The sequence below is a fragment of the Streptomyces sp. C36 genome (genome assembly GCF_040932295.1).
In the GTDB taxonomy this organism is placed as follows: domain Bacteria; phylum Actinomycetota; class Actinomycetes; order Streptomycetales; family Streptomycetaceae; genus Streptomyces; species Streptomyces triculaminicus.
This window is the reverse complement of sequence record NZ_JBFQGI010000006.1, coordinates 167,943-279,232: the sequence shown is the minus strand read 5'-3', so window position 1 is coordinate 279,232 and position 111,290 is coordinate 167,943. Positions and strand designations below refer to the sequence as shown.

108 protein-coding genes and 1 pseudogene (2 of these 109 cut by a window edge) are annotated in these 111,290 nt (G+C 73.6%); 55 read left to right on the top strand and 54 right to left on the bottom strand.

The window, feature by feature from the left end; genetic code table 11:
- From AB4K12_RS20415 to AB4K12_RS20395, 5 genes are all read right to left on the bottom strand, one after another.
- A protein-coding gene (locus AB4K12_RS20415) for an ABC transporter ATP-binding protein (RefSeq protein ID WP_368435538.1) crosses the window boundary here: on the bottom strand, positions 1-1,593 show its 5' portion. The gene continues 261 nt to the left of window position 1, outside the view; only the first 1,593 of its 1,854 coding nucleotides appear in the window; the start codon lies at positions 1,591-1,593; its stop codon lies off the left edge, out of view.
- Positions 1,590-4,901, bottom strand: a complete 3,312-nt coding sequence (locus AB4K12_RS20410; protein WP_368435537.1) for a lantibiotic dehydratase — start codon at positions 4,899-4,901, stop codon at positions 1,590-1,592. Before AB4K12_RS20410 ends, AB4K12_RS20415 begins: the two co-directional genes overlap by 4 nt.
- Before the next feature lie 92 nt (positions 4,902-4,993).
- Entirely contained in the window at positions 4,994-6,397 is a 1,404-nt protein-coding gene (locus tag AB4K12_RS20405) for a lanthionine synthetase C family protein (protein ID WP_368435536.1), read from the bottom strand.
- Between the two features lie 177 nt (positions 6,398-6,574).
- On the bottom strand, positions 6,575-6,727 hold the full coding sequence (locus tag AB4K12_RS20400; protein WP_179198839.1) for an FDLD family class I lanthipeptide: 153 nt from the start codon (positions 6,725-6,727) through the stop codon (positions 6,575-6,577).
- A gap of 445 nt (positions 6,728-7,172) precedes the next feature.
- The gene (locus AB4K12_RS20395; protein WP_368435535.1) at positions 7,173-7,838 is read right to left on the bottom strand and encodes a pyridoxamine 5'-phosphate oxidase family protein; all 666 of its coding nucleotides are present in this window, start codon (positions 7,836-7,838) and stop codon (positions 7,173-7,175) included.
- Positions 7,839-8,019: 181 nt separating this feature from the next.
- Between AB4K12_RS20395 and ppk2 the strand changes: the two genes are divergently transcribed.
- Positions 8,020-8,847 carry a polyphosphate kinase 2 gene (gene ppk2, locus AB4K12_RS20390; protein ID WP_368435534.1) on the top strand — a complete coding sequence of 276 codons (828 nt, stop codon included), beginning with the start codon at positions 8,020-8,022 and terminating at the stop codon, positions 8,845-8,847.
- A gap of 16 nt (positions 8,848-8,863) precedes the next feature.
- On the opposite strand, the gene cynR is transcribed toward ppk2, so the two are convergent.
- Positions 8,864-9,772 carry a transcriptional regulator CynR gene (gene cynR, locus AB4K12_RS20385; protein WP_368435533.1) on the bottom strand — a complete coding sequence of 303 codons (909 nt, stop codon included), beginning with the start codon at positions 9,770-9,772 and terminating at the stop codon, positions 8,864-8,866.
- 123 nt (positions 9,773-9,895) lie between these two features.
- On the opposite strand from cynR, the gene AB4K12_RS20380 reads away from it, so the two are divergent.
- From AB4K12_RS20380 to AB4K12_RS20370, 3 genes are all read left to right on the top strand, one after another.
- Positions 9,896-10,492 (top strand): carbonic anhydrase, encoded by a 597-nt coding sequence (locus tag AB4K12_RS20380; RefSeq protein ID WP_368435532.1) that lies wholly within the window; start codon positions 9,896-9,898, stop codon positions 10,490-10,492.
- Positions 10,493-10,545: 53 nt separating this feature from the next.
- Positions 10,546-11,016 carry a cyanase gene (cynS, locus tag AB4K12_RS20375; RefSeq protein WP_368435531.1) on the top strand — a complete coding sequence of 157 codons (471 nt, stop codon included), beginning with the start codon at positions 10,546-10,548 and terminating at the stop codon, positions 11,014-11,016.
- 113 nt (positions 11,017-11,129) lie between these two features.
- A complete protein-coding gene (locus AB4K12_RS20370) occupies positions 11,130-11,627 on the top strand; it encodes a nucleoside deaminase (RefSeq protein WP_368435530.1) in 498 nt (165 codons plus the stop codon).
- A gap of 40 nt (positions 11,628-11,667) precedes the next feature.
- Here AB4K12_RS20370 and AB4K12_RS20365 read toward each other — a convergent pair whose 3' ends face one another.
- The gene (locus AB4K12_RS20365; RefSeq protein ID WP_368435529.1) at positions 11,668-13,254 is read right to left on the bottom strand and encodes a phytoene desaturase family protein; all 1,587 of its coding nucleotides are present in this window, start codon (positions 13,252-13,254) and stop codon (positions 11,668-11,670) included.
- A gap of 224 nt (positions 13,255-13,478) precedes the next feature.
- Here AB4K12_RS20365 and AB4K12_RS20360 point away from each other — a divergent pair, with 224 nt between their 5' ends.
- Both AB4K12_RS20360 and AB4K12_RS20355 read left to right on the top strand, forming a co-directional pair.
- Positions 13,479-14,990: an FAD-dependent oxidoreductase gene (locus AB4K12_RS20360; protein WP_368435699.1), complete on the top strand. Its 1,512-nt coding sequence runs from the start codon at positions 13,479-13,481 to the stop codon at positions 14,988-14,990.
- A 2-nt stretch (positions 14,991-14,992) separates the two neighbouring features.
- A complete protein-coding gene (locus AB4K12_RS20355) occupies positions 14,993-15,973 on the top strand; it encodes an iron-containing redox enzyme family protein (RefSeq protein ID WP_368435528.1) in 981 nt (326 codons plus the stop codon).
- A gap of 11 nt (positions 15,974-15,984) precedes the next feature.
- Here the strand turns inward: AB4K12_RS20355 and AB4K12_RS20350 are convergent, their stop codons facing one another.
- Together AB4K12_RS20350 and AB4K12_RS20345 are read right to left on the bottom strand one after the other, a co-directional pair.
- Positions 15,985-16,170 (bottom strand): CDGSH iron-sulfur domain-containing protein, encoded by a 186-nt coding sequence (locus AB4K12_RS20350; RefSeq protein WP_368435527.1) that lies wholly within the window; start codon positions 16,168-16,170, stop codon positions 15,985-15,987.
- A gap of 118 nt (positions 16,171-16,288) precedes the next feature.
- Positions 16,289-16,945 carry a HemK2/MTQ2 family protein methyltransferase gene (locus AB4K12_RS20345; RefSeq protein ID WP_368435526.1) on the bottom strand — a complete coding sequence of 219 codons (657 nt, stop codon included), beginning with the start codon at positions 16,943-16,945 and terminating at the stop codon, positions 16,289-16,291.
- Between the two features lie 160 nt (positions 16,946-17,105).
- On the opposite strand from AB4K12_RS20345, the gene AB4K12_RS20340 reads away from it, so the two are divergent.
- Entirely contained in the window at positions 17,106-17,966 is an 861-nt protein-coding gene (locus AB4K12_RS20340) for a universal stress protein (RefSeq protein WP_368435525.1), read from the top strand.
- Positions 17,967-17,985: 19 nt separating this feature from the next.
- Here the strand turns inward: AB4K12_RS20340 and AB4K12_RS20335 are convergent, their stop codons facing one another.
- Positions 17,986-20,361 carry a phosphoketolase gene (locus AB4K12_RS20335; protein WP_368435524.1) on the bottom strand — a complete coding sequence of 792 codons (2,376 nt, stop codon included), beginning with the start codon at positions 20,359-20,361 and terminating at the stop codon, positions 17,986-17,988.
- Between the two features lie 151 nt (positions 20,362-20,512).
- Here AB4K12_RS20335 and AB4K12_RS20330 point away from each other — a divergent pair, with 151 nt between their 5' ends.
- Complete coding sequence (locus tag AB4K12_RS20330; protein ID WP_368435523.1) at positions 20,513-21,400, top strand: DUF4231 domain-containing protein; 888 nt, start codon at positions 20,513-20,515, stop codon at positions 21,398-21,400.
- A 55-nt stretch (positions 21,401-21,455) separates the two neighbouring features.
- On the opposite strand, the gene AB4K12_RS20325 is transcribed toward AB4K12_RS20330, so the two are convergent.
- The gene (locus AB4K12_RS20325) at positions 21,456-22,964 is read right to left on the bottom strand and encodes a M28 family metallopeptidase (protein WP_368435522.1); all 1,509 of its coding nucleotides are present in this window, start codon (positions 22,962-22,964) and stop codon (positions 21,456-21,458) included.
- A 235-nt stretch (positions 22,965-23,199) separates the two neighbouring features.
- On the opposite strand from AB4K12_RS20325, the gene AB4K12_RS20320 reads away from it, so the two are divergent.
- The 3 genes from AB4K12_RS20320 to AB4K12_RS20310 all read left to right on the top strand — a co-directional run bounded on the left by AB4K12_RS20320 (position 23,200) and on the right by AB4K12_RS20310 (position 25,418).
- Positions 23,200-23,877: a CBS domain-containing protein gene (locus tag AB4K12_RS20320; protein WP_368435698.1), complete on the top strand. Its 678-nt coding sequence runs from the start codon at positions 23,200-23,202 to the stop codon at positions 23,875-23,877.
- 124 nt (positions 23,878-24,001) lie between these two features.
- Positions 24,002-24,334 (top strand): hypothetical protein, encoded by a 333-nt coding sequence (locus AB4K12_RS20315; protein ID WP_368435521.1) that lies wholly within the window; start codon positions 24,002-24,004, stop codon positions 24,332-24,334.
- A 1-nt stretch (position 24,335) separates the two neighbouring features.
- Positions 24,336-25,418: a M14 family metallopeptidase gene (locus AB4K12_RS20310; RefSeq protein ID WP_368435520.1), complete on the top strand. Its 1,083-nt coding sequence runs from the start codon at positions 24,336-24,338 to the stop codon at positions 25,416-25,418.
- 19 nt (positions 25,419-25,437) lie between these two features.
- Here AB4K12_RS20310 and AB4K12_RS20305 read toward each other — a convergent pair whose 3' ends face one another.
- The gene (locus tag AB4K12_RS20305) at positions 25,438-26,904 is read right to left on the bottom strand and encodes an aminotransferase class I/II-fold pyridoxal phosphate-dependent enzyme (protein ID WP_368435519.1); all 1,467 of its coding nucleotides are present in this window, start codon (positions 26,902-26,904) and stop codon (positions 25,438-25,440) included.
- A gap of 194 nt (positions 26,905-27,098) precedes the next feature.
- On the opposite strand from AB4K12_RS20305, the gene AB4K12_RS20300 reads away from it, so the two are divergent.
- Positions 27,099-28,730, top strand: a complete 1,632-nt coding sequence (locus AB4K12_RS20300) for a cytochrome bc complex cytochrome b subunit (RefSeq protein WP_368435518.1) — start codon at positions 27,099-27,101, stop codon at positions 28,728-28,730.
- 22 nt (positions 28,731-28,752) lie between these two features.
- Here AB4K12_RS20300 and AB4K12_RS20295 read toward each other — a convergent pair whose 3' ends face one another.
- Both AB4K12_RS20295 and ctaD read right to left on the bottom strand, forming a co-directional pair.
- The gene (locus tag AB4K12_RS20295) at positions 28,753-29,145 is read right to left on the bottom strand and encodes a cytochrome c oxidase subunit 4 (protein ID WP_368435517.1); all 393 of its coding nucleotides are present in this window, start codon (positions 29,143-29,145) and stop codon (positions 28,753-28,755) included.
- On the bottom strand, positions 29,142-30,872 hold the full coding sequence (ctaD, locus tag AB4K12_RS20290; protein WP_368435516.1) for a cytochrome c oxidase subunit I: 1,731 nt from the start codon (positions 30,870-30,872) through the stop codon (positions 29,142-29,144). The genes AB4K12_RS20295 and ctaD overlap by 4 nt, the downstream gene beginning before the upstream one ends.
- A gap of 187 nt (positions 30,873-31,059) precedes the next feature.
- Between ctaD and AB4K12_RS20285 the strand changes: the two genes are divergently transcribed.
- Entirely contained in the window at positions 31,060-32,244 is a 1,185-nt protein-coding gene (locus AB4K12_RS20285; RefSeq protein ID WP_368435697.1) for a zinc-dependent alcohol dehydrogenase, read from the top strand.
- Positions 32,245-32,272: 28 nt separating this feature from the next.
- The gene (locus AB4K12_RS20280; protein ID WP_368435696.1) at positions 32,273-32,962 is read left to right on the top strand and encodes an HAD family hydrolase; all 690 of its coding nucleotides are present in this window, start codon (positions 32,273-32,275) and stop codon (positions 32,960-32,962) included.
- Positions 32,963-32,980: 18 nt separating this feature from the next.
- Here AB4K12_RS20280 and AB4K12_RS20275 read toward each other — a convergent pair whose 3' ends face one another.
- Both AB4K12_RS20275 and AB4K12_RS20270 read right to left on the bottom strand, forming a co-directional pair.
- Positions 32,981-34,435 (bottom strand): bifunctional phosphatase PAP2/diacylglycerol kinase family protein, encoded by a 1,455-nt coding sequence (locus tag AB4K12_RS20275; RefSeq protein WP_368435515.1) that lies wholly within the window; start codon positions 34,433-34,435, stop codon positions 32,981-32,983.
- Entirely contained in the window at positions 34,420-35,175 is a 756-nt protein-coding gene (locus AB4K12_RS20270) for a GAF and ANTAR domain-containing protein (RefSeq protein ID WP_368435514.1), read from the bottom strand. The genes AB4K12_RS20275 and AB4K12_RS20270 overlap by 16 nt, the downstream gene beginning before the upstream one ends.
- Positions 35,176-35,242: 67 nt before the next feature.
- On the opposite strand from AB4K12_RS20270, the gene AB4K12_RS20265 reads away from it, so the two are divergent.
- The gene (locus AB4K12_RS20265) at positions 35,243-36,457 is read left to right on the top strand and encodes a PAS domain-containing protein (protein ID WP_368435513.1); all 1,215 of its coding nucleotides are present in this window, start codon (positions 35,243-35,245) and stop codon (positions 36,455-36,457) included.
- Here AB4K12_RS20265 and AB4K12_RS20260 read toward each other — a convergent pair.
- A complete protein-coding gene (locus tag AB4K12_RS20260; RefSeq protein ID WP_368435512.1) occupies positions 36,441-37,217 on the bottom strand; it encodes a SigB/SigF/SigG family RNA polymerase sigma factor in 777 nt (258 codons plus the stop codon). The two genes, AB4K12_RS20265 and AB4K12_RS20260, sit on opposite strands and share 17 nt — an antisense overlap.
- Before the next feature lie 219 nt (positions 37,218-37,436).
- Positions 37,437-37,862 carry a CBS domain-containing protein gene (locus AB4K12_RS20255; RefSeq protein WP_362260557.1) on the bottom strand — a complete coding sequence of 142 codons (426 nt, stop codon included), beginning with the start codon at positions 37,860-37,862 and terminating at the stop codon, positions 37,437-37,439.
- Between the two features lie 137 nt (positions 37,863-37,999).
- Here AB4K12_RS20255 and AB4K12_RS20250 point away from each other — a divergent pair, with 137 nt between their 5' ends.
- From AB4K12_RS20250 to AB4K12_RS20235, 4 genes are all read left to right on the top strand, one after another.
- Complete coding sequence (locus tag AB4K12_RS20250) at positions 38,000-38,962, top strand: SDR family NAD(P)-dependent oxidoreductase (protein WP_368435511.1); 963 nt, start codon at positions 38,000-38,002, stop codon at positions 38,960-38,962.
- A 211-nt stretch (positions 38,963-39,173) separates the two neighbouring features.
- Positions 39,174-41,231, top strand: a complete 2,058-nt coding sequence (locus AB4K12_RS20245; RefSeq protein ID WP_368435695.1) for a catalase — start codon at positions 39,174-39,176, stop codon at positions 41,229-41,231.
- A 175-nt stretch (positions 41,232-41,406) separates the two neighbouring features.
- Entirely contained in the window at positions 41,407-41,592 is a 186-nt protein-coding gene (locus AB4K12_RS20240) for a CsbD family protein (protein WP_368435510.1), read from the top strand.
- 98 nt (positions 41,593-41,690) lie between these two features.
- Positions 41,691-42,602: a hypothetical protein gene (locus tag AB4K12_RS20235; RefSeq protein ID WP_368435509.1), complete on the top strand. Its 912-nt coding sequence runs from the start codon at positions 41,691-41,693 to the stop codon at positions 42,600-42,602.
- A gap of 117 nt (positions 42,603-42,719) precedes the next feature.
- On the opposite strand, the gene AB4K12_RS20230 is transcribed toward AB4K12_RS20235, so the two are convergent.
- Complete coding sequence (locus AB4K12_RS20230; RefSeq protein WP_368435508.1) at positions 42,720-42,890, bottom strand: hydrophobic protein; 171 nt, start codon at positions 42,888-42,890, stop codon at positions 42,720-42,722.
- A 117-nt stretch (positions 42,891-43,007) separates the two neighbouring features.
- On the opposite strand from AB4K12_RS20230, the gene AB4K12_RS20225 reads away from it, so the two are divergent.
- The 8 genes and pseudogenes from AB4K12_RS20225 to AB4K12_RS20190 form a co-directional block, all read left to right on the top strand.
- A complete protein-coding gene (locus AB4K12_RS20225) occupies positions 43,008-43,328 on the top strand; it encodes a gas vesicle protein (RefSeq protein WP_368435507.1) in 321 nt (106 codons plus the stop codon).
- A 58-nt stretch (positions 43,329-43,386) separates the two neighbouring features.
- A complete protein-coding gene (locus tag AB4K12_RS20220) occupies positions 43,387-43,800 on the top strand; it encodes a gas vesicle structural protein GvpA (RefSeq protein WP_368435506.1) in 414 nt (137 codons plus the stop codon).
- Positions 43,797-44,513, top strand: a complete 717-nt coding sequence (locus AB4K12_RS20215) for a GvpL/GvpF family gas vesicle protein (RefSeq protein ID WP_368435505.1) — start codon at positions 43,797-43,799, stop codon at positions 44,511-44,513. Before AB4K12_RS20220 ends, AB4K12_RS20215 begins: the two co-directional genes overlap by 4 nt.
- Entirely contained in the window at positions 44,510-44,725 is a 216-nt protein-coding gene (locus AB4K12_RS20210) for a gas vesicle protein GvpG (RefSeq protein ID WP_368435504.1), read from the top strand. The genes AB4K12_RS20215 and AB4K12_RS20210 overlap by 4 nt, the downstream gene beginning before the upstream one ends.
- On the top strand, positions 44,722-45,057 hold the full coding sequence (locus tag AB4K12_RS20205) for a gas vesicle protein (RefSeq protein ID WP_368435503.1): 336 nt from the start codon (positions 44,722-44,724) through the stop codon (positions 45,055-45,057). The genes AB4K12_RS20210 and AB4K12_RS20205 overlap by 4 nt, the downstream gene beginning before the upstream one ends.
- Positions 45,054-45,872 carry a GvpL/GvpF family gas vesicle protein gene (locus AB4K12_RS20200; protein ID WP_368435502.1) on the top strand — a complete coding sequence of 273 codons (819 nt, stop codon included), beginning with the start codon at positions 45,054-45,056 and terminating at the stop codon, positions 45,870-45,872. Before AB4K12_RS20205 ends, AB4K12_RS20200 begins: the two co-directional genes overlap by 4 nt.
- Complete coding sequence (locus tag AB4K12_RS20195) at positions 45,869-46,066, top strand: gas vesicle protein (RefSeq protein ID WP_368435501.1); 198 nt, start codon at positions 45,869-45,871, stop codon at positions 46,064-46,066. The genes AB4K12_RS20200 and AB4K12_RS20195 overlap by 4 nt, the downstream gene beginning before the upstream one ends.
- A gap of 2 nt (positions 46,067-46,068) precedes the next feature.
- A pseudogene (locus AB4K12_RS20190) lies at positions 46,069-46,329 on the top strand (gas vesicle protein K); the annotation flags it as partial.
- A gap of 40 nt (positions 46,330-46,369) precedes the next feature.
- Here AB4K12_RS20190 and AB4K12_RS20185 read toward each other — a convergent pair.
- From AB4K12_RS20185 to AB4K12_RS20135, 11 genes are read right to left on the bottom strand one after another with little or no spacing between them, the layout of a single operon-like run.
- Positions 46,370-46,921 carry a ferritin-like domain-containing protein gene (locus AB4K12_RS20185; RefSeq protein ID WP_368435500.1) on the bottom strand — a complete coding sequence of 184 codons (552 nt, stop codon included), beginning with the start codon at positions 46,919-46,921 and terminating at the stop codon, positions 46,370-46,372.
- 31 nt (positions 46,922-46,952) lie between these two features.
- Positions 46,953-47,084 carry a hypothetical protein gene (locus AB4K12_RS20180; protein WP_278186390.1) on the bottom strand — a complete coding sequence of 44 codons (132 nt, stop codon included), beginning with the start codon at positions 47,082-47,084 and terminating at the stop codon, positions 46,953-46,955.
- Positions 47,085-47,089: 5 nt separating this feature from the next.
- Positions 47,090-47,944, bottom strand: coding sequence for a hydrogenase maturation protease (locus AB4K12_RS20175; RefSeq protein ID WP_368435499.1), 855 nt, complete (start codon positions 47,942-47,944; stop codon positions 47,090-47,092).
- Positions 47,941-49,020: a hypothetical protein gene (locus tag AB4K12_RS20170; protein ID WP_368435498.1), complete on the bottom strand. Its 1,080-nt coding sequence runs from the start codon at positions 49,018-49,020 to the stop codon at positions 47,941-47,943. Before AB4K12_RS20170 ends, AB4K12_RS20175 begins: the two co-directional genes overlap by 4 nt.
- Complete coding sequence (locus AB4K12_RS20165; RefSeq protein ID WP_368435497.1) at positions 49,017-49,682, bottom strand: DUF6084 family protein; 666 nt, start codon at positions 49,680-49,682, stop codon at positions 49,017-49,019. Before AB4K12_RS20165 ends, AB4K12_RS20170 begins: the two co-directional genes overlap by 4 nt.
- Entirely contained in the window at positions 49,679-49,897 is a 219-nt protein-coding gene (locus tag AB4K12_RS20160; protein WP_368435496.1) for a hypothetical protein, read from the bottom strand. The genes AB4K12_RS20165 and AB4K12_RS20160 overlap by 4 nt, the downstream gene beginning before the upstream one ends.
- Complete coding sequence (locus AB4K12_RS20155; RefSeq protein ID WP_368435495.1) at positions 49,894-50,556, bottom strand: DUF5947 family protein; 663 nt, start codon at positions 50,554-50,556, stop codon at positions 49,894-49,896. The genes AB4K12_RS20160 and AB4K12_RS20155 overlap by 4 nt, the downstream gene beginning before the upstream one ends.
- Positions 50,553-51,056 carry a NifU family protein gene (locus tag AB4K12_RS20150; RefSeq protein WP_368435494.1) on the bottom strand — a complete coding sequence of 168 codons (504 nt, stop codon included), beginning with the start codon at positions 51,054-51,056 and terminating at the stop codon, positions 50,553-50,555. The genes AB4K12_RS20155 and AB4K12_RS20150 overlap by 4 nt, the downstream gene beginning before the upstream one ends.
- A 15-nt stretch (positions 51,057-51,071) precedes the next feature.
- Complete coding sequence (locus AB4K12_RS20145) at positions 51,072-52,859, bottom strand: nickel-dependent hydrogenase large subunit (RefSeq protein ID WP_368435493.1); 1,788 nt, start codon at positions 52,857-52,859, stop codon at positions 51,072-51,074.
- A gap of 40 nt (positions 52,860-52,899) precedes the next feature.
- Positions 52,900-53,949 (bottom strand): hydrogenase expression protein HypE, encoded by a 1,050-nt coding sequence (locus AB4K12_RS20140; protein ID WP_368435492.1) that lies wholly within the window; start codon positions 53,947-53,949, stop codon positions 52,900-52,902.
- Positions 53,950-53,985: 36 nt separating this feature from the next.
- Positions 53,986-55,728: an enoyl-CoA hydratase-related protein gene (locus tag AB4K12_RS20135; protein WP_368435491.1), complete on the bottom strand. Its 1,743-nt coding sequence runs from the start codon at positions 55,726-55,728 to the stop codon at positions 53,986-53,988.
- 377 nt (positions 55,729-56,105) lie between these two features.
- Here AB4K12_RS20135 and hypA point away from each other — a divergent pair, with 377 nt between their 5' ends.
- Genes hypA through hypE form a run of 6 tightly spaced genes read left to right on the top strand, consistent with a single transcriptional unit; the run spans position 56,106 to position 62,122 of the window.
- Positions 56,106-56,462, top strand: a complete 357-nt coding sequence (gene hypA, locus AB4K12_RS20130) for a hydrogenase maturation nickel metallochaperone HypA (RefSeq protein ID WP_368435490.1) — start codon at positions 56,106-56,108, stop codon at positions 56,460-56,462.
- Positions 56,462-57,208 (top strand): hydrogenase nickel incorporation protein HypB, encoded by a 747-nt coding sequence (hypB, locus tag AB4K12_RS20125; protein WP_368435694.1) that lies wholly within the window; start codon positions 56,462-56,464, stop codon positions 57,206-57,208. Before hypA ends, hypB begins: the two co-directional genes overlap by 1 nt.
- Positions 57,205-59,610, top strand: coding sequence for a carbamoyltransferase HypF (gene hypF, locus AB4K12_RS20120; RefSeq protein ID WP_368435489.1), 2,406 nt, complete (start codon positions 57,205-57,207; stop codon positions 59,608-59,610). The genes hypB and hypF overlap by 4 nt, the downstream gene beginning before the upstream one ends.
- Positions 59,573-59,935: a HypC/HybG/HupF family hydrogenase formation chaperone gene (locus AB4K12_RS20115; RefSeq protein ID WP_368435488.1), complete on the top strand. Its 363-nt coding sequence runs from the start codon at positions 59,573-59,575 to the stop codon at positions 59,933-59,935. The genes hypF and AB4K12_RS20115 overlap by 38 nt, the downstream gene beginning before the upstream one ends.
- A complete protein-coding gene (gene hypD / locus AB4K12_RS20110) occupies positions 59,932-61,056 on the top strand; it encodes a hydrogenase formation protein HypD (protein WP_368435487.1) in 1,125 nt (374 codons plus the stop codon). The genes AB4K12_RS20115 and hypD overlap by 4 nt, the downstream gene beginning before the upstream one ends.
- Positions 61,049-62,122 (top strand): hydrogenase expression/formation protein HypE, encoded by a 1,074-nt coding sequence (gene hypE, locus AB4K12_RS20105; RefSeq protein WP_368435486.1) that lies wholly within the window; start codon positions 61,049-61,051, stop codon positions 62,120-62,122. Before hypD ends, hypE begins: the two co-directional genes overlap by 8 nt.
- A gap of 58 nt (positions 62,123-62,180) precedes the next feature.
- Here hypE and AB4K12_RS20100 read toward each other — a convergent pair whose 3' ends face one another.
- Both AB4K12_RS20100 and AB4K12_RS20095 read right to left on the bottom strand, forming a co-directional pair.
- Positions 62,181-62,495, bottom strand: a complete 315-nt coding sequence (locus AB4K12_RS20100) for a hypothetical protein (RefSeq protein WP_368435485.1) — start codon at positions 62,493-62,495, stop codon at positions 62,181-62,183.
- A gap of 134 nt (positions 62,496-62,629) precedes the next feature.
- Positions 62,630-63,988, bottom strand: coding sequence for a deoxyribodipyrimidine photo-lyase (locus tag AB4K12_RS20095; protein WP_368435484.1), 1,359 nt, complete (start codon positions 63,986-63,988; stop codon positions 62,630-62,632).
- Between the two features lie 235 nt (positions 63,989-64,223).
- Between AB4K12_RS20095 and AB4K12_RS20090 the strand changes: the two genes are divergently transcribed.
- Positions 64,224-64,847: a hypothetical protein gene (locus tag AB4K12_RS20090; RefSeq protein WP_368435483.1), complete on the top strand. Its 624-nt coding sequence runs from the start codon at positions 64,224-64,226 to the stop codon at positions 64,845-64,847.
- A 27-nt stretch (positions 64,848-64,874) separates the two neighbouring features.
- Here AB4K12_RS20090 and AB4K12_RS20085 read toward each other — a convergent pair whose 3' ends face one another.
- Positions 64,875-65,162 carry a DUF1876 domain-containing protein gene (locus tag AB4K12_RS20085; RefSeq protein WP_086568018.1) on the bottom strand — a complete coding sequence of 96 codons (288 nt, stop codon included), beginning with the start codon at positions 65,160-65,162 and terminating at the stop codon, positions 64,875-64,877.
- A gap of 163 nt (positions 65,163-65,325) precedes the next feature.
- On the opposite strand from AB4K12_RS20085, the gene ftsH reads away from it, so the two are divergent.
- Positions 65,326-67,269, top strand: coding sequence for an ATP-dependent zinc metalloprotease FtsH (gene ftsH, locus AB4K12_RS20080; protein ID WP_368435482.1), 1,944 nt, complete (start codon positions 65,326-65,328; stop codon positions 67,267-67,269).
- A gap of 46 nt (positions 67,270-67,315) precedes the next feature.
- On the opposite strand, the gene AB4K12_RS20075 is transcribed toward ftsH, so the two are convergent.
- From AB4K12_RS20075 to AB4K12_RS20020, 12 genes are all read right to left on the bottom strand, one after another.
- Entirely contained in the window at positions 67,316-67,933 is a 618-nt protein-coding gene (locus AB4K12_RS20075; RefSeq protein WP_086568021.1) for a LysE family translocator, read from the bottom strand.
- A 39-nt stretch (positions 67,934-67,972) separates the two neighbouring features.
- Complete coding sequence (trpC, locus tag AB4K12_RS20070; RefSeq protein WP_368435481.1) at positions 67,973-68,794, bottom strand: indole-3-glycerol phosphate synthase TrpC; 822 nt, start codon at positions 68,792-68,794, stop codon at positions 67,973-67,975.
- A 61-nt stretch (positions 68,795-68,855) separates the two neighbouring features.
- A complete protein-coding gene (gene trpD, locus AB4K12_RS20065; protein WP_368435480.1) occupies positions 68,856-69,869 on the bottom strand; it encodes an anthranilate phosphoribosyltransferase in 1,014 nt (337 codons plus the stop codon).
- 34 nt (positions 69,870-69,903) lie between these two features.
- On the bottom strand, positions 69,904-72,018 hold the full coding sequence (locus tag AB4K12_RS20060) for an NAD(P)-binding protein (RefSeq protein WP_368435479.1): 2,115 nt from the start codon (positions 72,016-72,018) through the stop codon (positions 69,904-69,906).
- A complete protein-coding gene (locus tag AB4K12_RS20055) occupies positions 72,015-72,728 on the bottom strand; it encodes a YggS family pyridoxal phosphate-dependent enzyme (RefSeq protein WP_368435478.1) in 714 nt (237 codons plus the stop codon). The genes AB4K12_RS20060 and AB4K12_RS20055 overlap by 4 nt, the downstream gene beginning before the upstream one ends.
- A gap of 67 nt (positions 72,729-72,795) precedes the next feature.
- On the bottom strand, positions 72,796-73,497 hold the full coding sequence (locus AB4K12_RS20050) for a B3/4 domain-containing protein (protein ID WP_368435477.1): 702 nt from the start codon (positions 73,495-73,497) through the stop codon (positions 72,796-72,798).
- 48 nt (positions 73,498-73,545) lie between these two features.
- On the bottom strand, positions 73,546-74,199 hold the full coding sequence (gene pdxH / locus AB4K12_RS20045) for a pyridoxamine 5'-phosphate oxidase (protein WP_368435476.1): 654 nt from the start codon (positions 74,197-74,199) through the stop codon (positions 73,546-73,548).
- Between the two features lie 98 nt (positions 74,200-74,297).
- Positions 74,298-75,554, bottom strand: coding sequence for a hypothetical protein (locus AB4K12_RS20040; RefSeq protein WP_368435475.1), 1,257 nt, complete (start codon positions 75,552-75,554; stop codon positions 74,298-74,300).
- A gap of 182 nt (positions 75,555-75,736) precedes the next feature.
- Positions 75,737-76,354, bottom strand: a complete 618-nt coding sequence (locus tag AB4K12_RS20035) for a phosphoribosylanthranilate isomerase (RefSeq protein ID WP_368435474.1) — start codon at positions 76,352-76,354, stop codon at positions 75,737-75,739.
- A 118-nt stretch (positions 76,355-76,472) separates the two neighbouring features.
- Entirely contained in the window at positions 76,473-76,742 is a 270-nt protein-coding gene (locus tag AB4K12_RS20030; protein WP_368435473.1) for a DUF1876 domain-containing protein, read from the bottom strand.
- Between the two features lie 89 nt (positions 76,743-76,831).
- The gene (locus AB4K12_RS20025) at positions 76,832-78,142 is read right to left on the bottom strand and encodes a phosphoribosyltransferase (protein ID WP_368435472.1); all 1,311 of its coding nucleotides are present in this window, start codon (positions 78,140-78,142) and stop codon (positions 76,832-76,834) included.
- A 124-nt stretch (positions 78,143-78,266) separates the two neighbouring features.
- Positions 78,267-78,680, bottom strand: coding sequence for an HIT family protein (locus tag AB4K12_RS20020; protein ID WP_368435471.1), 414 nt, complete (start codon positions 78,678-78,680; stop codon positions 78,267-78,269).
- Between the two features lie 110 nt (positions 78,681-78,790).
- On the opposite strand from AB4K12_RS20020, the gene AB4K12_RS20015 reads away from it, so the two are divergent.
- From AB4K12_RS20015 to AB4K12_RS19980, 8 genes are all read left to right on the top strand, one after another.
- Positions 78,791-79,558, top strand: a complete 768-nt coding sequence (locus tag AB4K12_RS20015; protein ID WP_368435470.1) for a DUF72 domain-containing protein — start codon at positions 78,791-78,793, stop codon at positions 79,556-79,558.
- A gap of 131 nt (positions 79,559-79,689) precedes the next feature.
- Entirely contained in the window at positions 79,690-80,013 is a 324-nt protein-coding gene (locus tag AB4K12_RS20010; RefSeq protein ID WP_368435469.1) for a plasmid stabilization protein, read from the top strand.
- 111 nt (positions 80,014-80,124) lie between these two features.
- Complete coding sequence (locus tag AB4K12_RS20005; protein ID WP_368435468.1) at positions 80,125-81,360, top strand: cytochrome P450; 1,236 nt, start codon at positions 80,125-80,127, stop codon at positions 81,358-81,360.
- A 64-nt stretch (positions 81,361-81,424) separates the two neighbouring features.
- The gene (gene zwf / locus AB4K12_RS20000; protein ID WP_368435467.1) at positions 81,425-82,903 is read left to right on the top strand and encodes a glucose-6-phosphate dehydrogenase; all 1,479 of its coding nucleotides are present in this window, start codon (positions 81,425-81,427) and stop codon (positions 82,901-82,903) included.
- Positions 82,900-83,643: a beta-phosphoglucomutase family hydrolase gene (locus AB4K12_RS19995; RefSeq protein ID WP_368435466.1), complete on the top strand. Its 744-nt coding sequence runs from the start codon at positions 82,900-82,902 to the stop codon at positions 83,641-83,643. The genes zwf and AB4K12_RS19995 overlap by 4 nt, the downstream gene beginning before the upstream one ends.
- Positions 83,640-86,009, top strand: coding sequence for a glycoside hydrolase family 65 protein (locus AB4K12_RS19990; RefSeq protein WP_368435465.1), 2,370 nt, complete (start codon positions 83,640-83,642; stop codon positions 86,007-86,009). Before AB4K12_RS19995 ends, AB4K12_RS19990 begins: the two co-directional genes overlap by 4 nt.
- 112 nt (positions 86,010-86,121) lie before the next feature.
- Positions 86,122-88,146 carry an FAD-dependent oxidoreductase gene (locus tag AB4K12_RS19985; RefSeq protein ID WP_368435464.1) on the top strand — a complete coding sequence of 675 codons (2,025 nt, stop codon included), beginning with the start codon at positions 86,122-86,124 and terminating at the stop codon, positions 88,144-88,146.
- Between the two features lie 33 nt (positions 88,147-88,179).
- Entirely contained in the window at positions 88,180-88,758 is a 579-nt protein-coding gene (locus AB4K12_RS19980) for a PadR family transcriptional regulator (protein ID WP_368435463.1), read from the top strand.
- Positions 88,759-88,766: 8 nt separating this feature from the next.
- Here AB4K12_RS19980 and AB4K12_RS19975 read toward each other — a convergent pair whose 3' ends face one another.
- Positions 88,767-89,996, bottom strand: a complete 1,230-nt coding sequence (locus AB4K12_RS19975; protein ID WP_368435462.1) for an FUSC family protein — start codon at positions 89,994-89,996, stop codon at positions 88,767-88,769.
- 128 nt (positions 89,997-90,124) lie between these two features.
- Here AB4K12_RS19975 and AB4K12_RS19970 point away from each other — a divergent pair, with 128 nt between their 5' ends.
- From AB4K12_RS19970 to AB4K12_RS19960, 3 genes are all read left to right on the top strand, one after another.
- Entirely contained in the window at positions 90,125-90,778 is a 654-nt protein-coding gene (locus AB4K12_RS19970) for a PhzF family phenazine biosynthesis protein (RefSeq protein ID WP_368435461.1), read from the top strand.
- Between the two features lie 147 nt (positions 90,779-90,925).
- Entirely contained in the window at positions 90,926-92,068 is a 1,143-nt protein-coding gene (locus AB4K12_RS19965) for an NADH:flavin oxidoreductase (RefSeq protein WP_368435693.1), read from the top strand.
- Positions 92,069-92,105: 37 nt separating this feature from the next.
- Complete coding sequence (locus AB4K12_RS19960; protein WP_368435460.1) at positions 92,106-92,714, top strand: CGNR zinc finger domain-containing protein; 609 nt, start codon at positions 92,106-92,108, stop codon at positions 92,712-92,714.
- 35 nt (positions 92,715-92,749) lie between these two features.
- On the opposite strand, the gene AB4K12_RS19955 is transcribed toward AB4K12_RS19960, so the two are convergent.
- Positions 92,750-94,600, bottom strand: a complete 1,851-nt coding sequence (locus AB4K12_RS19955; protein WP_368435459.1) for a glycoside hydrolase family 15 protein — start codon at positions 94,598-94,600, stop codon at positions 92,750-92,752.
- Between the two features lie 96 nt (positions 94,601-94,696).
- Positions 94,697-95,083: a hypothetical protein gene (locus AB4K12_RS19950; RefSeq protein WP_368435458.1), complete on the bottom strand. Its 387-nt coding sequence runs from the start codon at positions 95,081-95,083 to the stop codon at positions 94,697-94,699.
- 439 nt (positions 95,084-95,522) lie between these two features.
- Here AB4K12_RS19950 and AB4K12_RS19945 point away from each other — a divergent pair, with 439 nt between their 5' ends.
- The 3 genes from AB4K12_RS19945 (at position 95,523) to AB4K12_RS19935 (ending at position 98,694) form a co-directional block, all read left to right on the top strand.
- Complete coding sequence (locus tag AB4K12_RS19945; RefSeq protein WP_368435457.1) at positions 95,523-96,479, top strand: DMT family transporter; 957 nt, start codon at positions 95,523-95,525, stop codon at positions 96,477-96,479.
- Between the two features lie 114 nt (positions 96,480-96,593).
- Entirely contained in the window at positions 96,594-96,965 is a 372-nt protein-coding gene (locus AB4K12_RS19940) for a VOC family protein (RefSeq protein ID WP_368435456.1), read from the top strand.
- Positions 96,966-97,014: 49 nt separating this feature from the next.
- A complete protein-coding gene (locus AB4K12_RS19935; RefSeq protein ID WP_368435455.1) occupies positions 97,015-98,694 on the top strand; it encodes a bifunctional 3'-5' exonuclease/DNA polymerase in 1,680 nt (559 codons plus the stop codon).
- Here AB4K12_RS19935 and AB4K12_RS19930 read toward each other — a convergent pair.
- Positions 98,673-100,241, bottom strand: a complete 1,569-nt coding sequence (locus AB4K12_RS19930) for an AMP-binding protein (RefSeq protein WP_368435454.1) — start codon at positions 100,239-100,241, stop codon at positions 98,673-98,675. The genes AB4K12_RS19935 and AB4K12_RS19930 overlap by 22 nt on opposite strands.
- Before the next feature lie 63 nt (positions 100,242-100,304).
- Here AB4K12_RS19930 and AB4K12_RS19925 point away from each other — a divergent pair, with 63 nt between their 5' ends.
- Together AB4K12_RS19925 and AB4K12_RS19920 are read left to right on the top strand one after the other, a co-directional pair.
- A complete protein-coding gene (locus tag AB4K12_RS19925) occupies positions 100,305-100,727 on the top strand; it encodes a RidA family protein (RefSeq protein WP_368435453.1) in 423 nt (140 codons plus the stop codon).
- Positions 100,728-100,765: 38 nt separating this feature from the next.
- Positions 100,766-101,731 carry an LLM class F420-dependent oxidoreductase gene (locus AB4K12_RS19920; protein ID WP_368435452.1) on the top strand — a complete coding sequence of 322 codons (966 nt, stop codon included), beginning with the start codon at positions 100,766-100,768 and terminating at the stop codon, positions 101,729-101,731.
- A gap of 40 nt (positions 101,732-101,771) precedes the next feature.
- On the opposite strand, the gene AB4K12_RS19915 is transcribed toward AB4K12_RS19920, so the two are convergent.
- Both AB4K12_RS19915 and AB4K12_RS19910 read right to left on the bottom strand, forming a co-directional pair.
- The gene (locus AB4K12_RS19915; RefSeq protein ID WP_368435451.1) at positions 101,772-102,461 is read right to left on the bottom strand and encodes a UdgX family uracil-DNA binding protein; all 690 of its coding nucleotides are present in this window, start codon (positions 102,459-102,461) and stop codon (positions 101,772-101,774) included.
- Positions 102,462-102,579: 118 nt separating this feature from the next.
- Complete coding sequence (locus AB4K12_RS19910; protein ID WP_368435450.1) at positions 102,580-103,110, bottom strand: TerD family protein; 531 nt, start codon at positions 103,108-103,110, stop codon at positions 102,580-102,582.
- 210 nt (positions 103,111-103,320) lie between these two features.
- Between AB4K12_RS19910 and AB4K12_RS19905 the strand changes: the two genes are divergently transcribed.
- Positions 103,321-104,106 (top strand): hypothetical protein, encoded by a 786-nt coding sequence (locus AB4K12_RS19905; RefSeq protein ID WP_368435449.1) that lies wholly within the window; start codon positions 103,321-103,323, stop codon positions 104,104-104,106.
- Here AB4K12_RS19905 and AB4K12_RS19900 read toward each other — a convergent pair.
- Positions 104,031-106,355 (bottom strand): family 2 encapsulin nanocompartment cargo protein terpene cyclase, encoded by a 2,325-nt coding sequence (locus AB4K12_RS19900; RefSeq protein ID WP_368435448.1) that lies wholly within the window; start codon positions 106,353-106,355, stop codon positions 104,031-104,033. The two genes, AB4K12_RS19905 and AB4K12_RS19900, sit on opposite strands and share 76 nt — an antisense overlap.
- Positions 106,356-106,481: 126 nt before the next feature.
- A complete protein-coding gene (locus tag AB4K12_RS19895) occupies positions 106,482-107,387 on the bottom strand; it encodes a LysR family transcriptional regulator (RefSeq protein WP_368435447.1) in 906 nt (301 codons plus the stop codon).
- 179 nt (positions 107,388-107,566) lie between these two features.
- Here AB4K12_RS19895 and AB4K12_RS19890 point away from each other — a divergent pair, with 179 nt between their 5' ends.
- Both AB4K12_RS19890 and AB4K12_RS19885 read left to right on the top strand, forming a co-directional pair.
- A complete protein-coding gene (locus AB4K12_RS19890; protein WP_368435446.1) occupies positions 107,567-108,043 on the top strand; it encodes a hypothetical protein in 477 nt (158 codons plus the stop codon).
- Between the two features lie 139 nt (positions 108,044-108,182).
- Complete coding sequence (locus tag AB4K12_RS19885; protein WP_368435445.1) at positions 108,183-109,451, top strand: MFS transporter; 1,269 nt, start codon at positions 108,183-108,185, stop codon at positions 109,449-109,451.
- Between the two features lie 11 nt (positions 109,452-109,462).
- Here AB4K12_RS19885 and AB4K12_RS19880 read toward each other — a convergent pair whose 3' ends face one another.
- Entirely contained in the window at positions 109,463-110,095 is a 633-nt protein-coding gene (locus AB4K12_RS19880; RefSeq protein ID WP_368435444.1) for an HAD-IA family hydrolase, read from the bottom strand.
- A 212-nt stretch (positions 110,096-110,307) separates the two neighbouring features.
- Here AB4K12_RS19880 and AB4K12_RS19875 point away from each other — a divergent pair, with 212 nt between their 5' ends.
- Positions 110,308-111,290: the 5' portion of a hypothetical protein gene (locus AB4K12_RS19875; RefSeq protein ID WP_368435443.1), read on the top strand. The gene runs 166 nt beyond the window's last position; only the first 983 of its 1,149 coding nucleotides appear in the window; its start codon is at positions 110,308-110,310; its stop codon lies beyond the right edge, outside the window.

The following is a 111,290-nucleotide window of genomic DNA, read 5'->3' as shown; positions in this document are numbered from 1 at the left end:
GGCGGTCGGCTCGTCCATGACCCGTACGCAGGCCGAGCGCACCATGCCCCGGGCGATGGCCAGTCGCTGCCACTGGCCGCCGGAGAACTCCACCCCGCCGGTGAACAGCTTCCCGGCCTGGGTGTCGTAGCCCTGGGGGAGGGAGGTGATGTGCTCGTGCATGCCCACCTCGCGGGCCGCGGCCTCGACCCGGTCGGTCTTCCGCCCGGCTTCCCGCCCGGCCTCGTGCTCCAGGCCGAGCGAGATGTTCTCGCCGACCGAGAGCTGGTACTCGACGTAGTTCTGGAAGACGTACGAGACGCGGTCGCGCAGGCTGTCCAGCCGGTGGCCGGCGAGCGGGACGCCGTCGACGAGGATCGAGCCCTCGGTCGGCTCGTAGAGGCGGCCGAGGAGCTTGCCGAGGGTGGACTTCCCCGCGCCGTTCAGGCCGACGACCGCCGTCACCTGGCCGGGCTTCAGGGTGAACGAGACGTTCTCCAGGGCGGGCCGTGCGCTGCCGGGATAGCGGAACGACACGTCACGGAACTCGATGCCCTCACTGATCCTCCGCGGGAACGTCAGCTCGCCCTCGGGGAGCGGTGTGTGCTCGATGGTGAGGAAGTCGTTCACGTTGCGGAGGTAGAGCTGGTTGACGTACATGCCGGACACGGCGCCGTAGAGGATCTGCGCGCTGCTCTGCAGCATGCCGATCGCCTGGATGACCGCCAGCAGGCCCGCCACGTGCCGGGCGTCGGTGCCGCCGAGGATCGCGACGGCCTGCGCGGAGATCGTCAGCGTCGCGGTCAGGATCACCATCGGGATGGATAGGCGGAGGTTCCGGTTGGCCAGCCGCAGGTCCGCGCCGACGATGCCCGTCAGCAGTCGCCGGTGGTTGCTGAGGACCACCGGGGCGAGCCGGAAGGCCAGCACCTCCTTCATCGAGTTCGGCTGGGAGGCCAGGTGCTGCCAGTAGGCGAGCCGGCGCCGTTCCTCGGAGCGCCCGTGCTCCAGCGCGTGGGCGCGCTTGCCCTGCAGGATCTGCGCGACCACCGTCGGGACCGGGGCGAGCATGGCCAGCAGCGCCACCCGGAAGTCCAGGGTCCACAGGATCACCCCGACCGAGCCGAAGGCGACCACCTGGGTGGTCGTCTGCACCAGTTGGGAGAGCATCATGCCCGGGCGGAAGCCCACCTCCCGGACGGCCCGTTGCAGCGAGTCCTGGATCTTCGGATCCTCCACCTGGGAGAGCGTGAAGCGGCTCGCCCGGCTGATGATCTCTTCCGACAGATGGGCCGACAGCCTGCTCTGACAGCGCTGCATGGCCCGGTTCTGCAACAGGATCAGCAGCTGCGAACCGAGGCCCAGCGCGGCCAGCAGGACCAGGTAGAACAGAACGCCCCGGAGCTGCGGGTGCGGGCTGCCCGCCGCGCGCAGCAGAGCCGTCGCGAAGGCCGCCGTGAGGGTGACCTGACCGGCCGGCAGGATGCCGACGAGCAGCGAGATCGCGATCACCTGCGCGGTCCCGGCACGGTCACCGCGCCAGGACTGGCGCAGTACGAGCAGGCCCGGTCGGGGCGCGGCCGCAAGCCGCCGGAGCAGGGAGCGAGTGTTCACCGGGACCGCCCCGCATCCTCGGCCACGGCGATCCGTTCGGCCACGGCGATCCGTTCGGCCACGGCGGTCCGTTCGGCCACGGCGACCCGGTCGAGCAGCCGCCGCCACATGCCGTACGCGGCGTCCTCCTGCTCGCGCCGCAGGCCCATCCGGTTGCTGTGCATGTGGAACAGGCTGCGCAGGATGTCCCTCCGGTCCGACCAGAGGGCGTCGGCCGCCGCGAGCTCGGCGACCCGGGCGGCGTACGCGGTCCCGGCGTCCTGCCAGGCCGCGCCGACCTGCCCCAGCACCGTGGCCTCGGCGCCGGGCGCCGTGTACCCCTGCCACAGCCGGCGCGCGACGGCCCGGTACTCCGTACCACCCGCCTGCGGGCCGGCCATCGTCCGCACCAGGGCGTGCCGTTCGGCGAAGTCGGGCACCAGCACCCGGCCGACGGCCTCGAGACTGAGCGCGGTGAGCGCGGCCTTCTCCAGCGGGACCTCGCCCGCCGGCGAGGGCGCGGCGAGGTGCCGCAGCAGGGCCAGGGTCGCGGCGCTGTCCCGGCGGAACAGTTCCTCGGCCGCGTCGATCAGGTCGGGTCCGCCGTAGCGTTCTATCTCGCGACGGTACGTCTCGAAGGAGACGTCGATGATCCGGCCCTCGACGACCAGGCCGTGGGCCCACGTCGCCACCTCGCCCAGCAGCTCGGCGGCACGCGCCGGACCGGAGGCCCGGAAGCGCAACCGCAGATGCGGGGCGGGGTCGCCGTACCGCAGGTAGAAGGGGTGCCCCGCCAGGCCGCGGTCCGCCAGCGAGCGTGCCAGCGCCGTCACCTCCCCGACCAGGAGGGCGTCCTGCGCGTCGTGCTCCACGTACAGCTTGGCGTAGACCCACGGCCCGCCGACCGGCCGCAGCCGCTCGGCATCGGTGACCGGCCGCCGGGCGACGGCCGCCGCCCGGGGCGCCGGCGCCCGCCCTCCGCGCAGTACGGGCACCACGACCTCGGCGGCGAAGGGGGCGTCGGCCTCGTCCCGCAGGAAGCCCTCCTCCGGACCGGGCAGCGCCTCCTCGAGCCGCAGGACGAAGTCCGCGTCCCGGGCGGCGGCCAGCCGCAGCTCCTCCAACGAGGGGGCGCTCTCCAGGTCGAGGAGGATGGTGTTGTCGCCCTGGGTGAGGACGGTGCGGCGCGGTACGTTCCACTGCTCGCGCCAGGCCGCGACGGCCATGGCGAAGGCCGCCGGCGAGCCCGTACAGCCGGCCGGCAGTCCGGAGGCGCTCAGCAGCCAGCGCGCGCGCCTGAGCACCAGGTCGTCCCGGACGACCCGGGGCAGGAACGGCATGCTCGCCGACAGGGAGCCCCAGTCGAACGGCGAGACCTCGCGGAAGGCCGCCGCGGAGACGTCGAGCAGGAAGCGGCCGACGTTCGGCGCCATCAGCGGGTTGAGCATGGTGTGCTGGGTGACGTGCAGGTCGCACCCGAGGACCGGGCTGTGCAGGTACAGCCGTCCCTCGCGCACCCCCACGACCACGTCCTCGAGCGCGATCACCTGGTCGGCGGGCAGCCCCGGCGCCACGTTGAGCGGCAGCTCCAGCGCGCGGACCGCCGGACGGACCGCGACGTTCGTCGCCCGGGCCTTCTCCGGCAGGCAGGTCAGCTCCACCACCGCCACCCCGGGCAGCAGCGCGGCCTCCGCCTCGGCCAGCTCCGCCAGACCCCGGCGCCCCTCCTCGCCCAGCACGTCGTGGAACCGGGCGAACGTCCGGCCGCCGTACGCCACCGCCGTGACCACCCCGCGCCACCCCGACCCCGCGGCCGTCGGCGGCGTCAGCTGCAGGTGGACGTCGATCGCGGGCCTCAGCGGCCGGTCGTCGTACTGCCGCAGCTCGGCGGTCCACCGCTCGTCGAGGACCACCTCCAGGCTGCCGCGGCTGATCGCGTCGGCGGCGAGCCGGTGCAGGACCGCGTCCCGGTCCTCCCTGCTCCGGTCGCTCGTGGTCGTCGGCTGCAACTCGAAGGAACGCGGCGGATTCAGATAACTCGCCGGCGGGCCCAGGCCGGTCTCCTCGGAGAGCACCTCCAGGACCGGGACCTCGGCCTGTGCGCCGTAGCGCTCGGTGAACGCCGTCGCGTAGTCACGCAGCCGCAACGGGTACCGGTACACGTCGCCCACGGCGGTCAGGATCTCGGCGGCGTCCTCCGCCAGCTTCTGGACCTCGGCCGGCAGGACGGGCGGGGCGGGGACGTTCAGCCGGGCGTCGACCCGCAGCAGGGGCCCGCCGTAGCCCTCGCTCACCTGCCGCGCCGCCGGGGCGATCTCCTCCTGGAGCGCTTCCAGGGCGGTCACGTCGCCGGCGGTGTTGAACGCGGCCAGCGCAGCCTCGACGGACGCCAGCGCGGCGATCGCGTCGCCGTCGCGGGCGGTCGCCAACCGGGCCGACAGCGGCGGCTGTTCCGACCCCTCCAGCAGGACCGGCCGGTGCGCGGTGATCAGGAAGTCCAGCTCGACCAACTGGTCCAGGAGCGCGGTGACCTTCTCCGACGGGACCGCCGGATACCGCTGCGCCAGCTCGTCGCGCAACGCACCGAAGGTCTTCGGCGTACGGGCCGACTCCAGTACGAGCCGGACCGCCGGGGACCAGCGGACCGACGCCGAGCGTCGCGACCCCTCGCCGTAGGCGTCGGCCGTGGACAGCCAGGCCCGGCCCCGGCTGCGGTGGATCAGATCGTTGGTGCGCAGCTCCAGTTCGGGCCGGGCCCGCGGGGCTTCGGTGACCGACTTGAACAGGTGCAGCACCCAGCCCATGTCCGGCCTGGCCACGGCGTCGACGATCGCCGGCACGCCGAGCCGGGGGAGGGGAGGGGCATCGGGCGGGGTGGGTGAGGCGGGTGAGGCGGCGGGAGGGGCGTCGGACCGGGCAGGCGCGGCCGATTCCTGGAACGAGCCCACCGCCACGCCCGCCACCGTGGCCAGCGGGGTCGGCCGCATGCTCATCCGGTTCAGGTACCGGCCGAGGCTCATCATCGCGCGTCGCCGGTCCCGGGCCGAGAGGCCGTCGACGCCCTCCACGGCGCGGGCCAGGTCCGGGGCCGCCAGCGAGATCGCCGAGCGGACCCCGGGCTTCGCCCACAGGTCCAGCAGACCCCGCAGATAGCGGGCCTCCCACCCCTCCGGGTCCGCGCCGGCGGCCAGCAGGTCCGTCATCCCCCGGGTCGGCAGGCCCGGCGCGCGGAGCAGGAAGAAGTCCCGTGCGACATAGACGCGGTCTCCGCGGTCTCTGCGGTCTGTCCCGGACTTGCGGTCGCCGAAGTCGGCGTTCCGACGGGTCACGATCGTTCCTTAGCTGTGCTGGGGCAACGCTTTTACGAGGAGCGGAGGTTCGGGATCCGCTGCCGCCGGGCCGTCACGGACAGGTCGGGTGGTCAGGCTGGGGTGAGGAAGAAGACCTCGTCCCATGTCGTCGCCCGCGGTGCGAGAGCCCCGCAGAGGGCGAGCAGCACACCGGCCGCGCCGTTGAGGAATCCCGGGTCGTCGACGAACTCGCCACGCCGGGGCTCGTCCGTCACCACGTAGGGGCGGGCCTCGTCCGCCAGTGACAGCACGGTCGACAGCGAGTTCTCGGCCATGGCCCGGAAGGAGGCCGAACCCGTGACCGCGTGGGCCCGCTGATAGACCGCCAGCAGTCCGGCGTGGCCGTGACAGAGACTGGGCGAGAAGACGTTCCGCTCGGCCGGCGCCCAGTCCACCACCCGCTGCAGGGCCCCGACCGCGGTCGCCTCGAGACCGGGGTCGCCGAGCACCTTGGAGGCGCTCAGCAGGGCGATGCCGATCCCCGGAGCGCCGTAGCACCAGGCGGCGCGCGCGGAGTGCCGGCCGAGCGGGGCGACGGGCAGTCCGGTCCCCTCCTCTGCCCGCAGGAGGTTCGGCCAGGCGGCGCCGGGCACCTCGTCCCCGAGCTGATTCTCGACCAGCCAGGCCGTGGTCCGCGCCAGGCGTTCGGCCGGGCCCGAGCCGCCGATCCCGGCGGCGGCCACGGTGCACAGGGCCGAGACGATGCCCGGCAGGCCGTGCGCGAAGCCCAGGTTGTACATCCCGTACGGGGCCTGCTCCTCGTACCCCGGATACGCCGGGTAGTAGTCCGGTGAGGTGAACCAGCCGAACCGCCGCCGGTCGTCCGGCTCGGTCACCCGCAGGAGATACTCCGTCAGCTGCTCGGCCGCGACACGGATCGGGTCGCCGGGCGAGGACTCCAGGACCGTGCAGAGGCGGACCGCCGCGGCCAGCTGACCGGCCGCGCCCGAGATGACGTCGAAGTCGGAGACGGGCAGCCCCGAACCGGGCTCAAGACGCGGCGCGGCCATGATCTGTTCGCCGAGCCGGTCGGCGATCCGGCGCAGGGACGGCAGGTAACGGCGGTCGTACACCGCGAAGTCGAGCAGGACGGACGCGAAACCCGCGGTGCCGGCGTAGAGCCCGGCCCCGGCCAGCGGCTCCTCGGCGGTGGCCTGCGCGGCACGGCGGAGCAGCGCCTGCGCCGCGTCGAGGAGTTCCGGCTCGTCCAGCGCCTTGCCGGCGTGCAGCAACGCCAGCGCGATCCCCGGGTAGCCGTCGGCGAGGCTCGACCCGTGCGCCGCGGACGCGGGGCCCGCGGTCGTCCGCTCCGTCTTCTCCGTCTTCGGCGCCGATTCCCGCGCCGTCTCCGCCGCCGCACCGGCGAACGCCGCCAGTCGGCCGGCCATGGCGCGGGCCACCTCGGCGGTCCGCGTACCGAATTCCCGCGTACCGAATTCCCGCGCCCCGAATTCCTGCACTTCCTGCACCGCCACCGCGGACTTCCCCCGATTCACCACAATTCCCGGCGCCGCTCCCCGAACGGCGCACCGAGGCCGACTGCCGGCCGTTTCCCGGGAAGCCCCCGGCTTCCCACCCCCGGAAGGCTCCCGGCGCCGGACGGCACCGGGATTCCCCCCTACGAGCACCTGCCCGTTCAGGCGATCAGGCGATCAGCAGACCGTCGGGTAGCCGATCGTGATCGGGCAACCGCAGGAAGCGTTGTTGCAGGACCAGCAGGTGCTGCCGATGCTCGCGAAACCCTGAGCGGTGTCCTGGACCGGGGCAACGGCCACGCGGACATCGAGATCGAAATCCTGCTCCATCTTTACCTCCACTGTGAATTCATGAATTCCCGCTCCCCCGGCCGGGCTCCACTGAATTCCGTGCATGGGAGCGGCTGTAGGAGAGTTCTAGCACGCAGTTCGAACGCGATGGCCGGTTTTGACGCACCATTCCGGCCATGGGGGATGTGGCGCAGTTAACAAGATCACGAAAGCTGCTGATCAACTCGGAGTGGAATGGTCTAATCCGGACGCAGGATGGCTGGTTTCCGTATCATCCGGTGGTTGAGGGACACCGTGAGGTGTCCATCTTCCGCTGGTGCGGTGGATGTTGAGGGCTTTGTGTGGTGTGCAGTGATCGCCGGAGAATGGACTGGCTCGATCGGTGCACTACGGGTCCCTCGTCAGGCGGTGACCCAACCAGAATCAGTCATGTGAGGGCCGGATGGGGCGAGTGGCTTACCGGCAGACGGAGCGGTCGGCCGTCCTACTCGGTGTGGATGGTGCGTCCGGTCACCTCGCCGGGCCGGATGCGGACCCACAGGTCGCGCTTCCCGCCGGCCCAGGGCTGGGCGCCGGGCCGGGTGGCGAGGGCCTCGACCGTGCCCGCGTCGGTGATGAGCTCGGCCGTTCCGGTGATGAGGACGCTCCAGCCGCGGCTGAGCTGTTCGTCGATGCGATCGGTCTCGAACGCGAGCTGTTCCCCCTCCGCCGGGGCCGCCGCGCCGTCGGTCTCGGTCCGGTAGACGATGGTGCGGCCGTCGACCAGGAAGTTCACGGGCAGGACGACGGGGGCGGACCCGGTGGCACTCAGGCCGATCCTGCCGATGCCGTGGGTGCCGAGCCGCCGCCAGCACTCGTCCTCGGAAAGCTGCGCCAGCATGGGATGCGGGTCTGCCTTCCGCCGGCCGGGCGCCGCTTCCCGCGGGCCCCTGGCGAGCTCGTCGTACGGCATCTCCAGTGCGGCGGCGAGGCGCATGAGCGCGGCGGGGTCGAAGTCGCCGCTCAAGGTCTCGACCCGGTCCAGATAGGCGACGGACATGCCGGCGCGATGTGCCAGCTCCTCGCGCGTCAGCCCGAGCTGCCGACGGCGCACGGCACAGCGGGTGACCAACGATTCCTCCTGCGGCGGGACCGGCCCGTCGGCGTGCATCTCCCCACCTCCGCGTCGCGCCCCGTGGGCGTGGGGCTCCTGAGTCGTCCCCGTCTCCCAGGGGAACAAAGGCCGGGCACGCGTGCCAGCGCTGCGCCGCCGATCGGGACGGGCCGGTGGGCGCGCCCGATCGGTGTTCCGGTCCCGCGCCCGTAGCGTTGAGTGATCACAGGAGGTGATGGTGGCCGACAGCGACAACCGTCCGCGGCGTCTACCGCGCCCGGTGTACGAGCGGGAGCTGCTGCGGCTCCAAGTGGAACTGGTCAAGCTCCAGGAGTGGGTGCGGGCCGAGGGCCGCCGGGTGGTCGTCGTCTTCGAAGGGCGCGACGCGGCGGGCAAAGGGAGTGCGATCAAGCGGGTCACCGAGCGCCTGAACCCGCGCGTCGCCCGGATCGCCGCCCTGCCCGTCCCGACCGAGCGGGAACGTACTCAGTGGTACTTCCAGCGCTACGTCGCGCACCTGCCCGCCGCGGGTGAGATCGTCCTGTTCGACCGCAGCTGGTACAACCGGGCCGGGGTCGAGCACGTCATGGGCTTCTGCACCGAGGGGGAGTACCGGCGCTTCCTCGCCCAGTGCCCCGTCTTCGAACGGCTCCTGGTCGAGGACGGCATCCTGCTGCGCAAGTACTGGTTCTCGGTGAGCGACACCGTGCAGGAACAGCGATTCCGCAACCGTCTGGAGGACCCGACGCGCCGCTGGAAGCTGTCGGCGATGGATCTGGAGTCGATCACCCGTTGGGAGGCGTACTCGCGGGCGAAGGACGAGATGTTCACGCACACTGACCTCCCCGAGGCGCCCTGGTACGTCGTCGAGAGCGACGACAAGCGTGCGGCCCGCGTCAATATGATCGCCCACCTGCTGTCGACGGTGCCGTACCACGACGTTCCCGAGCCCACTGTCGAACTGCCGCCCCGCCCGCCGTCCACCGGATACCGGCGGCCTCCCCGGGACCGGCAGACCCGGGTACCCGACCACGCGGCCGACCTCGTCCGAGAAGAAGAGAAGTGATCACGTGGCCGGTGGCTCAGGACGGAGGGGCGTAGCCGCGGGTGTGGACGAGGTGCTGGAGGAGGTGGGTGAAGGCGCGTGTGGCGGCGCTCTGGTAGGCGCCTTCGCGCCGTAGGAGGGTGACGGTGCGCGTGGGCAGGGGTGGGTCGAGGGGGACGGGGCTCAGGTGGGGGTGGTCGTCGGTGATGGCGTCGGGCAGGACGGTGGCCAGTGGGGCGCGCCGGACGATTTCGGTGAGGGCCTGGATGGAGTTGGCCTCCACGGCGATGTGCGGCCGGACGCCGTGGGCCGCGAAGTAGGCGTCGATGTGGCCGCGGGTGGCGAAGTCGCCGCTGAGCAGGGCGAGGTGACGTTCGGCGAGGTCCCGGACGGGTAGCGGGTCCTGCCCGTCCGTGGCGGGCCGGTGGGCTCCGGTGACGAGGCCGAGGGTCTCGGTGAACAGGCCGGCCGCGGCGATGCCGGGCGCGTGGGGGCCGTGGAAGGCGATGCCGAGGTCGAAGTCGTCGGCCAGCAGTCCGGCTTCGACGCGGTCCTGGGTCGTCTCCCTGACCTCCAGGGTGATCCCCGGGTGCCGGGCGTGGAGTTCGGCGGTGAGGGGGCCGACGAGGTAGGCGGTGAAGGTGGGGGTCAGGGCCAGGCGCAGGTGGCCGCGGGAGAGATCGGCCAGGTCGACGACGGCGCGTTCGGCGGCCGCCAGGTCGCGCAGGGCGCGGCGGGCGTGGAGCGCGTAGGTCTCGCCGGCGTCGGTGAGCCGTACGGTGCGGCCGGTGCGGTCGAGGAGCTGGGCGCCGACCGTGCGCTCGAGCTGCTTGATCTGCTGGGACAGCGTGGGCTGGGAGATGTGCAGCTCCTCGGCGGCGCGCGTGAAGTTCGCGTGGTCGGCGACGGCGAGCAGGTAGCGCAGGTGGCGGAGTTCCAGGGCCATGGAGGCAACTATAGATGGGGTCGATGGAAGTCATGGATATTCGCTCTTGGACGCTATAGGTCCAGGTCGTGCATGGTGGAACACGTCAGCCCCACGGGGCCGGCAGCCACGGAAGGAGTGACCATGCACGACCTCACCGACGGCGTCGCGCGTTTCCAGCGGGACGTCCACCCCGCCAAGGCGGAGCTCTTCGCCCACCTGGCCACCACGCACCGGCCGACGACGCTGTTCATCGGCTGTTCCGACGCCCGCGTGGTGCCGGAACTGATCACCCAGAGCGAGCCCGGCGAGCTGTTCGTCGTCCGTACGGCCGGCAACCTCGTCCCCGCCTACGCGCCCGGCCCGGACGGGATCGCGGCGAGCATCGAGTACGCCGTCGCCGTCCTGGGCGTCACCGACATCGTGGTCTGCGGGCACTCCGCGTGCGGGGCCATGACGGCCCTCGCCGAGAGCCACGACCTGAGCACCGCGCCCGCGATCGCCGGCTGGCTGCGCTTCGCGGACGCCTCCGTCGCCCGTACGGCCGCCGAAGCGCCGGACGTGGCCGCCCTGGTCCGCGAGAACGTACGCGCCCAGCTGGCGAACCTGGCCACCCACCCGTCGGTGGCCCGCGCCCTGGCCGCGGGCACGGTCACCCTGCGCGGCTGGGTCTACGACATCGCCTCCGGCGCCGTCGAGGAGCTCGACCCCACCGGCCGTCCGGCCCACCTCGCGGCCTGACCGCCGCCTTCCACCCCCTACCCCCCCACCCCTCTCGAAAGGAAACCCTTCCCATGACGCACGCCCAGTTCGACCCCACCGCCCGCGAGGCCCTGGCCAACGCCGCTGTCGAGGCCAAGATCCGCAAGAACCTGTCCTGGCAGCGGATCGCCGACGCGTCCGGCCTGTCGGTCGCCTTCACCACCGCCGCTGTGCTCGGCCAGCACCCGCTGCCCGAGGCCTCGGCCAAGGCCGTCGCCGAGCTGCTGGGCCTGGACGAGGACGCGGCGATGCTGCTGCAGGCCATCCCGACCCGCGGCTCGATCCCCGGCGGCATCCCCACCGACCCGACGATCTACCGCTTCTACGAGATGCTCCAGGTCTACGGCACCACCCTCAAGGCCCTGGTCCACGAGGAGTTCGGCGACGGCATCATCTCCGCGATCAACTTCAAGCTGGACGTGAAGAAGGTCGCCGACCCCGAAGGCGGCGAGCGCGCCGTCATCACCCTGGACGGCAAGTACCTGCCGACCAAGCCCTTCTGACCCAGGAATCCGGCCGATCCGGCCGATGTCAGGTGGAGCCCGGGGCGGGCCCCGTGCGGCGTTGCCGCCGGCCCGCCCCGGCCCGTCCCACGTCCCCTTCGAGGAGGAACCCCATGGACTTCGCACAGCGCACCATCGACCTCGCCCGCCGCAATGTCGAGGAGGGCGGCCGGCCGTTCGCGACCGTCATCGTCAAGGACGGCGAGATCCTCGCCGAATCCCCCAACAGGGTCGCGCAGACCAACGACCCGACCGCGCACGCCGAGATCCTCGCCATCCGCGAGGCGTGCGTGAAGCTGGGCACCGAGCACCTGACGGGCACCACCATCTACGTCCTCGCCCACCCGTGCCCGATGTGCCTGGGCTCGCTGTACTACTGCAGCCCCGACGAGGTCGTCTTCCTCACCACCCGCGAGTCCTACGAGCCGCACTACGTGGACGACCGCAAGTACTTCGAGCTCGACTCCTTCTACGGTGAGTTCGCCAAGGACCCCGCCGAGCGCCGCCTGCCCATGCGCCACGAGGCGCGCGACGCCGCGGTCGACGTCTACCGGCTCTGGCAGGAGCTCAACGGCGGCGAGCGCCGCGTGGCGGGCGCCCCCACCGCGTGATCGCGGCTTGATCCCCACTGCCTGACTCCTCAGGCGCTCCTCACCCGCTCCCCGGTGACAGCAGCTCCTTGGCGACGATGTAGCCGGAGGCGCCGTTGACGCCGTGTCCCGGCCAGGTGGCCGCGCCGACCATGTAGAGGTTCGGTACGACGGTCCGGTGCGACGCCTGGCCGGGCAGGGGGCGCAGCAGGTAGCTCTGGGCCAGTTCGTGGCTGCCGCCGTACGGGTCGCCCGGACCGCAATTGGGGTTGAAGCGGGCGAGGTCGGGCGGTGCGAGCACATGCCGGCCGATGACGGCCGCGGGCAGGTTCGGCGCGTGGCGGGCGGCGAGCGCGATCACCCTGTCCGCGAAGGCGTTCTTCACCTCCTCGGTCCACCCGTCGCGGGTGTCGATCTCCCCGGCGGCATCCCCGCGCAGCCGCAGCGGCACGTCCAGCATCTGCAGCCGGGCCACGGCCGCGCCCGCCGGGCATCGCGTCGGGTCGGCGGCGGACGGCGTGTCGAAGGAGATCGTCGGTGTCGCGGGAAGCAGGCCCCGGGTCGCCTCGCCCACCGAACGGGACAGCGCGTCGAGGCCCGGCGTGAGGTGCGACTGCCCGGTGCGGGCCAGCCGCTCGTCCTCGAACACGGGCGGCTCGGACAGGGCCAGGTGCACCTGGACGCAGCCGCGCCCGTAGCGGTACTCGCCCGCCTGCCGCCGGATCGCCGGCGGGACCGCGCCGTCCTCGTGCGCGAGCAGCTTCAGGTACAGCTGGTCGGGATTCACCGAGGCGACGACGGCCCGCCGGGCCTCGGCGACGTCCCCGTCCGCCGTGCGCACGGCCACCGCGCGGCCGTCGCGGACCAGGATCCGCTCCACCCACCGCCCGGTCGCGACGTGGCCGCCGTGCCGCTCGATCAGGGCCGTCAGCGCCCGGGCGAGCCGTTCGCTGCCGCCCTCCGGCGTGGGCATGCCGGCCGTGGTCACCGCGATCAGCACCAGCAGCGTCCAGAAGGCGCTGTTGCCCTCGTCGGGCCCGCGCCCCAGGTGCAGCGCCCACGGCGCGAGCATCCCGTGCAGCACGGGTGAGGCGAAACGGTGCTCGAGCAGGTCCCGGGACGTACGGAGGAAGTCCCGGGCGAACGTCGAGTAATGGCCGTCCTCGTGCATCAGGTCGTGGATGACCCGCCCCGACTCCGGGCTGGTGAGGTCCGCGGCGAACAGCGCGAACACCGGCCCGGCGTAGGGTGCGAAGTCCGTCAGCAGAGCGGTGAGGGCGGCGCCGTCGCCCGGGGCCAGGCGATCGGCCTCCGCCACGTTCTCGGCGGCGTCCGTGGAGAACACCGCGGACCCCGAGCCGGGCGTCGACACGCCGATGGCGTAGCGGGAGTCGCGGTACGTCAGCCCGAACCCGGCCAGCTCCGGACCGAGTTCGGCGTAGGCGGGGCCGGAGGTGAACAGGGGGTGCGCCGAGGAGTACACGTCGTGCCGGAACCCCGGCACGGTGAGCTCCTCGGTCCGTACGAGGCCGCCGGGACGGTCGTTGCCCTCGAGGACGAGGACGCCCCATCCCGCGCGGGCCAGATAGGCCGCCGTGACCAGTGCGTTGTGACCACTACCGACGACAACCGCGTCATACCGGCTCATAGAGGATGGTGGCACGGAGCGGGCCCGGCGCGCCAGACGAAGGCTGGGGCGTGTCCGATGGGTCGGTGCGGCTGCTGCCGAGCCACCCGGACGGACGCGTCGCCGGAGCGTTGTGCTTCGGACGTGGCATCGGGGGAACCCGGACGGTCATGTCACGCACTCCCGGCCCGGACGCACCCCCGGGCCCCGTCCCCGGGCCTCCCGGCAGCGCCGAGTCGTACTGGATGGCCACGGTGGCGGCTGCCCCCCGCGCCGAGCCGCTGACCTCCGACATCGACGTGGACGTCGCCGTCGTCGGCGGCGGCGTCGCGGGCCTGAGCACCGCCTGGGAGCTGATCGACGCCGGCCGCTCGGTGGCCGTCCTGGAGGCCGACCGCCTCGCCGCCGGGGTCAGCGGGTACACCACCGCAAAGCTCTCCGCGCTGCACACCTTCGTCTACGACAAGCTGCGCCGCACCCGCGGCGAGGAGGGCGCGCGGCTGTACGCGCGGTCCCAGCGGGAGGCGGTCGAACGGGTCGTCGAGGTCGCCGCCGTGCTGCGCGTGGACTGCGAGCTGGAGCGGGCGTCCGCCTTCGTCTACGTCACCGACCCGGCGCGGCGGGCGGACGTCGAGGCGGAGGCCGAGGCGGCCCGCGCGGCCGGGCTGGACGCCTCGTACACCGAGGAGACCGGGCTGCCCTTCCCGGTCGCGGGCGCCGTACGCGTCGAGGACCAGGCGCAGTTCCACCCGCGCAAGTACCTGCTCGCGCTCGCGGAGGACCTGCGCGAGCGCGGTGGGCGCCTCTTCGAACGCACCCGGGTCACCGGGCTGACCGAGGGCACGCCGTGCCGGCTGACGACCGAGAACGGCGCCGTGGTCACCGCCCGCGAGGTCGTCGTGGCCACCCACTACCCCGTCTTCGACCGGGCCCTGCTGTTCACCCGGCTCTCCCCGCGCCGCGAGCTGGCGATCGCCGCCGTGATCCCCGCCGGGGACGACCCGGGCGGGATGTACATCACCGACGAGGACCGGACGCGGTCGGTGCGCACGGCCCCCTACGACGAGGAGCGGCGGCTGCTGATCGTCACGGGCGAGCACTTCACCCCCGGCGAGGGCGGCGTCGCCGAACGCTACGCCCGGCTCGCCGCCTTCACGACCGAGCACTTCCCGCGTGCCGAGTTCGTCCACCACTGGGCGGCCCAGGACAACGACCCCACCGACACGGTGCCGCTCGTCGGGCCCTTCCACCCGGGCGCCGAGCACACCTACGTCGCCACCGGCTTCGGCGGCTGGGGCATGAGCGGCGGGGTGATGGCCGGGCGGCTGCTGACGGAACTCATCGTCGGGCGGTACGTCCCGCCGTGGGCCGGGCTGTACGACCCGCGGCGGCTGTGGAGCACGGTGCGCGAGGCGCCCGCCTTCCTCCGGCACCAGGCCTCCGTCGGACGCCACTTCGTCGGCGACCGGCTGCCCACGACCCACGCGGACTCGGCCGCGGACATCCCGCCCGGCGGCGGTGCCGTCGTCCGCCTGGGCGGCAGGCGCTGCGCCGTCCACCGGGAGGACGACGGCACCCTGCGCGCGGTCTCCGCGCGCTGCACCCACTTGGGCTGCCTGGTGGCCTTCAACGCCGCCGAGCGGACCTGGGAGTGCCCCTGCCACGGCTCGCGGTTCGCCGTCGACGGCACGGTCCTCCAAGGACCGGCGACCCGGCCCCTGGACGCGCGCGACGTCCGCGACGTCCCGGAGGAGTGACGGTGGCGAACTGCCCGGCCCCGCGCGGCGAACTGACCGCCGCGCTCGCCGAGGCGCTCGCCCGCGACCCCGGCGCCCGCCTGCCCGACGACGCCGTCGCCGGCCGGGCGGACCCCTACGGCGACGACCTCCAGCTCGCGCTGTACCTCTGCTACGAACTCCACTACCGGGGCCTCGACGGGGTCGACGACACATGGGAGTGGGATCCCGGACTGCTGAGGCTGCGCCACGCCCTCGAACGGGCGTTCCGCTCCGCCCTGCGCGCGGACGTACCGCCCGGTGACGACGTGGACTCCGCGCTCGGGGACCTGGTGACCGAACCGCTCGACGGCCACGGCGTCACGCATTTCCTGCGGGACGAGGGGCAGCTGTGGCAGCTGCGCGAGTACGCCGCGCACCGCTCGCTCTACCAGCTCAAGGAGGCGGACCCGCACGCCTGGATGATCCCGCGGCTGACCGGCGTGGCGAAGGCCGCCCTGGCCACGGTCGAGTACGAGGAGTTCGGGGCCGGCCGCGCCGAGCGGGTGCACGCCACGCTCTTCGCCGCCCTGATGCGGGACCTGTACCTCGACGACACCTACGGCCACTACCTGGACGCGGCGCCGGCCCCGACCCTGGCCACCGTCAACCTCATGTCGCTCCTCGGCCTCCACCGGGCCGCGCGCGGCGCCCTCGTGGGGCACTTCGCGGTCGTCGAGAGCACCTCCCCGCCCGCCTCCCGGCGGATGGTCGAGGCGCTGGAGAGGCTGGGCGGGGGAGCGGCGGCCGTCCACTTCTACGCCGAGCACGTGGAGGCGGACGCGGTGCACGAGCAGCTCGTACGCCACGAGGTCGTCGGCGGCCTGCTCCGCGAGGAGCCGCGTCTGGCGGCCGACGTGGTGTTCGGGATCGCCGCCACCCTGCTGCTGGAGGAACGCCTGGGCGACCATCTCCTCGGTGCCTGGCGGGCGGGCCGGTCGTCGCTGCGCGTTCCCCTGCGCTGAGGAAGGCCCCGCTACGTTGGGGAAGGCCCGTCCCCGGACTCCCGGTCGCCCCGCGGTGGCGGGGGACCTCGATGGCTGGTGTCGCACCACGGGAAGATCCGGCTGAGCCGGCACGTGCACAGGGCGACCACGGGCCGGTCGGAACGCGTGAGCGTGCCGTCGTCCCCCACGACCTCGACGGGCCCCTCGACGAGCATCGGGCCGCCCGGCTCCTGCCACACGCGGCGGGCGGGCGGACCGGGCGCGCGTCGCCAAGACGCCCCGGCGTGCTCACGGCGGTCACATGCGTCATGTGCGTCATGTGCGTCAGGCGCGTCACGAGGTGCGCCGGGCACGGATCACCACCAGCTCCTCCTTGTCCTGACCGGGCGCGAGCAGACCGCGCGAGCGCAGCCACTCGGCGCGCGCACGGACGACCGGGCCGAAGGGAACGAACCGGCGGTCGGTGATCCGCGCGTCCAGCCCGCCCTCGGCCAGCCGGGCGAGCGTCGTCTCCACCCCGGACAGCACGGAGTGCACGAGCAACAGCACCCCGGCCGGCTCCAGCAGGGCCGGTACGCGGGCGCACAGCGGATCGAGCACCCTCCGCCCGTCCTCCCCGGCGTCCCGGGGCAGGTCCACCGCCCGGGCCGGGCGGCCGGTGGCGGGCGCGGGCAGGTACGGCGGGTTGACCAGCACCAGGTCGAAGCGCTCCCCTGCGACCGGCCCCAGCAGGTCACCGCGCACCGCCCGGATGCGACGCCGGGCCAGCAGGCCGTTGACGCGGGCGGTGAGCACCGCGCGCACGGAGACGTCGACGGCCGTGACCCGTGCCGCCCCCTGCCGGGCCGCGGCGAGGGCGAGCGCGCCGGTCCCCGTCCCGATGTCGAGCACCCGGGCCCCGGGCGGCAGGCACTCCCGCCGCAGGGCGGCCTCCAGCATCCACGTGTCCTCCTGCGGCGCGTAGACACCCGGAGGCTTGAGGAACCACATCCATCCCGAGTGACCCTTTCCCGACGGGCCAAACCCGGCCGGCGAGGCCGTGCCGTCGGCGACGGCGCCCGGCCCCGGCCGTGCGCCCCGGCCGTGCGGCCCGGTTGCGCGCGGCGGTGGGCCGCGGCGAGCATGTCCGTACCGCCACCGGGAGGGCCTCATGTCCGGCACGATCACCGCGGGAGTGGACGGAACCGACCACAGCCTGGCCGCCGCCGTATGGGCGGCGGCCGAGGCACGGCGCCGGGGCGCCGCGCTGCGCCTGGTGCACGCCTGGACCTGGCAACCCCTGGACCTGCCCATCGAGGCGGACGCGGGGACGCAGGAGCGCTGGGCGCACGACCTGCTGGGGGCGGCGGAGAGCCGGGTGACCGCGGCCGAGCCCGGGCTGCCGGTCTCGGCCCATGTGCTGCCGGACGACGCGGTGCCGGCCCTGGTCGCCGAGACGCGGCGGACCGGCCTGCTCGTGCTGGGCTCGCGCGGCCACGGCGCCCTGGTCGGGTACCTGGTCGGCTCCGTCGCCCTGCACGTGCTGCGGCAGGCCGAGAGCCCGGTGGTGCTCGTCCGCGACCCCGGCGAGGCGGGCGGGGGGCCCGCGTCGGACGAGGTGGTGGTGGGCGTCGACGACGTGACGGAGGAGGGGGACCGCGTCCTGGAGTTCGCCTTCGAGGCCGCGCGGGCGCGGGGCGCGCGCCTTCGGGCCGTACGGGCCTGGTCGCTGCCCCCGGTCTTCGCCTGGAGCCCCGGATCCCTGCGCTTGGCCGACGAGGCCGGAGGGCTCGAACCGCTGGAGAAGCGGCGGCTGGCCGAGGCCCTGCGGCCGTGGCGGCAGGTGTATCCGGACGTGACGGTCGCCGAGCACGTCGAAATGGGCAGCGGGTCAGAGGTGCTGCTGTCCACCGGCGGGCGGGCCGGGCTCCTCGTCGTCGGACGCCGCACCGCCCGCCGACGCGTCGGCCACGTCACCCACGCGGTGCTGCACCACGCCTCCTGCCCCGTGGCCGTGGTGCCGCACCCGTAGAGCTCCCCGACCGCCTCGGTCAGCCCTGCCACGTCCATTCCGCGACCTCGGGCAGGTCCGTGCCGTGCTCGCGGATCCAGGCGTGGTGGCGGGTGCGGGCGTCCTCCATGGCCTGCCGGACGGCGGCGGCGCGGACGGCGAGGCCGGGGACGCGGTCGATGACGTCCATGACGAGGCGGTAGCGGTCGAGGTCGTTGCGCACGACCATGTCGAACGGGGTGGTCGTGGTGCCGATCTCCTTGTAGCCGCGCACGTGCAGGTCGGCGTGGCCGGCGCGGCGGTACGCGAGGCGGTGGATGAGCCAGGGGTAGCCGTGGTAGGCGAAGACGACCGGCCTGTCCCGGGCGAACAGCGCGTCGTACTCGGCGTCGGTCATGCCGTGCGGGTGCTCCCCGGCGGGCAGCAGCCTGGCGAGGTCGACGACGTTGACGACGCGCACGGACAGGTCGGGCAGGTGGTGGCGGACGAGCTGCGCGGCCGCGAGCACCTCCTGGGTGGGCACGTCGCCGGCGCAGGCGAGGACCACGTCGGGATCGCGGGTGCCGTCCTCGGTGCCGGCCCACGGCCAGATCCCGGCGCCGCGCGCGCAGTGCGCCCGGGCCTCCTCCAGGCCCAGCCAGTCGAAGCAGGGCTGTTTGCCGGCGACGATGACGTTGACGTAGTCGCGGCTGCGCAGGGCGTGGTCGGCCACGGACAGCAGGGTGTTGGCGTCCGGCGGCAGGTAGACCCGTACGGCTTCGGGGCTCTTGTTGAGGATGTGGTCGATGAAGCCGGGGTCCTGGTGGGAGAAGCCGTTGTGGTCCTGGCGCCATACGTGCGAGGTGAGCAGGTAGTTGAGGGAGGCGATGGGCCGGCGCCACGGCAGCCGGCGGCTGACCCGCAGCCATTTGACGTGCTGGTTGACCATGGAGTCGACGATGTGGACGAAGGCCTCGTAGCAGGAGAACAGCCCGTGCCGGCCGGTGAGGAGGTACCCCTCGAGCCAGCCCTGGCAGGTGTGCTCGGAGAGGATCTCCATGACCCGGCCGTGCCGGTCCAGGTGCTCGTCGGTGGTGACGGTCGTGGCCTGCCAGGCCTTGCCACTGGCCCGGTAGACGGCCTGGAGCCGGTTGGAGGCGGTCTCGTCGGGGCCGACCAGGCGGAAGTCCCGGCGGTCGGTGGTCGCCTCCATGACGTTCTCGAGGAGGTCGCCCAGGACGCGGGTGGGCTCGTGCAGGGTGGCACCGGGCTTGTCGACGGGGACGGCGAAACGCTCCAGGTCCGGAAGGGGCAGGTCGCGCAGGAGCAGACCGCCGTTGGCATGCGGGGTCGCGCCGAGCCTGCGCTCGCCGGCGGGCACGCAGGCCAGCACCTCGGGCCGGGGCTGTCCCTGCTGGTCGAACAGCTCTTCCGGCCGGTACGAGCGCAGCCACGCCTCGAGCTGCCGCAGGTGTTCGGGGTTGTCGCGGACGCCGGACAGCGGCACCTGGTGGGACCGCCAGGTGCCCTCGACGGGCAGGCCGTCGACCTCGGCCGGTCCGGTCCAGCCCTTCGGGGTGCGCAGCACGATCATCGGCCAGCGCGGGCGTTCGGTGACGCCCTCCTGCCGCGCGGTGCGCTGGATCAGGGCGATCCGGTCGAGCGCGGTGTCCAGGGCGGCGGCCATGTCCCGGTGGACGGCCATGGGGTCGTCGCCGGTCACGTGGAGGGCCTCGTGGCCGTAGCCGCGCAGCAGGTCGTCCAGTTCGGGCTCGGGGACGCGGGCGAGGACGGCCGGGTTGGCGATCTTGTAGCCGTTGAGGTGGAGGATCGGCAGGACGGCACCGTCGTGGACCGGGTCGAGGAACTTGTTGGAGTGCCAGGACGTCGCCAGCGGCCCGGTCTCGGCCTCCCCGTCGCCGATGACGCACGCGACGAGGAGGTCCGGGTTGTCGAACGCGGCCCCGTAGGCGTGGGAGAGGGAGTAGCCGAGCTCTCCGCCCTCGTGGATCGAGCCCGGCGTCTCGGGGGCCACATGGCTGGGCACGCCCCCGGGGAAGGAGAACTGCCGGAACAGCCGCTCCATGCCCGCCGCGTCCCTGCTGACATCGGGGTACGTCTCGGAGTACGACCCCTCCAGCCAGGAGTTCGCCAGCACCGCCGGCCCGCCGTGCCCCGGTCCCCAGACGCACAGGGCCTGAAGCTCACGGGAGCGGACGACCCGGTTGAGGTGGGTGTGGACGAGGTTCAGCCCCGGCGACGTCCCCCAGTGGCCGAGCAGCCGCGGCTTGACGTGCTCGGGGCGCAACGGCTCCCTCAGCAGCGGGTTGCCCATCAGGTAGATCTGTCCGACGGCCAGGTAGTTCGCGGCGCGCCAGTGCGCGTCCAGAGCCCGTAGCTCCCGCTCGCCGGGACCGCCGGTCGTGTCGTTCCGCATGAGTCCTCCGCAACGCTGGTCTGGCCTTCCCCGGTCTCCTGTCCCCAGTCTTCTGTCCCAGCCTGGCCCTCCCATGGGTGCGCCGCCAGGGCGGAAATCGGCGGACCGGCGCGCTTTCGGCGACCGGCCGCGGTCCGCCACAATCGCCGTCGTGGACGATGCGGGGGAGACGGCGGCCGCGGCGGCGGAGGCGTGGGACCGGCAGAGTGTGTGGTCCCAGGCCGCGAACCGGCTCAAGCGGACGATCGAGCGGGCGAGAACCGCGTCGTTGCTGCTGGGCATGGCCGGGGCGCTGTTCGGCACGGCCGCGTCCCAGACGCTGGCCGACCGGCCGTCGCTCGGCAGGGTGCTGGCCTTTCTCGCCGCCGTCGCCGTGGGGCTGGTGCCCGTCGTGGGGCAGCGGGCCGGGCCGCAGGCGGTCCAGCGGTGGACCAGGACGCGGTCGGCCGCCGAGGCGCTGAAGAACGAGGTGTACAGCTGCCTGGCGGGGGTGTCTCCGTACCGGGGCGCCGGCGCCGGGCGGGCGATGCGGGAGCGTACGGAGCGGGTGGAATCGGCCGCGGTGGACCTGCTGCCGCACACCCGGGGCATCGTGCCGGTGACGCGTGCGCTGCCCGCGGTCTCGGACGTCGACTCCTATGTCGCGCTGCGGGTACGGCGTCAGATAGACGGCTACTACTGGCCCAAGGCCGGCGAGATGGGGCGCAAGGTGGCGGTGGTGCGCCGCGTGGAGTTCGCCCTGGGGGCGGCCGGGGCGGTGCTCGGCGCGCTGGCGGGCGGGCTGGAGGTGGAGGGGGCCGCCGCCTGGGTGGCCGTCGTGGTGACCGCCGGGGCGGCGGTCAGCGCGCACGGCGTGGCGGCCAAGTACGCCTTCCAGGAGATGGAGTACGCGCGGACGGCGGGCGAGCTGCGGCGCCTGGTGTCCCGCCGGGGCGCGGGTGACGGCGGGCCGGAGGCGGACGACGCGTTCGTGGCCCGCTGCGAGGGGGTCATCTCGGTGCTCAACGACACGTGGATGATCAAGTGGACGACCGAATAGCGGGGCCGCGCGCCGGGCGGGGCGGGGATCCCCGCCCCGCCCGGCGCCGGTGGTGCTAGTCCTTGACCGGCTCGTCCAGCGAGCTCAGGTCGTGGGCGTAGATGCCGACCGCGTGGGCGATGACGTCGATGTTGGTGTCGAACGCCTTGCGGTCGATGTTGGCGAGGGTGTCGCCGGCGCCGTGGTAGTTGCGGTCGTAGGCGATGCCCGCGGTGCCGCCGTACCGGGCGGCCTGCTCCGGGGTCTTGATGCCCTCGGCGCCGGTGAAGGTGCCGCCCGCCGGGATGCCGGTCGCGATGAACGGGCCGTAGTCGGAGCGGCCGTCGAAGTCGGTGCCCTCGTGGGGCGCGCCCTCGCGGTCCAGGAAGCCGTTGATCAGGCGCTCGATCTGCGCGGACCCCTTGGGCCCGGGGCCCGAGCCCTTGTGGTCGGAGTCGTCGCCGTCATAGACGAACTGCACCGGGTTGGGCGAGGCGATCATGTCGAAGTTGAGGTACAGCGCGATCTGCTTGCGCTGCTTCTCGCTCAGCTGGGAGACGTAGTACTTCGACCCCAGCAGGCCCCGCTCCTCGGCCGACCACCAGGCGAAGCGCACCTTGTTGGCCGGCTTCCCGCCGGGCTTGCGGGTCTCCTGGGCGAGCTTGAGCGCGACCTCGAGGAGGCCGGCCGAACCGGAGCCGTTGTCGTTGATGCCCGGGCCCTCGGGCACCGAGTCCAGGTGGCTCCCGAGCGTCACGACGTGGTCGGCGCTGCCGCCCCGGGTCTCGGCGATCACGTTGCGGGTACGGACCTTGGTCGCCTCGGTGGCGACGTCCAGGGAGACGGTGACCTCGCCCTTGGCGACCGCGGCGGCCAGGGCCTCGCCGTCGGCCAGGGAGACGCCGCCGGCCGGGATGTGGGCCTTGGCCGGGTCCTCGACCGTGCCGTGCACGGGCGCGGTGCCGGAGTGGTTGTAGAGGATCAGGCCGACCGCGCCCGCCTTGGCGGCGACCTCCTCCTTCTGCTGGAAGGTGCAGGCGCCGCGCTTGACGAGGGCGATCCTGCCCTTGAAGTCGCCGGCGGCGTAGTCGTCCAGGCCGCAGCCGGGCGTGTCGTCGACGCGGGGCGCGGCGAGCGCGGCCTTCAGGCCGCCCTGGGGCGAGGGCGCGCTGAAGTCGTAGGCGGCGACCTTGATCTCGCGCGGGTCGGGGGAGACCACGCCCAGCTTCTCGCGCAGCGTCTTGGACTCGTAGAAGTCGAAGTCCTGGTACGAGACGTCGTAACCGGCCTTCTTCAGCAGGCGGTGGACGTACTCGGTGGACGCCTTGTGGCCGGCGGTGCCCGCGGCGCGGTTGCCGCCGTGGTCGTCGGCGATGTCCTGCAGCGCCTCGAGGTGACGGTGGGCGCTCTTCCCGGAGGAGGCCTTGACCAGCTTCTTCGCCAGGCGTTCGGCCTGTCTGTGCCGGTCCTCGGGGGAGGGGGTCAGGGCGCCGGCGGGGGCGGCCGTGGCGGCGAGGAGCACGGGGGCGGCGACGGCGGTCGTGACGAGTGCCGATATCGCCCGGCGGCGGAGCAACGCGCGCATGACGTCCTTTCGGAACGCGGAGGGCCGTCGTCGGGGACGGCGGCGTGACGGAAGTGGGCCGAACGGGACAGTAACCGAGGGAGCGCAGGCCGCGGCAGGGGTCGGCGGCCGCCGATACAAGATCGCCACAGCCCGGTCATACGCCCGGCCGGTGGCAGGGCGTGCGCCGCTGCAGGCGCCGGGGCCCTAGATTTGACGCGACGTCATCGCCATTCCGCCGAGGGACCGGTACATGTTGCAGCACAGAAGCGTCGGTGATCTGATGACCCGTTCGGTCGTCCGGGTCCAGCGCGGCACCCAGTTCACAGAGATCGTGCACGTCCTCCACGAGCACGACATCACCGCGGTCCCGGTCGTGGACGCCGAGGACCGGCCGGTGGGCGTGGTCTCCGAGGCGGACCTGCTCGCCAAGGCGTCACGGCGGCCGGACGCGCCGTTCCCCCCGGACCCGCGGGTCCGCGCCAAGCACGAGGCGACCACGGCCGAGGGGCTGATGACCAGCCCGGCCGTCTGCGCCCGACCGGAGTGGAGCGTCGTGGAGGCCGCCCGCGCCATGGAGGAGCACCGCGTCAAGCGGCTGCCGGTGGTGGACGACGACGGGCGCCTGGTGGGTCTCGTCAGCCGCGCCGACCTGCTGCGCGTCTTCCTGCGGACCGACCGGGCCATCCGGGAGGAGATCATCGAGGACGTGCTCGTGCGCACCCTGGGCGAGCGGCCCTCGGCCGTCGGCGTCGAGGTGAACCTGGGGCAGGTGCGGCTCAGCGGCTCGGTGCGGCGCAGGAGCCTGCTGCCGGCCCTGGTGCAGCTGTGCCAGAGCGTCGACGGCGTCGTGAGCGTCGAGCACCAGCTGTCGGCGGAGACCGACGACACCGGGGGAGAGAGGGCCGCGCAGGAGCCCGGACACCCCCGCTGAGCGGCGTCGTGCGCCCCGCCCCGGGGCGCACGATTCGACATCGGCGCGACACGCCGCGCACGATGGAGGAGGGAGACGCGGGGGTTCCAGACGTGGGGGTTCCAAGGGGATCCGGGAGGCCGACATGGCCGGTGAGGAAAAGATTCTTCATGTGCGCGTGACGGCGGCCGACACCCGCGCACTGCGCAATCTGCTGCGCGACGAGCGGCTGGACGTCGGCGGGGGCCCCGCCCCCACGCCCGGCCCCGGGGACGAGAGGAGCATCGAGGCGTTCGTCACCGAGGAGAAGGCCCTGGGCCTGGAGCGCGAGGACGTCGCCGTGCACGTCCTCGGGGACGCCACGGCCATCGGTCAAGCCCGTCAGGAGGAGGTCGGCACCGGCGATCGTTTCGCGGACCCCGGCATCGTCCCGCACGGCCTCGGACAGAAGGTGAAGGACCAGAGCCGGGAGGGTTGAGATGTACCTCAACATCACAGAAGTCGACTCCGCGTTGGTGAACCTCTCGGGCGCCTATCCCTCGCTCTGCGAGCTGATCGACCTCCCCGAGACGTCCGTCGAGGGAGTCGCCTGCCACGCGCTGCGCCTGCGGGCCGACCCCGACGGCGGGCCCCGGGACTGCGCCGTGTTCATCGGGGGCGTCCACGCCCGTGAGTGGGGCAGCTGCGAGATCCTGGTGTTCTTCGCCGCCGACCTGCTCGAGGCGTACAGCACGGGCTCGGGTCTCGTCTACGGCGGCAAGACGTTCACCGCGGCCCAGGTGGCCGCGCTGCTGGAGGGCCTGGACATCGTGGTCTTCCCGCTGGTCAACCCGGACGGACGGCATTACAGCCAGACCGTGAAGGCGATGTGGCGCAAGAACCGCAACCCGGAGTACTCCACCGGGGTGGGCGACTGCGTGGGCGTCGACATCAACCGCAACTACGACTTCCTGTTCGATTTCGCCACGGCCTTCTCGCCCCTCTCCGACGTCCGGGTGTCGGCCGACCCCTGCGACCCGCAGGTCTACCAGGGCCCCCGGCCGTTCTCCGAGCCCGAGACGCGCAACGTCCGATGGCTGCTGGACGAGTACCCGCGCACCCGGTGGTTCGTGGACGTGCACAGCTTCTCGGAGGACATGCTGCACGTGTGGGGCGACGACGAGAACCAGTCGGACGACCCGGACATGAACTTCCGCAACCCCGACTTCGACGGGACGCGCGGCGTCGACGGCGACACCGCCTACCGCGAGTTCGTCCCCAAGGACGACCTCGACAGCGCGTCCGACCTCGCCCGGCACTTCACCGACGCCCTGAAGGCCGTACGGGGCAAGCAGTACACCGCCAAGCCGGCCTTCGACCTCTACCCCACCGCCGGGACCAGCGACGACTACGCCTTCTCCCGGCACATCGTCGACCCGGACAAGGGGAAGATCCACGCCTACACCATCGAGTGGGGCACCGAGTTCCAGCCGCCGTGGGCCGAGATGAAGCTGATCGCCAAGGACGTGTGCGCGGGCCTGCTGCAGTTCTGCGCCGACGCGCCCTCCACGGTCACCGACTGAACCGCGGGAGAGCCGGCGGTCACTCCTGCGCGACGACCCTGACGACGTCCAGCCCGGGGTCGGTGGCGTCGGGGACGACCATGCCCGCCTCCACTCCGGTGCTCAGGTAGCGCAGCACCGCCGCGTCGAACCGCTCGCCGGGCAGGACCGCCGGAATACCGGGCGGATACGGGGTGAGCGTCTCCGCCGCGACCCGGCCGCGGGCCTTCTCCCGGGGCACCGTCTCGGCGGGGCCGAAGAAGGCGTCCCGGGGCAGCACCGCCTGTTCCAGCCGCAGGTCCGCCGGCGGGGGCACCGCCACGTCGAGAGTGGTGCGCAGCGACGACGCCTGACCGGAGAGGTCGCGCAGGGCCTCGACCAGGACGCCCGTGGTCCCTTCGTCGTCGGCGTGGGTGAGCTGGGCGCTGACCCGGCGGTGGTCGCTGACGTGCGAGGTCATCCGGTGCTGGGCGCGAAGCCAGTCGGCGGCACGGTAGCCGGTGGTCCCCAGCGCCGAGACGTCCACGACCAACTGGAGGGGATCGAGGGCGGCGGCCCGGCCGGGGCCGCAGAAGTCCTCGCGGCCGTGCACATGCAGCCCGTCGATCCGCTCCAGCCGGGTGCGGACGGTGTCCGCGAGCGCCAGGGCGCGGTCGTACAGGTCCCTGCCGTGCTGGACCATCTGCCGCCGCCAGCCGTCGAGCGCGGCGTGGACGAGGACCGACGGGCTGGTGGTGTCCAGCAGGTCCGCGCAGGCCCGGAGCCGGCCGGCGTCGACGCGGTCGCCGCGCAGATGGAAGACCGAACTCTGCTCCAGGCCGGAGCCCATCTTGTGCGCGCTCGTCACGCACACGTCCGCCCCCGCGTCCATCGCCCACGCCGGCAGCGAGGGATGGAACGGCAGGTGCGCGCCCCACGCCTCGTCGACGACGAGGGGTTTGCCGCGCCGGTGGCAGACGTCGGCCAGGGCCGCCAGGTCCGCGCAGGTGCCGTACGGCGTCGGGCTGGTGACCAGGGCGCCCCGGGCACCGGGATGACGCTCGAAGGCCTCTTCGAAGTCGGCGGGCGACGGGGGATGGGCCAGGTGCAGTCCGGCGTCCCACCGGGGGTCGACCCACACCGGCCGTACGCCCGAGAGGATCAGCCCCGCCACCACCGACTTGTGGGCGTCACGGCCGATCAGCAGCTCCTCGTGGGGACCGGCGACGGCCAGCATGGCGGCCTTGACGGACAGCGAACTGCCGCAGGTGGAGAAGAAGGTGTGCTCGGCCCCGACCGCGTCGGCCATCAGAGTCTCGGCCCGCTCCAGGACCCGGCCCGAGGACGTCCGGTCGTCCAGGCCGCCGACCGCCAGGAGGTCGTGGGCGAACACCGTGTCCCCCAGCACCTCCCGCACCCGGGGGTCGGCGCCGCGGCCCTGTTTGTGGCCCGGCGGGGTGAACGGGACCTGTCCGGTCCGGGTGTGGGCGGAGAGTGCTTCCAGTACCGGTGCGCGAGAGTGGTCCATGCGATGCGGCTCCCCCCGAAGCGCGGCGTGAAACGGCCGCCGTGCCTTGGGCCGGCAGGGTGAGCGCCGCGCGGTGGCCGCCGCCGGATGCGGCGTCGGCGCGCGCGGCCGTGCTGGACTCCCTGCGATGGCCGAGGGCCATCGGCCGCGGGGCGCGCGGCCAGCGGGCACTCGGGGTGCAGGGAGCGTGGTCGATGCTGTTCGGGAAGCGGAGGGGGCGGGTCGCCCGGCGGGCCCGGGAGGCGGCCGCGGCCGGCTTCGAGGCGCTGGACCGGCGCTTTCCCGCCGCCGAGACGGGCAGCGCCCTGCTGCGCAAGGCCTTCCCCGGCCACTGGTCGTACCTGCTGGGGGAGATCGCCCTGTACAGCCTCGTGGTGCTCGTCGTCACCGGCTGCTACCTCGTCCTGTTCTTCGACGCCAGCATGGTCCAGACCGTGTACGACGGGGCGTACGGGCCGCTGCGGGGGCTGCGGACGACCCAGGCGTACGCGTCGACGCTGCGCATCAGCTTCGACGTGCGCGGCGGCCTGCTCATCCGCCAGGTGCACCACTGGGCGGCGCTGGTGTTCGTGGCCGCCGCCGGAATCCATATGCTGCGGATCTTCTTCACCGGGGCGTTCCGCAGGCCGCGCGAGCTGAACTGGGCGATCGGCGTCACCCTCTTCCTGCTCGCCCTCCTCGAGGGGTTCTGCGGCTACTCCCTGCCGGACGACCTGCTCTCCGGAACCGGGCTGCGCACCGCCAACACCATCGTGATGTCCCTCCCCGTCGTCGGCACCTACCTGAGCTTCCTCATCTGGCACGGGCCGTTCCCCGGCGAGGGCTTCATCCCACGGCTGTACATCGTGCACGTGTTCTTCGTGCCCGGCGTCCTGCTGGCGCTCGTCGCCCTCCACCTGTTCCTGGTCGTCTACCTCAAGCACACCCACTGGAGCGACCAGGGCAGGACGAACCGGAACGCGGTGGGGGAGCCGATGTTCCCGCAGTTCACCATGAAGTCCACGGGCCTGTTCTTCATGGTCTCCGGGTCGCTGACCGTCCTCGGGGCCCTCGCCCAGGTCAACCCGGTGTGGAGCTACGGACCCTACCGCGCGGACCAGGTCACCACCGACGCCCAGCCCGACTGGTACGTCGGCTTCCTCGAGGGCGCCCTGCGCCTGATGCCGCCCTGGGAGAGCGCGGTGGCCGGCCACACGCTGATGTGGAACGTCCTGCTGCCGGCCGTCGTCCTGCCGGGCCTGCTGTTCCTGATCCTTTACGCCTACCCGCTGTTCGAGAAGTGGGTGACGGGCGACGCGAGCGAGCACCACCTGTGCGACCGGCCCCGCGACCGCCCCGTCCGCACCGCCTTCGGGGTGGCGGCCGTCCTCGGCTACGCCCTGTTGCTGGTGGCCGGCGGCAACGACGTCATCGCCCTCACCTTCCGGCTCTCGGTCGAGGAGCTGACCCGCGTCCTGCGAACGCTGGTCGTGCTCGGCCCGGTCCTGGCCTTCGTGGTCACCAAGCGGCTGTGCCTGGCCCTGCAGGGCCGCGACCGGCGGCGTCTGACGGAGGGGGAGGAGACCGGCGAGGTCGAGCAGAGCGTCTCCGGAGGGCTCGGCGAGGGCCACCGGCCGTTGTCGCCCCGCCGGCGGTACCGGTTGATGGTGCGCGAGACGCCCCGCCCGTTGCCCGCCCGGCCGGCGCCCCTGACCCGCCGCCACCGGCTGCGGGTGGCGCTGAGTTCCTGGTACTACCGCGACCGGGTGGACATGCCCGTCACCGCCGAGCAGCGCGAGCTGATCGCCGGCCGGCTGGCCGCGCCGGCCAGGGAGCCCCAGGAGTGAGCCCGTGCCCCCTGCGGCCGGTTCAGGTCTCCCGCCCGACGTACTGGAACGCCATGCCCAGCACACCGGCGAGGAGGATCCCCATGGCCATGAGGAACAGCCACAGGCCGAAGACGACCCCCAGGGCCACCAGCGCGACCCCGGTCGCCGTGAGCACGGGGTGGACGCTGTGGGGCGGGAAGAAGTCCAGCGGCCCCGCGCGCTCGGCCACCGCGGCGTCCTTGCGGTCCTCCGGCCGGGGGCCGCGGCGGCGGTGGTTCGTGGCACAGAAGAAGCAGATCAGCGACGCCATGATGAAGGACACCGTCAGCGCCGTCGTGCCGACGGGTTCCCTGTCCGACCACCAGGCGTAGCCGACGTCGGTGACGAGGAAGAAGCCGGCGACCCCGGCGAACAGCAACGCCTCGGTCTTCATGAGCCCTTCTCTCGTGAGGTGCCGGGAGCCGGGGTGCCGGGAGCCGTCGCCCCGGCCCCGGCGGGAAGCGGGCGCGCCGCCGCCTCGGGGTGGTGCAGGTCGAAGGCGGGGGAGTCGGAGCGCACCTGGGGCAGCGCGACGAAGTTGTGGCGGGGCGGCGGGCAGGACGTCGCCCATTCCAGCGACCGCCCGAAACCCCAGGGGTCGTCGTTCTCCACCGCGGGCGCGTGGCGTGCGGTGTGCCAGACGTTGTAGAGGAAGGGCAGTGTGGACAGCCCGAGCAGGAACGAGCCGATGGAGGAGATGGTGTTGAGGACCGTGAAGCCGTCGGCGGCCAGGTAGTCGGCGTAGCGCCGTGGCATGCCGTTCTCGCCGAGCCAGTGCTGGACGAGGAAGGTGATCTGGAAGCCCGCGAACAGCGTGAAGAAGTGCACCTTCCCCAGGCGCTCGTCGAGCATGCGCCCGGTCCACTTGGGCCACCAGAAGTAGAACCCGCCGAACATCGCGAAGACGACGGTCCCGAACAGCACGTAGTGCAGGTGGGCGACGATGAAATAGGTGTCCGTGACCTGGAAGTCCAGGGGCGGGGAGGCGATCAGCACGCCGCTGAGCCCGCCGAGCAGAAAGGTGACGAGAAAGCCGATGGCCCACAGCATCGGGGTCTCGAAGGAGAGGCTGCCTTGCCACATCGTGCCGATCCAGTTGAAGAACTTCACCCCCGTGGGCACGGCGATCAGGAAGGACAGCAGCGAGAAGAACGGCAGCAGCACCGCCCCGGTCGCGAACATGTGGTGCGCCCAGACGCTCGCCGACAGCATGGTGATGGCGATCGTCGCCCCCACCATGCCCGCGTAGCCGAACAGCGGCTTGCGGCTGAAGACGGGGATGATCTCGGTGATGACCCCGAAGAACGGCAGCGCCACGATGTAGACCTCGGGATGGCCGAAGAACCAGAACAGGTGCTGCCACAGCAGCGCCCCGCCGTTCGCCGCGTCGAAGACATGGGCGCCGAACTTCCGGTCCGCCTCCAGGGCCAGGAGCGCCGCCGTCAGCACCGGGAAGGCCAGCAGCGCGAGGATGGAGGTGAAGAGGATGTTCCAGGTGAAGACGGGCATCCGGAACATCGTCATGCCCGGGGCGCGCAGGGTCACGATGGTGGCGACGAAGTTCACCGACCCCAGCGTGGTGCTCAGCCCCGCCACCACCAGCCCCATCACCCACAGGTCGCCGCCCGCCCCGGGCGTACGGACGGCGCTGTTCAGCGGCGCGTAGGCGAACCAGCCGAACGACGCCGCGCCCCCGGGCACCAGGAACCCGGACACCACGGTCAGCCCGCCGAAGAGGAACAGCCAGTAGCTGAGCGCGTTCAGGCGGGGGAAGGCCACGTCGGGGGCGCCGATCTGCAGCGGCATGACGGCGTTCGCGAAGCCCGCGAACATGGGTGTGGCGAACAGCAGCATCATCACGGTGCCGTGGATCGTCACCAGCTGGTTGTACTGGCCGGCGCTGACGATCTGCAGGCCCGGCCGCGCCAGCTCCGCGCGCATCAGCATCGCCAGGACGCCGCCCAGCAGGAAGAAGCCGAACGCCGTCACCAGATACATGTTGCCGATGACCTTGTGATCGGTCGTCGTCAGATACGTCAGGATCCGGCGTCCCAGGACGGAGCCTTCGCGCCGCGCGTCCTCCTCCCGGCGCGCGTCGGCCCGGTCCTCCAGCTGGGGCATGCGCCTCTCCCTCACCGTCCGGTCCCACGGCGCGCTCGCCGGGTACCCGCGGTGTTCTTCCCCGCCCGGCGGCCGGACGCCGCACGCGTGCGGCCGGATGGAGTACCGGCGGCGGGCGCCCGCCCGCGCGGTGTGCCAGCGTGACCAGGCGTGGACCACCCCCGGCCACGCGGCGAAGGAGAACGGGATGCGCGCCCTGACCTGGCACGGAAAGCGGGACGTCCGCGTCGATACCGTCCCCGACCCGCGCCTGGAACGGCCCACCGACGTCATCGTCCGCGTCACCTCCACCGGCATCTGCGGCTCGGACCTCCACCTCTACGAGCTGCTGGCCCCCTACCTCGATCCGGGCGACATCCTCGGCCACGAGCCGATGGGCGTCGTCGAGGAGGTGGGCCGGGAGGTCACCTCCCTCGCGCTCGGCGACCGGGTCGTCGTCCCGTTCAACATCTCCTGCGGCACCTGCTTCATGTGCGGCCGGGGCCTGCAGTCCCAGTGCGAGACCACCCAGGTCCACGAGCACGGCAAGGGAGCCGCCCTGTTCGGCTACAGCAAGCTCTACGGACAGGTGCCGGGCGGCCAGGCCGAGTTCCTGCGCGTGCCGTTCGGCGACACCCTGCCCGTCAAGGTGCCCCACGGCCCGCCCGACGAGCGGTTCGTCTACCTCTCCGACGTCCTGCCCACCGCCTGGCAGGCGGTGGAGTACGCCGCGATCCCCGAGGGCGGCACCGTGACCGTCCTGGGCCTGGGGCCCATCGGCGACATGGCCGCGCGGATCGCCCTGCACCGCGGCGCCGCCCGGGTCGTCGGCGTCGATCTGGTGCCCGAGCGACTGGCGCGGGCCGAGTCCCGCGGCGTGACCACGCTGGACGCCGGCGAACTGGGCGACGACCTCGTCGAGGCCGTCCGCGACCTCACCGACGGCCGGGGAACCGACGCCGTCATCGACGCCGTCGGCATGGAGGCCCACGGCGCGCCCGCCGCCCACGCCGCCCAGCGGGCCGTCGGCCTGCTGCCCGGCGCCCTGGCCCGCGCGCTCATGGAACGGGCCGGCGTGGACCGCATGTCCGCCCTGCTCACCGCGATCGAGGCGGTGCGCCGCGGCGGCACCGTCTCGGTCGTCGGGGTCTACGGCGGGATGACCGACCCGTTCCCGATGATGACCGTGTTCGACAAGCAGATCCAGCTGCGCATGGGCCAGGCCAACGTCCGGCGCTGGACCGACGCCCTCCTGCCGCTGCTCGCCGACGCCGACCCGCTGGGCGTGGAGGGCTTCGCCACCCACATCCTGCCGCTGGAGGAGGGCCCCCGGGCGTACCAGGCCTTCCAGGCCAAGGAGGACGGCATGATCAAGACGCTCCTGACCCCGTGAGGCGGACCCCGTGACGGCCTACGACGACATGACCACCGCGGCCCGCTCCCCGCACCCCCGAGCGGCCGTCTTCGACGTGGACGGCACCCTCGTCGACACCAACTACCTGCACGCCGTCAGCTGGTGGGAGGCCTTCCACCAGGCCGGCCACCGGGTCGCGATGACCGACATCCACCACACCGTGGGCATGAGCTCCGGCCGGCTGATGGACCGGCTGCTGGGCGAGGACCGCGACCGGGAGGGGGACGAGGCCCTCAGCGCCGCGCACAAGGCCGTCTACGCCACCTGGTTCGACCGGCTGCCGGCCTTCGAGGGCGCGGCCGCGCTGCTGCGCGCGCTCGCCGACCGGGACTGGCGCATCGTCCTGGCCACCTCCGCCGAGGGCTCCGAACTCCACGCACTGCGCCGCGCGATCGACGCCGACGACGCGATCCTCGCCGCCACCAGCGCCGACGACGTCGAGGCCGGCAAACCGGCCCCCGACCCCGTCCTCCGGGCGCTCGAACAGGCGGACGTACCGCCGCACGGGGCCCTGTTCGTCGGCGACACCGTCTGGGACGTCAAGGCCGCCCGCGCGGCGGGCGTGGACTGCGTCGCCCTGCTCTCCGGCGGCATCGGGCGGGCCGAACTCGAGGCCGCCGGGGCGGTCGCCGTCTACCGTGACCCCGCCGAGCTGCTCGCCGGCCTGGACGACAGCCCCTTCGCCCGCATGGAGTGACGCCGGGGGCGCGGGGCGTCAGCCGGGCAGGCGGTAGACGACCAGCGCCTCGTTCTCCTTCTCCAGCAGCAGGGAGCCGGGCGCGGGCGCCACCTCGCCGTCGAAGGCCAGATGGGTGCCGGGCGGGATGTCCTCGACGGACAGCCGCCGCACCCGCGCCGCCTTGAGCACCGGCGAGTGCTTGAGCGCCCCCGACAGGGCCGCCGCCAGCAGGCGCGTACGGGCCAGCCGGCCGCCCAGCAGCATCCGTACGTCCAGCACGCCGTCGGCCAGGTCGTGCCGGCGGACCGGGGTGGCCCCCAGCCCGCGGTAGGTGCAGTTGCCGACGAACAGCGCCCACAGCCGGCGCTCCCGGCCGTCGATCCGCAGCCGCGTCGGGCGCCCGGTGCGCAGCACGTGGACGGCGGCCGCGACGCCCGCGGGCCAGGCGCCGATCCGCGGGGCCCAGTGCTCCCGCACCCGCACCAGGTCGGGATACGCCCCGATGCTGAAGGTGTTGAGGAAGCGCGCCTCGCCGAAACGGCCCAGGTCGACGGCCACCGCCTCACCGGACTCCACCGCGCGGGCGGCGTCGGCGGCGGACTCGATGCCCAGGTCGTGGGCGAAGTGGTTGTACGTGCCGCCGGGCAGCACCGCCAGCGCGACGCCGTGCCGCGCGGCCGCGGCGGCCGCCGCGTTGACGCTGCCGTCCCCGCCGAAGATCCCCAGCGCCCCGCCGAGCCCGGCCGCGCGCCCGGCGGCCGACTCCAGCGCCTCGCACAGGTCGTCCTCCGGCCCCACCCCGACGAAATCGACGTCCGGCAGCTGCGTACGGATCTCCGGCTCCGGATCCGTACCGCCCGGCGCCCGCTGGCCGGAGGCGGCGTTGGCGACGACGACCAGGCCGCGGCCCCCCGGCAGCGCCGGCGCCTCCGCGCGCGGGCGGGCCGGCGGAGCCAGCTGGGAACGCGTCGGGACCAGCCCGCGCACGGCGTAGGCGGCGCCCACCCCCAGCAGCGCCCCCGCCAGCACGTCGCCCGGATAGTGCACGCCGGTGTAGACCCGCGAGAAGCACACGGACACGGCGAGCGGCGCCAGCGCCAGGCCCCACAGGGGGTTCTCCAGCGCGACGCCGGCCGCGAAGGCGGCGGCCGAGGCGGAGTGCCCGGACGGGAACGAGGTCGTGAACGGCTGGCGCGCCAGTCGCCGGATCACCGGAACCGTGTCCAGCACCGGGCGCACGCGCCGCACCGACCGCTTGCCCAGGGTGTTGACCGTCGCCGAGGCCACCGCCAGCGACGCCACCCCGCGCAGCGCGGCGCGCCGCGCGGGCCGCCCGCCCAGCAGCGCCGCGCCCGTGGCCACGCCGAACCACAGCATCCCGTGGTCGGCGCCGCGCGAGAGTCTCGGCAGCACCCGGTCGCCCCCCGGCCAGTGGCGCGTGGCCACCAGATCGAACAGGGACCGGTCCCAGGAGCTCAGCACGGTGCGCATGGGGCCCGGGTACCCGCATCCGGGGCGGACACGCCCACCGCGCCCCGGGTGGCGACGACCGCGCGCGCCAGCTCGGACAGCTTGCGGTTGCCGTGCTGCGAGGCCCGCCGCAGCACCTCGAAGGCGGCGTCGGCGTCGCAGTCCATGAGGTGCATGAGAATGCCGCAGGCCTGGTCGACCACCGTGCGCGAGCGCAGCGCCACGTCGAGCTGCTCCACCGCGGCGAGCGCCCGGCGGTAGCGCCGGTCCCGCGCGATCGTGTCCGTGAGCAGCTTGCCGAGGATCACCGACGGCCCCTCCGCGACGCCCTCCAGCCCGCCGGGGCGCAGGTGGTAGAGGGTGACCGTGACGGTGACCCCGTCCCGGCGGAAGGGGAAGGTGGTACTGGCCCGGATGCCCGTGCCCAGCGCGCTGGCCCGGTAGCACGGCCAGCGGCTGTCGTGCAGCAGATCGGCCGCGTGCACGGGCTCCTGGGTGCGCAGGGCCGTGGGGATCGGGCCGTCGTCCTCGCGCAGCTGTACGCAGACCAGTTCGGCCAGGTCCGGGTGGGTGGCGGCGGTGGGCGGTTCGTCGCCGCCGTCCCACACCGTGGTCGTCGCGCCGCAACTGCCCGGCACCAGGCGGGGGATGAGCTCGGTGAGCCGGGCGGTGCGCCGCCCCGACGGGACGGCGGCATCGTCGCCGAGCACGTCCGCGCCCTCCGACAGCGCACCGGCCTGGGGGTGTGCCATGTCGTCCATGGAGGGGCACCTGCCCGGGGCCCCGCCGGGGAAACGAACGCGGGCGCGGGAGCACTATCGTGACGTCATGGCCGGTGAGGACTGGGACGAACTCGGCGAGGACCTACGGGACTTCCGGGCGCGGATCGCGGAACTGGAAGGCGCGCGGGGCCTCGCGCCGGACCGTCGGGCGCCGGCGCTGGAGGCCGCGCTGATCGAGCTGCGGTACGCCGCCGACGTGCTGTGGCCGCACTACGAGGAGCGGGCGCGCCGGGCCGGGACGGGCACCGGCCCCGGCCGCCGCGAGGAACAGCTGCTGCGCCTGCTCTTCCAGCGGCTCCCCCTGCCCGTCGCCCTGCTCGACCGCGACGGCACCCTGCGGCGGCTGAACCAGGAGGCCGCCCGCCTGCTGGGCGTCGGCGCCGGCTATGCCGCCGGACGCCCCCTCGCGTCCTTCCTGCGGCCCGAGGACCGGGCCGCCCTGCGCACCCAGGCGGCCGCCGTCGCCCGCGGCGACGGGGCACGCAGCACCGAGGTGCGGCTGCCGGCGGCCGGCCCGGCACGGGACGAACGGCGCCGGATGACGCTGGTCGCCCTGCGCCCCCCGGGCGAGACCCGCAACGCCGTACTGGCCGTCTTCCAGGCTCCCGGACACCTCCCGGCCCCCCGGCCGCCCGTCGGCGACGGCACCGCGCCCGGCCCCGCGCGCCCCGCGCCGTCGGCGGCCGAACGGGAGACGCTGCTGCTGGACATCGCCGACGAGGCGGCGACCGCCCTGCTGACGGCCCGCACCGGCGGCCCCGAGGAGATCCTGCGGGCGGTGACCCGGGCGCTGCGCGCGACGGCCGCCGACTGGGCGGTCGCCGACCTGGTGGAGGACTCCGGGAGACTGCGGCGCTGCGCCGTGGCCGCTCCGCCGGGACACGAGGACGGCGCCGTCGCGGCGGCCCTGCGCGCCCAGGACCCGGCGGCCTGCCCGGTGGTGGCCGGGGCGGCGGTGGGAGGGGTGGTCACAGTGCGGGTGCGTCCGGAGGACGCCGACTGCCTGGGCCGGGACGGCGAGGACAACGCGCTGGTCACCCGGGCCGGGGTGGTCTCGCTGGCCTGTCTGCCGGTGCGCCGGCCGGAAGGCGCGGGCGGCGCGGGCGGCCCGGCGGTGGTGGCCGTGCTGACGCTCCTGCGTACCGCGGACGGGCCGGGGGGAGGAGCCGGGCCGTTCTCCATGGCCGAGGCGGGGGTGCTGGAGAGGGTCGCCCGGCACACGGGCCTCGCGCTGGGCGGCCCGCTCAGGCCTCCGCCGTGATCTCCTCGCGCAGCCGGGCGCAGCAGCGGCTGAGCAGGCGCGAGACGTGCATCTGCGAGATGCCCATGACCTCGGCGATCTGGCGCTGCGTCATGTCGCGGAAGAACCGCAGGTAGAGGATCTCCTGCTCGCGCCGGGGCAGCGACCTCAGCCGGGGCCCGGCCGCCACCCGGTCCACCACGACGTCCAGCCGGCCGTCCGGGCCGCCCAGCGAGTCCAGCAGCGCCTGGCCGTCGCCGCGGCGGGGCTCCGCCTCGAGCGAGAGCGTGGCGTAGCTGTCGATGGCCTCCAGTCCGGTCCGTACCTCCTCCTCGGTCAGCCCGGCGTGCTCGGCGATCTCACCGACGGTGGGGCCGGAGCCGTCGGGGCCCTTGGTCAGCTCGTTGCGGGCGCGGCGGACCCGGTTGCGCAGGTCCTGCACCCGGCGGGGCACATGGACGCCCCACATGTGGTCGCGGAAGTGGCGCTTGATCTCCCCCACGACCGTGGGCACGGCGAAGCCCGCGAACGCCGTCCCGCGGTCGGGGTCGTAGCGGTGCACGGCCTTGACCAGGCCGAGCGCCGCGACCTGGTGCAGGTCCTCGGCGGACTCGCCGCGGTTGCGGAACTGCACGGCCAGGCGATCGGCCATCGGCAGCCAGGCGGTGACGACCTGGCGGCGCAGCTCGTCCTGTTCGGGGCCCTTGGGCAGGCGGGCGATGCGGCGGAACGCGGCCGCGGTGTCGGGGGCGTCGTCGTGGGGGTGTCGGGAAGGGCGCATGGCGGTGACTCGTCTCCTCGGGGGATCGGGTCTCCCGGGCCGGCGGCTCGCCTCGCGCGGACGCCGGGGCAGCGCCGCACGGCCAGGGCGGGGAGTCCTGTTCTCGCGGCGTGCCTCCGGTCCGAAGCACACGGGGCGGCTGCCCGTGCGGCGACCGCCCAAACCCCGTCGGCCGTCCCACCCCCGCCACGGCCTCCCGACGCCCCCGGGCCGCGCGGGTCAGCGGCCGGGTTCCGCACGGCCGGCGCCGGCCGGCGCCGCACGCGGATCCCGTTCCCTCATCAGGTCGCCCAGGCTCACCAGCCCCACGGGCCGGCCGTCCTCGACCACCGGCAGCCGCCGCACCGCGTGCCGCCGCATCAGCGCGGCCGCCCGCTCCGCGGGCTCGAGCGGACCGATCACCACCGGGTCCGGGGTGCACACCGAACCGGCGCTCAGCGAGAGCGGATCCACCCCGTCGGCGACGGCGCGCACGGTGATGTCCCGGTCGGTGATCAGGCCCACCACCGTGTCACCGCAGGCCACCACCACGTCCCCGACGTCCTGGTCGCGCATCATCTGGGCGACCTCGGCCAGCGAGGCCTCGGTCCACACCGTGGTGACGCCCGCCGTCATCACGTCCTTGACCAGTCGTGTCATCGTCATCCTCTTCATGCGTCGGTCGGTCGGGCGCGTGCCGGGTACCCCGCGTCGCCGGGCCGACACCGGGTCCGCGGCGTCCGCCGAGCGGCGCCGGCCGCCGTGCCGGGGGACACTTGGCGGACAGCGAAGGAGGTGGTTCCGTGGCCCGCTCGTCCCATGACCGCCTGGCAGGCCGCGCGGCGCTGGTGACCGGCTCGTCCCGGGGCCTGGGCCTGCTCATCGCCCGGGAACTGGCCCGCCGGGGGTGCTCGGTGCTGCTGTGCGCCCGCGACGAGGAGGAACTCGCCTCCGCGGCGGAGATGCTGCGCGGCGAAGCCGCCCCCGTCACCTACCTGGCCTGCGACGTCACCGACAAGCACGCCCCGCAGCGGCTCGTCGCCGCCGCCCACGAGGCCTTCGGCGGCCTGGACATCCTCGTCAACAACGCCGGGGTCATCCAGGTGGGCCCGCTGTCCGCCATGACCGAGGCCGACTTCCGCGACGCCATGGAGACGATGTACTTCGCCCCGCTGCGCCTGGTCCTGGCCGCGGCGCCCGCCCTGCGCGAGCGCGGCGACGGCCGGATCGTCAACATCAGCTCCATCGGCGGCCGCGTGGCCGCCCCGCACCTGCTGCCGTACGTCGGCGCCAAGTTCGCCGCCGCCGGGCTCTCCGAGGGGCTGCGCGCGGAACTGGCGGCGGAGGGCATCAGCGTGACCACCGTCCTGCCGGGCCTGATGCGCACGGGATCCCACACGGCCGCACGCTTCAGCGGCCGGCCCTCCAGGGAGTACGCCTGGTTCGCCGTCGCGGCGGGGCTGCCCGGGCTGTCGATGGACGCCGAGCGGGCGGCGCGCGCCGTCGTCCGGGCCGCCGAGCACCGCCGGCCCGAGCTGGTGCTCACCCCCGTCGCCAAGGCCGCGGTCCGGCTGCACGGCGTCGCCCCGGCGACCACCACCCGCGCCCTGACGCTGGGCGCCCGGCTGCTGCCCGCCGCCGGCGAGGCGCCCCGCCGCAACGTACCCGGGCGCGTCGCCGCCCGGGGCGCCCACTCCACGGCCCTGCACCGTCTCACCCGGCTCAACGACCGCGCCGCCCGCCGCTTCAACCAGCAGCCGTCCTGAACCGGCCGGGGGCCGTCCGGGCCGCGCCCGGTCGGCGGTTTCCGGTTGCCCGCCGGGGGAACGCGGGTGAGCCTGGGGAGGCGAGCGGCGCCGTGCCGCCGAGTCCTCCCCCTCCGGATGACCCCACGCGGAAGGAAGTGCGCGCGTGTCCGCCCACCACCAGTCGCATCAGCGGGGGAACCCCGCCCCCAAGGACGCCAAGGACGAGCAGCTGGCACGCTTCCGTGCCGCCCCCGAGAGCGACGCCCTCACCACCGACCAGGGCGTACGGGTCGACGACACCGACAACGCGCTGCGGTCCGGAACGCGCGGCCCCACGCTGCTCGAGGACTTCCACAACCGCGAGAAGATCACCCACTTCGACCACGAGCGGATTCCCGAGCGGGTCGTCCACGCCCGGGGCGCGGGCGCCTACGGCTATTTCGAGCCGTACGAGTCGCTGAGCGAGCACACCTGCGCCGACTTCCTCGCCGAGGCCGGCCGCCGCACGCCCGTGTTCGTCCGCTTCTCCACCGTCCAGGGCCCGCGCGGCTCCGCGGACACGGTGCGCGACGTGCGCGGCTTCGCCACCAAGTTCTATACGCGCGAGGGCAATTACGACCTCGTCGGCAACAACATCCCGGTGTTCTTCATCCAGGACGCCATCAAGTTCCCCGACTTCGTCCACGCGGTGAAGATGGAGCCGGACAACGAGATGCCCACCGGCGGCACCGCGCACGACACCTTCTGGGACTTCGCCTCCCTGCAGCCGGAGACCACCCACATGCTCATGTGGGCGATGTCCGACCGGGCCATCCCGCGCAGCTTCCGGATGATGCAGGGCTTCGGAGTGCACACCTTCCGCTTCGTCACCGCCGACGGCCGCGGCACGTTCGTGAAGTTCCACTGGAAGCCGAAGCTGGGCGTCCACTCCCAGGTCTGGGACGAGGCGCAGATCACCGCCGGACGCGACCCCGACTACCACCGGCGGGACCTGTGGGAGGCCATCGAGGCCGGCGAGTACCCCGAGTGGGAGCTCGGCGTGCAGCTCGTACCGGAGTCCGACGAGTTCTCCTTCGACTTCGATCTGCTCGACGCCACGAAGATCATCCCCGAGGAGCAGGTGCCGGTGCGCCCCATCGGCCGGCTCGTCCTCGACCGCAACCCGCAGAACTTCTTCGCCGAGACCGAACAGGTCGCCTTCCACACCGCGAACGTCGTGCCCGGCATCGACTTCACCAACGACCCGCTGCTCCAGGGCCGCAACTTCTCCTACCTCGACACCCAGCTGATCCGCCTCGGCGGCCCCAACTTCAGTCAGATCCCGGTCAACCGCCCCCTCGCGGACGTCCACCACAACCACCGCGACGGCTTCGGCCAGCAGGTCATCCACCCGGGCACCAACTACTTCCCCAACTCCCTGGGCGGCGGCTGTCCGGCGCACGCCGGTGCCGGCGGCGGCGCGGGCGTCTTCCGGCACTACGCCGAGCGCGTCGACGGGGAGAAGATCCGGGTGCGCAGCGAGAGCTTCCAGGACCACTACAGCCAGGCGGCCCTGTTCTGGAACAGCATGTCGGACTGGGAGCGGCGCCACATCGTCGAGGCCTTCCGCTTCGAGCTCGGCAAGGTCGGCTCCACCGAGGTGCGCGAGCGCATGGTCGGCAATCTGGCCAACGTCAACGGCGACCTCGCCAAGTCGGTCGCCGAGGGCGTCGGCCTGCCGGCCCCGCAACCGGTCGCCGGCGTCCCCTCGGCCACCTCTCCCGCCCTCAGCCAGGAGAACCTCCTCGGCTCCGGCATCCGCACCCGCAAGGTCGCGGTGCTGGCCGCCGAGGGCACCGACGCCGGGCAGGTGACGGCCGTCCGCGAGCGCCTGGCCGCCGACGGCGTGATCGTCGAGGTGCTGGCCGCCAGGGGCGGCAGCGTCCGGGGCGCCGACGGCGGCAGCCTGAAGGTGGACCGCGCGCTGCCCACCATGGCCTCGGTCCTCTACGACGCCGTGCTGGTCGCCGACGGCAAGGAGGCGGTGTCCGCGCTGGCCGCCGACCCCGCGGCCGTACGGTTCGTGGAGGAGGCCTACCGCCACGGCAAGCCGCTGGCCGCCCTCGGCGAGGGCACCCGGCTGCTCACCGAGGCCAAGGTGCCCGAAGCCGTCGTCCTGGGCGAGTCGGCGCCCGACCACGGCGTCCTGACCGGCAACGGCACCGCCACGGCGGACGACGTCGCCGGCGCCCTGGCCGCCGCCCTGGCGCGACACCGCTTCCCCCACCGTCCCGGCCTGCTCAACTGACGGGCGTGACCACCCCGCGCCGCACGGCGCCGCCGACGAGGTGCGCGGGCGGGACCGCGGCGGGAGACTGGACCGTGAGGGGGTACACGGCATGGGAGCGGCACGGGCCCGGGAGCGATGCGCCCGCCCGTTCCCGACAACACGATCACCTCTCTTCGAAAGGCAGTGCTACGGCATGAGTGCCAAGGACAAGGCCAAGGCGAAGGCCGAGCAGGCCAAGGGCAAGCTCAAGGAGACGACCGGCCGGGTCACCGGCGACAAGGGGTTGGAGACCGAGGGCCGCGTGGAGAAGACGAAGGGACACCTGCACGACACGGTGGAGAATCTCCGGCAGAACGTCAAGAAGAAGCACCACCAGTAGCGACGCGCGTACGGTACGGCAGTGACCCGGACAGCGGGGTCACTGCCGTACCCCATGCGCGAGCCCTGCGGACGGAAGGCAGAGGGAACAAGCCCCTCATGGACCCGGAGAACGTCATCGACGAACTCTTCCTGCTGCGGCCGGAGGAGTTCACCGCCGCCCGCGACCGGTGGGCCGCCCAGGCCCGCCGGGACGGCGACCTCGAGCTGGCCCGGCGGCTGAAGGCGCTGCGCCGCCCGACGCTGCCGGCCTGGGTGAGCAACCTCCTGGTGCGCGCCCGCCCGGACGAGGCCGAGGCGCTGCTGGGGCTCGGCGAGGCGCTGCGCGCCGCCCACCGCGACCTCGACGGCGGACGGCTGCGCGAGCTGGGCCGCCGGCAGCGCGCCCTGGTGGTCTCGCTGTCCGCGCAGGCGAGCCGGCTCGCCGAGGAGGCAGGGCACCCCGTGGGCGAGGACGTACGGCGCGAGGTCGAGGAGACGCTGCACACGGTCCTGGCGGACCCCGGCGCGGCACAGGAGTGGGCCACGGGCCGGCTGACCAGGCCGCCCGCCCCGGCGACCGGCTTCCCCGGGCTCGCCTCCGACGCGGCGGAGCGGCTCGCGGCACCGCCGGCGCCCACGGTGTCCGCGGCGTACGGGCCGTCGCGCGAGCGGGGCCCCGGGGCGCGCGTCACCGACCTGGCCGCCGAGCGCGCCCGCCGGGCCCGGCGCGGCGAGGAACTCGACCTCGCCCGGCGGCAGGCGCGCGAGGCCAGGAAGGAGTCGCACAGCCGCGAGGAGGAACTGGGCCGCGCCCGTGAGGAGGCGGACCGGGCGGAGAAGGCCGAGCGGGACGCCCAGCGGCAGCTGGAGGAGCTGGCCGCCGAACTCGCCGACGCCGAGGACCGCCGGCGCGCCGCCCACGAACGGGTGCGGGAGATCCAGGGCCGCGTCCGCGCCGCGGAGCGCGCCTGGCGCTCGGCCCGCCGCGCGGCCGAGGCCGCCGAGGCGGACGCCGAGCGCCTCACCTGACGGCGCGCCTCACCTCACGGCTCCCGGGGGCCCGGGGCGGGTACGAGGAGCGGCACGAAGGAGCACGCGAAAGGCCGCCGGGCTCACGCCCGGCGGCCTCGGACCGTGCGGGGGATCTCACCATCGGTACCAGCGACCGCGGCTTCCGCCACCGTCGGCGGAACGCATGACGAAGCCGAGCAGCCACACCACGAGCACGGCCACCGCGACCCACCACAGGACCTTGACGGCGAATCCGGCCCCGAAAAGGATCAGGGCGAGCAGGAGAACGAGAAGAAGAGGAACCATGGGATATCAACCTCCGATCGACCGGCTGCCCCGCAATCGGCCCTTCAATCCGGGGGTTTGGAAATTCATCGCCGTGGTAGCCGGAGAACAAGGCCCCAAGACCGATACCGAGGCCCCATGACTGATCCGAAGAAATCCACGGAACCCAAGAAGACTTCATCCCCCGAGCCCGGAGAACCGGCCCTTACGGCACCTCAGGTCCTGCGCGCGGCCCATGAACAGTTCGCGGAACTGACCGGACTGCGCCCGGAAGGCATATCCCGTTTCGAACGGACCGAAGAGGGCTGGGAGTTGGAGGCCGAGGTGGTCGAGATCGCCCGCGTCCCCGAGACGATGAGCGTGATGGCGCTCTACGAGGTGACCCTCGACACCGACGGCCTGCTCACCGGCTACCGCCGCGTCCGGCGCTACGAACGCGGCAGGACCAATTCCCGCTGAGACCCGGACATGTGCCGGGCCGGAACCGGCCGTCGGGGGCGAGGGGAAGCTGTCCGAGATGAGCGTTGTCCCGATGGAACAGGGCGGCGGCGCAGGCGGCACCAGCGGCCTGTACGACGTCCTGGAACTCGTCCTCGATCGCGGACTGGTGATCGACGCGTTCGTGCGTGTCTCCCTGGTCGGCATCGAAATCCTGAAGATCGACGTGCGGGTCGTCGTCGCCAGCGTCGACACCTATCTGCGCTTCGCCGAGGCGTGCAACCGCCTCGACCTGGAGGCCGGCCCGCACCGGAGCGCCGGACTGCCCGACATCGTCGGGCAGATGACCGAGAGCGGGGCCCGCGGCAAGACCAAGGGCGCCCTCTCCGGAGCCGCGCAGACCGTGCAGGACGCGGTCCGCACGGTGCGCGGCAAGGACACCGAGAGCAGTGGCGCCACCGCCTCCCGCAAGAAGAAGGAGGAGGACCAGTGACCACCTACGTCTACGGCATCGCACACCTGGGCCGCGGCCCGCTGCCCGAGAACCTCACCGGGATCGGCGACCCGCCGCTGCCCGTGCGCCTGGTCACCCACGACGACCTGGCCGCGGTGGTCAGCGACTGCCCCGAGCGGCTGCGGCCCAAGCGGCGCGACCTGCTGGCCCACCAGAACGTCGTCACCGAGGTCGGCCGTCGCGCCCCCCTCCTGCCCATGCGCTTCGGCAGCCTCTCCGACAGCGACGACCGCGTCCGCGACGTCCTGGACGAGCACGCGGACCGCTACCGCGAACAGCTGGCGAGGCTGAGCGGCCGCGTCGAGTACAACATCAAGGCCGTCCACCGCGAGGACGCCGTCCTGCACCTCGTCCTCGCCGAGAACACCGGCCTGCGCAGCCTGGCCGCGGCCAACCAGGCCGACGGCGGCGGCTCGTACGAACAACGGCTGCGCTTCGGCGAGCTGGTCGCCCAGGGGGTGCGCGAGCGCGAGGGCCGTGACGCCGAGCTGGTGCGCGAGGCGCTGGCACCGCTGGCGGAACGGGAGCGGACCGGACCGGAGAACTCCGGCTGCTTCCTCAACGTCTCCTACCTCATCGAGGAGGCCGCCGCCCGGCGCCTGCTGGACGAGGTCCGCCGGCTCGAGAAGACGCACCCCCAGTTGGAGCTGACCGTCCACGGCCCGCTGCCGCCCTACAGCTTCGTCGAATGATCGGCTTCGTCGGCTGGGTGCTGCGCCGGGTGGTGGCGGAGGCGGAGCGGCTGTACTACGACCCGGCCGTGGTGCGCGGCGAACTCAAGGCGCTGGAGGAGAGCAGGGCGGCGGGCCGCATCGACGACGAGGAGTTCGACCGGCTCGAGGACGCCCTGCTCGACCGCCTGGAGCGCACGCCCCGGCCGGCCGGCGGAAGCGGGGCGACATGAACGAGCGCAGGGCGCCGGTCCCCTCCGAGGGACCGGCCGATCTCGCCGACATCCTTGAACGGGTGCTCGACAAGGGCATCGTCATCGCGGGGGACATCCGCGTCGACCTGCTCGACATCGAGCTCCTCACCATCCGGCTGCGACTGATCGTCGTCTCCGTCGACAAGGCGAAGGAGATGGGGATCGACTGGTGGGAGAGCGACCCCTCGCTCTCCTCCCACGCCCGCCGCGAGGAACTGGCCGAGGGTACCGGCGCCGGTGCCGACGTCGGGCGACTGGCGGCGCGCGTCGCCGAACTGGAGAAACGAGCCGGGCAGGAGGGATCCGGGTGAACCCCACACATACGCGCTACCTGTACGCCTACGCCGTCGTCCGCGCCTCCGACGCCGTCGCCGGGGCCCTGGAGACCGTCACCGGCGTCGCCGACGGGCCCGTACGCGCCGTGCGCCACCGGGACCTCATGGTCCTGGCCGGGCCGGTGCCCGCGACGGACCACGACGAACAGCGGCTGGCCGAACACCTGGAGGACCTCGACTGGCTGGAGCGGACCGCCCGCGCCCACCAGAGGGTGATCGGCGCGGCCGCCGCCGTGGCCCCGAGCGTCCTGCCGCTGCGCCTGGCGACGGTCTTCCATGACGAGGAGGGCGTCCGCACGATGCTCGGCGCCCGCCACGAGCAGCTGCTCGCGGCCCTCGACCGGCTGGACGGCCGTACCGAATGGGGCGTCAAGGTCCACGCCCTGGGCACGGCCCGGCCGCCGGGGGCGGCCGCCGCGCCACGCGAGGACACCCCGCGCGCCGCCGCGTCCGGCCGCGACTACCTCCGCCGCCGCGCCGCCGAACGGCACGCGGCCCAGGAGGGAGCACGGCGCGAGGACGAGATCGCGCGCGGCATCCACACCACCCTCGCCGCCCTCGCTCAGGAGACCCGCCTCCACCCGCCGCAGAACCCCCGCCTCTCCGGCCAGGCGGGCCGCAACGTCCTCAACGCCGCCTACCTCGTACGGCGCGAGGACGGCCCCCGCTTCACCTCGGCCGTCGCCCGCCTGGCCGAACGCGCCCCGTGCGACGGGATGCGCGTGGACCTGACCGGCCCCTGGGCCCCCTACTCCTTCGCCGGGACCCACGCCTCCCCGGAGTCCCCGTGACCGGCCACGCCGTCCCCGCCGAACGCGGCCCCGCCCTGGTCGACCTGCTCGACCGGCTCCTGGCGGGCGGCGTCGTGATCGCCGGCGACCTCACCCTGCGGATCGCCGACGTCGACCTCGTCCGCATCGACCTGCACGCCCTCATCAGCTCCGTCGACGCCATCGTGCCCGCCCCCCGGGAGGTGGGGACATGACGCGCCGCGTGGAACTGGACCGGGACACCGCCGAGCGCGACCTGGCCCGGCTGGTGCTCACCGTCGTGGAACTGCTGCGGCAGCTGATGGAGCGCCAGGCGCTGCGCCGCGCCGAGGCGGGCGACCTCACCGAGGAGCAGGAGGAGCGGATCGGCCGCACCCTCATGGCGCTCGCGGAGCGCATGGAGGAGCTGTGCGCCCTGCACGGCCTGCGCCCGGAGGACCTCAACCTCGACCTCGGACCGCTCGGAACGCTGCTGTGACCCCGGGCCGGCGGCCGGTTCCGCCCCCCCGGTGCGACGCTCAGCCGTCCCCGCCGGCGATGCCCCGCAGGCTGCGCGGCGGGCCGACCGGCGGCGCGGACAGCACCCCGGCGTGCCGCAGGGACAGATCCAGTACCAGGTCCCACCGGGCGTCGATGGCCGCGGCGGAGGCCCGCTCGTCGGCCAGGTGCTCGGCGACCAGGCGGGCGGTCTCCTCGTCGCCCGCGCGCCGGGCCAGATGCCCCAGCATCTCGTAGCCGGCGACCGCGAGGTGGATCAGGACGTAGGCGTCGCGGGCGTGCTTGCCCGCGTGGTCGCCGCGCGCCCCGGCCAGCAGGGCCTCGCCGATCGCGGCGGTGGCCAGCCCCGCGTCCTTGACCGCCGACGGCCGGTCGGCGTGGGCGGCCAGGCGCTCCTCGAGGGCGATGATGTGCCGTCGGGTCAGGGATCGGTGGTGCTCCAGCGGCTCGCGCAGCTCCGGCGCGCCGGCCGTGGCGATCAACGCCCCGAGGGCGGTGTCCATCAGCCGCTCCAGCGCGTGGGCGTCCCGCAGGTGGGTGACGAACACGTCGTCGACGGTGGGGTGGCTCATGGTGCGCGTCCTTCGGGATGCGTGCTTCGGGCTACATGGTTTCCATCTTGATGTAGCGCACCGCGTCGGGGGCGCTGGCGACGATCGCCGTGACGACCGCCGCGGCGATGACGCCTACGGCGATGCGTACCACGACCGCCGGGATGAAGATCCCGTTTCTCATGTCGGTCACCTCCTCGGCACAGCGGGCGACGCCGTGGCCGCCGCGGCGGACTCCAGGCGGCGGCGGGGGGCGGCGAGCAGATCGCTCGTCAGGGACAGCAGCAGCGGGACGGCCCGGCCGACCGCCGCCCGTACGGGCTCGCTGAGCCCGAAGGCCACGTCGGGCTCGTCTCCGCGCATCCGGATCAGCGGCTCGCAGCCGAGCACCACCAGGCGGGGCAGGGGCACGCCCTCCTCGCGCGCCAGCTCCCGGGCCAGCGCGAGCACCTTCACCGGATCCATGCCATGGGCCTCCGGCGCGGCCACCGGCCCCGGTCCCGCGGCGTCGGCGGCGTCCGGGCCGTCCTCCGCGTCGATGACGTAGAGGGTGCCGGGCTCGCCGCCGCGCGGCGCCGCGTCGACGAGCACCGCCGCGTCGTAGCCGTCCAGCAGCCGGTAGGCCAGGTCCATGCCGCGGATGCCGAAGTCGGCCAGGTGGGCGCCGGGCGGCAGCGGGTGGCCGCGCAGGGCGGCCACGACCTCGGGCCCGAAGGCGTCGTCGGCGAGGAAGACGTTGCCGATACCCGCGAGGAGCACGCGGTGCGCCGCCCCGGCGGGAGCGTCCCCGACGGGCTCGACCTCCTCGGGCGAGAAGAAGAAGCGGTGTCCGAGGCCGGTCGCGAAGTCGCGTCCCATGTCGCCGTGCAGCGTGACGACCAGCTGCACCCGGCCCTCGAGGTCCTCCTCCACCGCCTCCACCTCGGCGGTCCGCCCGGCCAGCGCCAGGTCGAGGACGTCCGCGCCCCCGCCGGGCCGCAGCCGGACCCTGCTGCCGCGGCCGAGCCGCACCCCGTCCACCAGCACCGTGCCGCCCGTCGTCATCGCTCCTCCTCCAGGGACCGGACGGCGGGGGCGAACCTCCGGATCGTGCCGTGCAGGGCCATCAGGTCGTCGGGGGACAGGGCGGCGCAGCGGTCGAGGATCTCGCGCGCCCGGGGGTCGCCGGCGCGGGCCTCCTCCCGCTCGTGCGGCGCGAGGGCGAGCACGTTGAGGATCAGGAGCTGGTCGATCTCGCCGCCGTCGAAGAGGTCGCCGGGGCTCTCCGGGGCGACGGCCGGGAAGTCCTCGAGTGTGACGGGCGAGGCCAGCACGGCCTGGGACCGCTGCCGGTCCCCGCCCCGCGGGCCGTCGTACCCGGCCACCAGCGCGGGCCAGGTGCCGTCGTTGCGGCAGGCGCCGGCCGCCTCCCGCAGCGCGGCGGGCGGGTCGGCGAGCGAGACGAACGCCCCGGGTCCCTCGCAGCCGAGCACCAGGTGGGTGGAGACCAACGCGTACGGGGCCAGCTCGTCGCGGGCGGTGCGCGGGTCGCCACCGGGCTCCGGGCAGGGGGTGGTGTTGCGGACGACGACGCCGATCCGCCGTACGCCGTCCGCCACGGGGACGGCCTCCAGGGTCACGGTGCCGGACAGCGGCCGGCGGGTGCGGACCAGGAACCCGGCCGGGCGTCCGTCGTCGCCGGGCAGCGGCTCCTCGTCCGTGACCGCCGGCGCGCCGACCTCGGTGTGCCGGTGGCCGTCGGCGGGCGACCAGGGCGGCAGGGCCCACTCGTGCTCGGTTGCCTCCTGCCACGTCAGATGGCGCCGGCCGGCGACCGTGAGGGAGTCCACCGGCTCCCTGCCCCCGTCCGCGCGCATCCGGTGCACCTGCCGCTCGAGGACGTGCAGGAACCGCACCCGCACGGTCAGCCGCGTCTCGTCGGCCGCCTCGAGCAGCACCTCGGCGCGCACCATGTCCCGTTCCCCGCAGGACCGTGCCCGGGTCTGCGGGAAGACGCCGCCGAAGGTCCAGCGCCGGGTGTTCTTCAGCGCCGACCTGCGGTACGGCCACAGCAGGTAGCCCTCGTACAGGCAGGTGCGGGCGATCTTCTCGACGGCCTCGCCGACGCCGGCGGCGCTCATCGCGCCGCTCCTTCGAGCAGGGTGCGCACCGTCTCGTCCCAGTCGGTCAGCGCGTGCCGGGCGCGGTAGGCGCCGAGCCGGGCGTGGGTGTCCTGCGAGACCCGCAGCCAGCTCAGCCCGCCGAAGTACCGGCCCGTCAGGGCGTGCCACTGGGCGGCGGGCAGCCGGTAGGCGCACTCCCGGGCCCAGGAGATCTGCGAGGTCCGCAGCCGTCCCGCGGCGTCGGTGTGGAAGACGGTGCCGCTGAAGAGGAAGTCCAGCGGCACGTCGGCGTCCCGTACGGCCTCGAAGTAGGCGGTGACGGCCAGTTCGCACTCGCGGGTGCAGGGCACCGGCAGGTCGACGGCCGTGGTGTCGTCGAAGGGCGGCAGGACGGTGGTCAGCCGGGCCCAGGTCAGCGGGCGCATGCCGGTGGCCCACTGCTCGGGCTGGCCGAACAGCCGGGCCAGCGCGAGCCGTTCCTCCTCCCGGTAGCGGCGGCGCTCCACCGCGATGCGTACGTCCGTCGTCAGGCTGACCGAGCGGACCGGCCCGCCGCCGGTCCGGGTCACGGCCAGTCGGAACGCCAGGGTCGGCACGGCCGCGTGCTCCAGGGGCCGGGCGCCGGTGACGGCGAAGGACAGGTCGGCGATGTCCGCGTCGTGCGGTGCGGGCGCGCTCACGCGGGCGAGAGGTTGGGCATGCCGGGCAGGATCGGGTTCTTCGGCCCCGGATTGATGCCGGTCGACCTGCGGGAGGAGGACCGGTCGTCGCGCTGGTGGCCGGGCTGCCGCTTGTGGACGCCCTGGTGGTTGCCCTGGCGCACGCCGGGGACGTGCGCGGCCTTGTCGGGGCGCACCTCGGGCTTGCCCACCCTGATGCCGTTCTGCTGCGTCATGTCGCCTCCCATGGATCGTCGGGGGCCGGCGCGGACGGCACCGGCTCCGCGAAGAACGAGGCGATCCGGGACCATGCCTCCCGGCCGCCGGTCAGGCCCTTCCAGTGTGCGCGGACCACCGCCACCAGGCGATAGCAGTCGTCCAGTGGGACGATCCAGTGCTCGTGCGGCTCCAGGGCCCGGTTGACCAGCAGCGCCTCGACGTCGTCGGCCGGCCGCGCGGACCCCGGCAGGGCGCTGGCGAGCTCGGCCCAGACGTCCGGGTCCACGGTGGAGCGCACGGCTCCCAGCGGGCTCGGGTAGCTCACGGCGGTCCGCCCCGAGGTGCCGTCGCGGACGAAGAACGCCAGCCCCACCGGCACGCCGAGCGCCGCCCAGAGCAGGTCGTCGATCCGGTGGCCCGCCAGGCGGATCCGGCGGGTGGGCAGCAGCCGGTAGTGCCTGCCGCCCGCCTCCCGGTGATCGAACAACAGTGCGCAGGCGCGGCAGGAGCACAGCGCGGCGCCGTCCGCGAGGTCCAGCAGGTGCCGGTGCCCGGCCGGCACCGGCTCCGCGCACAGGTCGCACCGCTCCGGCGCGGCGGCGGCCGGGGCGGGAGCGGGGGAGGGGCGGACGGCCAGCTCCCGCAGCCGTCGCGCCGCGACGGGGACGGCCGTCACGTCCCGCTCGCCGTGCCGGTGCGGAAGAGGGAGTCGACCGGGATCAGCGCGCTGGGCGCCGACTCCGTCACCTCCACCCGCTCGATCTCCGGCGCCGCCCAGGTCACCGCGGCGCGGACGTCCTCCTCGGCCCGCTCCGCGCGGGAACCGCAGCCGCCCGCCGTCAGCCGGACCCGGGCCCTCCGTCCCTCGATCGCGACGAGCTCCGCCCCGTGCAGCGGGACCAGCGCGCGCCGCACCCGTGCCTCGGCGGGCTCGGGGTGCAGATCGTGCACCAGCAGGAGGTGGCCGACGAGCTCGTCGGCGACGAGGGCGTCGCGGGCGGGGCCGGCGGTGTGCTCCAGGACGCGCGCCAGGCACTCGCCGTACAGCTCGACGACGGCGTGCAGGGCATCCGCGACCTGTTCGCGGACGGCCTCCTCGGGCAGGGCCGCGAGCGAGGACAGCAGCGCCTCGGCGTGCGCGACGTGGTCGCGGGTCTCATCATCGTTCCAGGTCATCGCGGGTCTCTCCGGTCAGGCCAGGGCGCCGAAGGTGGGCGAGTGGCTCTGCCGCACCGTGCGCCCGCCGCCGAGGTACATGTGGACGCCGCAGGGCAGGCAGGGGTCGAAGCTGCGGACGGTGCGCATGATGTCGATGCCCTTGAAGTTCTCCGGGCCGTTCTCCTCGAAGAGCGTCATGCCCTGCACCGCGTCCTCGTACGGGCCGGGGGTGCCGTAGTGGTCACGGGGGCTGGCGTTCCAGGGGGTGGGCGGGTAGGGGTGATAGTTGGCGATCTTGCCGTCGCGGATGACGAGGTGGTGGGAGAGCACCCCGCGCACGGCCTCGTGGAAGCCGGCGCCGATGGCCTCCTTGGGGACCTTGAAGTCCTGGAAGACCTTGGTGTGCCCGGCCCGTACCTCCTCCAGCGCGCGCTCGACGAAGTACAGGGCCATGCCGGCCGCGTAGGCGACGAAGTACATCCGGGCCCGGTCGCGTTCGATGGTGTTGGGGAAGGGCGGGGGCTTCCACTCGAGCCGCAGCTCGGGGGTCGAGGGGGTCTTCGGCAGGTCGATCTCGACGCTGTGGCCGGTGGAGCGGACGTAGGGGGTGCGCACCTTGCCGGCCAGGGCGGTGGTCCACAGGCGGGCGAGCGGGCCGCCGCCGGTGTCGAGGGCGAGATGGTCGCCGGTGCGCTGGTCGTACCAGCGCGGGCTCATCACCCAGCTGTAGTTGCCGCCGTCCAGGTCGCGCTTCTGCGGCTTGGGCAGCGTGGTCTGGTTCCAGGGGTGGCGCTGGTCGACGGGGTTGCCGAGCGGATCCTTGTCGACGTAGGTCTCCTCGCCGGTCCAGTCCTCGTAGTACGAGCTGCCGAGCAGCACCCGCAGGCCCAGGTTGATGTCGACGAGGTCGGTGGTGACCAGCTTGTTGTCGACGACGATCCCGGGGGTGACGAACATGGCGTTCCCCCAGGTGTTCATGTTCCGGTAGTCGTAGTCGACGACCTCGGGGTCCTGGAAGCAGCCCCAGCAGCCGAGCAGGGTGCGCCGCCGGCCGACCTCCTCGTAGCCGGGCAGGGCCTCGTAGAAGAAGTCGAAGACGTCGTCGTTGAGGGCCACCCCGCGCTTGATGAAGTCCAGGCAGCGGGTGAGGCGCACGAGGTAGTCGGTGAAGACCTGGGGGGTGGCGACGGTGCCGACGCCGCCGGGGTAGAGCGTCGAGGGGTGGACGTGGCGCCCCTCCATCAGGCAGCACATCTCCCGGGTCAGCCGGCTCATGCGCAGCGCTTCCTTGTAGACCTCGCCCTCGAAGGGGTTGAAGGCGCGCATGATGTCCGCGATCGTCCGGTAGCCGTGGACGTCGCCGCGCGGGGCGGGGGTGCGCTCGGCGCGTTCGAGGACGCCGGGGTTGGTCTCCTTGACCATGCGTTCGCAGAAGTCGACGAAGACCAGGTTGTCCTGGAAGAGGGTGTGGTCGAACATGAACTCGGCCGCCTCGCCGAGGTTGATGATCCAGTCGGCGAGCGGCGGCGGCTTGACGCCGTAGGCCATGTTCTGGGCGTAGACCGAGCAGGTGGCGTGGTTGTCGCCGCAGATCCCGCAGATCCGGCTGGTGATGAAGTGGGCGTCCCGGGGGTCCTTGCCCTTCATGAAGACGCTGTAGCCGCGGAAGATCGACGAGGTGCTGCGGCACTCGACGACCTTCCGGGCCGGAAAGTCGATCTTCGTGTAGATGCCCAGATTGCCGATGATCCGGGTGATGGGGTCGAACGCGACCTCGGTGAGGTCGCTCCGTGCCGCGTCGGGGTCCTGGGCGGTCGCCACTGATCGGTTCCTCTCGTGGTTCCTGGTGCGGCCGGCCCGGTCAGTCCCGGCCGTGCCAGCGCGGCTCGTATCCGCTGGTCAGCGTCTCCCCGGGGTGCCGCCAGCGGGGCTCGCGGTTGGCGCTGGTGTTGGTGAGGGAGCGCAGGGTGCGGACGAACGGCCCGTAGACGCTCATCAGGGCCGAGGACAGGGAGCCGCCGGGCGGCTCGTCCATGAAGGGCATGAACTTGTCGGGGAAGCCCGGCATGGTGCATCCGATGCAGATGCCGCCGACGTTCGGGCAGCCCCCCACGCCGTCCATCCAGCCCCGCTTGGTGACGTTGCAGTTGACCACCGGCCCCCAGCAGCCGATCTTCACCTGGCACTTGGGGGAGTTGTAGTCCTTGGCGAAGTCGCCCTGCTCGTAGTACGCGGCCCGGTCGCAGCCCTCGTGCACGGTCTTGCCGAACAGCCAGGTCGGGCGCAGCTGTTCGTCCAGCGGGATGACCGGGGCCAGCCCCGCCGCCTGGTGCAGCACCCACAGCAGGGTCTCCATGAAGTTGTCCGGCTGGACCGGGCAGCCGGGCACGTTGACCACGGGCAGGCCGCCGGCCGAACGGAAGTCCTTGCCGAGGTAGTCGACCAGCCCCATGCAGCCGGTGGGGTTGCCCGCCATGGCGTGGATCCCCCCGTAGGCGGCGCAGGTGCCGATCGCGACCACCGCCCACGCCCGGTGGGCCAGGCGGTCGAGCCAGGCGTTGAGGGTGATCGGCTCGCCGGTCTCCGGGTCGTTGCCCATCGCGGACCAGTAGCCCTCGCCGCTGATGTTCTCGTTGGGGATCGACCCCTCGACGACGAGGATGAACGGCTCCAGTTCGCCGCGGGCCGCCTGGTGGAAGGCGGCCATGAAGTCGTCGCCGGTCTCGTAGGCCAGCACCTTGTTGTGCAGATGGACCTTGGGAAGTCCCGGGATGGCGCCGAAGAGGACGTCCTCCAGGCTCGGCAGGGAGGCGGCCGTCACCGAGACCGTGTCGCCGTCGCAGCTCATGCCCTCGGAGGTCCAGAGGATGTGAACCTCCTCGAAGCCCGGTGTCATCGACTCGAAGCCCATCGGCGGTGTCCCTTCGGTGCCCTGAGGTGCCCGAGCCTAAAATTCGCATACCGCTTCTTTTCCGGCAATGTGCATATCCTGCCGGGGGAGCCGCGACAGCGCGTCGAACCGCTCCGCCGTGTCGCCCGGCGGCCGCTTGCGCACGAACGCCGACCGCAGCGCGTGATACGGCGCGTCGGGCGAGAAGAACACCGCGCGCATGCGCTCCAGCTCCTCCGCCCGGTAGGCCGCCAGCGGCTTGAGGGACTCGTCCCGCTCCCGCGCGGCCTTCTTCACCGCGATCCTCAGGTGCACGTCGCATTCACCGATGAGGTCCGCCGCCATCCGGGTGACCGCCCCCGCGAACTCCTGCGCCGGACCCGGCACGACGCGGTCCACCAGCCCCAGCGCCCGGGCGCGGGCCGCGCTCACCGGCGCCGCCTCCGCCATCAGCGTCGCGGCCCGGGCCGCGCCCACCCGCCGGGGCAGCGTGTACGTCCAGTACTCCGAGCCGTACAGGCCCATCAGCCGGTAGTGCGGATTGACGACCGTGCCCGCCCGGCACCACACCTCGTCCGCCGCCAGCGCCAGCATCGCCCCGCCCGCCGCCGCGTTGCCCGCCACCGCCGCGACGACGAGCCGGTCGGTGGTGGTCAGCACCGCCTCGACCAGGTCGTCCATCGCGTTGATGTTCGCCCAGGACTCCTCGGCCGGGTCGGCCGCCGCCTCGATGACGTTCAGATCGATGCCGTTGGAGAAGAAGTCCCGCTCGCCGCCGAGCACGATCACCGACGTCGGCCGGCGGCACGCGAACCGGTAGGCGTTGAGCAGCCGCCGGCACTGCACCGCGCTCATCGCCCCGCCGGGGAAGCGGAACCGTACGAAGCCCACCTCGCCGCGCTCGGTGTAGCGGATGTCGCTCCAGGTCTCCCGGTGCGCCGGGAGTTCCAGCGGAGCCGGTACGTCCGGCACGGCGGGCAGCGCGTCGCCCAGCGCCGTCACGGCCGGCAGCTTGATGCCGCGCGGTCCGTCCCCCGAGCGGCAGCGCCGCAGCTGGGGAATCCACACCGCGCCGTCGGCCGTCGCCCGGCAGATCGCGCCCGCCCGCGTCGCCAGCACCGCCCCCGGCCTGCCCCGCAGCCGGTCCTCGCCGTGCCCGCCGTGCAGGAACCACTCGCCGCCCAGCAGCTCGTCGCGCACCCCGGGCTGCGAGTCGGCCGCGCGCAGCGTGCGCAGCACCGACTCCGTGGGCTGCGCGGCCCAGTCGATCCGCCGCTCGCCCTGCGGCAGCCAGGGGCGCGTCCGTACCGGGAACCCCGTCTGCGCCCTGGGCGTCCACGACCGCGACGCGAACCGCTCCACCGCCAGCAACAGCGCCGCGACGGCGGCGTCCGCCACCTCGCCGCGGTACAGCTCGCTCTTGGTCACCCCCGGAGGCACGGCGAAGCCCGCCGACGCCCACACCGGCCCGGCGTCCAGCTCCTCCTCCGCCTGGAGCACCGTGACGCCCCAGCGGACCTCGCCGTCCGTCAGGGCCCGGTCCAGCGAGGCCGGCCCCCGGTCGCCGGGCGGCCCGGGATGGACGATCAGACAGGTGTGGCGCGAGAAGACCTCCCGGGGGATCGCGGTCGTGAGCATCGGGGCCACGACCAGCTCCGGCCGGTGCCGGCGGACGGCCGCGCACAGCGACGGCGCTCCGTCCACCACGGCCACGGACGTGGTGTGGCCCCGGTCGCCGAGCTCGGCGAAGACCCGCTGGGCGAGGCTGTTGAAAGCGCTGGCGACGACAAGGATGCGCATGGCGACGGCCCTCCTGGTGCGCGGGAGCACGACGGCCCGAGGTCGGCGCCGTCCGTGACCGATCGTCACCGAAGCGCGCCGCCGGGACGGGCGGCGCCGCGCGCGGGACGCCGTGATTGCGCTACGCGGGCGAATACCGGTGCCCGCCCGGCCGCTCGGGCCGTGGCGGGCGGCCGGGCCGCGCCCCCGCCGGGTCACTGTGGGACGCGTACCGCCCCGCCGAGGGGCGCGCACCCACGAGCACGTACCCACGAGCACGTACCCACGAGCACGTACCCACGAGCACGTACCCACGAGCACGTACCCACGAGCACGACCCACGAGCACGACCCACGAGCACGTACCCACGAGCACGCGGCCGGGAACAGGTGAGGCGGATGCACGAGCTGTCCATCGCCACCGCGATCGTCGAGCGGGCGACCGAGCTGGCCCGGCGGCACGACGCCGCCGGCGTGGAGGCGGTACGGGTGCGGGTGGGCGAGATGTCGGGCGTCGTTCCCGACGCCCTGCGCTTCTCCTTCGAGGTGGCCCGCGAGGGCACCGTGGTGGAGTCCGCCCGGCTGGTCGTGGAGGAGGTCCCCGCACGGGCCCGCTGCGCGGCCTGCGAAAAGGAGTTCGCGGTCGGCACCCCGCCGTTCCTGTGGTGCCCGCACTGCGACTCGCCGACCACACGCCTGCTCAGCGGGCGGGAGCTGGAGATCACCGTGATCGAACTGGCGGAGGCGACCGCGTGATGTGCCGTGTCATCGACGTCCGGCAGGCGGTGCTGGCCAGGAACGACGCCCTGGCCGGCGCCCTGCGCAAGGAACTGGCGTCCCGGCGGACGACGGTGGTGAACCTGCTGTCCAGCCCCGGCAGCGGGAAGACGGCGCTGCTGGAGCGGGTCCTGGCCGCCCTGGTCGAACGCGGCGTGCCGGTGGCCGCGCTCACCGCCGACCTCGCCACCGAGAACGACGCGCGGCGCCTGGAGCGCTCCGGCGCCCCCGTCAAACAGGTGCTCACGGGCGGCCTGTGCCACCTGGAGGCGGCCCAGCTCAGGGGGCACCTGCGGGGATGGCTGCCGGCGGACACCCGGGTGCTGTTCGTGGAGAACGTCGGCAACCTCGTCTGCCCGGCCGCCTACGACCTCGGGGAGACCCTGCGGGTGACGCTGATGTCCGTCACCGAGGGCGAGGACAAGCCGCTGAAGTACCCCATGGCCTTCGGCCTGGCGCACCTCGTCGTGCTGACGAAGAACGACATCGCCGACGCCGTGGACTTCGACCGGCCGGCGTTCACCGGCAACGTGGTGCGGGTCAACCCCGGCGTGGGGATCGTGCCCACGTCGGCCCGTACCGACGCCGGGGTGGACGGGCTCGTCGAACGGATCCTGGCGGTCGCCGAGGGCGCCGCCGTCCACCGCCCCGTGATGGCCGGCCGCGTCCGGGAAGGACGTCTCCTCCAGGACGCCCCCGACGACGTGCCGGCCGGGCAGCGGTGACCACCGGCCACCACACCGCCGTCGTCCGGCACCGGATCATCGTGCGCGGCGCGGTGCAGGGCGTCGGGTTCCGGCCCTTCGTCCACGGCCTGGCCCGCGAGCTGGGGCTGGCGGGCTACGTCAGCAACGACACCGGAGGCGTCGTCGCCGAGATCGAGGGCGACCCGGCCCGCGTCCGCGCCTTCCGCGACCGCTTGATCAGCCACGCCCCGCCGCTGGCCGTGGTCTCCTCCGTCTCCCACCGGCGCGTGCCCGCCCTGGGCGCCGGGGACTTCACCATCCGGCCCTCCCGGCAGGGCCGGGGTCGCACCCGCGTCCCTCCCGACGCCGCCCTGTGCGCCACCTGCCTGGCCGAGCTCAGCGACCCCGCCGACCGCCGCTTCCGCCACCCCTTCATCACCTGCGTCCACTGTGGACCGCGCTTCACCATCGTCACCGGCCTGCCCTACGACCGGGCCACCACCACCATGGCCCCCTTCGCCCTGTGCGCGCGGTGCGCGGGCGAGTACGCCGACCCCGCCGACCGGCGCTTCCACGCCCAGCCGGTGGCCTGCCCCGAGTGCGGTCCCCGGCTGCGGCTCGAGGGCGGGCAGCCGCCCGCCACCGCCGAGGCGGCCCTGGCCCGGGCCCGCGCGCTGCTCGCGCGCGGCGCGATCCTGGCCGTCAAGGGCATCGGCGGATACCACCTGGCCTGCGACGCCACCGACGAGGACGCCGTCGCCCGGCTACGGGAGACCAAGGACCGCGGCACGAAGCCCTTCGCCGTCATGGCGGCGGACCTGGCCACCGCCCGGGCCCTCGCCCCGGTGACCGCGGCGGAGGCGCGCCTGCTGGCCGGGCCCCGGGCACCGGTCGTCCTGCTGCGGCGCCCCGACGGCTTCGAGGGCGGCGTCCACCTCGCCGCCGGCGTCGCGCCGGGCGCCCCCGACCTCGGCGTGATGCTCCCCTACAGCCCCCTGCACCGGCTGCTGTTCGGCCTGCCCGGCGACCCGCCGGGCCCCCGCGTCCTGGTGATGACCAGCGCGAATCGCCCCGGCGAACCGATCGTCACCGACGACGGCCGGGCACGCACCGACCTGGCCCCGCTCTGCGACGCCCGCCTCGCCCACGACCGCCCCATCCATGTGCCGTGCGACGACTCCGTGGTGCGCGTGCGCGCCGACGGCAGCGTGCTGCCCCTGCGCCGGTCACGCGGATACGTACCCGATCCCGTTCCGCTGCCCTTCGAGGTGCCGCCCGTGCTGGCCGTCGGCGGCGACCTGAAGAACGCCTTCTGCCTCGCGCGCGGCCGCTCCGCCTGGCTGTCGCAGCACATCGGCGACCTCGGCGACCTGGCCACCGCGGCCGCCTTCGACCGGGCGGTCGCCCACCTGGGCGAACTCACCGGCATCCGCCCCGGCCTGCTCGCCGCCGACCTCCACCCCCGCTACCGGTCGGCGGCCTGGGCCCGGGACCACGCCGCGGGCCGCCCCCTGCGGCTGGTCCAGCACCACCACGCGCACATCGCCTCCGCCATGGCCGACGCCGGCCTGGACGGCACCACGCCCGTCATCGGCGTCGCCTTCGACGGAACCGGCTACGGCGACGACGGCGCCGTGTGGGGCGGCGAGATCATGCTCGCCGACTACACCGGCTACCGGCGCCTGGCCCACCTGGCCTACGTGCCGCTGCCCGGCGGCGACGCCGCCGTCCGCAACCCCTGCCGGACGGCTCTGTCGCATCTGCGTGCCGCCGGCCTCGACCGGGAGATCGACCTGCCGGCCGTGGCCGCCTGCGGGGAGCGGGAACGGCAATTGGTGGAACGGCAGCTGGAGCGGGGCATCGCATGCGTCCCCACCTCCAGCATGGGCCGGCTGTTCGACGCCGTCGCCTCCCTCACCGGGGTGTGCCACCGCGCCGGCCACGAGGCCCAGGCGGCCGTCGGGCTGGAGGCGCGCGCCGCCCCCGCCATGGCCGGCTGCGGCCGGCCGTACGCCTTCGGGTTCCCCGACGACCCGCACGGCGGCCCCCGGATCCTCGACCCGGCCCCCGTGCTGCGCGCCGTGACCGAGGACCTGCGGGCGAAGGTGCCCACCGGCGTCGTCGCCGCCCGCTTCCACCACGCCGTCGCCGGGGCCGTCACCACCGCCTGCGAGGCGGCCCGGCAGGCGACCGGCGTGTCCGCGGTCGCCCTCACCGGCGGGGTGTTCGCCAACCGCCTGCTCGAGGACGCGTGCACCCACGCGCTGCGGGCGGGCGGCTTCACGGTGGTGCGCCACCGTGCCGTGCCGTGCGGCGACGGCGGCCTGGCCCTCGGCCAGGCACTCGTCGCCGCCCGGTCCCAGGGCCGTGCGCCGGCCGTCGCCGGCGGGGAAGGAGGAGACCATGTGCCTGGCGGTGCCCGGCAAAGTGGTCGGTATTGAGGAGCGGGACGGCACCCGCATGGCGAAGGTCGACTTCGGGGGCGCGGTCAAGGACGTGTGCCTGGCCTATCTGCCCGACATCGAGATCGGCGACTACGCCATCGTGCACGTCGGATTCGCCCTGCAGCGACTGGACGAGGCGGCGGCGCTGGCGACGCTGGAGCTCTTCGCGCGCATCGGCGCCCTGGAGGAGGAGTTCGGCGACCCCTGGAGCCGCGCCGCCGCCGAGGCCGGGACGGCACCCGGGACCGGGACCGCTCCGGACGGCGCGACGGCACCGCACGCGACGATGCCGCCCGTGACGATGCCGGAGGAGGCACGATGAAGTACCTCGACGAGTTCCAGGACCCCGACCTGGCCCGGCGGCTGCTGGACGACATCCACGCCACCGTGACCCGCCCCTGGGCGATGATGGAGGTCTGCGGCGGCCAGACCCACTCGATCATCCGGCACGGCATCGACCAGCTGCTCCCCGCCTCCGTGGAACTGATCCACGGCCCCGGCTGCCCGGTCTGCGTCACCCCGCTGGAGATGATCGACAAGGCGCTCGCCATCGCGTCCCTGCCCGATGTGGTCTTCTGCTCGTTCGGCGACATGCTGCGCGTCCCGGGCACCGACGGCGACCTGTTCCGGGTCAAGGGCGCCGGCGGTGACGTACGGGTGGTGTACTCCCCGCTGGACGCGCTGGAGATCGCCCGGCGGCACCCGGAGAAGGAGGTCGTCTTCTTCGGCATCGGCTTCGAGACGACCGCCCCCGCCAACGCCATGACGGTCCACCAGGCCCGCGCGCTCGGCGTCCGCAACTTCAGCCTGCTGGTCTCGCACGTGCGCGTGCCACCCGCCATCGAGGCGATCATGAGCTCTCCCGACTGCCGCGTCCAGGGATTCCTGGCCGCCGGGCACGTGTGCAGCGTCATGGGCGTCGAGGAGTACCCGGCCCTGGCCGAGCGCCACGAGGTGCCCATCGTCGTCACCGGCTTCGAACCGCTCGACATCCTCGAGGGCGTCCGCCGCACCGTCCGCCAGCTCGAACGCGGCGAGCACCGGGTGGAGAACGCCTACCCCCGCGCCGTACGGGACGAGGGCAACCCCGCGGCCCTGCGGATGCTCGCCGAGGTCTTCGAGATCACCGACCGGGCGTGGCGGGGCATCGGCGTCATCCCCGGCAGCGGCTGGCGGCTGGCCCCCGCCTTCCGGGCGTACGACGCCGAGCACCGCTTCAGCGTCGGCGGCGTGCGCACCCGAGAGCCCGCCGCCTGCCGCAGCGGCGAAGTGCTGCAGGGCCTGATCAAGCCGCACGAGTGCGCGGCCTTCGGCACCGCCTGCACCCCCCGCCACCCCCTGGGCGCGACCATGGTCTCCAGCGAGGGAGCCTGCGCCGCCTACTACCTCTACCGCCGCCTGGACCACGCGGCGCCCGCCGAGGAGGCGACCCCCGTTGGCTGACACCGCGCCCTCGGCGACCATCGACCCGTCCGCCCTGACCTGCCCGGCCCCGCTGCGCGACCAGCCCGTCGTCGTCCTCGGGCACGGCGGGGGAGGGGCGCTGTCCGCCGAGCTCGTCGCCCAGGTCTTCGCGCCCGCCTACGGCAACGAGGTGCTGGCCGGCCTCGCCGACTCGGCGGCGGTCACCCTGGGCGGGGCGCGTCTCGCCTTCTCCACCGACTCCTACGTCGTCCGCCCGCTCTTCTTCCCCGGCGGCGGCATCGGCGACCTCGCCGTCAACGGCACCGTCAACGACCTCGCCATGAGCGGCGCATGCCCCGCCCACCTCTCCTGCGCCTTCATCCTGGAGGAGGGCACCGAACTGTCCGTCGTGGCGCGGGTCGCCCGGGACATCGGCGCGGCCGCGGAGGCCGCCGGGGTCACCGTCGTCACCGGCGACACCAAGGTCGTCGACGCCGGCCACGGCGACGGCGTCTTCGTCACCACCTCCGGGATCGGGATCGTCCCCGACGGCGTCGACATCCGGCCCCAGCGGGCCGCGCCCGGCGATGTGGTGATCGTCAGCGGGCCGGTCGGCCTGCACGGCGTAGCCGTCCTGAGCGTGCGCGAGGGACTGGAGTTCGGGGTGGAGATCGAGAGCGACACCGCCCCGCTGGGCGGCCTCGTCGCCGCGATGCTCGCCGTCACCCCCGACCTGCACGCCCTGCGCGACCCCACGCGCGGCGGCGTGGCCACCGCCCTCAACGAGATCGCCGCCGCCTCCGGCACCGGCGTCGTCCTCACCGAGGGCAGCGTGCCCGTGCCCGAGGCCGTCGCCAACGCCTGCGGCTTCCTCGGCCTCGACCCGCTCTACGTGGCGAACGAGGGCCGACTCGTGGCCTTCGTCCCCCGGGGGCACGCCGAGGCGGTGCTCGCCGCCATGCGCGCGCATCCGCACGGGCGGGGGGCCGCCGTCATCGGGGAATGCGTGGCCGACCACCCGGGGATGGTCGTGGCGCGCACCCGGCTCGGCGGAACGCGCGTCGTCGACCTGCCCCTGGGCGAGCAGCTGCCGCGCATCTGCTGATCCGGCCGGCCGGATCAGCGGCCGGATCAGCGGTCGGGTCCGGTGGCCGGGTCCGGCGTCAGGTCTGCTCGTCCATGCGGATGGCGTCGCGCAGGGTGTCGAAGGCCTCGCCCTCGCGCGCGCCCGCGGCCTGCGCCAGCAGCGCCCCGGCGATCGCGTCGAGCTTGCGCTGCACGGCGTGCTCGGCGCGCAGCTCGGAGTTCTTGAGCAGGGCCAGCAGCAACAGCGTCACCGACGTCATGAGGCCGGCGGCCAGCAGCTCCAGCCCGACCGACAGCCCCGCGAGGTGCATGGCCAGGAAGTTCGCCACCAGCACGAAGCACAGCACGAAGAAGGCCCGTGAGCTCGTGAAGTGGGAGGCCTTCTCGGCCACCCGTTCGAACAGATCGGGCCGCTCGTCCCCGCGGTGGGCAGGATGCCGGATTCTCACCTGCGACCGGTACCCGGTCCCGCTCGCCGCCATACGTTCCCGCGCGCGGCGTACGGCCGAATGGGCGCGGGGGCCGTTCAGGTCACGCCCCGCGCCCGCCGGAACCGGGCCAGGGCGTCGGGCAGGCCGACGAGCGGCCCCGGATAGCCGAGGCGCTCGCGCCGCACGGCCTCGAGTCTCCATGGCTGGTGGACGGCGCCGCCCGCCACGCCGGACAGCTCCGGTACCCAGCGGCGTACGTACTCCCCCTGGGGGTCGAAGCGCCGGGCCTGGACGAGGGGATTGAGGACGCGGTGGGGACGGGTGTCGGTTCCGGCCATCCACTGCCAGTTGAGCTGGTTGTTCGCCACGTCGGCGTCGATCAGCAGGTCGGTGAAGTGCCGGGCGCCCTCCCGCCAGTCGTGGTAGAGGGTCTTGGTGAGGAAGGACGCCACCAGCATCCGGGCCCGGTTGTGCATCCAGCCTTCATGGGCGAGCTGGCGCATCGCCGCGTCGACGACCGGGAACCCGGTCAGCCCCGCCTTCCAGGCGGCGAGCTCCTCGGGGTCCGTGCGCCAGCGGTCGTGCCGCGTGCGGTAGTCGCGGGCGGCCGCCCCCGGCACGGCGGCCAGCACCTGGTGGTGGAAGTCGCGCCAGGCCAGCTGGCGTACGAACGCCTCCGCGCCGCCGGGGCGGCGGCGCGCGCGGTCGATCACCTCCACCGGCGACAGGCAGCCGAAGTGCAGATAAGGGGACAGCCGGGACGTGGCGTCCGCCGCCATGTCGTCGTGCCGGACGGCGTACGCGTCGACGCCCGAGCGCAGCCAGGCCGCCAGGCGCCGTCGGCCCTCGCTCTCGCCGCCGCGCGCGAGGGCGGGCGAGGCCGTCCCCGGGGCCAGGGACGCGGCCGCCGGCAGGGGCAGCGTGGAGACGGCGGGCACGGCGACGCGCCGGGGCGCGCCGGTCACCGGCCGCAGCCGCTCGGCCGACCACCTCCGGTAGTACGGGGTGAACACCGCGAAGTGGCTCCGGCCCGAGGGCAGTACCGCCCCCGGCGGCAGGGCGGTGACCACCGCGTCGTGCACCCGCAGCCGCCGCCCGTCCGCGGCCAGCGCCGACCGCAGCCGGTCCTCCCGGCGCTGGGTGTATGCGCTGACACCGCCCGCGACATGAACCTCCGTCGCATCCGTCTCGGCGGCCACCCGGCACGTCTCCGGCACTACGTCGCCCTCACGGATCACCAGGTGCCCGCCCCGGGTCCGCAGCCCCCGGTCGAGGTCGGCGAGGCACTCGGACAGGAACGCCGCGCGGTTGGGCGTCGTGAAGCCGGCGTCGCGCACCCCGGAGTCGACGACGAACAGCGGCACTACGCGCTCGGCGGCGCTCAGCGCGGCGCGCAGGACGGGATTGTCGTGCAGCCGTAGATCGGCGGTGAAGAGGACGATCGCGACCCGCATGCCGGCTCATTTCGGTGATCACGGTCCGGACGGTGATGATCAGGCCCGGATGGTGTCGATCACGTACAGATAGTGCTGATCAAGGTCCAGACGGCCCAGATTACGACAGAACATGCTCTGACCTGCGAAGCTTGCGAATTCCGCAGAGGAGTGTTCTGGTGTTTGGGCGCTGCGCCGGGCTTTCGACCGGCCGCGCCGGGCCATGAGTGGGGGGCCTGCGTTGGGAGAGAACTACGTGTCCGCTGTGCCGTCCAGTCCGCCCCTGTCCATCATCCGACCGTCCCGTCCGTACCAGCCGTCCGCACCCGCTCAGCGCGCCCGGCACGCCCGTAAGATCGGGCTCTACGACTCCTGGTGGACGCTCACCGGAGCCGCGCTGGCACTCTGCGCCGTATGGGCCGGCAGCGTCTGGGTCTCCCTGCACCTGCAGGCCGACCCCGCCCTGCACACGGTCGCGCTCTTCGTCCACCTCGCCAGCCTCGTGCTCGGCTTCGGCGCCGTGCTGGTCGCCGACTACTACGGCCTGCTGTGGATCATGGGCCGCTGTGAGCTGCGCGACGCCCTCGGCAGCGCCAACCGGCTGCACCTGCCCATCTGGGCCGGCCTCGCCGGACTGGTGGCCAGCGGCCTGTTCCTGCACCCGAACATCTCCTCGACCATGACCTGCGCCAAGCTGGTGATGGTGCTCGGGCTCACGCTCAACGGCCTGCAGGCCGGCCTCCTCGGCAAGCACATGGCCCGCGACGCCGACGGCGCGCCCTCGACGCGCCTGCTCGTCTGGGGCGGGGCCACCGCCACGGTCTCCCAGATCTGCTGGTGGGGCGCCGTGGTCATCGGCTTCATCAACAGCCAGCACTGACCCGGACGGCCCCGGCGGGGCACGCCGCTACTCCGGCCAGCCGTAGGGCACCGACGTCCTCGGCTCGGGCGCCGCGCCCATGGCCTCGACGTCGTGTTCCGCCGTCCGCAGCAGCCGGGTGCCGAGATCGCGCAGGGCCCGGCCCGCCGCGAACTCGTCACCGATCACCGGTACGTCCTTGTCGCCGGGGGCGCACTGGGCGGTCCCGGCACCGGTGAGCGAGGCGGATCCGGTGTCCAGCACCACCCGTGCCCTGGTCTTCCCGTCCTCCTCGGACAGCTGGAGGCGGACGTTCCACTCGGTTGTGTGCGACATGACGCGCTCCTCGGACGATCGGTCCGTGCCTCCCTCCATTGAATACCCGTGCGCCGCGCGCGGCCGGGTGCGACTGTTGAGGTGAGGCGAATCGGCCACCGCACGGCCTGTGACACACGGTGACGGCGCGGTGGCCGGACCGGCTCAGGAAGTGGGAACGGCCGTGATCACACGCATCCGCCTGCCGCACCGGCACCTCACGCCGCCCGCCGGCCCCCGGCCGCCGGGCGAACCGCCCAGGCCGCCGTCCGGACCGCCGGCGCCGCCCGCCTGGCGCCGGTGGATCCTGCCCGCCGCCCTCGTCCTGTTCGTGATCACCCTGCTGCTGGCGCGCGGTGTGACCGGCCCCCAGCCCAGCCAGGTGCCCTACAGCGACTTCGTCGCCAAGGTGGGCGCCGGACAGGTCCAGACGGTCGACGTCAGCGACAAGGGCTCGGTGAGCGGCACGCTCAAGAACGGCACCAAGTTCACCACCCGCATCCCCACGGCGCTGGGCACGACCGGGCTCGAGCAGCGCCTGGAGGCCCAGCACGTACGGATCACCGCCTCGCAGAGCACCGGCACCCTCTGGCCCTCGCTCCTGGTGGCCTTCCTGCCCCTGCTGCTCCTGGCCGGCTTCTTCCTGTGGGGCGCCCGCAGGGCCGCCAGCTCCCTGACCGGCGGCGTCAGCGCCATCGGCCGGTCCCGGGCGAAGATCATCGAGGCCGAGCGGCCCACCACCCGCTTCGCCGACGTCGCCGGCTACGACGGCGTCAAACAGGAGGTCAGCGAGGTCGTCGACTTCCTGCGCAACCCCGACCGCTACGCCCGGGCGGGCGCCAAGGGGCCCCGCGGAGTGATCATGGTCGGGCCGCCCGGTACCGGCAAGACGCTCTTCGCCCGCGCCGTGGCCGGGGAGGCGGACGTGCCGTTCCTGTCGGTGACCGGCTCGGCGTTCGTCGAGATGTTCGTCGGCGTCGGGGCGTCCCGGGTCCGTGACCTCTTCGACGAGGCCCGCAAGCGAGCCCCCTCGATCATCTTCATCGACGAGATAGACGCCGTCGGCGGCCGGCGCGGCGGCGGCTCCCGGCTCGGCGGCAACGACGAGCGCGAGCAGACCCTCAACCAGCTGCTCGCCGAGATGGACGGCTTCGACCAGAGCAGCGGCATCGTGGTCATCGCCGCCACCAACCGGCCCGACGCCCTCGACCCCGCCCTGCTGCGCCCCGGCCGGTTCGACCGGCAGGTCACCGTGCCGCTGCCCAACCAGGCCGAACGCTCGGCCATCCTCACCGTCCACTCCCGCGGAAAGACCCTCGCCCCCGATGTCGACCTGAACATCGTCGCCCGGGCCACCCCCGGCTTCTCTGGCGCCGACCTGGCCAACCTCGTCAACGAGGCGGCCATCAACGCCGTACGCCAGGACCGCTCCACCCTCGTCGCCGAGGATTTGGACGCCGCCCGCGACCGCGTGCTGCTCGGCCGGCGCGAGACGTCCAACGCGCTGCTGCCCGAGGAGCGCCGTTCCGTCGCCGTGCACGAGTCGGGCCACGCCCTCGTCGCCGCCCTGTGCGAACACGCCGACCCCGTCGCCAAGGTGACGATCCTGCCCGCCGGGGTGTCGCTCGGGGTCACCGAGCAACTCCCCGAGGCCGAGCGCCACCTGTACACCGAGGGCTATCTCACCGACCTGCTCGCCGTGCGCCTCGGCGGCCGCGCGGCCGAACTGACCGTCTTCGGCGAGGGCTCCACGGGCGCCGCCAACGACCTCGCGGGCGCCACCGCGATCGCCACCCGCATGGTCCGCGAGTTCGGTCTCTCGCCGACGCTGGGCCCGGTCGGCTACGCCGCCCCGGGCCAGCCGTTCCTGGGCGAGACCGCCGAGGACCTCGCCCGGCAGCCGTACTCGGAGCGCACCCAGCGCATCGTCGACCAGGAGGTGGCGCGCCTGCTGCGCGCCGCCGAGGACCGGGCCCTGACTCTGCTGCGGGACCATCGCACCGCCCTGGACCGGCTCTCCGAACAGCTGGTGGCCAGGGAGACCGTCGATGGCTCGGTGGTGCTGGACGTCCTGCGGGAGGAGGGCGACGCGGGCGCCGGCCGGGAGGCGGAGCCGGACAGGCGATGACGAAGCCGCCGCCCCGGGTGGGCGGCGGCTTCGTCATGGGAGCCGGTCAGATGTTGGTGAACGCCAGCTTCGCGCCCAGGGCCACGAACGCGCCCGCGAACGTGCGCCGCATCCACGTCAGCACCTTGGGCCGAGAGATGACGTGGTCCCGGACCGCGGCGGCCAGCAGCCCGTAGCCGACGAAGATCACGAACGTCATCAGCATGAAGACGGCGCTCAGCTCGAGCATCCGGGGGACGGGGTGCGCCTCGTCGGTGCTCACGAACTGCGGCAGGAAGGCCAGGAAGAAGATCGTCAGCTTGGGGTTGAGGATGTTGATGAGGACGGCCGTCACGGTCACCTTGGCGGCCGACTGGGCCTCGGCCTCGCCCTCGGTCTCCACCTTCAGCGTGCCGCTCTCGCGCAGCGTGCTCCACGCCACGTAGAGCAGATAGGCGACGCCCGCGTACTTGAAGATCTGGAAGGCGAGCGCGCTGGTGTGTAAGAGCGCGGCCAGCCCCATGATCGTGGCGGCCATGTGGGGGACGATTCCCAGTGTGCAGCCGAACGCGGCCACGACGCTCGCGCGGAAGCCCCGCGAGAGGCCCGTCGCGAGCGTATAGAGCACCCCGGTGCCGGGGGAGGCGGTGACGATGAACGATGTGACCAGGAACTCGATGCCCACTGATGACGCTCCTTTGTGCCTGGGGCCTGCGGCAAATGCCTATTCGGCGGCCGGAGTTGGCCGTGCCGCTCCGCGCGCGAGTATGGCATGGGTGGCCGCCTCGATGTCCGGTGCACGCATCAGGCTCTCGCCGATGAGGAAGGACGAGACGCCGGATCGCGCCAGCCGGGCGAGGTCGGCGGGGCCGACCAGCCCGCTCTCCCCGACGATCAGCCGCTCGTCCGGAATCCTGGGCGCGAGCGCCTCGGTCGTCGCCAGCGTCGTCTCGAACGTCCTGTGGTCGCGGTTGTTGACGCCGATCAGGCGCGTGCGCAGGCGCAGCGCGCGCTCCAGCTCCTCCTCGTCGTGGACCTCGGCGAGCACGTCCATGCCGAACGCCGACGCCGCGTCCTCCAGCTCCTTCGCCGTCGCGTCGTCGACCGCGGCCATGATGACGAGCACGCAGTCGGCGCCCCACGCGCGGGCCTCGACGACCTGGTACGGGTCATAGAGGAAGTCCTTGCGCAGCACCGGAAGTCCGGTCGCGGCGCGCGCGGCCGCCAGGTGCTCCGGCGCGCCCTGGAACGACCGCGTGTCGGTGAGCACCGACAGGCAGGCGGCGCCGCCCGCCTCGTAGGAGCGGGCGATCGCCGGCGGGTCGAAGTCCGCGCGGATCAGCCCCTTGGAGGGGCTCGCCTTCTTGATCTCGGCGATCAGCGCGTACTCGCCCCGTCCGCGCCTGGCCTCGAGCGCGGCGAGGAAGCCGCGCGGCGGCGGGGCGGCGGCGGCCTTCGCCTCCAGCTCGGCGAGGGGCGTCGAGCGCTTGGCGGCCGCGATCTCCTCGCGCTTGTAGGCCTCGATCGTGGCCAGAAAGCCGGTCATGTCCTGCTCCTTTCGGCCCGGGGGCCGGTGGCGTACGGCACCGCGCCGCACGGGTGACGGATCACGCGTGGGAGGCGGCGACGAGGCGGTCGAGGCGGCGTCTGGCCTCGCCCGAGTCGATCGACTTCACGGCCAGTTCCAGGCCGTCGGCGAGGCCCGCGGCCCGGCCCGCGACCACCAGCGCCGCGGCCGCGTTGAGCGCCGCCACGTCGCGGTAGGCGCCGCGCTCGCCGTCGAGGACCGCGAGCAGCGCGGCCGCGTTGTCCCGCGCGTCGCCGCCCTTGAGCTCCTCCGGGCGGGCGCGCGGCAGGCCGAACTCCTCCGGCGTCACCTCGAACGTCCGTACGGTGCCGTTCTCGAGCGAGGCGATGGCGGTGGGGCCGGTGGTGGTGATCTCGTCGAGTCCGTCCGAGCCGTGGACGACGAGCGCGCGCTGCGAGCCGAGCCGGCCCAGCACCTCGGCGAGCGGCTCCACCCATTCCCGCGAGAACACCCCGACCATCTGCCGCCGAACCCCGGCCGGGTTCAGCAGCGGCCCCATCAGATTGAAGATGGTGCGGGTGCCCAGCTCCACGCGGGTGGGGTGGACGTGCCGGGCCGCCGGATGGTGGTCCGGGGCGAACATGAAGCCGATCCCCGCCTCGGCCAGGCAGCGTTCGACGGCGGCGGGCGACAGACCGACGCGGACGCCGAGCTCCGCCAGCACGTCGGCCGCGCCGCAGCGCGAGGAGAACGCCCGGTTGCCCATCTTGGCCACCGGGACGCCGGCCCCGGCGACGACGAGGGCCGCGCAGGTGGAGATGTTGTACGAGCCCGACGCGTCGCCGCCGGTGCCGAGCAGGTCGATGGCCCCGGGCGGCGCGGTCACCCGGAGCATCTTCGTACGCATCGTGGTCACCGCGCCGGTGATCTCCTCGACGCTCTCCCCGCGGATCCGCAGCCCCATCAGCAGGGCGCCCATCTGCGAGGGGGTCGCTTCACCCGACACGATGAGGTCGAAGGCCCGGGCCGACTCCTCGAAGGTCAGCGTGGCGCCGGTGGCGACCTTGGCGATCAGGGGCTTGAGTTCTTCCATGGGCCTCTCCTCGGGCTCCGGGCGTGCGCGGCGGTCAGCTGAGGACGTCCCCGGGCGCCCACAGGCCCTCGCCGTCCGGCGGCAGCGGCAGGTCCCAGCCGGGCTCGACGTTCTCGCGCCGGTAGGGCGCCCGGTCGGTGAGCGCGGTGTCCAGAGTGCGGGCGAACAGATGGCCGCTGTGGACGGCGGCCGCGATGATGCCGGGCCCCAGGCAGTCGCCCAGCCGTACGACGCGGCGGACGCCGGCCGCGCCCAGCTCCGCCTCGCCCCGCCGGGCGAGCTCCTGGTAGAGCTCGTCGCGCGGGACCATGCCGGTGGTCAGCACGACGGCGTCCGCCGCGACCGCCGTCTCGCGGCCGGTGAAGACGCAGGCGAGGTGGGCGGTGCCGGGCTCGGTCCGCGCGAGCGTCGTCGAGGTGTGCACCGCAGCGCAGGTGCGCAGGATCCGCCGCTGGACCTTGCGCTGCTCGGCCGTCAGCTGGGTGTAGGCCGACACCAGGCTCTCGGGCGTGACGAAGGTGACCTCGCAGCCCTGCTCGACGAGGCGCTCGGCGATCACGCCGCCCATGTAGTAGTGGTCGTCGTCGAACAGGACGACGCGGCCGGAGGGCAGCCGGGAGTCCATGACGTCGTCCGGGGTGTAGACGGGCACTCCCTCCAGGCCGGGGATCGCTTCCGAGTGGTACCGGCCGATCCCGTCGGCGCGCCAGGTCGCGCCGGTGGCGACGGCGACGAGCGAGGCCTCGGCCTGGAGCACCATCTCGGCGGTGATGTCGTTGTCGGGCAGCAGCTGGACGTTGCGCATCCGGCGCAGCTGTCCCAGGCGCCACTCGCTGACGCGGGCCCAGGTCCCCAGGCCCGGCAGCCGGCACTCCCGGGCCACGCGGCCGCCCAGCTGCCGGCCGCGGTCGGCCAGCATGACGTCGTAGCCGCGCTGGCCCAGCGCACGGGCGGCCTCCAGGCCGGCCGGACCGCCGCCGACGACGAGCACCGTGTCGTCGGTGTCCTTGGGCGGGATGTACTCCGGGTGCCAGCCGCGCCGCCACTCCTCGCCCATCGTCGGGTTCTGGGTGCAGCGCATGGGGACGCCCGACCGGTCCCCGGCCACGCAGATGTTGCAGCCGACGCACTCGCGGATGTCGTCGAAGCGGCCTTCCTCGATCTTGCGGGGCAGGAAGGGGTCGGCGATCGAGGGGCGCGCGGCGCCGATGAGGTCGAGCGTGCCGCCCCGCACCATCGAGACCATCGTGTCGGGGGAGGTGAACCGGCCGACCCCGACCACGGGCTTGGTGGTCACGCTCTTGACGAACCGGACGTACTTCTCCTGGTGCCCCTCGTCGCCGAACCGCGCGGTGACGCCGTCGTCGTCGAAGTCGCTCAGGTTGACGTCCCACAGGTCGGGCAGCTCGGCGAGCATCTCCACGACGTCGCGGCCCTCGTCCTTCGAACCGTCCCGGGAGTCGGCGAGGCCGTCGACGCCGAACCGGATCGCGACCGCGCAGGTGTCGCCCACGGCCTCCTTGGCGTCCTCGACCAGCTCGCGCAGGAAGCGGGCGCGGTTCTCCAGGCTGCCGCCGTACTCGTCGGTCCGGTGGTTGTGGCGGCGGGAGAGGAAGTGGACGGGCAGCGTCATGCCGTGGCCCGCGTAGACGTAGATGATGTCGAACCCCGCGCGCCGGGCGTTGACCGCCGCCGTGCGGTACCAGCGGCGGGCGTCGCGGATGTCGCTCTTGTCCATCGCCCGCGCGGTGACGGGGTTGATCCCCCGGGTGAGCCGCAGGCTCGGGGCTATCGGCACGCTGCGGCTCTCGAGGTTGGCGACGTGGGAGCCGTTGTGCACCAGCTCCACGGCCGCCAGCGCGCCGTGCTCGTGGATCAGTCCGGTGGCGCGGGCCAGGTAGGGGATGTCCCGCTCGTCCCACAGCCGCAGCTCGCGCTGGTGGTTGCCGGAGTGGTGCACGTCGCACTGCTCGGTGGAGACCACCCCCCAGCCGCCCTCCGCCTTCACTCCCCGCATCGCCGCCATGGGGCTGGGGAAGGCGCGTCCCATGCCGTTGCAGTGGGGTACCTGGAAGAAGCGGTTCCGGGCGGTGACCGGCCCGATCCGTACGGGCTCGAAGAGGATGTCGAACCGGGAGGGACGGGTCATATGGCGTCCCTCTGGACGCGGGCCCGCGCCCCGAAGATCGCGCTGCCCACGCGCACATGCGTGGCCCCGTGGGCGATCGCCTCGGCGAAGTCCGTGCTCATGCCCATGGAGAGCCCCGGCAGTCCGTTGCGGGCGGCGATGCCGGCCAGCAGGGTGAAGTGCGGGGCCGGGTCGGCGTCGGCCGGCGGGACGCACATCAGGCCGGCGACGTCGAGCCCGTAGGTCTGCCGGCAGGCCGTGAGGAAGTCGTCGGCCAGCTCGGGCAGGACACCCGCCTTCTGCGGCTCCGCGCCCGTGTTGACCTGGACGAACAGCCGCGGCCTGCGGCCCTGCCGGTCGCACTGCCGGGCCAGCGCCTCGCACAGGCCGGGCCGGTCCACCGACTGGATGACGTCGAACAACGCCACCGCCTCACGGGCCTTGTTGGTCTGCAACGGCCCGATCAGGTGCAGTTCGAGGCCGGGAATCCGCTCCCGCAGGGCGGGCCACTTCGTCTTGGCCTCCTGGACGCGGTTCTCGCCGAAGACCGTGAGCCCGGCCGCGGCGGCCCGCTCCAGGACGTCGGCGGGAACCGTCTTCGAGGCGGCGACGAGCGTCACCGACCGAGGATCGCGGCCGGCGCGGGTACAGGCGCCTTCGATGGCATCGCGGACCGCGCCCAGCCCGATCGTCGGGTCGGGCCGGTGCGGGGTTTCGGGGATGGCCGTCATGGAACCTCCTTCCGGTTGTGCGGCCGTGGAGGCACGCGCCCTCGCGCGTGCCTCCACGACCACGTGGTCACGCGTGGGGGAACTCCAGCCTGCGCTCACCGGAGTCGAGCGTCCTGGCCCCGGCGACGCGCACGCCGGCGCCGGCCAGTCCGGCGGTCAGCTCGCGCTCCAGGGCCGCCAGGTCCTGCGGCGCCGCGGCGTGCAGGGCCTCCGCCACGATCAGGACGCGATCGGTGCCGGCCGAGACGACGGACCGGGCGCTCTGCCGGAACGTCCAGCGCCGCGAATGGGCGTGGCCCTCCGCGTCGGTGAAGACGATCTCGCCCGGCACGGGATGCTCGACATCGCCCTGGAACGTCTCGTACCGCTCGGACCCGTCGGCCGGGCGGACCGTGATCCCGTCGGCCACCTTGGCGCAGTCGAACACCGCGATCGGGATGGCGAAGGACATCGAGACGAAATTGAGGTAGTCGACCAGCGGGTGGAATCCCGGAAGATTCCGTTCCTTGCGATAGCGGCGCAGCAGGGCCTCCGCCGCGCAGCGGTACTGCGTGGGCTTCAGGCCCATTCTCGAGAAGGCCTCGCGCCACGCGGCGATCTCGGGCATCTCGGATTCGGTGTGCGCCGCCAGTCGTTCCTCGACGCGGGGCGCCAGCCGCTCCTGACGGGCGGGGTCGTCCTTCATGCCGAGCACGTCGTCGACGGCCAGGGTGAGCGCCCTCAGTTGCGGATGGGCGGTCCAGACCGCGTCGGCATGGGTGAAATACATAGAGCTGTCCCTGGTTCTTTTCGGTGCGATGGATCGCGGAGAGACGGATTACGGATAGAGATGCCCCCGGCCCCAGGGGCCGTCGGGCCGTTCCCTGGTGAAAACGAGCCGGTCGTGCAGGCGGAACGGCTGCTCGGTCCAGAACTCCAGGGAGACGGGCGTGATGCGGTAGCCGGCCCAGTGGGGCGGGCGCGGCACGTCGCCCGAGCCGAAGCGGGCGGATTCACGGGCCACGGCCGCCTCGAGTTCCGAGCGGTCCGCGAGGGGCCGGGACTGCAGGCTGGCCCAGGCGCCGATGCGGCTGTCGCGGGCGCGGGAGGCGAAGTAGGCGTCGGCCTCGGCGTCGGTGGCGCGCTCCACCGGGCCGCGGAAGCGCACCTGCCGCCGCAGGGACTTCCAGTGCAGGACGCCGGCGGCCCGCATGGAGCCGGCGAGCTCGGTGCCCTTCGCCGAACGGGTGTTGGTGTAGAAGACGAAGCCCCGGGAGTCGAATCCCTTGAGCAGCACCATGCGCACGTCGGGCAGCCCGTCGGCGTCCGTGGTGGCCACGGCCATGGCGTTGGGGTCGTTGAGCTCGGCGGCCTCGGCCTCGCCGAGCCATCGGCGGAAGAGAGCGAAGGGGTCCTCGGCGCCGGTCCCGGGCGGGACGGCGGCCTGCGTGGGGTCGGCGTGCGTGGGGTCGGTGGCTGACGATCGCTGCAATGGAGTGGTCCTCGCTGGAGGGCGTGGTGGCCGGTGGTGGCTGCTCCGCGGGGACGGCGACGGTCCTCGGCGCGGAGCGGCGGAGCGGAGGGGAAGGGCTAGCCCTTCACTTCGCGCTTCTCGTCCAGGAGATGGCGCCACTTGTCGAGGTCGTCACCGCGCGCGGTGACCAGGTGCGCCGTCCCGGCGGTGTCGACGAGGACCTCCGCGGCCGGCGGGATGTTGAGGAACTCCATGTGCTGGGTCGCGCAGTACGCCCCGACGTCGAGGATCAGCAGATGGCTGCGGGCGTCGACGGCCGAGGGCACCCAGTACTCGCCGGGCAGGATGTAGTCGTGCCGCAGGATGCTGCGGCCGCGCAGGGCGGCGTTGGTGCCGTCGGTGCCGGGCGTCGCGGGGATCTCCGCCATGTCGGCGTCCAGGAAGACCACGTTGTGCCGCCGGTCGCGCAGCTGGGCGGACGGCATCAGCATGCGGGACCCGTCGGTCACCACGAGGCTGCCGACCGAGTTGGTGATCACGTCGCGCTCCACGCTCAGCAGGAGCGCCCCGGTGTCGGCCAGCACGTCCCGGGCCGGCTCGAAGAGGAACTTCACATGACCGGGAATGTCCATCCGGTCCGCGATCTCGCGCAGCGCGCGGAAGTACTCGGCCCAGTCGAAGTGCTTCTCCGACTCGTCCCAGCTCTCGTAGACGAAGCCGTGGCCGCCCGCGAAGTTGATGGCGCGGGCGGTGGGGAAGTGGGTGTTGAAGATCTCGAACTGCTTCTCGATGATGTCGATCATCGCGTCGCGTGAATTCCCGCTGCCGCAATAGACCTCGAAGCAGTCGAGCTCGCGTCCGTGCTCGGCCAACAGGGCGGTGAGCTTGTCGAGTTCGCCGTACTTGATGCCCGGCTTCCCCGAGTCGAGACTGTCGATCCGGACGCTGATCGAGGGAGCCTGGGTCCGCAGCGAGTACGCGATCTCGTCCAGGCTCGACAGGAACGTCGGGCAGCCCGTCCGGTCCCAGAAGGCTATCTCCTCGTCGGCGACATGGCCGGGGGAGACGATGAACCGGTCGAACCCGAATCGCTTCAGCAGGCGGTGTTCGCTGGGTAATTGCAGCAGAATTCCCACACCCGCGTCCCGCAGCGGCCGCAGCACATGGGGATTGGAGTTGGGAAAGAAGGGGACGTACAGTTCGACCCGTTCCTCGAGGCCGACCGCCCTGGCCGCGTCCTTGACGCGGCGGACGTTCTTCAGGATCTGCGCTTCGCTGTAGACGAAGACGGGCGTGCCGACCTGCTCGGCGATCAGCCGGAGGTCGATCGAGCCGATCCAGGAACGGGTCAGCTTACAGTCGCTCTCGTTCATGTGCCCTCTGTCCTGTGGTCGCGGGAAAAGTGCGCCTGTGCTCAGGGGGTGCAAAAGAGTGCGGTGCGATGCGCGCCACGGCGCCTGGGATGGGATCGTCAGTGCGAATGCCGGACGAATGTTCGCCGATGGCCGACGGCCCGAAGTCTACATGTGCCGGGGCGAGTTGGCAGCGACTGGGATCAGAAGGCGTCCGCCGCGCGGACGGCCTCGACGAACGCCCTGATCAGGGCCGGATCCTTGACGCCGCGACGGGACTCCACCCCGCTGGAGACGTCCACGCCCCACGGCGCGGTGGTCCGTACCGCCTCGACCACGTTCTCCGGAGTCAGGCCGCCGGCGAGCAGCCAGCGCCCGGCCGGGGGAGTGAAGCCCTCGGCCCCCCAGTTCCAGGGCACGCCCGCGCCCGGGGCCGGGGCGTCGAGCAGCAGAAGGTCCTCGCCCAGCTCGCCGCAGCGCGGCGTCCCGCCCTCGGACGAGGTGGCGCGGATCAGCGTCCACCCCTGCGGACGCAGGGCGTCGTAGTACTCCCGGCCCTCGTCGCCGTGCAGCTGGACGGCCCGGACCCCGGAGGCCAGCGTCAGCGCCCGGACCTCCTCCACCGGCTGCCCGCGGAAGACACCCACGGTCAGCACGCCCGGGGGAATCCGCTCCGCCAGTCGCCGGGCGGTCCCGGCGTCCACCGTGCGCGGACTGTCGGCGAAGACGAAGCCGATGGCGTCGGCCCCGGCGTCGACGGCGGCGTCCACGTCCCCTTCGGTACGCAGCCCGCAGATCTTGATGAACAGTGGCGTCGTCACGCGCACAGCGTACGCCCGGCCCTCCCGGGAGCCGGTGGGAGGGCCGGGGCCCGTACGGCCGGCCGGCGGTCGCGGTCGCCCGCCCGCCGGCCGGCCGGGTGCTCAGTGGCTCAGGTGCTCAGTGGCTCAGGTGGGCGTCCTCGTGCATGACCTCCTTGATGTCGTCCCCCGCCTTGCCCAGCAGCTGCTCGGCGAGTCCGTTGAGCGCGCGGGCCGCCGCGACCTCCTCGCCGACGCGCTGCTGGCGGCGGTCGTCGGGGTTGCGGTTGGCGATGCCCTGCGCCGAGAGCTGCGAGCCGTCGTGCATTCTCAGCCGCACGTCGGCCTGCGTGGTCGCGTCGATCTCGCGGAACTCCATCTCGATGCTGCAGTCGACGATCGTCTCCATGGTGATCACCAGCGCTCGGGTCGGGTCGGGTCGTGTCGGGCTCGGTCGGGTCGGGCTCTATCGGGTCAGGTTGTGCCGGGTCGGCTCCGTCAGGTCGGGCTCTGCCGGGTCGGCAGGTGCCGGGTGAACCAGTCGCGGGCGAGATCCGCGACCGCGTCCAGGGCCCCGGGCTCCTCGAAGAGATGGGTGGCCAGGGGCACGACGGCCAGTTCGTTCTCGCAGCGCAGGCGCCCCGCCGCCTGCCGGTTGAGGTCGAGCACCACGTTGTCGTGGCCCCCGACGATCAGGAGCGTGGGGGACCGGACGTCCTCCAGCCGGTCCCCGGCCAGATCGGGACGGCCGCCCCGCGAGACCACGGCGGCGACGCCGTCACCCGCCTCCGCCGCGGCCCACAGCGCGGCGGCCGCGCCTGTGCTCGCCCCGAAGTAGCAGACCGGGACGGTCTCCCGGCGGCGCAGCCAGCCGGTGACCTCCGTCAGCCTGCGGGCGAGGGGTTCGACGGCGAACACGTTCGCCCGGTCCTCCTCCTCCAGCGGGGTGAGGAGATCGAACAGGAGCGTGCCGAGCCCGGCGTCGTTGAGGGCCCTGGCCACCGCGCGGTTGCGGGGGCTGAGCCGGCTGCTGCCGCTGCCGTGCGCGAAGACCACGAGCCCGGGCGCCCCGGCCGGCATCGCCAGGTCGCCGGCGAGGGTCACGGCCCCGCCGTCCACCGGGAGCCGCAGGGGACCGCCGTGCGCCTCGCCGCCGCCGTCGTCGCCGGCGGCGTCGTCGGTGTTCCGGCGCAGCAGGTCGACGACCTCCTCGTCCGAGGTCTGGGTGAAGTCGTGGTACCACTCGCCGACCGCGGAGAAGGCGGCCGGCGTGCTCAGGCACACCAGCTCGTCCACCTCGCCGCGGAAGGCGGCGGCCGCGTCCGGGGGCGCCACCGGCACGGCCAGCACCACCCGGGCCGCGCCCTGCGCCCGTACCACCTGGCAGGCGGCCGCCGCCGTGGCGCCCGTGGCGATGCCGTCGTCGACCACGATCGCCGTGCGCCCCTCGAGCGGAACGCGCTCGCGCCCCTCGCGGAACTGCACGGCGCGCCGGGACAGTTCCGCCTCCTCGGCGTGCTCCACCTCGGCCAGGTCGTCCTCGTCGACCCGGCTCATCCGGACGATGTCGTCCCGGATGACGCGTACGCCGCCCTCGCCGATGGCGCCGAACCCCAGCTCGCGGTGGTACGGCACTCCCAGCTTGCGGACGAGGACGACATCGAGGGGCGCGCCCAGGGCGTGCGCCACCTCGAAAGCCACGGGAACGCCGCCGCGCGGCAGGCCGAGAACGACGGGGTGCTCGCCGCGCAGATGCCCCAGCCGCTCGGCCAGGCGCCGCCCGGCGTCCACCCGGTCGATGAATCGCATGATGCGCCTCCGGCCCCGGGGCCCGGCTCCGGAAGGCTCCGGATGACGAGGGAAGCCGTACTTCCAATATGACGGGGTTCGGGGGGATAGTCCACATGGCCCGGGCCGCCTCGTAGGACACGCCCTAGTCCTCCAGCGCCGCCCGCACCCGGGCCGCCACCGCCGCCGCCTCCTCGTCCGAGGCGTAGCGCGTCCGCGGCCAGAAGAAGCCCCGCAGCCCGTCCTTGCGGTCGCGCGGCACCACGTGCACATGGAAGTGCGGCACGGACTGGCTGACCCGGTTGTTCGCGGCCACGAACGACCCGGCGGCGCCCATCGCGCGCTCCACCGCCCCGGTGATCCGCCGCACCCGTCCGAACAACGGCCCCACCGCGGCCGCGGGCAGGTCGGTGAGCGTCTCGGCGTGCAGCCGCGGCACCACCAGCACATGGCCGGGAAACAGCGGCCGGGCGTCCAGGAAGGCCACCGCCGTCGCGTCCTCGAAGACCCGGTGCGCCGCCACCTCGCCCGCCGCGATCGCGCAGAAGACACAGTCCACGGCCCCAGTGAACCCCTCTCACCGCCCGGCGGCACCCGCCGCGCCCGGCAACCGGCTGGAATCGCGCCCCCGCCCGTGAACCGCCCGCGCCCCCGGGCACCGATCCCCCCATGCCCCTCCTCGTCGGAACCTCCGGATGGCAGTACAAGGACTGGCGCGGCGTCCTCTATCCCGCCGACCGGCCGCAGCGGCTGTGGCTGGAGGAGTACGCCGGGCACTTCGCGACGGTGGAGAACAACAACGCCTTCTACCGGCTGCCCACCGAGGACACCTTCGCCGACTGGCGCGAGCGCACCCCCGAGGGCTTCGTGATGGCCGTCAAGGCCAGCCGCTACCTCACCCACATCAAGCGGCTGCGCGATCCCGAGGAGCCGGTCGGGCGGCTGATGCGGCACGCCGCCGGGCTCGGGGACAGGCTGGGGCCGGTGCTGCTGCAGCTGCCGCCCACGCTCAAGGCGGACCCCGGGGCGCTGGACGCCGCCCTGGCCTGCTTCCCGGCCGGCACGCGGGTGGCCGTCGAGCCCCGGCACGCTTCATGGTGGACGGACGGGGTACGCGAGGTACTGGAACGCCGCGGTGCCGCCCTGTGCTGGGCCGACCGGGACTCCCGCCCCGTGACGCCGCTGTGGCGCACGGCGGACTGGGGGTACCTGCGGTTCCACCACGGCAGGGCCCGGCCCTGGCCCCGCTACGGGAGCCGGGCGCTGAGCACCTGGGCCGGGCGGCTGGCGGACGCCTGGTCGGACCGGGCGCCGGTGTACGTCTACTTCAACAACGACGCCGGCGGCGCCGCCGTCCACGACGCGGCCGGCTTCGCGCGCGCCGCCCGGCGGCTGGGGCGCACCGTGAGCCGGACGCCCGACCCGCCGCCCGGCTGAGCGGGCGCCACGACCGGCCGCCTTCGTCCTGCGGCGCCGCCGTACCCGTGCGAGGGTGGGCCTCGCACGGACGACGCCGCCTGCGTACGGGCCCCGGCGCGTACGCACGCGGCCGAGCGAAGGAGCGCCGGATGCCCAGGGGATCCAGCCCGAAGCGCGAGCGGCAGTACGAGCACATCAAGGACAGCGCGCGCGAGCGCGGCGAGAGCGAGAAGCGCGCCAAGGAGATCGCGAGCCGGACGGTCAACAAGGAACGCGCCCGCGCCGGCGAGTCGAAGACCGCCAGCCGCAGCTCGCTCCAGGACATGTCGTCCGGTCGGCGCGGCGGCCAACGTTCCCACTCCGGAGCCAAGGGGCCGACCAAGGAACAGCTCTACAACGAGGCCCGGCAGAAGAACATCCACGGCCGCTCGGACATGACCAAGGACGAGCTGAAGAAGGCCCTCGGCCGTTGAGGGCACCCTCGCCCAGGCCCGGGTCGTTGTGGGAACCACACAACCGGGCCCGGGCAGCCCTGCTCACGACCCCACCGCCGGAACCGGCCGTTCATCGGTGAGGATGTTCAGGTGCTCGATCACCTGAACCCCGCGGACCCCGGCTTCGCGCGCGACCCGTACCCGTACTACGCGCGCCTGCGCGCCCAGGGCCCCGCGGCGCGGGTGCCCCTGACCAACGGCACGCACGCCTGGCTCGTCACCGGCTACGACCAGGCGCGGGCGGTCCTGTCCGACCCGCGCTTCTCGAACGTGCCGCCGCAGGGGGCGGGCCGGCCCGGGCCGGACTCCCCGGCCCGGCGCGCCCGCGGCTGCCTGGCCCGGCACATGCTCAACTCCGACGCCCCCGACCACCCCCGGCTGCGCCGGCTGACCACCGCCACCTTCACCCCGCGCCGGGTGGACGCCCTGCGCCCGCGCATCGAGCACCTGGCCGACGGCCTGGTGACCGAGCTCGCCGGGGAGCTGGACCGGCACGGCACCGTCGACCTGGTGGACGCGTTCGCCTTCCCGCTGCCCGTCCTGGTGATCGGCGAGGTGCTGGGCGTGCCCGAGGCCGACCGGGCGGACCTGCGGGAATGGACGTACCGCGTCGGCTCGCCCGCCGACGCGCTCGAGCCCGGCGCCGTCGACGAGGCGTGGACGCGCCTCCACGCGTACTTCACCCACCTGATCGGCCACAAGCGCGAGTCCCCCGGCGACGACCTCTTCAGCACCCTCGTGCACGACGCGAGCGAGGGCGGCCTCGACGACGGCGAGCTGCTCGCGATGGCGTTCCTGCTGCTCTTCGCCGGCTACGAGACCACGATGAACCTCCTCGCCTCGGCGACGCTGATGCTCCTCACGCACGAGGAGGAGCTCGACGCCGCGCGCCGCGGCGGCCCCGGCCGCTGGGCCGCCGTGGTCGAGGAGACCCTGCGCCACGGCAGCCCCCTGGAAGGCACGACGTGGCGGCGCACCACCGAGCGGGTCGACCTGGGCGGGGGAGCGGTCATACCGGCCGAGGACTCCGTCCTCGTGGTCCTCGCCGCCGCCAACCGCGACCCCGGGCACTTCCCCGCCCCCGACGACTTCCGGCCCGCCCGCTACCTGCCCGAGGGCCGGCGCGCCGCCCCCCACCTGGCCTTCGGCCACGGCCCGCACTTCTGCCTCGGCTCGCGCCTGGGCCGCCTGGAGGCGGCCGTCGCGCTGCCCCGCCTCTTCGACGCCCTGCCCGGTCTGGCCCTCGCCGCCGACCCCGCCGAGCTCCCCTACCGGCCGGGCCTGCTGGTCCGCGGCCCGCGACGGGTGCCCGTGCGCCGGCGGTGACACGGCGGCGCCGAACGGCTCAGGCGAATCGCGCGCCGGCCCCCGCTGCCCGAAGGTTAGGGGTGTGAAGGCCAACCGGACCTCGCGAGGCGCCGCCACCCCCGACGACCACGTCGTCGTGCTCTTCGGCGCCACCGGCGACCTCGCCCGGCGCAAACTCCTGCCCGGGCTGTACCGCCTCGCCCAGGCGGGCCTGATGCCCACCGGCTACCGCGTCGTCGGGTCGGCCCCCACGGCGGACGCCCTGAGCGACGAGGCGTTCCGCGCCCACGCCAGGGACGCCGTCACCGAGTTCGGCGGGGGCGAGCCGGCCGGGCCCGAGTGGGAACGGTTCGCGGACGCCCTGAGCTTCGGCGCCGCCGACCCCGACGAGCCCGGGCCCCTGGTCGCCGCCGTACGGGCGGCCGAGACGGCGCTCGGCGGCGGCCCGCGCCGGCTGTTCCACCTCGCCGTGCCGCCCGTCGCCTTCGCCTCCGTCATCGGCACCCTCGACCGCACCGGACTGGCCGAGGGCGGCCGCGTCATCATCGAGAAGCCGTTCGGCACCGACCTCGCCTCCGCCCGGGCCCTGGACGGGATCGTCCACGCCGTCTTCGACGAGTCCCAGGTCTTCCGCATCGACCACTTCCTCGGCAAGGAGTCGGTCGACAACATCCTCGCCCTCCGCTTCGCCAACGGCCTCTTCGAGCCCGTCTGGAACCGCGACCACATCAGCCACGTCCAGATCGACGTCCCCGAGACCATCGGCATCGAGGGCCGCGCCGCCTTCTTCGAGGAGACCGGCACCTTCCGGGACATGATCGTCACCCACCTCTTCCAGGTGCTCGGCTTCGTCGCCATGGAGCCGCCCACCTCCCTCGGCGCGAAGGCCCTGCGCGACGAGAAGGACAAGGTCTTCCAGTCCCTGCGGCCCGTCGACCCCGGCCACGTCGTGCGCGGCCAGTACGAGGGCTACCGCTCCGAGCCCGGCGTCGCCCCGGACTCCGACACCGAGACCTTCGTCGCCCTGCGCGCCGACGTCGACAACTGGCGCTGGGCCGGCGTCCCCTTCTACCTCCGCTCCGGCAAGGCCCTCGGACAGCGCCGCCAGGTCGTCACCCTCCACTTCAAACAGCCGCCGCTACGGATGTTCGACACCGCGTGGCCCAGCGGCGGCGGGCGCGGCAACGCGCTCGTCGTCGACTTCGACGACCCGGGCTGGATCGCCGCCGACTTCCTCGCCAAGGAGCCCGGCCCGGCCATGCGGCTGGGCCCCGCGCGCATGACCTTCCGCTACGCCGACTCCATGCGGCTCCGGAGCGGCCTGGAGGGTTACGAGCGGCTGATCCTCGACGCCATGCTGGGCGACCAGTCCCTCTTCACCCGCTCGGACGGCATCCAGCGGCTCTGGGAGGTCGCCGACCCGCTCCTGCGCTCGCCGCGCCCGGTGGAGCCGTACGCCCCCGGGTCGTGGGGACCGGCGTCCGTCGACCAGCTCGTCGCCCCCCACCACTGGTACCTGCCGGACATGGCCTCCGACGAGCAGGGAAGCGGAACACCATGACCACACTCGGCCTCCCCGACGACATCCACGCCTGCCTGTTCGACATGGACGGCGTCCTCACCCGGACGGCCACCGTCCACGCCGCGGCATGGAAGGAGACCTTCGACGACTTCCTCCGCCGGCGCGAGGGCCCGGACTTCCGCCCCTTCGACGCCCATGACGACTACGACCGCTACGTGGACGGCATGCCCAGGGCGGACGGCGTACGGTCCTTCCTCGCCTCCCGGGGCATCGAGCTGCCCGAGGGCTCCGGCGACGACCCGCCCGACCGGGACACCGTCCAGGGCCTGGGCAACCGCAAGAACACCCTCGTCCTGCGGAAGATCGAGGAGATGGGGGTGGAGGCCTTCCCCGGCTCGGTCCGCTACGCCGAGGCCGCCCGGGCGGCCGGGCTGCGGCGCGCGGTGGTCTCCTCCAGCGCCAACTGCCACGCCGTGCTCGTCGCGGCCGGCATCGACGACCTCTTCGAGGTCCGGATCGACGGCCTGGCCGCCGCCGAGCGGCACCTGCCGGGCAAGCCCCACCCCGACACCTTCCTCGCCGCCGCCCACGACCTGGGCGTGCCCCCCGACCGGGCCGCCGTCTTCGAGGACGCCCTGGCCGGCATGGAGGCCGGCCGGGCCGGGAAGTTCGGCTTCGTCGTCGGGGTGAACCGGGCGGACCAGGAGGAGGCGCTGCGCCGGCACGGCGCGGACGTGGTGGTGGACGACCTCGCCGACCTGCTGGGAGAAGCCCCGTGATCACTCATCCGGCCTATATGGTCGAGCCCTGGTGCCTGCGCGAGACCGAGCTCAACCTCGATGTGCTCTCGCAGAGCGAATCGGTCTTCGCGCTCTCCAACGGGCACATCGGCTGGCGCGGCAACCTCGACGAGGGCGAGCCGCACGGCCTGCCCGGCACCTACCTCAACGGTGTGTACGAGTTCCGGCCGCTGCCGTACGCCGAGGCCGGCTACGGCTACCCGGAGTCCGGGCAGACGATCATCAACGTCACCAACGGCAAGCTGATCCGCCTCCTGGTCGACGACGAGCCCTTCGACCTGCGCTACGGAAAGCTGCACCGGCACGAGCGGGTGCTCGACTTCCGTACCGGGCTGCTGCACCGCACCGCCGAGTGGACCTCGCCCAGCGGGCGCAGCGTGCGCGTCCGGTCCAGCCGGCTGGTCTCCTTCACCCAGCGCGCGATCGCGGCCGTCTCCTACGAGGTGGAGCCGCTCGACGGCGACGTACGCATCGTCGTCCAGTCCGAGCTGGTCGCCAACGAGCAGCTGCCCCTGACCACGCGCGACCCCCGGGCCGCCGCGGTCCTGGAGTCGCCGCTGGCGGTGGAGCATCACGCGGCCCACGGGCCGCGCATCCGGCTGCTGCACCGCACCGAGCACAGCGGCCTGCGGGTGGGGGTCTCGGCCTCGCATGTCGTCAGCGGCGGCGAGAAGACCGAGATGTCCTCCGAGAGCAGCGACAACCTGGCCCGCTTCACCATCACCACGCGGCTGCGCTCCGGGCAGCGGCTGCGGGTGGAGAAGTTCGTCGCGCACGGCTGGTCGGCGATCCGGTCGGCGCCCGCGGTGCACGACCAGGTCGACGCCGCCCTGGCCGCCGCCGTCAGCACCGGCTGGCAGGGCCTGGCCGACGAACAGAGCGACTACCTCGAGAACTTCTGGTCCCGTTCGGACGTGGAGGTCGACGGCGACGCGGAGATCCAGCAGGCGGCGCGGTTCGCCCTCTTCCACGTCCTGCAGGCCGGCGCGCGCGGCGAGGCGCGGGCCCTGCCCGCCAAGGGCCTGACCGGCCCCGGCTACGACGGTCACTGCTTCTGGGACACCGAGACGTTCGTCCTGCCGGTGCTGACCTACACCGCGCCCCAGGCCGTCGAGCAGGCCCTGCGCTGGCGGTACAGCACGCTGCCCGCCGCGCGCGAGCGCGCCCGGCAACTGGGGCTGGAAGGCGCGGCCTTCCCCTGGCGGACGATCAACGGCGACGAGTGCTCGGGCTACTGGCCGGCGGGGACGGCGGCCTTCCACATCAACGCCGACATCGCCGACGCCGCCGTGCGCTACACCAAGGCCACCAACGACGAGGCCTTCGAGAAGGAGGTCGGGCTGCCGCTGCTGGTGGAGACCGCCCGGCTGTGGCGCTCGCTGGGTCACCATGACCACCACGGCGACTTCCACATCGACGGGGTGACGGGCCCGGACGAGTACAGCGCCATCTCGGACGACAACACCTATACGAACCTGATGGCCCAGCACAATCTGCAGGAGGCCGCGGCCGTCGTCGAGCGCCACCCGGACCTCGCCGCGCTGCTGGGCGCGGACGACGAGGAGGCGGCGACCTGGCGGGACGCCGCGACGCGCATGACGCTGCCGTACAACCCCGAACTCGCGGTGCACGAGCAGTCCGAGGGCTTCACCCGGCACCAGCTGTGGGACTTCGCCGGAACCGGCGACGACGAGTACCCCCTGATGCTCCACTTCCCCTACTTCGACCTCTACCGCAAGCAGGTCGCCAAACAGGCGGACCTCGTCCTCGCCATGTGCCTGCGCGGAGACGCCTTCACCCCGGAGGAGAAGGCCGCCAACTTCGCCTACTACGAGCGGCTGACCGTGCGGGACTCGTCGCTGTCCGCCTGCGGGCAGGCCGTCATGGCGGCCGAGACCGGCCACATGCGGCTGGCCTACGACTACCTGGGCGAGGCGGCGATGATGGACCTGTCCGACCTGCAGGGCAACACCCGCGACGGCATCCACATCGCCTCGCTCGCCGGGACCTGGTTCGCTCTCGTGATCGGCTTCGGCGGGATGCGGGAGTACGACGGCCTGATCGCCTTCACCCCCAGGCTGCCCGAGCAGCTGGGCAGGCTCGCCTTCACGGTGCAGTTCCGCGGTCAGCGCCTGCGGGTGGAGATCACCGGCAGCACCGCGACGTACACCCTGCTGGACGGCAAGGCGCTGGAGATCCGCCACTGCGGCGAGCGGCTCAGGGTGACCTCCGACGCGCCGGAGTCCTGTCAGGTGCCCCCCATCCCCACCGGGCCCGCTCCCGAACAGCCGGCCGGCCGGGCCCCGGCCCGCCGGGGCCGCGCGCCCGGCCACGGCGAGGGGTAGGCGGGGGCGCGGGGGTCCGACGGGGGAGACGGCGAGCCTTTTGCAACTAGTTGCATAAACGTCCGGGGTGCTCTAGAACTGGCGCAACGGAACTCGCGCGAGGAGGCGCCGGATGAGCGCGTCGTACCCCCACCTGATGAGCCCCCTGGACCTGGGCTTCACCACCCTGCCCAACCGCGTCCTGATGGGCTCGATGCACGTCGGCCTCGAGGAGGCGCCCGGCGGCTTCGCCCGCATGGCCGCGTTCTACGCGGCCCGCGCCCGGGGCGGCGCCGGCCTCATCGTCACCGGCGGAATCGCCCCCAACGAGCGCGGCCGGCCCTACGAGGGCGGGGCCAAGCTCACCACCGAGGCGGAGGCCGAGCAGCACACCGTGGTGACCGAGGCCGTCCACCGCGAGGGCGGCAGGATCGCGCTGCAGATCCTGCACTTCGGCCGCTACGCCCACCACCCCGACCTCGTGGCCCCCAGTGCCCTCCAGGCCCCCATCAGCCCGTACGTCCCGCACGCCCTGACCGACGACGAGGTCGAGGAGACCATCGAGGACTACGTACGGGCCGCCGCCCTCGCCCGGCACGCCGGCTACGACGGCGTGGAGATCATGGGGTCCGAGGGCTACCTGATCAACGAGTTCGTCGCCGCGCCCACCAACCACCGCACCGACCGGTGGGGAGGCGCGTACGAGAACCGGATCCGCTTCCCCGTCGAGATCGTCCGCCGGGTGCGGGAGCGGGTCGGTACGGACTTCATCATCGTCTACCGCCTGTCGATGCTGGACCTGATACCCGGCGGGTCCTCCCTCGAGGAGGTCGTCACCCTCGCCCGGGAGATCGAGGCCGCCGGCGCCACCCTCATCAACACCGGTATCGGCTGGCACGAGGCCCGCATCCCCACCATCGCCACCTCCGTACCGCGCGGCGCCTTCACCTGGGTCACACGGAAGGTCATGGGCGCGGTCGCCATCCCCCTGGTCACCGGAAACCGCGTCAACACCCCCGAACTCGCCGAGCGACTGCTCGCCGAGGGCCGGGCCGACATGGTCTCCCTGGCCCGCCCCCTCCTCGCCGACCCCGACTTCGTCGCCAAGGCCCGCCGCGGCGAGGCCGACGCCATCAACACCTGCATCGGCTGCAACCAGGCCTGCCTCGACCACACCTTCAGCGGGAAGATCACCTCCTGCCTGGTCAACCCGCGCGCCTGCCACGAGACGGAACTCGTCCTGGAACCCACCCGGCGCCGCAAGCGCGTCGCCGTCGTCGGCGCCGGCCCCGCCGGCCTGGCCGCCGCCGTCACCGCGGCCGAACGCGGCCACGCCGTCACCCTCCTCGACGCCGCCGACGAGATCGGCGGACAGCTCGGCCTCGCCCGCCGCGTCCCCGGCAAGGAGGAGTTCGACGAGACCCTGCGCTACTTCCGCGGCCGGCTGCGCGCGCACGGCGTCGACGTCCGCCTGGGCACCACCGTCACCGCGCGGACGCTGACCGACGCCGGATACGACGAGATCGTCCTCGCCACCGGCGTCACCCCCCGGACCCCCGCCATCCCCGGCATCGACCACCCCAGCGTGGTCGGCTACCGGGACATCCTGCGGGGCACCGCCGAGGCGGGCGCGACCGTCGCCGTCCTCGGCGCCGGCGGCATCGGCTTCGACATCGCGGAGTTCCTCACCGACGGGGGCGACGCCGCGAGCCTGGACGCCGAGACCTTCAGCCTGCAATGGGGCGTCGACACCGCCTTCCAGGGCCGCGGCGGCCTGCGGGAGCCGCAGCGACGCAAGCCCACGCGCACCGTCCACCTCCTGCAGCGCAAGACCACCAAGGTCGGCGCCGGGCTCGGCAAGACCACCGGCTGGATCCACCGCACCGAGCTCAAGCACCGCGGCGTCACCATGCTCGCGGGCGTCACCTACCGCCGCATCGACGACGAGGGACTGCACATCACCGTCGACGGCGCCGACCACACCATCGCCGCCGACACCATCGTCGTGTGCGCCGGACAGGAACCCCTGCGGGACCTGTACGACCAGCTGTGCGCCCAGGGGCACCGGCCCCACCTCATCGGCGGCGCCGACGTCGCCGCCGAACTCGACGCCAAGCGGGCCATCCTCCAGGGCACCCGGCTCGCCGCCGCCCTGTGAGGGCCGGCGGGCGCCGAACCTAGGATGGCGGGCATGTCCCTCGCGCACGCGATCCTCACCGCCCTGCTCGAAAAGCCGTCCTCGGGGCTGGAGCTGACCCGCCGCTTCGACAAGTCGATCGGGTACTTCTGGCCGGCCACCCACCAGCAGATCTACCGCGAACTGAAGAGGCTCGAGGAGGCCGGCCACGTCCATGTGCTGCCGGCCCGGCGGCCGGAGCGGGGCCAGCGGAAGGAGTACGAGGTCCTGCCCGCCGGCCGGGCGGAACTCACCGCGTGGGCGTCCGCCGGCCAGGACCCCCGGCCCGTCCGCGACGCACTGCTGCTGCGCCTGCGCGCGGCGGCGGTCGTCGGCGGCCACGGCCTCGAGGACGAGCTGCGGCGCCACCTCGACCTGCACCGCCGGCAACTGGCCGAGTACCTCGCCATCGAGGAACGGGACTTCACCGGGGACGGGCGCGGCGGGGACGATGCCGGGGCCGGGGCCGGGGACGCGGACGCCCGGCGCCTGCGGCACCTGGTGCTGCGCGGCGGGATCGGCCTGGAGACCTTCTGGATCGCCTGGCTCACCGAGGCCCTCGAGGGGCTGCCCGACGCGCTGCGCACCGCCTGAGTCGCACCCTACTTGCGGCTGCTGCGGCGCCAGCCGTAGCCGCTCCTGCGCAGCCGGCGCCTGACGCTCGCGAGCACCGGGTGCCGGTCCTGCTGCTCACGGGAGCAGCGGTCGAGCTCCTCGGCCAGGCGCTCGGTGCGCTTCTCCACGTCCAGCTCGTCCAGGATCCGGTCGACCTCGGCCAGCAGCGCCCCGTGCAGCTGCCACTGGCGGGGATGGCGCCGCACCTCGTCGAGCAGGAGCAGCGCGGCACGGTCCCGGCTGTCGCGCCCGGCGCCCAGCTCCCGTACGAGCCGCTCCTCGGCCTGCTCGGCGTTGGCGGTGACCTGCGTGGTGATCAGTACGGCGAAGGCCTCGACGGCCCGCCCGAGATGGAGGAACACCTCCTCCAGGGCCGCCGCCACCTCGTGCGCGAACAGCGTCTCCTCCCTGCGCTCCTTGGCGAGGTCGGTCAGCGTGCGGCAGATGACCCGCAGCACCACCGCCGCGATCTCCAGGGCGTCCAGGCCGGTGCGCAGCACCACCCGGAACAGCAGCCCCTCCTTCACCCGGGGGTTGAGGCGCAGACTGTCCTCCGCCTGCCGGAGCGCGGCGTCCACCTGCACGATGTCGTGGTCCAGCCGGCGGGCCTGGTGCAGCCGGGCCGCGGCCTCCTCGACCGTGGTGTGCCCGGTGACCTCCGCCCCGACCTGGTGCAGCAGCCGCCGCATGCGGCGGGCCAGATGCTCGATGGCCTCGCCCGCCGGCTGCACCCACACCGGCGGCACGAACAGCACGTCGAACAGCAGGCCCACCACCGCGCCGATCAGCGTCTCCAGCACGCGGTCCCACGCGGTCTCCGCCACCCGGGTCACGCCCAGCACGAGCATGGCGCTGATCGCCACCTCGGGGACGAATTCACCCACTCGTACGAAGCGCCCGATGACCAGGGAGGCGAGGATGATCAGACCCAGGCTCCACCACGTCAGACCCACCAGCGCGCTGAAGCCGATGGCGATCAGCACGCCGGCCACGACGGAGTTCACCCGGCGGATGCCGGTGGTCAGGGTGGAGTAGAGGGTGACCTGGACGACGAGCAGCGCCGTCAGCGGCGCGGTGAGCGGCGCCGGCTCACTGCTCAGCTGCAGCGCCGCCACATAGGAGATCACCGCGGCCAGCGTGGAACGCACCGCCTGTACGACGGCGGGTTCCCTGCCGCGGCGGACGAGGGTGGTCAGGGGGTCGGTGAATTCGGGCACCCATAGCGTCTTCCCGCCGGGCGGTGCCCGGGACACGGTGCCGTCACCGAGGTGGAGTAACGGCCTCCCTCCGCCCCCGGTACGCTCCCGAGGCCGGACGGCCCGTCAAGGGCTGGTTGAATCACCGGATGGACGAAGTCGCGGTGGTACGGGTGTTCGTCGGTCCGGACGGCGAGGGAGGCAACCCGCTCGGGGTGGTCACGAACGGGCCGGCCGTGCCGGACGCGCGGCGGCGGGAGGTGGCCGCCCGGCTGGGCTTCAGCGAGACGGTGTTCGTCGACGACGCCCCCCTCGGCCGCGTGGACATCCACACCCCCAGCACCCGGCTGCCGTTCGCCGGCCATCCCCTGGTCGGCGTCTCCTGGCTGCTGCGCCGTCAGGGGCGCCCGGTGGACGTGCTGCGGCCGCCCGCCGGGGAGGTGCCGACCTGGGAGGAGGGGGAGACCACGTGGATCCGGGGACGGGCGGAGTGGGCGTCGGGCCGGCGGACCGAGCAGTTCCGCACGGTGGCCGAGGTCGAGGCGCTGCCCGCCCCGCCGCCGGGGGAGGGCTGGCTCTACGCGTGGGCCTGGGAGGACGAGGCGGCGGGAAGGGTGCGGGCCAGGGGATTCCCCCGGCGCGGCGACGGCATCGTGGAGGACGAGGCCACCGGCGCCGCGGCCCTCACCCTGACCGCCCGACTGGGACGGTCGCTCGTGATCCGGCAGGGCACCGCCTCCCGGATCCTGACGCGGTATCACCAGGATGGGGCGGTGGCCCTCGGTGGCCGGGTGGAGACATAACTGTCGGGCTGTCACTTCTGTTGTCGCGTGGGTGAAGGCGGGACGAGACGGCGGTCACACAGCGGCCGCGCCCGGGAATGCGATGTCCCCCAAGCCGGTTACGGCTATGTCATTGGCTTGACGTACCGAGCAGAGGACCACCACACCATGGCGACGACGACACCGACGACCCCCGGCAGCGCGCTGCCCTCGCGCGCCGCACAGCTGCTGGGCCGGCCCCTGACCCTCGGCGACCTGACCCTGGACAACCGCGTGGCGATGGCGCCGATGACGCGGGCCTTCTCGCCCGGCGGAGTGCCCGGCGAGGATGTCGCCGCGTACTACGAGCGCCGCGCGGAAGGCGGCGTGGGCCTGATCATCACCGAGGGGACCTACGTGGCCCGCGACGCGGCCGCGGCCTACGACCGGGTGCCGCACTTCCACGGCGAGGAGGCGCTCGCGGGCTGGGCCCGGGTGGCCGAGCGGGTCCACCGGGCCGGCGGCCGCATCATGCCCCAGCTGTGGCACACGGGCGCGGCCCGCACCGACGGCATCGCGCCGCTGGGCGTGCCGGCGGACACGCCGTCCGGGGTCGGCCTCGACGGCCGCCCGCACGGCAGGGAGATGACGCAGGCCGACATCGACGACGTCGTCGGCGCCTTCGCACGGGCCGCCGCGGACGCCGAGCGGGCCGGCTTCGACGGCGTCGAACTGCACGGCGCCCACGGCTACCTGATCGACAGCTTCCTCTGGCGCGGCACCAACCGGCGCGGCGACGCCTACGGCGGCGACGAGGAGTCCCGCGCCCGCTTCGCCACGGAGGTCGTCACGGCGGTGCGCGCCGCCGTCTCGCCCGGCTTCCCCATCGTCTTCCGCCTCTCGCAGTGGAAGTCCGGCCACTACGACGCCCGGATCGCCGAGACCCCGCAGGAGCTGGAGCGGCTGATCTCGCCGCTCGCCGCGGCGGGCGTGGACGCCTTCCACGCCTCCACGCGCCGCTACTGGCTGCCGGAGTTCGAGGACGGCGACCTGAACCTGGCGGGCTGGACGAAGAAGCTCACCGGCAAGCCGTCCATCACCGTGGGATCGGTGGGCCTGGACACCGAGTTCACCGGCGGGCGGAACGGTCCCGAGCACATCGGGACCACGGGCATCGAGCCGCTCCTGGACCGGCTGGAGCGCGACGAGTTCGACGTCGTCGCCGTCGGGCGGGCCCTCGTCTCCGACCCCGACTGGGCCGCCAAGGCGCTCGAAGGCCGGCTCGAGGAGGCGGTTCCGTACAGCAAGTCGCTCCTCGGGACACTGGTGTGAGCCCAGCCCGCTGACATCCCCGGAAGGACGGCCCACCATGACGATCTGGCCGGCGACCGCACGGTACGCGCTCGAGGCGGCCCCCGGCGGCCTCGGGCTCGTCCAGGACCTGCTCAACACGGCCGCCGTGGAGGGCTCCGGGCACGGCGATCTGCTCGCCGGCCCGGACGAGGCGCGGGCCTGGGCGGATGCGGCCGTCGCGGGGTGGACGGCCGTCACCGGGCAGCCCGTGCCGCCCGTGGCCCTCGACGCCGACGGTCTCGAGGAGCTGCGGGCCTTCCGCGACGACCTCCACCGGGTGACCGCCGAGGCGGGGTGGGACGGCGCCGGGGCCGGTGCGGGGCCCGCACCCCTCGTCCTGCACTGCACGGCGACGGCGCTGCAGCTCGGCGAGGACGGCGTCGTCCGCCTGGAGCCACGCGGCGCGGGCTGGCGGCGGCTGGCCTCGCTCGTCCTGGTGGCCGCCTTCGAGGCGCAGTCCGCCGGCACCCGGCGCCGCCTGAAGACCTGCCGCGCCCCGCACTGCCGGCTCGCCTTCTACGACCGCTCACGCAACAACAGCGGCGTCTGGCACGAGGTGAAGGCCTGTGGCAACGCCGCCAACCTGCGGGCGTACCGCGCCCGGCGCCGGGCCCGGGAGGCTTAGGGCGTGTCCGCCCTAGGACGTACCCGCCGGCGCCCTCACGCCGTGCGGCACTGCCGGGCCGACGCGGCGCGGTGGGAGGTGACGGCCCGGTCGAGGTTGGTCGCGGCGCTGATCAGCGCGAGGTGGGTGAAGGCCTGGGGGAAGTTGCCGAGGGCCTCGCCCGCGGGGCCGATCTCCTCGGCGTACAGTCCGAGGTGGTTGGCATGCGTGATCATCTTCTCGAAGATGTAGCGCGCCTCGCCGACCCGGCCCGCCCGGGCGAGGGCCTCGACGTACCAGAAGGAGCACAGGTTGAACGTCCCCTCCCGGTCGGGGAGGCCGTCCGTGCCGTCGGCCTCGTAGCGGTGGACGAGGCTGTCGCTCACCAGCATGCCCTCCAGCCGGCGCACGGTGGACAGGAACCGCGGGTCGGACGGTCCGGCGAACTTCACCAGCGGCATGATCAGGAGCGAGGCGTCCATCGTGGAGCCGTCCGCGTACTGGGTGTACGCGCCCAGGTCCGGCGCGTAGCACCGGTCCTGGACGAACCGGTAGGCGGCCGCGGCCGTGTCGCGCCAGCGCTCGACGGGGGCCGGCATGCCGCGGTGGCGGGCGATGCGCATCGCCCGCTCGAAGGCGACCCAGGTCATCAGCGCGGAGTAGGTGAAGCGCCGGCGGCCGCCGCGGGTCTCCCAGATGCCGTCGTCGGGCTCCTCCCAGTGCTTCTCCAGCCAGTCGAGCTGCCGGCTGAGGGCCTCCCACAGCTCGTAGGAGATGGGCTCGCCGTGCTTGTTGTAGAGGTAGACCGAGTCCATCAGCTCGCCGTGGATGTCGAGCTGCAGCTGCCGGGAGGCGGCGTTGCCGATGCGCACCGGCCGGGAACCGCGGTACCCGCACAGGTTCTCGAGGATCGTCTCCGGCAGGTCGGGCCGGCCGTCGATGCCGTAGAGCACCTGCAGTCCCGTGTCCGGCGGGGCCTCGACGCAGCGCCGGTGGAGCCAGTCGGTGAACGCGGCGGCCTCCTCCGTGAACCCCAGCCGCATCAGCGCGTACAGCGTGAAGGCCGCGTCGCGGACCCAGGTGTAGCGGTAGTCCCAGTTCCGGCCGCCGCCGAGCGACTCGGGCAGGGAGGTGGTCGGCGCCGCGACGAGGGCGCCGGTGGGCTGGTGGACGAGGAGCTTGAGGACGAGGGCCGAGCGTTCGACCGCCTCGCGGTAGCGCCCCTGGTAGCCGGACCGGCGCAGCCAGCCGTCCCAGTAGCGCAGCGTGTCGTCCAGCAGCCGTGACGCCTCCTCGGCGTCGATGGGCCGTATCTCGCCGCCCCACTGGGCGGCCAGCACCAGGGTCTGGCCCGGCTCGAGCACGACGGTCGCCGTCGCGGCGCCGTCCTCGGCGCGCAGCGGCACGGACGAGCGCAGCACCAATGCGCCGGCCGGTCCGCTGAAGACGGCGCCGACGCCCTCGACCACGGTGACCTCGTGCGGCGCCCTGGCGTAGTCGAACGCCGGGCGGCAGGACACCTCCACGACCGCGCTCCCGCGCACCATCCGCACCTGCCGGATGATCTGCCGGACGTCCGAGGGCGGGTAGAGGGGATGGTCGGGCACCATGAAGTCGTACAGCTCGGCGACGGCGCGCTGCCCGAGGAAGCGGGTCAGCAGCACATTGGAGTCCGGCAGGTACATCTGTTTGGTCCGCTCGACCTCGCGCACCCGCACCGAGAACGCGCCGCCGCGCCCCGCGTCGAGCAGCGAGCCGAAGACCGACGGAGCGTCGAACCGCGGCAGACAGCACCAGTCGATCGTGCCGTCGACCCCCACGAGCGCCACGGTGTGGAGATCACCGATGACGCCGTGGTCCTCGATCGGCAGATAGTCCCCCGTCCGGCCCCCGGTGTCGTGCTTCATGGCCGGTCCCCTCTCGGCGGGACACGCGACACCTCCCGTTATACCTCCGCGGCCGCGGAGGGGCCCGCGGAGGGGCCCGCGGAGGGCGGCCCCGCGCTAGCCGGCGGGCCGGGACGTCAGCCGGAGGCGGGCCTCCAGTTCGTGCTCGCCGGGGACCGTGCCCTGGTCCTCGACGGCGAAGGCCTCCGCCAGCTCCTCCTTGACCTGGCGCACGGGGTCGGCGGCGCCGAAGAGGTCGACGGTCACCGCCCCGCCCAGGGCCTGGCCGGCGGCCCGCGGAGGGCGGCGGGTGCGCGCGTCGACGACCAGGCACCACACGGTGGGGGCGGCGGCCCCCGGGCGGGCGGGGCGGCTCTCGGCGCTCGGCGGGCCGGTGCCCTCGGGGAACGCCTCCTCCAGGACGCCGAAGACCACGCCCGCGTCGTCGTCGGCGCACCCGGTCAGGTGAACGCTGACGTGGTCCGCGCTCTCGGCACCGCTCATCACCGTGCTCCTCTGCCGTCGGCTCTCCTTCCCGACGGTACGAGCAGCGGCCCGCCCCGGCGCGGCGGCGCGGCCATCCGTGCGGCGAGCGCCGGGGAGGGGCACGCCGCCCCGCCGGCCGTACGGCGCCGTACGGTCGTTCCGTACGCACGTACAGTGCGGGGCCATCACCCCTTCGGGAGGCGCCACTTCACGGTCGTCGGGTGGGTGCGCCCCCGGTCACTACCTGGAGGTGCTGACCCGGCCGTTCGGCGGCGGCGCGCGCTAGGGCATGTGGGCGGACGGCCGCCCTCCGTCAAGACCTCAAAGGGATTCTTTGAGGTCTTGACGGAATTCATTATTCGACTTATAGCGCGATTCTCGGTAGCTTCGGCGGAGTCCGAAGAGGCCGCGTTCCGGCCCTCTTCCGCATCCGAAACCGAAGGCGGTGTGTGCGTTGGTGGCCGAGCGCCGAACGGCGGCTCCCTGGAAGTTCATGGCCGCCACAGCGATCCTGTGGGGCTCCGCGTTTCCCGCGATCCGCGTCGCACTGGAGGACTACCCGCCGACGGCCATGGCCGTCCTGCGCCTGACCTTCGCGATCCTCTTCCTGCTCCCGTTCCTGTTCACCGGCCGCATCAGCCGCCTGAGCCGGGGCGACATCCCGCGCATGGCCGCGTTCGGCCTGTCCGGGATGACGGCCTACCAGCTGCTGCTCTACGCCGGCGAACGGCACGTCGCGGGCGGCACGGCCGCCATGCTCGTCGCCACCTCGCCGGTCTTCGCCACCGCCCTGGGCATGCTCGTCCTGCGCGAACGCCCCGGCGCCTGGGGCGTCGCCGGCCTCCTGGTGGCCCTGGGCGGCGCCCTGGTCGTCGCGACGGCGAGCGGCGACGGCGGCGGCTCGTGGACGGGCATGGCGATGATCGTGCTCGCGGCCGCCGCCCAGGCGACGTCCTTCATCCTCCAAAAGCCCCTGCTGCGCCGCTACTCGGGCATGGACTGCATCTTCTACGGCAGCCTCTTCGGCCTCCTCCCGCTCCTCGTCTTCGCCCCCGAGGCGGCCGGGCACCTGGTGACCGCCGGCTGGCAGCAGAGCGCCGCCGTGATCTGGCTCGGGCTCGGCTGCACCGTCCTCGCCTTCTGCACCTGGTCGCGCGTGCTCGGCGCCGCCACCGCGTCGACGAGCTCCCTCGTCCTGTACGCCGTGCCGGTCGCCGCGCTGGCCCTGGACGCCCTGCTGCTGGGCTCCCTGCCGGCCCCCCTGGCCGGCCTGGGCGGCCTGATCGTGCTGGCGGGCGTCGGCATAGCCGCCGTCCGCCGCCCCCCGGCCCGCCCGGCCCCCACGCCGGCCCCGGAACCAGAACCGGCCGTGGCCGACGACGTGGCGAAGGACCGTGTTCCCGCGTCCGTCTGAACCGACCCCGCCTGCCCGTACCGGCCGGATGACCCCGCACAGGGTCATCCGGCCGTTCGGCTGTCCGGGCGACGGGGTGCTTCGGGCGTCCGGCCGCGCGGAAGGCAGTAGGTCATGTTCGAGAACACCAACGCGTTCAGCGGGTTCGCCGTGAAGGACGTCGGGCAGGCCAGGAGCTTCTACGGCGAGACGCTGGGGGTGGCGGTGTCCGGGCAGGACGGCCTGATGTGGCTGAACTTCCCCGGCGGCACCAAGGTGCTGATCTATCCCAAGCCCGACCACACGCCCGCGAACTGCACGATCCTCAACTTCCCCGTGCCCGACATCGAGGCGGCCGTCGACGAGCTCGGGCGACGCGGGGTGACCTTCGAGCGCTACCCCGGCATGGAGGCCGACGAGAAGGGCATCTTCCGGGGCGGCGGCCCGCTGATCGCCTGGTTCACCGACCCCTCCGGGAACATCCTGTCCGTCCTGCAGGAGGACTGACCGGCCCGCTCGCGCCGCACTGTCAGACCCTGGTGCGACACTCCCCTACGTGAGATGGGCAGTGGCGGAAGCGGGCGACCAGGGCGTACGGCTCTGCCCGGTCGACGGTGACGGGCGGGCCGCCGGGCCCGTGGAGACGGCGCCGGACCTGGCCGCGGCGGTGCGGGCGCGGCCCGGCGTCGAGCGCTGGGTGTGGGCCTCCACGGCGCCGGCGTACGGCCGGCTGCTCGCGGCCGGCGTCCGCGTCGAGCGGTGCTACGACGTCGAGGCCGCCGAGGCCCTGATCGTCGGGCACGAGGAGGGTCAGTCGGGCCAGCCGCGCTCGCTCGCCGCGGCCTGGGCCCGGCTGCGCGGGCTGCCGGTGCCCAAGGACCCGCCGGCGCGGGCGGCCGGCGCCCAGCCGTCGCTCTTCGAGCCGGGCCCGGTGCCGCTGCCGCCGGGGACCGACGGGCTTCAGGCGCTGCTGGAGGTGTACGAGTCCCAGCTCGCCCGTACGGGCCGGACCGCCCACCCCGGCCGGATGCGGCTGCTGACCGCCGCCGAGTCGGCGGGCATGCTGGTCGCGGCCGAGATGGGCCGGGCGGGGCTGCCGTGGCGGGCGGACGTGCACCGCGACCTGCTGCACGAACTGCTGGGCGAGCGCTACCCCGGCGGCCAGGAGACGCGGCGGCTGGCCGAGCTCGCCGACGAGGTCTCGCGCGCCTTCGGCGACGGCGTGCGCGTACGCCCCGATCTGCCCGCCGACGTCGTGCGGGCCTTCGCCCGCGAGGGCATCGCCCTGTCCTCCACCCGCGCCGGGGAGCTGCGCCGGATCGACCACCCGGCCGTCCCGCCGCTGCTGGAGCACAAGAAGCTCTACCGCCTCCACACCGCCCACGGCTGGTCCTGGCTGCAGGCCTGGGTGCGCGACGGCCGCTTCCGGCCCGAGTACCTGCCCGGCGGCGCGGTGTCGGGGCGGTGGACCACCAACGGCGGCGGCGCGCTGCAGATCCCCCGGGTGATCCGGCGGGCGGTCGTCGCCGATCCCGGCTGGACGCTGGTCGTCGCCGACGCCGACCAGATGGAGCCCCGCGTCCTGGCCGCCGTCTCGCGCGACCCCGGGCTGATGGACGTCGCGGGCAGCGGCCGCGACCTGTACGCGGACCTCGCCGAGCGCGCCTTCGCCGGCGACCGCGAGCGGGCCAAGCTCGCCATGCTGGGGGCGATCTACGGCCAGACCTCGGGCGACGGCCTCAAGCACATGGCGGACCTGCGCCGCCGCTTCCCCCGGGCGGTGGCCTACGTCGACGACGCGGCGCGCGCCGGCGAGGAAGGCCGCCTGGTGCGTTCCTGGCTGGGCCGCACCTGCCCGCCCTCGTCCACCGCCGTCCACGACGAGGCCGGCATCCCGCAGGAGGACGCCCAGGAGGCGCCCGCCCACGGCAGCACGGCCGGCGCCCGGGCCCGCGGCCGCTTCACCCGCAACTTCGTGGTCCAGGGCAGCGCGGCCGACTGGGCGCTGATCGTGCTCGCCGCGGTGCGGCAGTCGATCGCCGACCTGCGCGCCGAGCTGGTCTTCTTCCAGCACGACGAGGTGATCGTCCACTGCCCCCGCGAGGAGGCGCCGGCGGTGGCCGAGGCGATCCGCACGGCGGGGGACCGCGCCGGGCGCATCGCCTTCGGCGACACGCCCGTGCGGTTCCCCTTCACGACGGCCGTTGTGGAGTGTTACGCGGAGGCCAAGGCGTAACGTTTCGCCGCGGCCCGGCGCAGCTCGGCCTTGTCCGGCTTGCCGGCCTCGGTGAGCGGCAGCGCGTCGGCGAAGGTGATGGACGCCGGCTCGTACATCGCCCCGCGCTCCCTGCGCACCAGCTCCCGCAGCTCCGCCTCGCCGACGCCGCCGTCCGGGCCGGCCACGACCACCGCGTGCACCTGCTCCATGCGGTCGGCGTCGCGGACGCCGAAGACGGCGCTCTGCAGGACGCGGGGGTGGGAGTTGAGGAGGTCCTCGAGCTCGGAGGTGTAGACGTGGCCGCCCACCACGATGATCATGTCCTTGAGCCGGTCGACGACCGTCAGGAAGCCCTCGTCGTTCAGCAGGCCCACGTCACCGGTGTGCAGCCAGCCGTCGCGCAGCACCTCGGCGGTCAGCTCCGGCTGCTTCCAGTACCCCTGCATGATGTGCGGCGAGCGCACGCAGATCTCGCCGTGCTCGCCGCGCGGCAGTGCCCGCCCGGACTCGTCGCGGATCTCCACCTCGACGTGGGGCAGCACCTGCCCCGCGGTCCTCAGCAGCTCCGGCCGCCGCTCCGGGTCGTGCTGATCGGGCATCAGCATGCTGATGCCGCCCACCTCGCTCTGCCCGTAGAACTGCAGGAGCACGGGCCCGAAGCGGCGTACGGCGTCGGCCAGCCGGGCGGGGGAGGCCTGGCAGCCCCCGTACACCAGCGAGCGCAGGCTGGAGGTGTCGGTGGTCGCCGCGTCCGGGTGGTCCATGAGGCGGTAGAGCAGCGGAGGCAGCAGGAACAGGTCGGTGACGCGCTCCCGCTCGACGGCGGCGAGCACGGCGGCGGGGTCGAAGTCCTCCTGCAGCACCACGCTGCCGCCCGCCCCCAGGGTGAGGTCGGTGAACATGCCCCCGACGTGGGCGACCGTGGTGCACACCAGCTGCCGGCGCACATGCTCGCCCTGCAGCGCCCGGATGTCGCTCAGCTGGTCGAAGGTGGTGCAGATGCCCTTGGGGTGCCCGGTCGTTCCACCGGTGTGGCGGATGGTGCACACGTCGTCCGGCCGCGCCTCGCCGGGCACGGGCTCGTCCGACAGCCCGGCGGCCGCCGCGAGCAGGTCCTCGCCCGCGGGGGCGGGGCCGAGCGCGAGGACGCTCGCGACCGGCGCCTGCGCCGTCACCTCGGCGGCGCGGTCGGCGTAGCGGGGGTCGACGATCAGGGCGCGCGTCTCGACGTCCCGCACGATGGCGGCCTGGGCCTCCGCCGAGAGCTTGTTGTAGAGGTGGTTCACGCGGCAGCCGAGGAGGTGGGCGGCGTAGCGGACGGCGATGACCTCGGGCAGGTTGCCGCCCAGCAGGCTCACCGTCGTGCCGCGCCCGAGGCCCCGCTCCTTCAGGGCGCGCGCCAGGCGGTGCACCAGAGCGCGGAACTCTCCCGCGCTGACGCGCCGCTCGCCGTGGAGTAACACCTCCCGCTCGGGAGCGTCGTTCAGATGGTCGAGGATCTCCTCCGCGTAGCTGCGGAAGGGAGGCTGGGCGGCGTGCATGTGCGGCTCCTGGCGAACGGTCATATGGTTACCTTGGGCAATCATATGGAGGATGTCGCTCCGCGATCAACGCGTCAGAATGGGCCAATGCCCCAGCAGACACGACTCACCCACATACCCGCCCCCGAGGGCGTCGCCCCCGCCACCGGATACACCCACGTGGTGACGGGGTCCGGCCGCATGGTGGCGGTCTCCGGACAGGTGGCCCTCGACGAGCACGGCGAGGTCGTCGGCGCGGGGGACGCGACGGCGCAGGCCCGGCAGGTCTTCACCAACCTCCGGCGCTGCCTCGCCGCGGCCGGCGCCTCCTTCGCCGACGTCATCAAGCTCACCTACTACGTCACCGACATCGCCCAGCTGCCCGCCATTCGCGTGGTGCGGGACGAGTTCCTCGACGCCGAACGGCTGCCCGCGAGCTCGGCCGTCCAGGTGGTGGCGCTCTTCCGCCCCGAACTGCTGCTGGAGGTCGAGGCGTTCGCGCTCGTCGAAGCGGGTGGTATCGCCCCCTGAGCGGGGTTTCCTCCCGACGGCCGGGGAAACCGCATCGTATGGTGCGAATCGGCTACACGATGATGACCGAGCAGGCGGGCCCCCGGGAACTCGTCGGCCATGTGGTGGGAGCGGAGGAGGCGGGCTTCGACTTCTCCGTCACCTCGGACCACTACTTCCCCTGGCTGGCCTCCCAGGGCCACGCGCCGAACGCGTGGGCCGTCCTGGGCGCCGCCGCCCAGGCCACGTCGCGGATCCCGCTCATGACCTATGTGACCTGCCCGACCGTCCGCTACCACCCGGTCCTCGTCGCCCAGCAGGCGGCCACGCTCCAGCTGCTGTCGGGCGGGCGGTTCCGGCTCGGGCTGGGCTCGGGCGAGAACCTCAACGAACACGTCGTCGGCGGCGGCTGGCCCGCCGTCAGCGTCCGCCACGAGATGCTCGCCGAGGCCGTCGGCATCATCCAGGCCCTCTTCGACGGCCGTACGCTCAACCACCGCGGCCCCCACTACGACGTCGAGCACGCCAGACTCTGGGACCTGCCCGACGAACCCCCGCCCATCGGCATCGCCGTCTCGGGCGAGGACTCCTGCCGGCTCGCCGGCCGGCTCGCCGACCTGGTCATCGCCGTCGAGCCCAAGAAGGAACTGCTGGAGTCCTTCGACCGGCACGGCGGAGCGGGCAAGCCCCGCGTCGGGCAGCTGCCCGTCTGCTACGACCCCGACCGCGACGCCGCGCTCGACCGCGCCCACGACCAGTTCCGCTGGTCGGGACTGGGCTGGCCGGTCAACGCCGAGCTGCCCACCGACGTCTCCTTCGAAGTCGCGACCCGGTACGTCACCAAGGAGCAGGTGGCCGATTCCATCCCCTGCGGCGCGAAGACGGAGGACTTCGTCGACGCCGTACGCGAGTACGCCGACGCCGGGTTCACCGAGATCGCCCTCGTCCAGATCGGCGGCGACCACCAGGCCGGCTATCTGCGCTGGGCGGAGAAGGAGCTCCTGCCCGCGCTGCGCGAACTCTGACCCACCGGGCCCGGCCCGTTTGTCCGACGGGGGCTGTGGGTCAGTCCAGCAGGCGTGCGGCGACCCGCAGATCCGACACCAGGCCCGCGTACGCCTCCTCCCGCGCCGCGGCGTCCGAGCGCAGCACGGCCGAGGGATGGATGGTCGCCACCAGCAGCCCCCCGCCCTCGCCGCTTTCGTCACCGTTCGGCGAGGGCAGCGGCAGCGCCACGCCCCGCTCGTGGCTCACCCGGAACGACGATCCCATCAGCGACTTGCCGGCCGTGGCGCCGAGCGCGACCACCACCTCGGGGTCCAGCAGTCGCAGCTCCGCCGCCAGCCAGGGCCGGCACGCGCCGATCTCGCGCAGGCCCGGCGCCTTGTGGATGCGGCGTTTGCCGCGCGCGGCCCGCTCGAACTTGAAGTGCTTGACGGCATTGGTGATGTACGCGTCGGCCGGATCGATGCCGGACTCGTCGAGCGCGCGCATCAGCACACCCCCGGCGGGGCCCACGAACGGCCGGCCCCGCCGGTCCTCCTGGTCGCCCGGCTGCTCGCCCACGAGCACCACGCGCGCCGACGGCTCTCCCGCGCCGAACACCGTCTGCGTCGCCTCGCGGAACAGCGGACAGCCCCGGCAGTCGGCCGCGGCCTCCCGCAGCGCGTCGAGCCCGGCCCCCGACGGGACGAACGGGCTCGCGTCGTAGGCGGAGTCGGTGCCGCGCGCACCGCCGCGAACCGAGTCGCCCACGAGGACCACCTCCGTGCCACCACCGGTGCCGGCGGCCTCCGCCGCCCGCTTCACCCCAGTGTCGCGCCGCGCGCGCCGCGGCGCCGGGCGGCGGCCGCCACGGCGCGCGGTGCCCCGATCACCCCAGGTCGGCGCCCATGGTCCTGGCGAACGTCGCCGGATCGGCGTCGAAGCCGTTGACGCTGCCCCGGAACCCCCAGGCCCCCGAGGAGTCCCGGGCGAACTCCGCGACGGTCGCCGCCGTGGCGTCCGCCACCGAGCCGAAGTCGTCCACCCGCAGCGCGGTGCGCCCCTCGCTTATCCGCACCGCGGTGTTCGCCACCTCGGCGAAGGTCCTGCGCCCCCAGCGCTGCTGGATGGCCACGCCGACGACGACCCGGACGTAGCCGGACGACAGGCGCTCGAGCTCCAGGGTCATCACCTCGTCGTCGCCGAAGCCCTGCCCCGTGCGGCTGTCGCGGTTGAGGGTGATGGTGCCGTCGGGCGAACGGCTGTCGAAGTGCACGAGGTAGGCGGGCTCGCCGTGCGGGTCGTCCGCGTGGTACGTGGCGGCGATGATGTCGAGGTCGTGGGCGGGCTCCCCGCCCGCGCTCGGATCCCACCGGAGGGCCACCTCCACGGTGCCGATCCCCTTGTTGGGACTGCTCATCGGGCTCCCCTTCCGCTGAACCGCTCCATCCGCACACCGGAGGCCGCCGGTATGCCAGCGCATCATGCCATGTGCCCTCTCCCGCCCGGGGCACAACGGACACACGGGCGGTACCGAACGGTTTCGACGTGGGCCGAACACCGGTGACCGGCCCGGCGACGGCGCCCCATCATCACGCAGACACACCGCGTCGACCGTGGGAGGGGAACGTTGTCCAAGGCCCGTGCACACCTCGAGGTGCCACCCGGCGTACGCGCCGGCATCGCGGTGTTCGACCGCCGGACCGGCGCGTTCACCGCGCGGGCCGACGCCCACGCGCTCTTCCGGTCGGCGTCCGTGGTCAAGCTGCTCATCGCCCTCGACCACTTGTGGTCCCGGGGGCCCCGGAACCCCCTCACCACCGGCGACGGCGAGCTCCTCGACATCATGCTGCGCAGCAGCGACGACGACGCCGCGAGCCACTTCTGGACGCGCAACGGGGACGGCGCGATCGTCGAGCGCATGGTGACACGGCTCGGACTGGCCGACACCGTGCCGCCGCCCGAGGAACACCCCGGCTTCTGGGGATACACGGGCCTCTCGGCCGCCGACACGGTCACCGTCTACCGGCACCTCCTCGAGGACGCGCCCGCGCCGGCCCGCGACCGCGTCATGGACGCCCTGCGCGGCGCCACCCCCCGGGGGACGGACGGCTTCGACCAGTCCTTCGGCATCCCGGCCGTCTACAGCCGCCCATGGGCGGTCAAACAGGGCTGGTCCGGCTTCGACGCCCAGGGCCGCTCGCCGGCCGGCCCGAAGCGGCGGCCGGTGACGGCCGGCGGCGTGGACCTCGTCCGCGGTGCCGTGCACACCACCGGCACCGTCGGCGCCGCCGACCGCAGCGTCGTCGTCGTGCTCACCCTGCATCCGGAGGGCACCGGCTACGGCAGGGCGTGCGCCGACGTCGGCAGGCTGACCCGCACCCTGGACGTCCCCGACGGCGTGCTCACGGACTGACCGCGCCCCGGGCCGTACGGAGCGCCCCAAGGGCCGGCGATCCGGGTGGCGGAGGTGCCCAGGCCGCTGGGAAGGCCCCACGAGGGCACTGTCGGCGGCGCGTGGTGCCGCAGCAGGTCCGCCTCGGCGTAGCGGTGGCACTCCCGGTGCCAGGTGAGGATCACGGACATCCAGTTCTTCAGCTCCTGCGCGTACCCCTCGAGCGTGGCCCGCCCCTCCTCGTCGAGGCCGAACTCCTCGCACACCAGGGGCAGCTGGGTGGTGACGACGTGCTGGAACTCGCGCATGCGGGAGTTCATCAGGTCGCTGACGATGCCGAGCGCCTCGGTGCGCCCGCAGTCGAAGAAGTCCTCGACGACGAGGACGGCGTTGTGCACCTCGCCCTCGAACTCGATCTCCTTCTGGTAGGAGAAGACGTCGTTGGTCAGGCAGGCGTAGTCGGCCGCGGCGTTCTCCATGGCCTGCACGGGACGGGAGCGGTAGACCTCGGGCGGCACGGCCCGGTCGTGGCCGATGCGGGCGAGGGCCATGGTGAGGTCCGAGCCGAAGGTCTTGCGCCGCATCTCGATGTAGTCGACGGGCTCCGGGACGCGGTTCGCCTTCTGGTTCGCCAGCTCCCACAGCCAGCTCTCCACCATGGTCTCGATGGCATCCCGGAACGTCCGCCGGGCCTCCTCGCCCATGGGCGTCGCGGTACGGGTCCACAGATCGGCGAGGCCGCTCTCGAGCGGGTTGAGCGGGTGCGGCGTGGCGCCGACGTCGAGCGGCGTGAACGTCATCAGACGGTCGTTGCAGGCCTTGGCGGCGGCCAGGTCGGCGGTGCGGCCGAAGACGACGGGATACAGGTCGTCCCCGTAGGTGCCCCAGGTGAGCCAGTCCGTGGCGATGTCGAGCGCCTCGGGGGTGGCCTCCGGGTGGATGCCGGCGGCGCACAGCGCGAAGTCGTAGTCCCGCAGCTTGCCCTCGTCCCACAGGCCGGAGAAGGGGACGTCGGGGGAGGGGGTCAGCAGGCCCATCCGGTGGCTCCAGGCGATGTTGTGCCGGCGGGAGTCGTCCAGGTGGGGGCTGAGCGTGGTGGGGAACGGCATGTCGAAGTCGGGCAGCGGCAGGTGGCCGACCTTCCGGAAAGGCCGGTGGCCGTGGCGGCGCGCCCGCGCGGGCAGGCTCGCCGCGATCGAGAGCGGCACCCGGGCCGCCGAGGTGCCGAGCCCGAGCGGGCCGCCCAGCGCCCGGCCCGTGACCGCCGGGGCACCGGCGGTGGCGCCGTTCATATAGCGGCTGGAGCGCATGTGCCACTCGTGGCCGCCCGACTGCCAGTCCTGCAGGCCCTTGACGTAGGCGAAGACGTCGGCGCACTCCGAGGGGCCCAGGCCGTGCTCGAGGAGCAGCGGTCCCACCTCGGTGAGGGCGGTGTGCTCGAACTGCTGGAGCCGGGAGGTGAGCAGGTCGTTGACGGAGTCGGCGGCCTGCTGGGTGTCGCAGCCCAGGAACCGCTCGAGCACCAGCACGGCGTTGGCCAGCTCGCCCTCGGTCTCGGTCTCGCGCTGGTACGAGAAGAGGTCGTTGCGCAGGTGCACCCCGTCGGCGAAGGTGTCCTTGAGCACCCGCATCGGGCGGCTCGCCGCGATGACGTCGGGCACTTCGGAGCCGGCCGCGTACTCGACGAGGTGGGCGGACCACGGGGCGCCGCCCACCTTGCGGCGCATCTCGATGTACTCGACGGGGTTGGCGACCCGGCCCTCGTTGATGTTCGACAGCTCCCACAGGGATTCCTCGAGCAGGTGCCAGGTGCTCTCGCGGAAGCGCCGCCGCCAGGCCTGCGACATCGACGGGACCGTACGGGCCCACAGGTCCGCGAGGCCCGCCTCGACCTGGTTGACGGGCTCGGGGGGAGCGGGGTCGCCGTCGAGCGGCATGAAGGCGGGCAGCCGGTCGAGGTAGGCCTTCGCGCCGGCCATGTCGCCGGTGCGCTTGAACAGGTGCAGGAAGTGGTCGTCGAAGAAGAACACCCACACGTACCAGTCGGTGACGAGGTCCAGCTGGGGCCCCGAGGCGTCGGGGTGGGTGTAGGAGCACAGCAGGGCGTAGTCGTGCGAGTCGACGTCGCTCTCGTCCCAGATGCCCGAGCCCTCGACCATGCCGAACGCGCGGGCCCACGCCTTGGAATGCTCCCGGGCGCCCTCCAGATGGGGGTTCAGCCGGGCCGGGTACGGCATGTAGAAGTCGGGAAGCTCAAAGGGGTTCGGCATCGCGTGCGCGGCCTTTCGGGGACGGTGCCGGGCGGGCGGTCACCGCGACGCTAGGCGCCGGACCCGGCGGAATGGGCCGGGCAGTCGGATTTCCCCTCAATATGGTGAAGGCGGGAGCGCTTCCGGTTAACGATCTTCAAGGCCCGTCACCAGCTCCAGCAGCACGGCGGTGAGGGGGCCGGTGGCCGGGGCCCGGCTGTCCCGGTCCGGCAGCACGAGGTAGACGTCGCGCGGCGGGAACTGCCCGTCCAGCGACCGCAGCGCGAGGCCGGGACCGAGGCTCGGCACGGCCAGCGCCGGAAAGAGCCCGATGCCCATCCCCGCGGCCACCATGCGCTGCTTGCCGTACCAGTCGTCGCAGCACAGCCCCACACGCGGCTCGAAGCCCAGCCCCAGGCACAGCTCGCGCAGCGGGCCCAGGCAGTCGGGGTGCGCCCCCTCGATCCATGTCTCCTCGCGCAGCTCGGACAGGCCGATCGGCCCCGGCCCGGCCAGGCGGTGGCCGGCGGGGAGGGCGACGAGCTGCTCGTCGGTCATCAGCCGCAGCAGGGACAGGCCGTCGAACCGCTCCCCGGCCAGATCCCACTCGGTCACCAGTGCCAGGTCCAGCTCGCCGGCCCGCAGCGCGGCCAGGTGATCGGCCGGGCCGCCCGCGCACAACGACAGCCGGACGGCGGGATACCGCCGGGAGAAGCGGCTGAACAGCTCGGGGACGATCCCCGCGTTGGCGCTGGCGAACGCGCCCAGCCGCAGCCGGCCCCCGGCCGTCCCGGCCAGCGCCCGGACGCGCTCCTCGGCCAGCGCCAGCTGGCGCATGATCACCCTGGCGTGCTCGATCAGCGCCTCTCCGGCCGGGGTCGGCCGGACCCCGCGGCTGCCGCGCAGCAGCAGGGGCGTCCCGACGTCGTGCTCCAGCGCGGTGATGCGCCGGGACACGGCCGACTGGCTGTACGACAGGGCGTGCGCGGCGGCGGAGATCGAGCGGTGCTGCGCCACCGCGAGGAGAACCCGTAAGTGGGGGACATCCAGCATGGACTCAGCATGGCACCGCCCGGGCGCCGCCGGTCGGGCGGCGCATGGCCGCCATTCCCGGAACGCAAAGGTCCACAAGGCTCGGGTGTTCTCTTCGGACGGCCCCTCGACCAGGATGGGCAAGCGAACTCGCCCATCCATGCCGGGAGACCGGCGTTCGACGATTGGGGGTTTTCCTCTTGACCACCCAGGCCCACGCGAAAGACGGGACACGGCAGGAGATGGCCGCGGGCTGCGTCTCCTACTCCTGGACACCGGAGGTGCACGACTTCTACGGTGACCCCGAGGCCATCCTCCACAAGATGGACCATGTGGACATGGAGCTCTCGAGCCGGAGGATCTTCGTCCTTCTCACGGAGAGTCAGGGAAGCGCGGACGTGCGCTTCTTCGAGCAGGCCGAGGGAGGCGACTACAAGGTCTCGACCTGGTCGGGCGGCTCGCTGGACGGGCTCGGCGGCCGGCTGGCCGACACCATCCTGAAGAACAAGGGAATCCACTGCGTCGGTGAGCAGACCCGCGCCCTCCTCGCCCCGCTCGGCATGACCGAACAGGCGACCGTCCCCGCACCGGCCAACCCGCGGGCGGCCTTCGCGCACACCGTACGCAACCACGGCAAGGACACGTTCACGCGCGCCACCTGCGCGCTGCTCTGCTGATCCGGGCCGCGGCGCACCCCTGGACGACCGCCTCCGACAAGCTGGAGGCGGTCGTTCCCTGCCGCCCCCGCATCCCGGCACCCCCGACCCCGAAGGCGCCATGAGCGACCCCCGACGACCCCCGACGACAGGAGCCGCGGTGACCGCACCGGCGCGAGAGGCCGGCGCACGTGACTTCGCCGGACTGTGGGCCGCCTACGCGGTGAGCAATCTGGCGGACGGCCTGGTCGTGATCACGTTTCCGCTGATCGCCCTCACCCTGACGTCGTCGCCCGGGCTGGTGGCCGGGGTGAAGTGGGCGCAGACCCTGCCGTACGTGCTGTGCACCCTCCTCATCGGCGTCCTCATCGACCGTGTCGAGCGGGGCCGGCTGATCCTCGCCGCCCACGTGCTGCGGGTGGCAGCCCTGGTGCTGCTGGCGCTCGCCGTCGCCGGCGACGTGGCACCGCTGCCGGCCCTGTACGCCACGGCCTTCCTGCTGGGGACGGCCGAGATCGCGGCCGACCTGTGCACCTCCTCCGTGCTGCCCATGGTCGTGGGACGGGACCGGCTCGACACCGCCAACTCCCGGCTGGAGAGCACCCGCTCGTCGCTGAACGAGTTCGTCGGGCCGCCGCTGGGCGGCCTGCTCGTCGCGGCGGGGACGACCGTCGCCGTCCTGGGCACGGCCGGCGCCTACCTCGTGGCGGCCGGCGCCCTGCTGCTCCTCTTCCGCGGCCCCTACCCGCCGCCCAGGGCCGCCCGCGACGAACCCGTCCTGCGCTCGCTGCGGGCCGAGCTCGCCGAGGGCCTGCGCTTCCTCTGGCGCCACCGGCTGCTGCGCGGCGTGGCCGGCATGGTGTGCGTGATGGCGGGGGCGTGGAGCGCCTGGACGGCCGTCCTCGTCCTCTACGCGGTCGCGCCCGGCCCCATGGGCCTCAGCGGCACCGGCTACGGCCTGTTGCTGACCACCCTCGCCGTCGGCGGAGTGCTGGGCTCCCTCGCCGCCGGGCGCGTCCAGCGCGCCATCGGCGTCCGCAACCTGCTGGCCATCGACGTCATCACCAGCGTGATCATGCTGGCCACTCCGGCCCTGACCTCCCGGGTCTGGGCCGTCGGCGCGGCCACGCTCCTGGGCGGCGTCGGCAGCGGCCTGTGGAACGTCACCGTCGTCACCCTCCGGCAGCGCCTGATCCCCGACGCTCTCCTGGGCCGGGTCTCCAGCGCCAGCCGCATGATCGGCTGGGGCGGCATGCCCGTGGGCGCCGCACTGGCCGGCCTCCTGGCGCAGATCTCCGGGCCGCGCACGGTCTTCGCCCTCGGCGCCCTGGCGTGCGCCCTGCTGCTGATCCCCTTCCTGACCGTGCTGCGCGAGGACACCCTCCGCGCCGCCCTCGCGGCGGCCGACCGCGCGCCGGAACAGGACTAGCCGGATCAGGACTAGGGCGTGTCCGGCGGGACGCCCAGGAGCTCCTCGAGCCGGGCGACGGTGGCGGCGGGGTCCGTGTGCCGCACCACGGCCATGCCCAGGTCCTGGGCGGGCGTGAGGTTGCGGGCGGAGTCGTCCACGTACACGCACGCCGCGGCCGGCAGCTCCATCCGCTCCACCATGACGGCGTAGAGCGCGGGGTCGGGCTTGCGCAGGTGATGGTCGCCGGACAGCACCACGACGTCGTACCGCGTGCCCAGCTCGTGGCCCTCGTACGGGTCGAACGGCGTGGAGCCGAGGCTGTTGGACAGCACGCCCACCCTCACCCCGGCGGCGCGCCACGCCCGCGCCGCACCGGTCAGCACGGGCTCGGGGCGCACATCGGCCAGGACGCGGCCGAGGAGGTTCGTGGCGTCCACGCCCAGCAGGTCGGCCGTGCGGGCGTTCCACTCCGCCTGGGGGAGCACCCCGCGCTCCAGGTCCGCAAACAGCTCCCGGCCCACCGGATCGGCCGAGACGACGTCCGCGAAGGCGTCGGGCGCCAGGCCCTCGCGCAGGCAGAAGGCGCGGGCGCTCCCGGACACCGACGTGGTCAGCACTCCGCCGAAATCGAGGATCAGGCCCTGTCGCCGCGGCTGGGACATCGGCGGCTCCTCACCGTACTCCGCGCCCCTGTGCCGGCGCGTCCCGACACCTCCGATCGTGACGGATCCCTCTCCGGGGCGTCAACGACGCACATCTGTCCACGACCAGGCCGCCGACGTGCGGCGATGCTCCGCCCGGCCGCGCCCGACTGGCCGCCCGGCCGCGACTCTGGTCACCTGGAGGCATCCTGTGGGCCCGAGGAGGATGACCGATGGACATCGGCGCACTGACCGACGAAACACTCCGTGACCTGCGCCGTCCGCGCGACTACCCGGCCGTGTCACTGCTGCTCCCCACGACCCGGCGCTCTCCGTACAGCACCGAGGACGCGGTACGGCTGCGCAACACGATCGCGGAGGCCAAGCGGCGGCTCGAGGAGGATCCCCGGGTGACCCGGGCCGCCCGGACCGACGTGGGGAACCGCCTCGACGCCGCGGCCGCGGAGGTCGATCTCACCCATACCACCGACGGGCTGCTGATCCTGGCCGCACCGGGCGAGCACCAGGTCTGGTACCTGCCGCGCTCGGTACCCCAGCGCGTGGTCGTCTCGGACACGTTCCTGACCCGCAACCTGGTCGCCGCCCGGATCGTCGAGGAGCCGTACTGGGCGCTGGCGCTCTCCGAGAGCGAGAGCCGCCTGTGGGACGGCGCGGGCGAGAACCTCACCGAGGTCACCGTCGGCGGCTTCCCGGTCCGCCCCGCGCTCCCCGACCACGAGGACGCGCTGCCCGGACGCCACTTCGACAAGGTCGGCAAGCACGCGCTGACCTCCCGCGAGGAGGCCCACCTGGAGCGCGAGCGCCAGTACATGCGCACCATCGCGGGCGCGCTCACGCCCGTCCTGAACGGCACGACCCGGCCGCTGTACGTCGTCGGCCTGCGGGAACAGATCGCCCTGCTCGAGAAGCTGCTCCCCAACCCCGGCGTCATCACGGCACGGGTCGAGAACGGCGGGGCGAGCGCGAAGTCCGGGCACGAGCTCTACGACATCCTGCACCCCGCCTTCGACGCGCGCCGCTCCTCGCGCCAGGGCGAGGTGCTGCGCCGCCTCAGCGACGCACGCGGCCAGAAGCGCTACACCTCGGGCCTGGACGAGATCTGGCAGACCGTACGCCAGGGCCGGGTGGCCCTCCTCGCGGTCGAGGACCACTACCAGGTGACCGCGCGGGTGGACGGGAACGGCGGCCACCCCCA

Excerpts from the sequence above, each read along its gene's own strand:
- AB4K12_RS20400 (WP_179198839.1), bottom strand. The coding sequence starts at position 6,727 with ATGGAGCAGGATTTCGATCTCGATGTCCGCGTGGCCGTTGCCCCGGTC.
- AB4K12_RS20395 (WP_368435535.1), bottom strand. The coding sequence starts at position 7,838 with ATGCACGCCGACGGGCCGGTCCCGCCGCAGGAGGAATCGTTGGTCACC.
- cynR (WP_368435533.1), bottom strand. The coding sequence starts at position 9,772 with ATGGCCCTGGAACTCCGCCACCTGCGCTACCTGCTCGCCGTCGCCGAC.
- AB4K12_RS20380 (WP_368435532.1), top strand. The coding sequence starts at position 9,896 with ATGCACGACCTCACCGACGGCGTCGCGCGTTTCCAGCGGGACGTCCAC.
- cynS (WP_368435531.1), top strand. The coding sequence starts at position 10,546 with ATGACGCACGCCCAGTTCGACCCCACCGCCCGCGAGGCCCTGGCCAAC.
- AB4K12_RS20370 (WP_368435530.1), top strand. The coding sequence starts at position 11,130 with ATGGACTTCGCACAGCGCACCATCGACCTCGCCCGCCGCAATGTCGAG.
- AB4K12_RS20365 (WP_368435529.1), bottom strand. The coding sequence starts at position 13,254 with ATGAGCCGGTATGACGCGGTTGTCGTCGGTAGTGGTCACAACGCACTG.
- AB4K12_RS20360 (WP_368435699.1), top strand. The coding sequence starts at position 13,479 with ATGGCCACGGTGGCGGCTGCCCCCCGCGCCGAGCCGCTGACCTCCGAC.
- AB4K12_RS20350 (WP_368435527.1), bottom strand. The coding sequence starts at position 16,170 with ATGCTCGTCGAGGGGCCCGTCGAGGTCGTGGGGGACGACGGCACGCTC.
- AB4K12_RS20345 (WP_368435526.1), bottom strand. The coding sequence starts at position 16,945 with ATGTGGTTCCTCAAGCCTCCGGGTGTCTACGCGCCGCAGGAGGACACG.
- AB4K12_RS20340 (WP_368435525.1), top strand. The coding sequence starts at position 17,106 with ATGTCCGGCACGATCACCGCGGGAGTGGACGGAACCGACCACAGCCTG.
- AB4K12_RS20335 (WP_368435524.1), bottom strand. The coding sequence starts at position 20,361 with ATGCGGAACGACACGACCGGCGGTCCCGGCGAGCGGGAGCTACGGGCT.
- AB4K12_RS20325 (WP_368435522.1), bottom strand. The coding sequence starts at position 22,964 with ATGCGCGCGTTGCTCCGCCGCCGGGCGATATCGGCACTCGTCACGACC.
- AB4K12_RS20315 (WP_368435521.1), top strand. The coding sequence starts at position 24,002 with ATGGCCGGTGAGGAAAAGATTCTTCATGTGCGCGTGACGGCGGCCGAC.
- AB4K12_RS20310 (WP_368435520.1), top strand. The coding sequence starts at position 24,336 with ATGTACCTCAACATCACAGAAGTCGACTCCGCGTTGGTGAACCTCTCG.
- AB4K12_RS20305 (WP_368435519.1), bottom strand. The coding sequence starts at position 26,904 with ATGGACCACTCTCGCGCACCGGTACTGGAAGCACTCTCCGCCCACACC.
- AB4K12_RS20300 (WP_368435518.1), top strand. The coding sequence starts at position 27,099 with ATGCTGTTCGGGAAGCGGAGGGGGCGGGTCGCCCGGCGGGCCCGGGAG.
- AB4K12_RS20295 (WP_368435517.1), bottom strand. The coding sequence starts at position 29,145 with ATGAAGACCGAGGCGTTGCTGTTCGCCGGGGTCGCCGGCTTCTTCCTC.
- ctaD (WP_368435516.1), bottom strand. The coding sequence starts at position 30,872 with ATGCCCCAGCTGGAGGACCGGGCCGACGCGCGCCGGGAGGAGGACGCG.
- AB4K12_RS20285 (WP_368435697.1), top strand. The coding sequence starts at position 31,060 with ATGCGCGCCCTGACCTGGCACGGAAAGCGGGACGTCCGCGTCGATACC.
- AB4K12_RS20280 (WP_368435696.1), top strand. The coding sequence starts at position 32,273 with ATGACCACCGCGGCCCGCTCCCCGCACCCCCGAGCGGCCGTCTTCGAC.
- AB4K12_RS20275 (WP_368435515.1), bottom strand. The coding sequence starts at position 34,435 with ATGCGCACCGTGCTGAGCTCCTGGGACCGGTCCCTGTTCGATCTGGTG.
- AB4K12_RS20270 (WP_368435514.1), bottom strand. The coding sequence starts at position 35,175 with ATGGACGACATGGCACACCCCCAGGCCGGTGCGCTGTCGGAGGGCGCG.
- AB4K12_RS20265 (WP_368435513.1), top strand. The coding sequence starts at position 35,243 with ATGGCCGGTGAGGACTGGGACGAACTCGGCGAGGACCTACGGGACTTC.
- AB4K12_RS20260 (WP_368435512.1), bottom strand. The coding sequence starts at position 37,217 with ATGCGCCCTTCCCGACACCCCCACGACGACGCCCCCGACACCGCGGCC.
- AB4K12_RS20255 (WP_362260557.1), bottom strand. The coding sequence starts at position 37,862 with ATGACGATGACACGACTGGTCAAGGACGTGATGACGGCGGGCGTCACC.
- AB4K12_RS20240 (WP_368435510.1), top strand. The coding sequence starts at position 41,407 with ATGAGTGCCAAGGACAAGGCCAAGGCGAAGGCCGAGCAGGCCAAGGGC.
- AB4K12_RS20235 (WP_368435509.1), top strand. The coding sequence starts at position 41,691 with ATGGACCCGGAGAACGTCATCGACGAACTCTTCCTGCTGCGGCCGGAG.
- AB4K12_RS20230 (WP_368435508.1), bottom strand. The coding sequence starts at position 42,890 with ATGGTTCCTCTTCTTCTCGTTCTCCTGCTCGCCCTGATCCTTTTCGGG.
- AB4K12_RS20225 (WP_368435507.1), top strand. The coding sequence starts at position 43,008 with ATGACTGATCCGAAGAAATCCACGGAACCCAAGAAGACTTCATCCCCC.
- AB4K12_RS20220 (WP_368435506.1), top strand. The coding sequence starts at position 43,387 with ATGAGCGTTGTCCCGATGGAACAGGGCGGCGGCGCAGGCGGCACCAGC.
- AB4K12_RS20210 (WP_368435504.1), top strand. The coding sequence starts at position 44,510 with ATGATCGGCTTCGTCGGCTGGGTGCTGCGCCGGGTGGTGGCGGAGGCG.
- AB4K12_RS20205 (WP_368435503.1), top strand. The coding sequence starts at position 44,722 with ATGAACGAGCGCAGGGCGCCGGTCCCCTCCGAGGGACCGGCCGATCTC.
- AB4K12_RS20185 (WP_368435500.1), bottom strand. The coding sequence starts at position 46,921 with ATGAGCCACCCCACCGTCGACGACGTGTTCGTCACCCACCTGCGGGAC.
- AB4K12_RS20180 (WP_278186390.1), bottom strand. The coding sequence starts at position 47,084 with ATGAGAAACGGGATCTTCATCCCGGCGGTCGTGGTACGCATCGCCGTA.
- AB4K12_RS20175 (WP_368435499.1), bottom strand. The coding sequence starts at position 47,944 with ATGACGACGGGCGGCACGGTGCTGGTGGACGGGGTGCGGCTCGGCCGC.
- AB4K12_RS20170 (WP_368435498.1), bottom strand. The coding sequence starts at position 49,020 with ATGAGCGCCGCCGGCGTCGGCGAGGCCGTCGAGAAGATCGCCCGCACC.
- AB4K12_RS20160 (WP_368435496.1), bottom strand. The coding sequence starts at position 49,897 with ATGACGCAGCAGAACGGCATCAGGGTGGGCAAGCCCGAGGTGCGCCCC.
- AB4K12_RS20150 (WP_368435494.1), bottom strand. The coding sequence starts at position 51,056 with ATGACCTGGAACGATGATGAGACCCGCGACCACGTCGCGCACGCCGAG.
- AB4K12_RS20140 (WP_368435492.1), bottom strand. The coding sequence starts at position 53,949 with ATGGGCTTCGAGTCGATGACACCGGGCTTCGAGGAGGTTCACATCCTC.
- AB4K12_RS20135 (WP_368435491.1), bottom strand. The coding sequence starts at position 55,728 with ATGCGCATCCTTGTCGTCGCCAGCGCTTTCAACAGCCTCGCCCAGCGG.
- hypA (WP_368435490.1), top strand. The coding sequence starts at position 56,106 with ATGCACGAGCTGTCCATCGCCACCGCGATCGTCGAGCGGGCGACCGAG.
- hypB (WP_368435694.1), top strand. The coding sequence starts at position 56,462 with ATGTGCCGTGTCATCGACGTCCGGCAGGCGGTGCTGGCCAGGAACGAC.
- AB4K12_RS20115 (WP_368435488.1), top strand. The coding sequence starts at position 59,573 with ATGTGCCTGGCGGTGCCCGGCAAAGTGGTCGGTATTGAGGAGCGGGAC.
- hypD (WP_368435487.1), top strand. The coding sequence starts at position 59,932 with ATGAAGTACCTCGACGAGTTCCAGGACCCCGACCTGGCCCGGCGGCTG.
- AB4K12_RS20095 (WP_368435484.1), bottom strand. The coding sequence starts at position 63,988 with ATGCGGGTCGCGATCGTCCTCTTCACCGCCGATCTACGGCTGCACGAC.
- AB4K12_RS20085 (WP_086568018.1), bottom strand. The coding sequence starts at position 65,162 with ATGTCGCACACAACCGAGTGGAACGTCCGCCTCCAGCTGTCCGAGGAG.
- trpC (WP_368435481.1), bottom strand. The coding sequence starts at position 68,794 with ATGACCGGCTTTCTGGCCACGATCGAGGCCTACAAGCGCGAGGAGATC.
- trpD (WP_368435480.1), bottom strand. The coding sequence starts at position 69,869 with ATGGAAGAACTCAAGCCCCTGATCGCCAAGGTCGCCACCGGCGCCACG.
- AB4K12_RS20060 (WP_368435479.1), bottom strand. The coding sequence starts at position 72,018 with ATGACCCGTCCCTCCCGGTTCGACATCCTCTTCGAGCCCGTACGGATC.
- AB4K12_RS20055 (WP_368435478.1), bottom strand. The coding sequence starts at position 72,728 with ATGACGGCCATCCCCGAAACCCCGCACCGGCCCGACCCGACGATCGGG.
- AB4K12_RS20050 (WP_368435477.1), bottom strand. The coding sequence starts at position 73,497 with ATGTATTTCACCCATGCCGACGCGGTCTGGACCGCCCATCCGCAACTG.
- AB4K12_RS20040 (WP_368435475.1), bottom strand. The coding sequence starts at position 75,554 with ATGAACGAGAGCGACTGTAAGCTGACCCGTTCCTGGATCGGCTCGATC.
- AB4K12_RS20030 (WP_368435473.1), bottom strand. The coding sequence starts at position 76,742 with ATGGAGACGATCGTCGACTGCAGCATCGAGATGGAGTTCCGCGAGATC.
- AB4K12_RS20025 (WP_368435472.1), bottom strand. The coding sequence starts at position 78,142 with ATGCGATTCATCGACCGGGTGGACGCCGGGCGGCGCCTGGCCGAGCGG.
- AB4K12_RS20015 (WP_368435470.1), top strand. The coding sequence starts at position 78,791 with ATGCCCCTCCTCGTCGGAACCTCCGGATGGCAGTACAAGGACTGGCGC.
- AB4K12_RS20010 (WP_368435469.1), top strand. The coding sequence starts at position 79,690 with ATGCCCAGGGGATCCAGCCCGAAGCGCGAGCGGCAGTACGAGCACATC.
- AB4K12_RS19995 (WP_368435466.1), top strand. The coding sequence starts at position 82,900 with ATGACCACACTCGGCCTCCCCGACGACATCCACGCCTGCCTGTTCGAC.
- AB4K12_RS19985 (WP_368435464.1), top strand. The coding sequence starts at position 86,122 with ATGAGCGCGTCGTACCCCCACCTGATGAGCCCCCTGGACCTGGGCTTC.
- AB4K12_RS19980 (WP_368435463.1), top strand. The coding sequence starts at position 88,180 with ATGTCCCTCGCGCACGCGATCCTCACCGCCCTGCTCGAAAAGCCGTCC.
- AB4K12_RS19970 (WP_368435461.1), top strand. The coding sequence starts at position 90,125 with ATGGACGAAGTCGCGGTGGTACGGGTGTTCGTCGGTCCGGACGGCGAG.
- AB4K12_RS19965 (WP_368435693.1), top strand. The coding sequence starts at position 90,926 with ATGGCGACGACGACACCGACGACCCCCGGCAGCGCGCTGCCCTCGCGC.
- AB4K12_RS19960 (WP_368435460.1), top strand. The coding sequence starts at position 92,106 with ATGACGATCTGGCCGGCGACCGCACGGTACGCGCTCGAGGCGGCCCCC.
- AB4K12_RS19955 (WP_368435459.1), bottom strand. The coding sequence starts at position 94,600 with ATGAAGCACGACACCGGGGGCCGGACGGGGGACTATCTGCCGATCGAG.
- AB4K12_RS19950 (WP_368435458.1), bottom strand. The coding sequence starts at position 95,083 with ATGAGCGGTGCCGAGAGCGCGGACCACGTCAGCGTTCACCTGACCGGG.
- AB4K12_RS19940 (WP_368435456.1), top strand. The coding sequence starts at position 96,594 with ATGTTCGAGAACACCAACGCGTTCAGCGGGTTCGCCGTGAAGGACGTC.
- AB4K12_RS19930 (WP_368435454.1), bottom strand. The coding sequence starts at position 100,241 with ATGACCGTTCGCCAGGAGCCGCACATGCACGCCGCCCAGCCTCCCTTC.
- AB4K12_RS19925 (WP_368435453.1), top strand. The coding sequence starts at position 100,305 with ATGCCCCAGCAGACACGACTCACCCACATACCCGCCCCCGAGGGCGTC.
- AB4K12_RS19920 (WP_368435452.1), top strand. The coding sequence starts at position 100,766 with ATGGTGCGAATCGGCTACACGATGATGACCGAGCAGGCGGGCCCCCGG.
- AB4K12_RS19910 (WP_368435450.1), bottom strand. The coding sequence starts at position 103,110 with ATGAGCAGTCCCAACAAGGGGATCGGCACCGTGGAGGTGGCCCTCCGG.
- AB4K12_RS19900 (WP_368435448.1), bottom strand. The coding sequence starts at position 106,355 with ATGCCGAACCCCTTTGAGCTTCCCGACTTCTACATGCCGTACCCGGCC.
- AB4K12_RS19895 (WP_368435447.1), bottom strand. The coding sequence starts at position 107,387 with ATGCTGGATGTCCCCCACTTACGGGTTCTCCTCGCGGTGGCGCAGCAC.
- AB4K12_RS19880 (WP_368435444.1), bottom strand. The coding sequence starts at position 110,095 with ATGTCCCAGCCGCGGCGACAGGGCCTGATCCTCGATTTCGGCGGAGTG.